This is a genomic window from Streptomyces sp. DSM 116793 (assembly GCF_057320905.1).
Genome location: NZ_CM170494.1, coordinates 8,510,056 through 8,623,431, shown reverse-complemented (window position 1 = coordinate 8,623,431; position 113,376 = coordinate 8,510,056). Strand labels below are relative to the sequence as shown.

The following is a 113,376-nucleotide window of genomic DNA, read 5'->3' as shown; positions in this document are numbered from 1 at the left end:
CGGCCAGTGCCCGGCGTCCCCGTTCCGCCTCCTGCCGGAAGGCGTGCACGTCGTGGCCCCCGCCGTCGGCCGCCAGCCGGTACCCCCAGCCGGTGAACGGGAGGACGCTGTCGGCCACCTGGGCGGTGCTGACCTGCAACGCGTCGGCCAGGCTGCGGCGGAGCTGGACGATGTACGTCTGGACGGCCGTCATCGCACTCGCCGGCGGCCGGTACTCCCACAGCTCCTCGATCAGCAGATCGGTGGAGACCACCTGTCCGGCGCGGGCCGCCAGCAGGGCGAGCATCTGCCGCGGTTTGGGCGCCGTCGGAGTGGCCTCGCCGCCTTTGGCCCGAAGCGTCAAAGGACCGAGAATCCCTATGTCCAAAGCAAACCCCCAAGGGGAGAGCGGAGCGGTTTGCAAAGAATTGAACGGACGAGGAGCGCGTGCCCCTCTGGCGAGGTCTGAAACAGGGACCGCAGAATCGGAGATGACATGGGAAAGTCATGTGAATGGATCGGACGCACATATGGAGAAAACGTGAGGCACACCGGAGGGCTCGTCTGAATAAATAGCCCTCTTGACGTCACGCTAGGACTCTGCTGATGAGCTGTCAAGATCGCGCGGTTTCTCAACCGTTCATGAGCCCCGGAAGTGCCGGGTGACATCTTGTCGACATCCGTCTTTCCCATCGGTGACCATATCGTGCAGCGCACCGCCGCATCGCACCGGACAATGGAACCGGGGGGCAGCCGGCGACCTGCTCTGCGAGGTTTGACCGCTTTTTTAGTGAGGGGTGGCAGCCTCTCGTGGAAAGGAACGTCGGTAAACGGGAAGGAGGTGATCCGAGGTGCTGCATCTGGTCAACATGTTCACCGTCCACGGCCCGCCGGCGGACTTCGAACGGGCCTTCCGCGGGGTGTCGGATCACATGGCCGTGCAGGACGGCTTCCACCGCCACACGCTGCTGCGCTCGGAGAAAGACCCCTCCCTCTACTTCAACTCCGTCGCCTGGGAGGACGAGGAGTCCCTGCGGACGGCGCTGCAACGGTGTGACTTCCGCGCGCAGGCCGGGGATCTCTCCCGCCTGGCGACCAGCCGGCCCCACATCTGTCGTCTGGTCATCGACCGCCCCGCACCACCTGGAGTCTGACGTGGACGTAGGCAACACCCGGATCACACACGAGGTCGAGCAGATCGCGGAGGGAGTCCACGCCTACCTCCAGCCGGACGGAGGCTGGTGCCTGAACAACGCGGGCCTGCTGACCGGCGGCCGGAACACCGTCCTCGTGGACACCGCCGCCACCGAGGCCCGCGCCGACCGACTACGCCGCACGGTGTACGAGCTGAGCCGTCGCCCCGTCGACATCCTGGTCAACACCCACAGCCACGGCGATCACACCTTCGGCAACCGCCTGTTCGCGGACACCGCGACGGTGGTGGCGCACGAGAAGGCCGCGGAGGAGATCGCCGCGTACGGCCCCGCGCTCACCACCCTGTGGCCGCAGGTGGACTGGGGCCGCGTCGCCGTGACCGTGCCGACGGTGACGTTCCGGGAGCGGATGAGCCTGCCGGAGGTGGGGACGCGGGTCGAACTGCTGCACCTCGGGGCGGGGCACACGGCGGGCGACACGGTCGTCTGGCTGCCCGACCAGCGCGTGCTCTTCGGAGGGGACCTGGTCTTCTCCGGTGCCACCCCGTACGTCCTGATGGGATCGTTGAGCGGCTCGCTGCGCGTGCTGGACCGACTGCGCGCCCTGGAGCCGCTGTACGTCGTGCCCGGGCACGGCCGGCCGGGCGGGCCCGATCTGCTCGACGTCAATGCGGACTACCTGCGCTGGGTCCGTGCCGTGGCACGCGAGGGCATCGCCGGGGGACTCGACCCGCTCGCCCTCGCGCGCGCCACCGGGCCCGGGCCGTACGGCCACCTGCGGGACGGCGAGCGGCTGGTCGGCAATCTGGCCCGCGCCTACGCCGAGGAGCACGGCGCCGCACCCGCCGCTCCCCTGGACGTACGGGCGGCCTTCGACGACATGGTCGCCCTGCACGGCGGGTTGCCGCACTGCGCGGCGTGAGACACCCGGGGTGCCGGACCGGGCGCGGGCGCCCCGGCACCGTGGGCGTGGGGTGGGAATCCACCGAGATCGCGCGGCTGGTGGTCGCCGGGGGCGACCGCCCAAGGGGCTTGGAACGAATCCTTGGGCGGTCGCCGAGGTGGCACCGTCAGCCTGTGCTGCGGGCCAGATACAGGTTCTGGGCGCGGAAGTAGGTTTCCGTGGTGGGCCCGGGTGAGCCGGAGGAGCCTTCCATCTGTAGGTCGATGATGAGCCACAGCGGCTGGTTCACAAAGCCGGCGCCGGTATGGGTACCCTTCAACGCCCCGTCGATGTAGTACTGGATCTGCACGTCGCTGCCGTTGGCCCTGCGCAGGACGGCCTTGTAGTTGTGCCAGGTGCCGCCCGGGTTGGAGATGGCGGTCCTGGTGGTGGACCAGCCGCCGTCCTGGTTCTTGTAGGTGTTGGACCAGTTGGTCGCGTCGCCCTTGAACTCCAGGATGTCGCTTTCCGGGGGCCAGCTGTTCACCCCGGTCAGCCAGAACGCGGGCCAGGTGCCCCTGGCGGACGGTGCCTGGAAGTCGCCTCGCACCTCCCACACCGGCCAGGAGTCACTCACCGTAACCTGCTGCTTCGCGTAGACGGTGCCTGAGTGGTAGTGGAAGTCGCCGTCCGAGTAGGGCGTGGCGGTCAGTGTGAGCACCCCGCCGGACAGCGACACATGGTTGTGGTTGCTGGAGCTGGCGACCATGAGCGCCGAGCCGTTGTGACTGTCGCCCCACGGGTACAGGTAGTTCCACTTGCTCTCGAAGGTGCTGTAGGAGGCCAGAGAGCCGGAGATGAGCACCTCGGTGCCGGCCGCGGCGGCCCGGGCGGCGGACGGGGAGAGGGCGGTCGTGGCGCCCGCGAGCAGCCCGCCGCCCAGCAGCCCGAGTGTCCTGCGGCGGGACGGTGCGGGGCCGGTCGGGCGGTGTCGTGGTAAGTCGGTCATCGGTCCTCCTTGACGGGAGAGGGACAGTGGTGCGCGTCGTGGCTGACGGCCGGTCGGCCGGGGAGCCGGCCTGGTCGCTGCCGCGGCCCGGGAGGTTGTCGTCCGGGCCGGTGTCGGAAGCGGCCGTCCGCGTCGGATCGGGGATCGTCACAGACCCCAGGAGTAGCGCAGCTGGTCCCGGCCCGAGGCGCTGGTCGTGGTCAGGGAGATGGTGGTCCCGCTGCCGTTGATGGTTTCCATCCGGTAGTGGTCGCCTGGCCGTACGCCGGGCCAGTAGACGGTGCCGATGCCGAGAGAACGGGACTCGGCGGCCACGCCGCGAATGAACGCCACGAAGTCGTCGCTGTTGTCCGCCGGGGTGTTGTAGTTCTTGCCCTCCGTCATGGGGGCTCCCCACTCGGTGATCAGGGACCGGTTGGCGTACTGGCCGATGCTGTCGGACAGCGCTTGGCGCCAGGAGGCCTCGGTGTGCCGGCCGGTGTCGAAGAACTGGTAGATGTGCCGGGACAGCAGGGTGCCGTCGAAGCGGCTGTCGTCGCCGATGGTGATCAGCCGCTGGTTGTACCCGGCGCCGCTGACGATGACATTGCCCCGTGGCACGCCGGGGTACTTGCCCAACCACTGGGCGGCGAGGTTCTTCCAGTCGTCGTCGCTGTAGCCGTGCGGCTCGTTCATCGGCTCGAAGTAGACGTTGGCGTTCCTGCCGTACTTGGAGACGATGGTCTGCCACATCGACCAGAACTGGTCCAGGTCGTCGACCTTGCCGTCCCGGGAGTTGTCGGCCTCCCAGTAACTCAGGATGACCTTCATGCCCTTGCTCGTGGCCTTGTCGATTGCGCCGGTGTAGGAGTTCCAGTAGGAGCCGGAGACGGTTGGATAGTTCACCGGCATGCGGACGGTGTTGGCGCCCAGGTTGTTCTGGAAGCCTGTGAGGATCTTGTCCGCCTTGGCCTGCGTGGTGGCATAGCTGTCCGATGTGCTCAGCCCGCCCAGCACCAGGGTGCCGCCTACGAAGTTGTCCCTCTCGTCGGCCCAGTTCACGCCCCGGAAGCCATTCGTGGCGGCCTGCGCGGGGGCGGTGTTCGCACCCCAGCCGAGCACCGTCGTCACGGCCGCCAGAAGCAGACCGGCAAGGACGGGCCTGATGCGGTGTCGCATGATCGATTCCTTTCCGTGCGGAGGAGGCGAGGCGTCCGGCGGCATGCCCGACCGGCACCTGGCGGTGACGCGCGGGTGGACACCATGTGCGTCGTTCAGCAGGAGCTATGAGGGGATGCGGTCCCGGGGGCCGCGGGGAGGATGGGCGAGGGACCGGGGGTGGGTGCTCCCGGCCCTCGACCGTCGCGCGGTGCGCCGCAGGGGAGCCGTGACCGGCTTCGCGGTCGGGTCGGCCGTGGCGGACCCTGCGGGCAGGCGTGCGCCGTTCAACGCTTTGCGGTGGTGCTGACCCGGTCGGCCGACCCAGGACTCGGGAATGGCCCGCCGAGCGCGATCGCCGTGCGGAGCCTGGCTGTTCCTCCCCATGCGACAGGGCTGTTCGCGGCCCCGTCGAACTGGCTCCCGGGGAGCCCGGACGGGCCGGAACCGCCGCGCCGGTGCCGCCCGGATGGCCGCCGTGTCCGTCACACCGCGCACGGGGAAGTCATGAGCATTAACGCAACGGTTACGTTAGAGGGTTGGTCGGGGGCCCCGTCAAGACGTTCGACACGGGCAATGTTTACGAAAACACGCGACCGCGCGAGAGCGCCACCCCGGCCCTCCCCCGGTCGTTGCTCCACAGCGGCACCAACCGCGACTCCGCCCGGGCCCGATCATCCGTCGAGCACGGCGCGGCGCGACGGACACCCCGGCGCGTCTTCGGCAGGTCGCGCGCCGGCCCCCTGCCGGATGGAAGCACGGTGCGCAGGCGAGCCTCTGCCACGCACTCAGGTCCGGCCCTTTTCGTAGCCAATCGCCATCTACTCGACATAGAGAATGATCGCTTCTGAACGTTTGTGTTCGTGTTGAGTTGAAATTGTGGCGCCCTCTTGGCAGGTGCCAAGCCCACGGCGGGGGTCTCATCGAAGTCGGCAGCACCTACTACTGGCTGGGCGAGGACAAGACCAACGGCTCCCCCTTCCAGAACATCAGGTGCTACTCCTCGACCGACCTCGAGAACTGGACGTTCGTCCGCAACGTCCTGACGCGGCAGTCCAGTGGTGACCTCGGGCCGAACCGGGTCGTGGAGCGGCCACACGTCATCTACAACAGTTCCACGAAGCAATATGTCATGTATATGCACATCGACAGCAGCAACTACTCGGAGCGGAGGGCGGGCGTCGCCACGAGCAGCAGCGTGTGCGGCGCCTACAGCTACCGCGGCAGTTTCAAGCCCCTCGGTCACGACAGCCTGGACGACAACTTGTTCGTCGACGGCGGCACCGGCTACTTCATGAGCGAGGACCGGACCAACGCCAAGCTACAGATCTACCGGCTCTCGTCGGACTTCCTCAGCGTGGAGTCCCTGGTCAAGACCCTGCCCCAGTACGAGGCACCGGCCATGGCCAAGATCGGCGGCACCTACTACCTCTTCGGACCCACCTGACCGGGTGGTCGACCAACGACAACCAGTACGCGACCACGAGCTCGATCACGGGCACCTGGTCGTCCTGGCGCAGCTTCGCGCCGTCCGGCACCAACACGTGCAACTCGCAGACGACGTCGATTCAGCCGATCGCTGGCTCCAGCACGACCAGCTACCTCTTCATGGGCGATCGGTGGAACTCCGGCAACCTCAGCGACTCGCGGTACATCTGGGAGCCACTCACCGTTGGCGGAACCACCGCCTCGATCGCATGCCGTGATGCGTGGACCGTGGACGCGGAGACAGGCGTCATGGGGTAACCGCCGGGGCGGGCGCCGGAGCGGCCGTGCATGACGGGACCGGGCGACCCGGCGACCCGGGAGCGGCGGTGACTCGTGGCCCAGCTGCTGGCCTGCGCCGGCGGCGCGTGGGCGAGTTACCGCACGCAAGGGTGCCCTCGCTCCTCCCGCCCGGACGCCGGCGAGAGGCGGCGGGCCTCCTTGGCGGCCCCCCGCTGCGGGGACCCTCACGGGGTGTCCAGGCGGGGGCCCTCACGGGTGTCCAGCGAGAACCCTCACGGGGTGTCCAGTGGGGACTCGCCGTGGGGTGCGCCGACGGTCTCCCGGCTTCCGCAGGACTCGCGCACCACGAGGTTGGGCCAGAGCTCCACGCGGTGGACGGGGCGGTCTTGGGCGAGGTCGGCGAGCCGCACCAGGTGTTCGTGTGGCTGGGCAACTACGCCGACGTCCTCGGGGGCGGGGACTTCCTCGCCGGAGTCGGCAACGTGGCGCTGTTCTCCCTCATCCACATTCCCGTGATGCTCGGCGGCGCGCTGTCCTGGCGCTGCTGCTGGACTCCGCGGTGGTGCGCCTGCGCGGCCTGTGGACGCTCGCGGTGTTCCTGCCGTACGCGGTTCCCGGGGTGATCGCCGGACTGATCTGGGCCTACCTCTACAGTCCCACCATCGGCCCGGTCAGCGACCTGCTCCCGTTCGATCCGCTGGGCGGCAACGGCGTGCTGGCCTCCGTGGCCAACATGGCCGACTGGCAGTGGTGCGGCTACAACATGATCGTCTTTCTGACGGCGCTGCGCTCCGTGCCCCGTGATCTCCTGGAGGCCGCCCGTGTGGACGGCGCGGGCCCGCTGCGCACCGCGCTGCGGATCAAGGTGCCGGTCATCCGGCCCACCCTGTTCGTGGCGCTGGTCTTCACCCTCATCGGCTCTCTCCAGCTGTTCACCGAGCCGCTGGTGCTGCACGGCTTCACCGGCTCGGTCACCAGCGACTGGACCCCGAGCCTGTACGTCCACGACGCCGCTTTCGTCGAGAACTCCTACGGTCACGCCGCCGCGGCCTCGGTCCTGCCGGCGCTGGTGTCCGCCCTGCTCTCCGCGCTCATCATGCGCCTGTCCGCAAGGAGGTCGGCACGATGAGCGCCACCACACCCCGCACCACCGCCGCCGTCCCCGTGCCCAGGCCCGCCACCGGCTCGGTGGGGACCTCGCGCGCCGGTGTCCACGTCGTCCTGCTGATCGGCGCGCGCTACACCGTCCTGTCGCTGGTCTGGCTGGTGACCTCCTCGACCAAGAGCGTCGGCGACTTCTCCACCACCGGCGCCTTCCACTTGGGCTCCTTCGGCCTCGGCGACAACCTCCGTGGCCTCTTCGCCGAGCAGGACGGCATCTTCCTGTACTGGATACGCAACTCCGTGCTGTACGCGGTGGTCGGCGCCGCCCTCGGCGCGCTGATCTGTACGGCCTGCGGCTACGCCGTCGCCAAGCTGGAGTTCCCCGGCCGCCGCGCCCTGTTCGCCGTCACCCTCGCCGGCGTCCTGGTGCCGACCACCGCGCTGGCCCTGCCGCTGTACCTGCTGGCCTCGCACCTGCGCCTGGTGGACACCTTCTGGGCCGTGTTCCTGCCGATGCTCACCAACCCCTTCGGGGTGTACCTGGCCCGCGCCTTCGCGGACGCCTCGGTGCCCGACGAGGTCCTTCAGGCCGCCCGCGTGGACGGTGCCGGGGAGCTGCGCGGCTTCTTCACCGTGGGCCTGCCGATGATGCGCAACGGCCTGATCACCATCGTCCTGTTCCAGGTCGTGGCCGTCTGGAACAACTTCTTCCTACCGCTGGTGATGCTCACCGACCCGAAGCTGTTCCCGATGAACCTCGGCATCTTCCAGTGGAGCACCCGCGTCACCCAGTTCCCCCAGTACAACCCGCTGGTGATCACCGGGTCGCTGCTCGCCGTCGTTCCCCTCGTCACCGCCTTCCTCCTCCTGCAGCGCCAGTGGCGCAGCGGACTGGCCGCGGGGAGCGTCAAGTGACCGACACCTCCGCCGCACAGGATCCGGCCGCCGCCCCCGACGGGGCCCGGCACACCGGCAGAAACCGGCGCCCGCGGACGCTGCTGGTGATGGATCGCAGGGCACTCGGCATGCAGTTCGGCACCGAGGAGATGACCCGGCTCGCGCGCACCGCGACGCTCGGCGACCCGGTGGCCGTCCACGAACTGGCCTCGGCGGAGACCCGGCACCGGTTGGCCGGGACGGAGGTGCTGATCACCTCGTGGGGCTGTCCCCGGCTCGGAGCGGACGTCCTCGAAGCCGCCCCCGGGCTGCGGGCCGTGCTCCACGCGGCCGGCTCGGTACGGGGACACGTCACCAACGCCGTCTTCGACCGGGGCATCCTGGTGACCACCGCCGCCGACGCCAACGCCGAACCCGTCGTGCACTTCACCCTCGCCGCCGTGCTGGGGGCGTTCAAGAAGGTCCCGTTCGTCGCCGCCGACGCCCGTACGTTCCGCGAGGACTGGAGCTACGTCGAGGGCCGCGGCGAACTGTCCGGCGCGTCGATCGCACGGTGGTCGTGGTCGGCTTCTCCCGGATCGGCAGCCGGGTGCTGCGGGTGCTGGTCGTCGACCCGGTGGCCGACCCGGCCGCGGGCGTCGCCGCGGGCGGTGAGCCGGTCACCCTCGCCGCTGCCCTGCCACGCGCCGACGTGCTCAGCCTCCACGCGCCCGCACTGCCCGGGACCCGGCACATGACCGGCGCCGCGGAACTCGCCGCTCTGCCGAAGGACGCCGTGCTCATCAACACCGCCCGCGGGTCCCTGGTCGACACCACCGCGCTGGAGGCAGCCTGTACCGCCGGGCTGCACGCCGTCCTGGACGTCACCGACCCCGAGCCGCTGCCCGCCGACTCCCCGTCGTACTCCCGGTCATGCGGGCCATCGGACGCCCTTCCGCGGACCGCCCGAGGCGCTCGCCCAGGGGCGGCTCAGTGTCGAGGCGTCGAGGTACTGGACCGGACGACCAGCCGGGTCGGGACGAGGGTGGTGCCCACTTCGGCCTCGTCGCTGCGTATCTGGCGCAGGACGCCGTCCACACAGCGCCGACCGACCTCGGCGAAGTCCTGGTGGACCGTCGTGAGCGGCGGAATGAAGGTCGCGGCCTCCGGAAGGCCGTCGAAGCCGACCACGCTGATGTCGTCCGGCACGCCACGGCCGGCCTCGTGCACCGCGCGCAGGATGCCGAGGGCCATCTGGTCGTTGGCGGCGAACACGGCGGTGCATGCGGGATCCGCCGCGAGGGCCCTGCCTGCCAGGTACCCCGAGTCGGCCGACCAGTCGCCACGCAGCGGAGCCGGCACCGGTCGGCCGTTCTCCTCCAGGGCCGCACGCCAGGCGCTCTCACGGTGCTGCGCCGAGAAGGAGCCCTCGGGCCCGGCCACGTGGTGGACCGTCTCGTGGCCCAGCCCGAGCAGGTGCCGCATGGCCGCCTTCGTCCCGCCGACCTGGTCGGTGTCCACCACGCAGTAGCGGTCACCTGCGTTGGAGTCGGCGACGACCACGTGCGTCCGTGGCGGCAGGGACACCGTCACCGAGTCCAGCAGGTGCTCCTCCATGAGGACGATCACCCCGTCGACGGCCAGCTCGCCCAGCCGGGTGAAGGCACCTCGCACGCTGTCCTGGGTCGGAACGGTGACCGGAATCAGGACGGTGGCGTATCCCTCGTGGGCCGCCGATGTCGCGATGGCCTCCAGGGTTCGGACGTTGCCCGTGGTCGAGAGGTTGAACAGGATGATGCCGATGGTGCGGAACTCGCCTCGCTTGAGCGCCCTGGCGGCGCTGTTGGGGCGGTAGTCGAGCTCCTTCATGGCGTCGAGCACCTGTTGACGGGTCGACTCGACGACGCCCGGGAATCCGTTCGACACGCGGGAAACCGTCTGCGAGGAAACGCCGGCCAGGCGGGCCACGTCGGCCATGGAAGCGCCCCGCTTCCGACGCGGCGTCCCCACCGAGCTGCCGCCGCCGTCCACGCTGCTGCGCTCGGTCCCGTACGTGTCCTCGTCCACGTGTTGCCTGTACCTCACTCGCCGCGTCGGTCCCCCAGGCCCTCTGCGCCTCGCAGTCTACGAGCGTGCGCACCGGTCCCACCAGCGCTTCCGGAGGCTCTGACGGCCGAACGGTGCCCCGAGGGCCACAGCGAGCGTCTCCCGGCCCGGTCGACCAGGGTGTCGGCGGGAGCGCACCGGCTCGTCGGCCGACCTCACGGCGCAGTCCGCGGGCCGGCAGCAAGCCAGTCATGGCCATGCCCGGGCAACGCGCTCTGATCTGGTCTTCGACCTATTAGTAATGGGATCCATTTTCATGTAGCGTTCTGCTCCGCCCGTTCATCCCGGAGGTCCCCATGGCTGTGCCCAAGCGCAAGATGTCCCGCAGCAACACCCGCCACCGCCGCGCGCAGTGGAAGGCGACGACGCCGCAGCTTGTGCCGGTCACCGTGGACGGCGTCTCCTACCTGGTGCCCCAGCGGCTGGTGAAGGCCTACGAGCGCGGGCTGCTGCTCCCCGAAGGCTGACCACCGATGCCGCACGACACACCCGACCGGCTGCCCGTCACCGTCCTGTCCGGGTTTCTCGGGGCGGGCAAGACCACGCTGCTCAACCACGTCCTCGGCAGTCGCGACGGTCTGCGCGTCGCCGTCATCGTCAACGACATGAGCGAGGTCAACATCGACGCCGCCCTCGTCCGCGGCGGTGAGGCCGCCCTCTCGCGCACCGAGGAGCGCCTGGTCGAGATGACCAACGGGTGCATCTGCTGCACCCTGCGCGACGACCTGCTGGAGGAGGTCTACGCCCTGGCCCGCGAGGGGCGGTTCGACTACCTCCTCATCGAGTCGTCCGGCATTTCCGAACCCATGCCGGTGGCGGCCACCTTCGCCTTCGCCCGGGACGACGGCGCCACACTCGGCAACGTCGCCCGGCTGGACACGATGGTCACGGTGGTCGACGCCGCCAACTTCCTGTCCGAGCTGGCAAGCGGCGACGAACTCGCCGACCGCGGCCTGGACCAGTACGAGGAGGACGAACGCACCGTCAGCGACCTGCTCATGGACCAGATCGAGTTCGCCGACGTCATCGTCATCAACAAGCTCGACCTCGTCGACGCCGAGTCCGCCGCCCGGCTGCGGGCGACCCTCTCCCGCCTCAACCCGGCAGCGCGGATCGTCCCCGCCGTGCACGGCCGCGTGCCGTCCGGTGACGTCCTTGGCACCCGGCTCTTCGACCTGGAGCGAGCCTCGCAAGCACCCGGCTGGGTCATGGAGTTGAACGGCGACCATGTGCCCGAGACGGAGGAGTACGGCATCTCCTCCACGGTCTTCCGCTCCGACGTGCCCTTCCACCCCGGGCGGCTGTGGTCATTCGTCACCGAGGAACTCGACGGCGGCGCCTACGGGCACATCCTCCGGTCGAAGGGTTTCTTCACCCTCGCCAGCCGCCCGCACATGACGGGCCTGTGGTCGCAGGCCGGCTCCGTGGCCCGCTTCGAGCCCTCCGCCGCCAAGGACGCCGGAAGTCCCGGCGGTCAGGAACTGGTCTTCATCGGCACCCAGCTGCATGCGGACGCGCTGCACGCGTCCCTGACCGACTGCCTCATGGCGTTCGGCGAGAGCCTGCCGTCCCAAGACCCGTTCCCCGTCTGGAACAGCCACGGCGTCAACGACTCCTGCGAACACCAGCATCCCGCCCCCGTGGCGGGGCCCTGAAGACTCCGGGCCGGGCGGTGAGCGCGGCCACGCGCCGCCCGGCCCGGTCCGACACCGATCCGGGCGCCTGCCCGGTACATCGGACTGTCCACCTGCCGGGCGGCCACGGCGTCGCCCACCCGGGGCCCGTCGCCGGGCGAAGGAGCCGGTACTCCTCCTCGACCTGGCGGTTCCTCGTGCACCCGGGAGGGGAGGCTGCAACGTGCCGTGGTGGGGGCGTTGCCCGCAGCCCGGCGGGCAGCGTGCCGTCGTCCGGCAAGCGCAGATCGGGCATTGATTACTCAACTACGCGAGGAGCACATCCCGCCGCCGACACCATGCACGTCGGTCGATCCAGCCCGATCATGCACGTCGGACTAGGAGAAAAAGCTGTTGACAGCAGCGATGTCGGAGACACCACTGTCAATACTGGCGATTTTACCATCACGGAACTTGAAATCATCTATCACGAACTCGTCGAGCGTCTTGCCGTTGTGTTCGGCGTGCGTGTGGAACTCGGCCAGCAGGTCATGCGTACTGAATGCCGTGTGCTCAGGCTGGATCGTCAGGCCGAAGTCATGCTGGATCTGGCCCCGCTTTATTATTTGGTCCACGCCACGAGCCCGGCCCGACTCGGGGCTGGACCCGGGAAATGTCCATACCACGTTCCTGGTCACCACCTGAGCCATGGCGTCGCGATCCAACCCCTTGAGGGCCGTCCCGAAATCCGTTACCAGAGCAGCCTTCCGCGCGTCCGTCAAGCCGGCCTCGTGAGCCGACACCGCTGAAGCGGTAACGGGAACCAGGAGGGCGGTGGCCAGTGAAACCCCTGAAGCCAGGATGGCAATCTTGCTCACCATGTCATGAATCCATTCCAAGTTGAGGACGACTGAGCGTCCATCGAACGTTCCGCCACAACCGTACACCGTTTGGTTCTTACGCAGCGGTAAAATCTGAACCACAGGCACGCACGGGATGCCGGGGCGTCCCGCAACCACGGTGACCCGGCAACGTCTCGCTCACCGTGGCATCAGGTGATGGGCAGTGCGTCCAGACACTGGGATCCCGATCTGCTGCTCGCGTGGAATGATCAGGTACTCCCGGATGACGGGCTCTCGCCGTGGACCTCGGGGAGTAGCATCGGCCGGTATCGTCCATCGGCACGCTCTACTCTGCCTTCGGACCCCTCGCGGGCACTGTGGGCACTGATGTGTTCCGTCCCCCGCGACCTGTGAGAGGCATGAGTGAAAGACGTGGCGTGGCGCCGCTCGGGCGGTGGTGAGGACGACAACTGCGTCGAACTCGCCGAGCTCCACGACCGCGTCGGCGGACGCGACGGTGTCTTCCTCTCCCACGCCGTCAGCGTCGACCACCGGGCGCTGCGCGTGTTCCCCGGGTGGATACGCAGGGCCACTCCCGGCGTGCCCGCCGGTGTGCGGTAGAGGAGGTTGCCGCGTGCCCCCTCATACGTCCTCCGAGCCCTTGACCGTCCGGCGCGTGCTGGGCGATGGACCGTGCGCCGAGGCAGGAATCCCCCGGACGGTCGCCACGTCCGACCGGCTGTTCGCGGTGGGCGGCACCGTCGGAGGGCCCTGCTCGGGCGGCGCGGCCGCCACCGAGCACGGCTGGAGCGCGTTCCGGATCGGGGTCTACCGGCGCGACGACCTGCGGTGCCTGCACGTCGTGCCGTCCCGCTGGCGCGTCAACTCGATGGCGTTCCACCCTCGTCTCCCTCTCCTTGCCATCGGCACCGGGAGCTATGACGGCGGGATGTTCTTCCGCGGGGAGCTGCTCCTGCTCGACCTCGACTCCGGCACGGTCGTCTCCGCCCTCGCGAACGGGTGTGAGGTGCGAAAGGTCACGTGGCGCACGTGGCGCGACGGGCGGGTCCTCGACCTCGCACTGGCGCCGTGGAGCGACTTTGAACTCCACCGGGAGGCCTTCACCCTCGGCTATGACGCCGTGGTCGAGCGGGACGACTGGTCGGCCGTCGGGGAAGGCACGATATCCAGCCGGGAACTGGACGGTCCGTTGCGCGAGAACGCCTGGCACGGCAGCGAGGAGGCCGCGGCCCGGGGAGTGGCGCGGCTGTGCGCACGGGCCGGCGCCGTGTGGTCGCCGCGCCGGTCGGTGGGGGCGGTGGAACAGCTGCGCGACGGCGGGGTGCTGGCCGCGCTCGACGGCATACGGCTCGAACTGTGGCGGGAGTCCGGGGAGCGCGCGTGGGCCGTCCCGGACGCCGGCGCGGTCGGCGGACAGCGGATCGAAGTGGGCCCCGGCGGGGGATGGGCGTGGGTCACCGAGTCGGTGCGCCGCGACCGGCCGGGCCTGGAGGGCGCCGCCCCGCGCGAAGGGGTGGTGCGGTACTCGGTGCAGGACGGGCGGCCGCTGGAGCGCCTCGACGTCGGGTTCCCGGCCGTACTGGCGACACGCTCCGACGGTTCGCCGGCGCTGCGCGACGCCCGCGGCGGGCGGGCCTCTTCGCAGATGGTGCTCTTCTCCCCCGGCCCCGGCTCGCGGGAGGCGGGCCGGGTGGAGCTGAGCGGCTTCTCGCCCTACAGCCTGGACCTCCCCGTCCGGCACGCCACCACGTTCTACGTGATGCATGGCGAGGGTGAATGGCACCACCCGGAGCCGTGGATCGCCGCCGTCGAGTCCGGTGCCGACGGTCACACGCCAGCGGTGCGCCTCCTGTTCCCCCTCGCCTGGGACACCCTCGCACGGGACAGCACGAAGGGCACCCACGTCTACAGCGGCCCCGCTCTGGAACTGACCGACGCGACCGGTTCGGCCCTGGTGCACGCGGTGATGCTGCGGGACACCGCGCCGCGCGCGTTCCTCGCCCGCAGGCGGTTGCCCGACGGCGCCCCGAGCTGGGTGGCCCCCGTCGAGCACCCGGTGACCGCGGTGGAGTCGGACAGCGAGGGGGGCACCGTGTACGCGGCCCTCGTCTCCGGCGATGTCGTGGCCCTCGACGCCGGGACCGGCGCCCCGCGCTGGCAACGGCGGCTCACCGTCCACGGGCATCCGGTCGTGCCGCTCTCCCTCTCGTCGACCCTGCCGGGACGGCTGCTGGCCGGCACGGCCGACGGCCGGATCCTCGACTGCTCGACGGCGGCCGCCGAGACGCCCGGCCGCTGACAGCGGACCCCACCCCGGGCGCACGTCCCACTCAGCCGGGCTCAACACACCGAGGTCGGACCGACGAGCCGAGAGACATGGCGGATCCGCCGCCGACCGGCGACCGCGCCGGTCGCGAAGGCGGCGTCGTAAGACGTCCTCAGCGGCGTCGTAAGGCGTCCTCAGCGGCATCGTAGGCAGCGTCGTAGGCGGCAGGCGAGAGTGCCGGCACAGGTGAGGACGTCACCCGCCGCTCCCATTCGTGCGCCGCCACCTCAACATGCTGGGCCGCTGTCCTTTCCCACTCCCCGACCTGCCCCCCGGGGGGCGCTACATTGCCCCCGGGGGGCGCTACGTTGCCCCGGGGGGCGCTACGCGACGGAAACGTCGCGATGCCGAGTGCGTTTGTCGTCACTGAGCCGCAGACCCGGTTTCTCAGCGATACGGCGACTGTGCCGGCCACACACCTCTGAGCGGGTACGCCCCCTGGAAACCCCACCGCGCGCCCGCTGTGCGTACCCTGGAGCGCGTGGGAAGTGCCCTGTACGACAATCCGTCCGACGCGGAACTGCTGCGCAGCGCGCGCGACGGTGACGTGGCCGCGGTCGGCGCGCTGCTCGAACGGCACCGGGCCGGTATGCGGGCCGTGGCGCTGAGCGTGCTGGGCCACCAACCCGACGTGGAGGATGCCGTGCAGGACGCGTCGCTGATCGCCTTGCGGCACATCGGCGACGTGCGGCAACCGGAATCCGTGAGCGCGTGGCTGCGCATGATCGTGCGCAACGTCTGCCGCTCCCGACTGCGCTCGACGCCCCCCACTACGCCACTCCCGGACCTGTCCCTGCTCGCCGCGGAGACCGACCCCGAGAAGGTCATCGACCGGCATGCCGTGCGCGACTGGATCTGGCAGGCGATCGACGAACTGTCTCCCACGCTGCGCATGACCCTGATGCTGCGGCACTTCAGCCCGCGCACCCCTTCCTACGACCAGATGGCCGCCCTGTGCGGAGTACCTGTCGGCACGGTGCGCAGCAGGCTCGGCGAGGCCAGGAAGAAGCTCGTCGAGGCGATGGCCGTGACTGCGGACTCGGTGCACGCCGACGCCCTCGCGGCGTCCCGGGGAAGCGCCCGGGACGCCGAGGAGACGCTGGCCGCGGCCGAGCAGGGCCGCTTTGCGGAGCTGACGGCCGAACGCTGGGCGCCGGATGCCGCCTACTACGCGGGACGGCAGCGGGTGGGCGATCGGGACTTCCTGGTCCGCGGCATGGCCGGCGATCTCGAAGCAGGGGTGCGGCAACGCTTCGTGAGCGCCGTCACCAGCCGGGACACGACCATCTGGGAAATGGACATGGTCAATCCGCCGGACGCGCCGGACCACTGCCCGCCGGCCGTCGCCTGGCTGATGACCATGAAGGACGGCAGGATGCACGAACTGCGGCTCTTCCACGCAGCGGGTGTCCAGGACGTCGGGACACCACCCGCAAATGTGTGATGTGTATCACTTCTAGGTGATCGAACTTTTCGGGATGCGCTGCGTCTTGTGGGTGTTCCAAGCACTACCCACACGGAGAACTGATGCAGAACGAAACGGCCGACCTCCTGTCCCCTGGAGCCCACGATGTCACGGTGGACGGCCTGAACCAGCGGTACCACGTCCACGGCTCGGGCCCGGTCTGCCTGGCCCTGCCCGGCGGGCCGGGCGTGATCTGGGAGTCCCTTCGGGCACCGGCCCTGGAAGAGTTCCTGACCATGGTGTACGTCGAGCCGCTGGGCACCGGCGGATCGCAGCGCCTGCCGTCGCACCCCGACGGCTACACCCGCGAGCGCTACACACAGGGCTTGACAGGCCTGCTCGACCGGCTGTCGCTGCCCCGCGTGTTCCTCCTGGGGCACTCGCACGGCGGTTTCGTGGCCCAGTACGTCGCGCTGCGCCACCCGGACCGGATCCGCGGGCTGGTGCTGTACGAGAGTGCTCCGGTGACGGGCTCCGAGCACATGGCCGAGGCCGCCACCAGGGTCGAGGAGTTCGTCCACCGCAACGAGGGCCGACCGGAACTCCCGGCGGCGCTCGCCGCGCTCCAGAGCGTCGGGGCCATCACCGACGACGAGAAGATCACCGCCGCACTGCGCGGCCTGCTGCCGATCTACCTCGCGCGCTACTGGGACCGCGAGGACGCGTTCCGGGGGCTGCGCCAGACGATCACCTGCACCTATATCTCGTCCCTCGACGAGAACGGGGAACCCGAGATCATCGACGACCGGGCGGCTCTCCCGACGCTCACCGTGCCCACGCTGATCGTGGTCGGCCGATACGACGTGATCTGCGGACCGCGATGGGCACAGGAACTCCACGCCCTGATCCCCCAGTCCCGACTGGTCGTGCTGGAGGACAGCGGGCACCTGGGCCACCTCGAAGAGCCCGAGGCGTTCGCGGGCGCCGTGCGCGCCTTTACTGGATCGACACCCGCGTAGAATCTGTTCCGCCCCTGGTCCTCCCGCCAGCTGGTCCTTCGTAAGATCGGCGGGCCGGGGGTCCGGGTATGGCTGTGAGCTTCTCGCCGAAGTCACCGACCGTGTCCGCCCGGGCCCGGGCCCGCCGCCCCCAGGGAGGACCCGGGGGCGGCGGTGAGGGCTACGGGTGCCGGGCCGCGGTGGTGCTCGTGGCGCGGAACGAGTCGATCAGGGCCTGGGTCGGCGAGCCGAGGCCGGTGGTGGTGTCGTAGCCGGGGCCGCAGTGGAGGCCGCTGTCCTGGGAGCGGCCCAGGACGGAGATCTGGTCGTTGACGTAGTTCGGCTTGCTCCAGGCCAGGGCCGGTGTGCCGGTCAGGCCGGCCGGGGTGTCGGTGATGTCGCGGAAGTCGGCGGCGTGGGCGTAGTACGCCGGGTTCGCGAAGCCGAGCGGGACGCCGTGCCGGGCCTGGACGATGAGCGCGTCGAGTCCGGAGAACAGCGGCGTGGACAGGCTCGTACCGCCGTAGTTGTCGTGTGCCCAGGTGGTGCCGTCGTGGTCGGTGTAGCCGATCCGCATCCCGATGGTCCCGTCGGCGAAGTCGGCCACGTCCGGCACCGTGCGCATCGGCGCGGTGGCCCCGGCCGGGGTGGACAGCGCCGCGGGGACGGCGGAGCGCTGGTAGGACGGCTGGGCGAACAGCGTGCTCGTGCCGCCCCCCGAGCCCTCCTGGAACGTCCCCGGCAGCGCGGGCTCCCACTGGGACCCGTCGTCGGACAGCGACGCCGCGTCCGTCTCCCAGCTCGTCTCCCACAGGTACGTGTCGTTGCGGCCGATGGCGAGGCTCGTGCCGCCGACCGCGGTGACCCACGGGCTGACGGCGGGGTACTGGATCTGACCGGGCGCCGGCGTGTCGTCGGCCAGCCGGGCGGCGGTGGGGATCGCCGCGCCGGTGGCGGCCTGGTTCAGCGCGCCGCCGTCCCCGGAGGCGAAGTTGAACGTGATGCCCTCGACGGCGGCCTGCTGGAACAGCTGCTCGTAGGCGGCGATGAGGGCGGGGTCCGTCGTCTCGCCGTCGAGGCCGGGCAGCAGGCCGTCGCCCCAGGAGTCGGAGACCACGTCGGCGAGGTGGTCGTCGACCACGTCGGTGACGGCGTTGAGGTACGGGTCGCCGCCGGCGGTGCCGGCCGCGCCGACCACGTAGACGATCTTCGCGTTCGGCGCCATGGCGTGGACGGCCTCGATGTCCATGGCGCTCTCCTCGTCCCCGGTTCCGGATACCGCCCCGGCCTGGACGTGGGTGGTGAACTGGCCCGGCGCGTACGGGGCTTCGCCCTGCTCGGCCGCGTAACGGGCGGCATCGGACTGCGCGGTGGTGTCGTCGTGGTTCATGACGACCGCGACGGTGGTGCCCGCGCCGGTCAGGCCGGTCCCTGACACCCCGTAGGCGTCGCGCAGTTGGGCGGGGGTGTAGCCGCAGGGCGCCCACAGCGGGGAGCTGCCGAACGCCTCCGGCAGCCCGGCGGCGCTCGCCGCGCCGTAGTACGCGGGGCAGGGATCCGACGGCGGAGCGGCGCCGTCGACGCCGGCCGCCGGCGTCCCAGCGCCAGCCGTCGGCGTCCCGGCGGAGGTCTTCGGCGTCCCAGCGGAGGTCTTCGGCGTTCCGGTGGCGGTCTTCGGCGTCCCGGTGGCCTTCGGTGCCCCATCGTCCGCGGCGCCGTCCGGGGGCGCGGCGGCGGTGCTCTTCGATCCGGCGGCCATGCGGCCGGTCCGGGTTTCCACGGTGTTCAGACCCGTGACGGCGAGCACGTCGGGGGCGACGGCGGCGGGCACGCTGATGTCGCCGAGTGGCGCGTGGCCCACGGTGCCGCCGAACCGGTAGTCCTCCAGCCGCGTCCCGAACGCCCCCTGCACGGCGGACGCCGTGCCGCTGACCAGCACCGCGTGGTGCGTGACCCCGGTGACCGTCAGCCCGGCCGACCGCAGCCACGCCTCGACCCTCCGGGTCTGCGCCCCGGTGGGACCGAACCGGGCGCGGGTCCGCGCGGGGCTCAGGTAGTGCGCGTAACGGGGGTCGCGCGGATCGGACACCTCGCGCGCGTACGCCGCCAACCCCGCGCGGTCACCCGCCAGATACACCTGCGCGGTGACCCGATCCGCCGGACCCGTCGGCCCGCGGTCCGCACCCTGCACGGCCACCGCACCACCCGGCAGCACCGTCCGCGCCGCCGCCTGCGCCGCCTGCGCCGGCAGCCCCGACAACCCGACCACCGCCACGGACGCCACCACCAGTGCCGCCACCCGCCGCCGCTGTTCCGTCTTCATGTCGCTCCCTCGCGGTCCCATGGGGGAGAGCGGGACCGGCCCCGGCACGCTAGGCGCGGTATGGGGCCCCACCAGGATCGGAAGTCGACCGTTGTGTCACAGACTCCCGAGGAGGGCTGATCGGCGGCCACCGGAATCCTCGGTGTCGTGCGCGCCCCCGACAAGTACTCCACCACCATCGCGCCATCTGACCTGGTCAGAGGCGTTGTGCGGAGTGTCCGTGGGTGCCGAGCTCATCGAGGATGACCCGGTGCAGCCGGGCCCACACGCGCTCCCGGCTCCACCTGGCAACGCGGCGGTAAACGAGGAGCCAGGCCGGGCCGAACACGGGCGGCAGCCCCCCACCCACCCGGCCCTTCTCGGTCCCGACGCGGCCATGTGCTTGCTCGACGGTCCTCCAGCCCGGTCAGGCGCCGGTACGGACACGAGGCGCGACGGCGGAGTGCGACCGGCCTCGACGCCGGCGGGGTGCTCCGGCGCCGGGGCGGCTGGCCAGAAGAGGTCAGTAGCCGTAGATCATCTTGTAGGCGACCTCCGGCAGGAACTGCCCCGCCGAGGAGCCCGATCCGACGCCGCAGTCACCGTCGGACTCACCAGGGGTCTTGATCCACAGGAGCATCTCGGCACCGTCACCCCCCTCCTGGGTGGGGGTGCCGATCTTGCGACCCGCAGGGTTGCACCACTCGCCGTTGGAGCCGTTGCCATTGCGGCTGGTGTCCACGACGAACGGCTTGCTGTAGCCGTGACGCTGGCTCAGAACCTGATTGACACTGCCGGCGTAGGACGAGTTCTGGGAGGTGGGGAAGTAGTTCGAGACGTTGAGGGCGAAGCCCCTCGCATTTCGGAGGCCGGCGGCGTTGAGGTGTTCTGCCATGGTCGAGGCGTCGACCCAGCCGGGGTTGCCCGCGTCGAGGTAGACCCAGGCGTTCGGCGCCTTGGACCGGAACTGCGAGAGGGCGTTGATGATCATGTTCTGGCGCTCGTTGATCTTGTCCTGGCTCATGCAGCTGTAGTCGCCCAGGGAATCGGGTTCGAGGATGACGACGGCCGGACGGCTGCCGATGCCGCCGGCGAAGGCACTGATCCAACTGGCGTACTCGGACGGTGACGCGGCTCCGCCCGAGGACTGCCCGCCACAGGCGTCGCGGCCGTACATGTTGTAGGCGACGAGGATCGGCAGCTTGTTGGCGGACGCGGCCGCACCGGCGAAGGAGCCCGTGGCGGAGCCGATATCACCGCTCCAGGAGCCGAACCAGCGGGCCACGGGGACGTTGGCGATGGAGTTGCGGATCGCGGAGGCGCGTCCGTCGCCGGGATTGGCGGCCGCCCATGCCGCAGGGCTGGAATTCGGGTCGACATAGAAGCCGCTGGTCATGGCGAGCGGGTTGGGTGCCGCCTGCGCGGACGGTGACGAGGCCAGGAACAGTGGCAGAGCAAGGCACGCTGCCACTGCCCCGCGTATGAGTTTGCGCATGAATGCACCTCGTTCATGGGGATGGAGCGCCGCGCGGCTTTCGTCCATAGCCCGCGACGCGGGGATGCGACGGCGCCGACTGCGGCACTCGGGTGCGAGTCGCGTCAGCGGCTGCCGGGAAGTGATCTTTGGGAGCGCTCCCAAACACAGGCGAAACCCTGGGAGCGCGCTTTCGGTATGGTGTGCGTCCAGTTGAAGGCTGTCAAGGGGTACCATGAAGCGGCCCTTCACTTGAAAACGACCCCTGTCCACCGAAGTCGCCACCGGCTTCACCGGACGCGTCATCGGCATGTACGCGACCGACGGCACCGTCACATTCGACTGGTTCCACTACGCACCGGCACCCTCCGCCTGACGCGCCCGAGCCGCCGGATCAGGCATCCATCGCGCGGCTCAGGAGGTTTCCCCGGTACCGCCGGCGCTTGGCCGGGTCCTGTCCGGCCCCGGCCACGCGCCGGCGGGTTGGCGCAGGGGTGTGGCAATTCAACGGCCCTGTCTCCCATTCGGTGGGGCGTACCGCTATCCGAGAAGGATGTGGTGGCGGAGAAGGGTGAAGCCCGCTGACCGACGACTTCCACGTCGGCACCGCCACCGCCTCACACGATCCGTGCCTCGTCGCTGCGGTACGCCAGGCACACCGGCCGCAGCGTCATTCCGGCACGCTCGGACCGTACGCGGACGGTCGGCGGCCATGGAGCGGAAGCGGTGGAGGAGCATGCCGCGATCTGCCGCGCCGGCGGGACGACGATCCGGAGGCGGCGGCTCGGGCCGCCATGGCCCACCTGGACCACCATCGCCCAGAGGGTTGACAGGCTTCGGGGTGCCTCTGCCATCCTGACCGTCCGAGAGTCCGACCAATGTTCGAAATCTCGACTATGTGCAGGGGCTCCGCGCTTGCACACAGGCCCCCGGACCGCTCTCCGGAGACCTTGGCACTTCAGCTCGATCTGTTCGAATTTGTCATGAGCATGACCCTATGCGCGCTATCCGGGTGGGCCCGTGAACCACCCCGCCTTCGCCCCATCCTTCAGAAGGAAAAGCCGTGCAGCCTTCGTTCGCTTCCCCGCCGACCCGTGCGTCCCGCGTGCGGCATTCACCCGTCCGTCGTCGCCGCGTCTCCGGCGCTGATGCTGATCGCCGCGCCGACCGCCGCCGCTGTCCCCACCGCGGCGGTGTCCACCCTCGTGGCTGCCAACCGCCCTACGTCAGCGAGCGCCCTGGGAGGCGATGATGACCTCGACTCGACCATTTTCGACGGCTCCGGCGCGCTCGACCAGCACGAGACTCAGACGGGCAGTCGCCTGGGTGGTGGGCCTCCTGCTGGCCTTCGCCGTCCCTGCCGTCGTACAGCCCGCGACGGCCAGAGCGGACAACCCCATCGTGCAGACCATCTATACCGCCGACCCCGCACCGCTGGTGTACGACGGCCGGGTGTACCTCTACACCGGCCACGACGAGGACAGCTCCACCACCTACACGATGAAAGAGTGGCGGGTGTGGTCCTCCGAGGACATGGTCAACTGGACCGACCACGGCTCCCCGCTGAACCTGTCCTCCTTCAGCTGGGCATCCAGTAACGCCTGGGCAGGTCAGACCGTCTACCGCAACGGCAAGTTCTACTGGTACGTGCCGATGACGGACAAGGCGACCGGCCGGATGGCCATCGGTGTGGCGGTGTCGGACAGCCCCACCGGGCCGTTCCATGACGCTCTCGGCCACCCGCTGGTGGAGAACGGCCAGATCGACCCGACGGTCTTCGTCGATGACGACGGCCAGGCCTACCTCTACTGGGGCAATCCCGATCTGTGGTACGTCAAACTGAATGCGGACATGACCTCGTACTCGGGCAGTCCGAGCAAAATAGCGCTCACCACCGCCGGGTTCGGAAGCCGCACCGGCGACGCCAACCGGCCCACCCTGTTCGAGGAGGGCCCCTGGGTCTACAAGCGCAACGGCCTGTACTACATCGTCTTCGCGGCCAAGTGCTGCTCGGAGTTCATCGCCTACTCCACGGCGCCCGGCCCGACCGGACCGTGGACCTACCGGGGCACGGTCATGCCCACGCAGGGCGGCAGCTTCACCAACCACCCCGGCATCACCGATTTCAAGGGGAGTTCGTACTTCTTCTACCACAACGGCGCCTTGCCCGGCGGGAGCGGCTACACCCGTTCGGTCGCCGTGGAGAAGTTCTCCTACAACTCCGACGGCACGATCCCGACGATCAACATGACCTCCACGGGTGCGCCCCAGGTCGGCACGCTCAACCCGTACACACGCCAGGAAGCCGAGACGATCGCCTGGGAGTCCGGGGTCGAAACCGAGCCGTCCGGCGAGGGAGGAATGGACGTCGGATTCATCGAGAACGGCGACTACATCAAGGTCAAGGGCGTGGCCTTCGGCGCAGGCGCGTCGTCCTTCACCGCTCGGGTGGCCTCGACGGTCGGCGGCAGCAGCGTAGAACTGCACCTGGGCAGTGCGGGCGGGACGACGGTGGGCCGGTGCAGCGTGCCGAACACAGGCGACTGGCAGGCCTGGACGAGCGTGTCCTGCCCGGTCAGCGGTGCGACGGGGACCCAGGACCTGTACCTGAAGTTCACCGGCGGCAGCGGTTATCTGCTCAACATGAACTGGTGGCAGTTCACCGCCGCCGCCCGCACGGCACCGCCCAGGTAGCCCGGCGGTTCGGCGGCGCCCCAGCTGCCGGGTCAGCGCTGCCGCCTGCTGCGGCCGAGCACCGGTATCGAGTCGGCGCGCGTCCGTCAGCCCTCTCCCCCACCATCACCTACAGCCACTCAGAACAAGGAGTGAACCATGTCGATGCGAAGGCGCACCTTCGTCGGCCTCGGCGCAGCGGTCGCGGCCGGCGCGGGCCTACCCATGCTCGGCACCACGGCAAGCGCCGGCACCCCCACGCCCCGGACGGCCTCTCCTCGGCAGGCGCCCACTCAGCCGTTCGCCATCGGCGTACGGCAGTTCAACTGGTCGCGCAGCGGTCGCCAGATCCTCACGAAGGTCTTCTACCCGACCGCCGGCACCCCGGGTGGCAACCCCATCCCGGACGCCCCGATCGCCGACGGCGTCTTCCCCATAGCCGAGTGGAGCCACGGGATGGGGTGCAACTCCGACTGCTACTCGTCGCAGACCCACGATCTGGCTTCAGCGGGCTTCATCTGCCCCGCTCCCTCGTTCTCCGACAACACCAACATCGGCAGTGTCTACAACGGCAACTGGTCGAAGGACGTCTCCGAGGTCCTCACCCGGACGTTGGCGCTGAACAACTCCGGAAGCCCGTTCGCCGGGCACATCGACACCGCGGCGGGCGTCGGTGTGTCGGGCCACTCGATGGGCGGCATGACCACCCACGGCCTGCTCACCGCCTGGCCGGACAACCGCATCGTCGCCGCCGTCCCGGTCGCCTGCGTGGACATGGGCAACCCGGCAGGTCTTGCCGCCAAGGTACTGTTCATCCACGGCAGCAACGACCAGACCTGCGACATCAACTCGGCGCGTGCCGCATACAACGAACTGCCCGCACCCAAGGCGTTCCTCACCCAGAACGGGGCGGACCACGGCTCGTTCCTGACTCCGCAATACCCGTACTACGCCCAGACGGAGAACACCTTCCTCGACTGGTTCCGCTGGGGCCTGTACGGCGACACCACGGCTCGTGACCGCCTCCACGGCGACGCCACCAGCAACGGCACCTCCTGGGTAACGGTCATGGGCTAATCGGCGATCGAGGCCCGCGGACCCCGCCGGCCGGGCCGCTGCGGTCAAACGCATCGCCGGCCGACGGGACTCCTGCACGGGCGTGTGCGTACTCAGGTGGGAGTGCTACTGCTGCGGACTATCAGCCGCGGCTCAATCACCACGCGCTCGCCGTTCGGCAATGCGCTGCCGGACCCGAGCCTGTTGATCAGCAAGCGGATGCTGGCCTGGCCGACCGCCGCGAAGTCCTGCCGCACGGTCGTCAGCGGCGGCGCGAAGAACTCCGCTTCGGGAATGTCGTCGAAGCCCGCGATGGCCACCTGTCCCGGCACCGACAGGCCGGCCTCGCGGAACGCCCGCAGCACGCCGAGTGCCATCGGGTCGTTGGCCACGAAGACGGCGGTCACGTCGGGAGAGCGGCGCCGTGCCCCGCTCGCAGCCACCCGCCCGGCCAGCTCCTGACCCGCCCGGTAGCCCGACAGTGGCGTCCAGTCCCCCACCAGCGACGGCGGCACCTCGGCGCCCGCCTCCTGCAGCGCCTCCCGCCAGCCCCGCACCCGGGACTCGGCCTCCAGCCAGTCCGACGGGCCCGCCACATGCCACACCGTACGGTGACCCGCGCTCAGCAGATGGCCGGTCGCCAGTCGGGCTCCCAGGTCCTGGTCCACCGAGACGCCCGGTATCGGCAGCGAGTGTCCACCCTCCACGGTCACGACCGGGACGGGCAGCCGCAGCTCGGCGAGCGCCGCGACCGCGGCACGGTGCGGAACGATCACCACGATGCCCTCCACCCCCCAGTCACTGAGGTGGTCGATCGCATCGGACAGCGCCTTGGCCGTGTAGTGCCGCAGCGTGACCGAGGAGACCATGTACCCCTCGTCGCGCGCGGCCTCCTCCAGCCCGAACAGCATGCTCGCCGGCCCGAACAGGGTCGGATTGCACGCCACGACGCCAAGCGTCAGGGTCCGCCGAGTCACCAGGGCCCGGGCTGAGGAATTCCGGCGGTAGCCGAGTTCCTCGATCGCCTGCAACACATCCGCCCGCGTCGAGTCACGTACGTTGGGATGGTTGCTCAGCACCCGCGACACGGTCTGGTGGGACACCCCGGCGCGCTGGGCGACATCCGTCATCGTGGGGGCCCGGCGGGCTCCAGCGGTCTGCGCGGTCTCGCGAGTCTGCGACATGCTACTCCGTTCAGCGTCAGCATCATCGTCAGCGCTCACCTACGTCGAAGTCAAAGCCTCCCACACGGACCAGCAGCCTTGTCGGCGCAGCTCAGTCCCCCCGGCACCTGCGGTTGCCGGCCGGTGGCGCCGACGACGTGCCAGGAAGCGGCGTCCAAGGGTCGTGGCGACGGCCAAGGCTCGCAGGCCACCGGCCGGCCGGGGCGGGGTGGGGGCGGCGAGGGCGGGGCCGAGGCCCCTGCCCCCGCCCGGGGAGGTCACACGCCGGTGATGGTCCACTCGTTGTTGGTGCTGGAGTTCGGCGACCACATCACCGTGGTGGCGCCGGACGTGGTGCTGCCGGCGCCGTCAAGGGCGGTGCCGGTGCCGCGGTTGACGATCTGGTAGCGGTTGTTTCCCCTGCCGGCCAGGGACCACTGCTGGTTGTTGCCGCCGTTCCACGGCGCCTGCCGGGCCGGGGCGCCGTCGCTCGAGTCGCCCCAGCTGTCGGCCACCATGCCGTTGGTGCGGTTGACGATGCGGTGGTAGCCGTTGCCGAGGTCCACCAGCTGCCACTGGAGGTTGCCGCTCCCGTCGTAGCTCCACTGCTTGAGGTTGGAGCCGGAAGCGACGCCGCCACCGCTGTCCAGCGCCAGCCCGCTGGTCACGTTGGCGATCTTCACCCATATGGTGGAGCCGCCTGGGCTGCCCAGCGGGGGGATCTGGCCGGAGAAGGTGAGCTTGACCGTGTAGGCCAGCGCGTTGAACGGTGCGTTGGACGAGGGCATGGTCAGGTGCAGGCCGGAGCCGTCCTGGGTTGGCGCCGGCAGGCCGATGTAGCTGCCCGCCGTGTTGTCCAGCAGCTGCGCGCTCGTCAGGCTGCTGATATTGAACCGGTTCGAGTTCAGCGTCGTGATGGTCATGGTGCCGCCCTGCCAGCCCAGGGCGGTGGCGTAGAGCACCTTGTCGTCCTGGGTGCGGGTGAACCGTACGTCCCGCGCGGTGCCGGCCTTCGGGCCGCTGAACGAGCCGCCGCCCATCACGGTCGGGCCCTCGCCGTAGCTGGCCCAGCTGCGGGTCCCGTAGACGGCCTCTCCGAAGCGGCCGAGCCAGTCACCCATCCCGCGCAGGATCGTCTGCTGCCCGGAGGGGATGGTGCCGTCGGCCATGGGGGCGATGTTCAGCAGCATGGTGCCGCCCTTGCTGGTCCGGTCGATCAGCGAGTGCAGCAGGGCCTGCGTCGTGTAGTAGCCGATACCCACGGTGTAGCACCAGCTGGACGAGGAGATGCTGTCGTCCGTCAGCCAGTAGGGGGTGAGCAGATCGGACGGGCCGCCGCGTTCGAAGTCGAACACTTCGCCCTTGTTGTCGAAGCCGTCCTTGTAGGTCGCAACCACGTCCTTGTTCCAGGCGACGGCCTTGTTGTAGTAGTACGCCAGGAACCGCAGCCGTTCGGACTCCTGGACCAGGCCCAGGTCGAAGTCCTGCCAGATCAGGTCGGGCTGGTAGCCGTCGACGACCTCGACCAGCTTGTCGTACCACAGCTGGTTCTCCGCCGCCGAGCCCTGCTGTCCGAACAGGAGGCGCAGTGTCGGGTCCGACTGATACGGCACGTGGTCGTAGTAGCCGTTGAAGTGGTAGGCGTGGTGCAGCGAGGCCATGAACTTCAGCCCCACCCCGCGGATCGCCTGGGCGTGCTGCCCCACCAGGTCGAGACGGGGGCCGTGCCGCACCGAGTTCCACGGGTTGGAGGCGCTGTTCCACATGGAGAAGCCGTCGTGGTGCTCGGCCACCGGGCCGGCGAACCTCGCGCCGGCGGCCTTGAACAACTGCGCCCAGGCGTTGGGGTCCCAGCTGCCGCCCTGCGAGACCAGCCTGGGGGCGAACTGCACGAAGTTGCCGGCCTTGTCGCGGGCACCGTCGATGAAGTTGTTGTACGGCCACACCGACGGGTCGCCGTAGGTGGCGATGTGGTGCCGGTTCTCGGTCGAGCCGCCGATGTACATGTTGCGCGGGTACCACTCGTTGCCGAACGCGGGGACGCTGAAGACGCCCCAGTGGTAGTAGATGCCGAACTTGGCGTCCTGGAACCAGGACGGGGCGGGAGGGTGCTGGTCGACGGAGGACCAGCTGGCGGTGTAGCTGCCGGGGCCCGCGGTCGCGGCGGCCTCGGGGGCGAACCGCATCAGGCCGAAGGCCGTGGCCGCGCCGGCCGCGGCAAGCAGCCGGCGCCGGCTGATCGGACGGGAGGAGGACATGCCCAGGGCTCCAAACGGGTGGTCGGGAGTGGTCGGCTTCGGGCGCACCGCCCGGTTGAGGTCGGGATCAGTAGTGCGTCCACTGCTGGTTGCTGCCGCCGTTGCAGTCCCACAGCTCCAGGAGGGTGCCGTTGCCCGTTCCGTTGCCCGTGGCGTCCAGGCACAGGCCCGACTGCCTGCCGGTGATCGTGCCGTCGGCGTTGAGCGTCCACTGCTGGTTGCTGCCGCCGTTGCAGGTGTAGATGTCCACCTTGGTGCCGGGGCTGGTGCCCTGCCCCGCCGCGTCCAGGCAGTGGTCGCCGTAGACCCGCAGCTCACCGGCTGCGGTGCTGGTCCACTGCTGGTTGCTGCCGCCGTTGCAGTCCCATAGGTCCACCTGGGTTCCGTTGGTCTGGGTCTGGCCCGGCACGTCCACGCAGCGGCCGGAGCCGACGCCGGTGATCGGGCCACTCGTGCCGCCGCCCGGTCCGCCCGGTCCGGGGGTGATGGACAGACGGTCGAACTGCGCGGTCTCGCCCTGGCTGGTCGCGTAGCCGACCTGCCCGCCGGCGAAGCTGTGGTCGCCGGCCGAACCGACCGTGGAACCGTCGATGGAGGCGGTGATGGTGCTGCCGGAGAAGGCGAGCGACAGGGTGTGCCACCGGCCGGTGCCCAGCGCTGCCGTCGTGCCGTGGGCCAGCGTGGAGACGTTGCCGTCGGTGTTGGAGCTCAGGATCGACCAGTTCCCGTTGTCGCTGACCCGCAGGTGGTACGCGTTCAGACCCGCCGCCCCGGTGTAGCCCTGCCCGTTCGCCCGGCCGAGCAGCTCGGCGTACCCGGACTTCTCCAGCAGCACGTCGGAGGTGAGGGTGTAGTCGCTCCAGCCCAGGTCGCCGAGCAGGGCGTGTGGATCGGTGAGTGTGTCCCAGGTGATCGGGGCCTGCGGACTCATCTGCCGGACGCACTTGCCGCTGCGGTCGCCGCCACATGAGGCGATCTCGAAGGCGCCCTGCCAGTCCATGAGGTACTTGGCCTCGGCACCGGCGGTGTAGCCGTCGAAGTCGTCGCTGTAGGGCAGGCTCATGCTCCCCGGGGCGGGGCCGGCGGCGCTGCCCTTGCCCTGACCGGTGGTGGTGGTGAGGGTGTAGACGCGGCCGGGCTGCACGGTCAGGCTGAAGCTGCCGCCGGACGGGGCGATATCGGCGGAGTGCACGAGGTAGTCGGCCCGGTTGGCGGAGTTGACGTTGGTCGACCAGACGTGCACGGCACCGGTGGAGAGCCCGCCGGTGACGTTGAAGTTCAGTGTCTGGTCACTGCTGGCGTCCATCGTCTCGATGACCGTGGAGTAGTCGGACCCGTTCGTGGACTTCAGCGACACGTAGCTGCCGTTGGTGCGGTTGCCGCCGATGTAGCCGCTGGACGAGTCGAGGTACTTCCAGCCCGGGGCAGTGAACTGGCTGGTCTGGGCCATCACCCAGGCGTTCTTGCCGATCGCGTAGGAGCCGGACCACGGCTGCGAGGCCAGGGCGAGCCCCATGGTGGGGTACGGCAGGTTCGGTGTGATCGCGGCGACCACGGGCCAGTTGATGTACGCGGTCATCCGTCCGTCGATGTACCCGCGGTTGATGCCGCGGGCCACCGCCGGAGCTCCGGCGTTGTAGTCGTCGGAACCGTTCTCGCTGGCCCACAGCGGCTTGCCGGACGACGTCGCGGCCGCGGGCACCGTGCAGCTCGTCTGGGCCGATCGGTAACCGCAGGGGTAGTGGGCGCCGAGAACGTCCGCCGCGGCGGCGAACGCCGGGTTGGAGTTGACGTCGTCGGCCACGGACCAGTCCGAGTCCGCCGCGACGATCTTGATGCCGCCGTAGCCGTTGGAGTCGAGCGTGCTGCGCAGTTGCTCGTACCAGGAGATGTTGTAGCCGCGCTCGTTCCATCCGCCGAGGTAGTCGATGGTCAGCCCGTGCTGCTTGGCGCAGCCCAGCCAGGAGATCAGGTAGCCGATCATGTCGCTGGACCAGAAGTTGCCGTTGCCTATCCAGCCGGGCGCGCCCCACGCGAGGCCGTACAGCTTGATGTTCGGGTTGCGCGCCTTGGCCTGCTCCATCAGCCACCACTCGTAGCCCCGGTTGCAGTTCAGGTCCGTCCGGGTGTGCTCGTGGCTCGGCTCGGCCCCTGAGGTGGAGTTCGTGTCACCGCCGATCTCGGCCTTGAGGATCTGCAGGGAGGCGCCGTAACCGGGCCGGAAGAGGTAGTCCAGGATCTGGCCGCGTTCGGGCTCGGGATAGTCGACCAGGAGCCTGCTGTTGCCACCGCCGCCGCTGATCGCGCCCACACCGTCGAACGTGCGGCCGCCGGAGGTGCCGTTGATCGTGATCGAGGTGGCGGCGTTGGCCGGCTCGGCGGCCATGGTCACGATGCCGCCCGCGGCCATGACGAGGGCTGCGAGTATGGCCGTCGAAGTTCGTAAGCGCCGGAGCAACCGGCTGAGGACTGGCACGAGGGGGGTCCTTTCGCGAGGTGGGAGACTCACATGGCGGCCTGCGTGGGGACGGCCACGGGTCGGCTGGCTCGGGCAGCCCGCCGGCCGCGTGTGTCGCGACCGGGCAGCCATACGGCTCCTGTACGGATTCAGACGGGGATATGGTGTGTCGGCACTCTCCGCGCCGGCTTGGTTCCTTGTGCCGTTTCCGTGAGGTGTGGGCGGCGCGGTTCGGCTCAGCCGCCGGGACGACGGAAGACGCCGTCCCGGCGGCGAGTGTCCGCGGGGCCTCAGCGGGTCATCCGAGGGTCCACTGCTGGTTGGATCCGCCGTTGCACGTCCACAGTTCGGCCAGGGCGCCGTTGGCCGTCGAGGCCCCGGTCACCTCCAGGCACAGACCCGACTGCACCCCGGTGATCGTCCCGTTGGAGTTCAGGCGCCACTCCTGGTTCGCCCCGCCGTTGCACGGCCACGTCTCGACCTTGGTCCCGGCCGTGGTCCGGTTGTCGTAGGCGTCCAGGCACATCCGGCTGCCCCCGGTGACCACCGTCAGCTGGTTCGAGGAGGTGTTGGTCCAGTTCTGGTTCGCCTGTCCGTTGCAGTCCCAGATCTGCAGTTGCGTGCCCGCCGTGGCAGAGGAGTTCGGCACGTCCAGACACTTGCCCGCACCCACCGCGTGCAACGGACCCGACGTCCCCCCACCACCGGTGGACGAGCCGCCCAGCGCGGTGACCGCGGCGTTGTAGGCGGGCTTCGGCTGGTAGTTGCTGTCGTACATGGTGGCCGCGCCATAGCCGGGGAAGGTGCCGGGGATCCAGGAGTGGCCGTCGTCCACACCCCACTGGCTCACACCCACGCAACGCGACACCGCCAGGCAGTCGTCGACCACGGTGGTGTAGTCGGACGCCTGCTGCTGCAGGCTCGCGCTGGAGGACGGGAGTTGGATGCGGTCGTCCAGTTCGGTGATCGCGACGTCCAGGCCGAGGTTGGCGAAGCGCTGCATGTTCGCCAGCATCGACGAGGGGACCTGGCCGGCGATGAAGTGGGCCTCCAGGCCTATGCCCCCCAGGGGCATACCCTGGGCGAGCAACGACCGGGCCAGGCTGTACAGGGCGTTGCTCTTGGCGTTCTCCCCTTCGATGTTGTAGTCGTTGATGTACAGCTTTGCGTTCGGGTCCGCGTTGTGCGCGGTGCGGATCGCGTCGGCCAGGTAGCCGGTGCCCATCGCCTTGTAGAACACGTCCTGGCGCAGGCTGCCGTCCTCGTTGAAGGGCTCGTTGATCACGTCCCAGGCGTAGATCTTGCCCTTGTAGTGGTTGACCTCCGTGGTGATGTGGGACTCCATCACACCCTGGACCTGGTTCAGCGGCAGGTTGCTGACCCAGCCGGGCAGCTGGGCGTGCCAGACCAGGTTGTGCCCGCGCACACGGGCGCTGTGCGCCTGGGCCCAGTTGACGATCTGGTCGCCCGGGCCGAAGTTGTAGGACCCGTTGGACGGCTCGGTGGTGTCCCACTTCATCTCGTTGCCGGGAGTCACCATGTCGAACTGGGTCCCGGCGATGGCCATCTCCTGGCTGATGTTCAGGTCGCCGGTCGTCAGCGCGGTGCCGAAGTACTTGCCCTTGCCCTCGGCCAGTGACCGGAGCGTCGAGGCTGCTTGCGCGGGGGTGGCCGCGAGCACGGCCATGAGCGTCGCGGTGGTCGCGGCCACCGTGACGGTCAGCGCACGCAGGCGGCGGTGCGGTGAGCGGAGAATGCGTGTGCCCGAAGGCATCGGGTACCTCCAAGTCATGATGTCGGTGGTGTCTGCAGGGCCCCCCGGCGAGCGCGGTCGCGGTTCGCCGGCGGCCCCGACCGGGGCGCCCGGTAGCAGCGGGCGCGGCGCACGGCGGTCCCTCCGGGCGTGCCGGAGGGCCGCCGCTTCCCCCCGGCCAGAGGCGGTTCCGGCTCAGCGGTAGCCGGTGGCGACGATGTCGGCCTGCACCGCGTTGTCGGTGGCGTCGGACGGATAGCCGGCCACGATGGCCCCTTCGTAGAAGGTGCCCGCGCTCAAGTTGGCGCCTCCGCCCGGCTTGCAGCAGTCGCCGCCGCTGCCGAGGATGACGGCGCCCTGCTTCCTCATGGGGCTGTATCCGCCGGGAAGGCCGCCGTCCCACATGGTCGTCAGGCCGCCGGCCTGCGCGTTCGCGCCCTTGAGGGCGAATCTCGTCGTGCCGTTGTTCTTCAGCATCGCGGTGACGAACTTGCTGCCGAACGCGCGCTGACCGGTGTTCCATGACTGGCTGCCGCCGGAGTACAGACCCCACTCGAGGTCCGCCTGGACCCAGGGCCCGCTTCCCGAGCAGCCGCCGAACCAGCATTCGGTGCCGAAGTTGATCGCGTCCATGGCCCCGGCTGCGTCGGCCATCCGGTCGGTCTCGCTGTTGCCGTAGTCGAAGCAGCAGCCGGAGTTGACGTGGGTGCCGCTGGTCACCATGTACGCACCTTCGGGGGCGCTGCCGGTGGGAATGCCGGTGAGGTGGCCGTCGTGCCAGTAGCTGTTGCCTGGGTTGATGTAGAGCGAGTACGCCGTGCCGCCGGCCACCGTCAGCGACTCCGAGGTCGCCTTCGCGGGGCTGCTCTGACTCGACCCGGGGACCTGGGACGATCCCTGGTACCACAGGTCGTTGCCGTGTCCGGACTGGTCGTAGACGGCGGTGATCACGCATGTGGTGCCCGAGCAGAACGAGTCCTGCGCCGCCGCGTCGGCACGGCCTGTGGCCGCGAGTACGCCGATGTCCCGTGTCGCGTTGTCGGAGGAGCGCCTGACCTGGTAGAGCGTGCCGCTGTAGGAACCGTACAGCGCACGGACGGTGCTGTGCGCCGCCACGCACGGGGTGCCGCCGGCCACGTAGATGTCACACGGCCGGGACCCGGAGGGCGGAGGGGTCGTCGGAGGCGCGACGCTCCACTTCTGGTTGCTCTGACCGTTGCAGTTCCACAGGATGACGGCGGTGCCGTTGGCCGTGCCCCCATCGTTGGCGTCCAGGCACAGGCCGGACTGGACGCCGGTGATCGACCCGTCGGAGTTCTGCCGCCATGTCTGGTTCGGCTGCCCGTTGCAGGTCCAGATGACGACCGGTGTTCCGGGGGCCGTCCGGCTGCCGGAGGCGTCCACGCAGCGGGTGCCGCCCATCGTCCTGAGTTCACCGGCCGAGGTGAATTCGAAGGCTTGGTTCGCCTGGCCGTTGCAGTCCCACAGCTCCAGGGCCGTTCCCGCCGCGTCGGTGTCTCCCGTGACGTCGAGGCACCGCCCCGAGCCCGAGCCCACCAGGGGCGCGGCCACCGCCGAGGCGGGCGCCGGCCATGTCACAGCAGTCGCCAGCAACACCATCACGGACAGGACCACGGTAACCAGCAGGCGGGATCCGCCGGCTGCGGGACCGCGGGACGAAGCGGATGAAGGCTGCATTGTCTGTTCCTCTGGGATGAGGGGGACGAAGGTGAGAGCAGGTACGGGGGCCGGTCCGGCGCACCGGGTACGGTCAGGGGCTCAGGAGACCGGTAGAGCCGTCCACTCCTGGTCGACGCCACCGCTGCGGTCCCACAGCATCAGCCGCGTGCCGTCGGTGGTCGAGGAGTCGGGGTCGTCCGGGCACTTCCCGAGCGCCCGCAGGGTGCCGTCGTACGACGCGTGGAGGGCCCGCGTCGTACTGTGCGCGGCCACACATGCCGTACCGCTCGCCGCGTAGACGTCACGGGGCTCGGCCGTCGCCGCCCCCTCAGTACCCGCCGTGGCGGTCGCGCCGACGAGCGCACCGGCCGTGAGCGTGACCGCCGCGTCCGCCCGGGCCAATGCCTTCACCGGGGAGCGGCGCCACCACGCTGACGGACGCTTGACCGCAGGGAGCAGCCAGGGGACGCCACGGCCTCGGGCCCTCGGGTGGCGTCCCGTACGTGTGGTTCTCAACCTCATCTCCCATACCTGTCGGCGCGACCCGCCGGGGGCGCACTGTTAGCGTTCACACTCGAAAGCGCCGGAGAATGCCGTGGAGCAATGGGATTACTGAGAGGGTTTCGAGGTGAGACGGTGCTCTCCGCTCCACAGCTCTGTCAAGAGTGCGGGGCCAACTCGCACCAGGAGCCGTCGACGATCGGCGGGTTTCCGGCACGCCGCCGGCGCGGCGTCTTCCACGTCACTCCGGGACGGGTCGGCGGACCCGAGCTCGGCACGGCGTGACGGGAAACGCGCCGCACTCGGGAGCATCCGGACACCGCGCACCCGAGCGGCATCCTTTCGTCGCCCTTCATGCGGCAGCGCGTGAGTATCCGCAGGATGCAGCCGTGCTGACGGCCTGACGGACGCACGTCCCCGGTCGCTCCACCGCCAGTCCCCCGCCCTCGTCTCGGCCCGGCGCGGAGCGAGCGGCGGCCCCCTCAGCCGGAGCCCGCCGAACCGCGGGACGCCACCCCGGGGCACCGAAACACCCCTCCGGGTGACATCGGATCCGGCCCCTCGGAGCCGCGGCGGCCGGCATGCCGGTGCGGCGGGCACCAGCGGTTGACAGGGCGTACGGCGCGATGCAGGCTGCGGCCGTTTGCCCACGAGACATCCCATCTCTGCTTCCGGGAGTAAGACGTGGCATGTTCATGGCTGTTAGCGCTCATGCATGACCGCGGCACCCTCTGCCGTCCCCCACACCGAGTGACTCCGCCAGTCGCTCCCGGCCGCCGAAAACGGCGGGGAAGGGCGCTCCCGCACCCTTGGCCGAGGCACGTCGCCGGCAATACCCCGGCCCCGACCCCCGGATCTCCCGAAACACCTCGTGTTCGCCCACTCCGCCGGGCCGATCGACCACGTCCGCGCCTCTCTGCACCCCCACGGAGCGGGCTCCTGCGCCGACATCGACAACACGTCGGCCAACAGCACGCGGACCCAACCGCGGGATGCAGCACGAAACTTTCGACAACGTTGGCAAAAATGCTCCCCCTATCGAAGGGGCAACACAGGTCGACTCCGCATGCGAGCAACTCTTCTACATCTATGAGCAGTAGTTATGTGGCCTCAATGGCACGTCCGAGCAGCTCGTGGCCTTTCGATATTTTGTCGAAACTGTTGACAGGCTTGACGCGCCCGGCCCAATCTTTCGGCATCGACGGACCTCGTTGCCTGTCGAACCGGATGAGGGACGCGAGGAGTTGTGTGGTCGTCGGCCGCACGACGAGCCACCCACCGCCTTCGCGTTGCGCGATACCGCATACGGATCGGCGCCATTCTGGCCATGGACAGGCCCACCAGGTGACATCACGCCGCCTGGCCCCTGTCAGCCTTCACGAGAGGAAGCGCACATGAACGAGATCCCCAGGCCCTTCAGTGGTGGCCTCGCTCGCCCGGTCGGACGCCGAGGCTTCCTCGGCGGCGCCGCTCTCGCACTCGGGGCCGGATCCGGGCTGCTCCTGCCCGGTACCGCCCAGGCCGCCACCACCATCACCACCAACCAGACCGGCTACGACGGCATGTACTACTCCTTCTGGACCGACGGCGGCGGCTCCGTCTCCATGACCCTCAACGGCGGCGGCAGCTACAGCACCCAGTGGCGCAACTGCGGCAACTTCGTCGCCGGCAAGGGATGGAGCAACGGCGGACGTAGAACGGTCCGCTACAACGGTTACTTCAACCCGTCAGGCAACGGATACGGAGCCCTCTACGGCTGGACCTCCAACCCGCTGGTGGAGTACTACATCCTCGACAACTGGGGCAGCTTCCGGCCCACGGGCACCTACAAGGGCACCGTCTCCAGCGATGGCGGCACGTACGACATCTACCAGACCACGCGCTACAACGCCCCGTCCGTCGAAGGCACCAAGACCTTCAACCAGTACTGGAGCGTCCGGCAGCAGAAGCAGCTGAACAGCTCCGGCACCATCACCACCGGCAACCACTTCGACGCGTGGGCCAGCCACGGCATGAACCTCGGCAGCTTCGCCTACTACATGATCCTCGCCACCGAGGGCTACCAGAGCAGCGGCAGCTCCACCATCACCGTGAGCGGATGACTCTCGACCCATCGGAAGAGCATCCCGACCTGGACACCGGTCCCACTGCTCCAGACGGCTGGTGACCGCCGCGCCCACGGCGACAACCGGGGCGCGGCGCGCCGGGTCAACGGCGACTTGACCCGGCGCGTTGCAACTGCACGGCCACCCGGCCCGCCTTATCCGCGCTCTCGCCGACGGCTTCGGAAACGACGAGTCGGCTGGCGCGCCCGATCCGGAAGGCGCTCCGCAGCAGGAGGAGGAATTTGGCGATGCGATCCGTAGCGTGCGTGCCACGCTCGGTGCATTGCGTTCCGAACTCGCCGAGCAGCTGGCTCGGCTGCAAGTCGCGAAAGATTCAGAGCCGCCGGCGACCCTGTCCCCACGGGCGCGGAGCGCGGAGCCGGGATCGCGGGGAAGTCTCCGTCACGTTCAACAAGTAGCCAGAGGTATGGCTGAGACGGAGGACGCGTTACTGTCCGAGCCGATGGGACTGGTGAATCGGTAGCACTGTTCGGTCACTGCATGGCGGTTGTTTCCAGCCCGGATGAGGATGGTGATCCTGAGGGATTGTGCGCGTCGTACGGCCTCCTTGACGACATATGGGCGTTCCTGGTCGCCAGTGTTCAGCGCTTGCGCCAGTCCCGAACGGGTGATGCTCGCGACGGGTAGGTTCTTGATTCGTCTCTGTCCCAGGATGACCAGATTGTTGATCCTGCTGCTCGAATCGCACAGTCCACCGTTCTGTTCCGCCATCGTGGTCGTCCAGTTCAGGCCGGGACCGCGGACGGAGGTGAAGGTGAGGCAGCGAACCACCCGCCCGGGCCCGCCACCAAGAGGGAAGACCTTCTTGTCGTAAAGAGCCGATCGCGAGGCCACGGCAGTGAGCGTGTGGCGGGAGGCGTCGTAGGTGATCAGCGGGGCGTGGGTGTGTCGCCATATGGTGGCCGTCAGCTCGTTGGGGTCTGTGGAGCCGCTGGAGCTGAGCGCGCGGGCTGTGGCCTCTGCCACGTGAGAGCCCTGCTGAAGGACGGATGTCACGGCGGCTTGCCTGTGCTGATCGTTCACGTGACCTATGTGCCAGGCCTCGTACCAGAAGTAGACAAGCAGGCCGGCCGGAACCATCAAGAGGACGAGGCAGCCGTTGGCCGCGCGGCGGGTGAACCGCCCCGCGGCCAAGGAGCTGATGTGTGGGCGTGTCATCAGCTGCCCGTACAGAGGATGTCGGCCAGGGTCTGGTCCATGACCTGAGCGTACTTTGACGTGCCGGCGTTCTTCGGGTGGAAGGACTCAAGGCTGGCGCAGATTCGGCATGACCAGAGTCCTTCCCCCTGCTTTACCTGCATGGACTGTCCTCGGGGGACTTCATCACACGTCACCCGGACCACGGCGATTGACAATTGCTCTCGCCGTCCGCCGTGTTGACTCCCGGCTTCTCCAATGCGGGACATGATCACCTACTTGGAATCGGCCACGGTCGCGTTCAGCGGCTTCATCAGATCCAGCGCCTGGCCGTCGCCGATGGCGGCCACCTGGTGAATTACCTGCACAATTAGCTAGGTTGCCCCCACCTCGTCCGATTCTCACAGGGGGAATGGCAGCCATGCGGCAACAGCACAAGACGTTCCAGGCGATCGAGGTCGGCGACGGCGGCGACGGGCGGTGGGCCGCCCACGCCCGGGCCCTGTGGCAGGACATGGAGGGCCTGCTGACCGCGGAGGGCAGGACTCCGCAGGGCGCGGACCGTGTTCGGGCGCTGTTCCGTGCGCACATGCCGGAGCTGGTCCCGGTTCTGGACCGACTGGCCGGCCAACTCGACCGGCCCGAGGCGGAAGCCTTCCTCACCCACGCGGCACTGCGGCCGTTCTCCCCAGCCTGCACCCAGATCGGCCAGAACGGCACTCTGCTGCGCAACTATGACTTCCCGCCCGATCAGTGCGAGGGCACCATCGTCTCCTCCTGCTTCCTGCGCCCCGTGATCGGGATGCAGGACGTGCTGTGGGGCTTGCTGGACGGGATGAACGACGCCGGTCTCGCGGTCTCGCTCACCTTCGGCGGACGTTCCGTCTACGGACGCGGCTTCGCCATTCTCATCGTGGTGCGCTACCTGCTGGAGACGTGCGACACCGTCGATGAGGCGGTCGGCAGGCTGCGGTCCCTGCCGGTCGCCGTCCCACAGAACCTCACCCTTGTCGATCCCGCGAAGGCGATGACGGTGTTCGTGGGACCGGATATGTCGCCGACGGTGGCGCCGGATGCCTGCGCCGCCAATCACCAGCACCTGCCGGTGACCGACGAGCAGGAGCGGGCCTTGCGGACGCAGGAGCGGCTGCGCGCCATTCGCGACGCGGGTGCGGACGTGGCGGCGATGCTGAAGCCGCCGCTGTATCGATCCGTCGACGAGCAGGGGACGGGAACGCTCTACACAGCCCGCTACCGGCCCGTCGAGGGCCGCGTGACGTACTACTGGCCCGGTGAGTCCTGGCAACAGTCCTTCGACGACTTCACACCCGGATCCCGCACCGTGACCTTGAGCCGGGCCAGCTGAGAGGCTTTCCGGACTCCTGCTTCCATTGGGGAGTGCCGTGACTGGTGTCGGACTCGGGCGAGTAGTTCCCGGCGCCTTCGCCGGAGGAGTAGGAGTCGCCCATGGCGACGAGCCTATGCTGCGGCTTGGCCGCGAGTTCCTTGAAGGCGACCGAGGTGAACGCGATGTCATCGTCGGCTGTGCCGTCATCGGTGAAGCCGTTCTCGTTGACGGCCGCAGCGCACTGGGCGCACTCCACCAGTTCCTTGAGACTGCCGGCGAGTGGTGCGAACGCAACCAGGAGCCGGCCATCGCCGAGCGGTACAGGCAGCACGCCGATCAACTGTCCGCACTCGGCGACCAGCTCAGCTACCTCACCGATGACCACCTGGCCCAGACCTACCAGCGCACCTACCCGGCTGGACCGTCACGTCCTGTCCCAAGTGGCCCGGCGAAGCCTGCGCCCTCATCGGCCTCGGCCACGCGCCGCTCCCCGCGCTGAGCCTACCCACTCCTTGGAGATCATCTGTCACCGCGCTCCTTCATCGCCCGCCCCACCGCCTCCGGCTACGCCGGCATCTACGTCCACTACGACGGCTACCCCGGCGGTTGACTCCCCCTGCTGCTCACGGCCTACCAGCATCGTTTCGGCGGTGACGTCGAAGCCCTGTCCCGCCACCTCATCGACGACGTGGACTTCGGCTGGTCCGAACTCGGCACAGACCTGCTCGACCGCACACCCGAGGAGCTGCGCCAGAGCCTGACCGGCGGCACCGACTTCCCCAGCCGCAGGTACGACTCGATCATCACGAGCAACGGCTCACCGGCCAAACGCCACCTCCTCACCCAGGACAACACCGGCGGCCTGGACTGGGGCTACGTGCTGCACCCGACCGGCATCGAGGTCATCAGCCTGCCCGAAGAGGAACGCGGGCCCATCGTGGAGTGGCACACCGACCCCCGCGCCCGCTTCAGCGACAGCTACGCGCGGTGGAAACCCAACTGCCCGATCCCGGCCACCATTCCACCCCGAGCCACGCAGCCCACCAGCATCCCCTCGCAGCCGGCAGCCGCGCCCGCCCCACCACGTTCCAGCTCCCGCCGATAGCCCGGCCCCCGCCTGTCCCTGAACCCTCACACCTGAAGGCACCATGCCCCGCAACCCTGACCAGGCGGCGGAGGGGGAAGTCCTCCTCAGCCCCCGCTACCTGGCCGCGAGCTTCCCCCACGAACACCACACCCTGCTCACCGCCTTCGCCGACCGCTCCCACTGGAGTGGCCGCACCAGCGAGTCCTCGTTCACCGCCACCAGTCCGTGCGAGCGCATCACCATCCGCCACGACCGTGCCACCGAGGGATACGGGCCCCACCTGGTGATCACGGCCCGCACGGACAAGGACGCGCCAGAGCGCTGGCGAGCCGGCGTCGCCGGAAACGTCCCCGTGGAGTTCGTCGCCTCCCTCATCCGCGCCGTCGCCGACGGACTGGAGACCGATCCTGATCACACGATCTACGGCATCGGCACCGAGCCGGACCTGATCGAACTGCACAACGACCCCGACCGCTGGGACATCACCGAGGAGTTCGGAATCGCCGGGTTCCAGTCCCGCGATGGACACGCCGGTATCTTCGGCCGCCCGCCCACTCGCCGGCCCCGCCGTTCCAGGACGACCCGTGCCCGCGTCCCCCGGCGCCCGCTCCGCCCTCCGCCACTAGGGCCTCTCGTTTGGATCATGCTGGGCTCGCGGGGTCCGGCACGCGCATCTGCGGCGTTGTCGTCGGTCGCCGACGCTCCGCGTCGACTCCCTCCTCCGCCTTGCAGCTGCACGCACCGGACCCCGCTCCCTGATTCAGTCTGATCCAACGAAAGACCCTGGGGCGTAGTCAGGGCCCGGCCGGATACGCGAGGGGCTGGTGCCGCGGAGCGCGGCACCACCCCCTGTCGGTGCGCCGTGCGGGTCTCGGAAACGGGTGCCGGCGTGTCAGCGGGCACTCGTCGAGCGCCGGTTGCCCGCCCTCGCGCTCCGAGGCGCCACTGTCTCGGCCCAATGTTTCGCAGTGCGTATTTAATATTAAATCCAAAGTGGAACCGTTGCCCCCCGTCTCCGCCGGCTGGCACATTGCGTTGGCGCGCAAGGTATTCACCGCCAGGGGTCGCGGCGTTCGCGGATCACAACGGTCCGCCCGACAGCAGCGCGCGGCACCCGGGCATCGCTTCAACCGTCGTGGCGCGGCGCTGCGCCACGAGCGGCGCTGTTCGCCACCCCTGGAGCAGCGGAGTCGGCCCACCCTCGACTCCGCGATGGACAACGGCCCGGTCCGGGCCGTGAAAGGCGATGTCGGTAGATGACCAGCAGCGAAGGCTCAAGACTTTCTCGTCGAACACTTCTTCGCACCAGTGCGGCGGCCGGCGCCGTGGCCGCCGCGACGACGGTGATCCATCCGGGCACTGCCTCGGCGGCGCCCGCGACACTCCCACCCCAGGCCGGCCACGACCAGCCGTCCGCCGTGACGCAGGAGAAGGGGGCCATCCCGACCCCGGCGGAGTACTTCGGAACTCCGATCGGAACCGACGGCTTCCTGGCCCAATGGAACAAGATGCTCCCGTACTTCCAGCTGATCGGTGCCCGCAGCGACCGGGTGAGGTACGAGGAGATCGGCAAGACCACCCGGGGAAATCCGTACATCCTGCTGACCATCAGCTCGCCGAAGAACCTGGCCGATCTCGACAGGCTGGTCGCCACCAACGCCAGGCTGGCCGACCCCCGAGGGCTGTCCGAGGCCGACGCGAAGAAGCTGGCCACCGAGGGCAAGCCGTTCTACTACGTGCAGGCTGGCATCCACTCGACCGAGGTCGGCAACTCCCAGGCCGCCATCGAATGGGCCCACCGGCTGGCCACCGAGCAGTCCGACTACGTCGAGAAGCTCCTGGACAACCTGGTCATCCTGCTTCAGCCGTGCCAGAACCCGGACGGCCTCGTCCTCGTCAACGACTACTTCGCCGCCACGGCCGGCACCGACTACGCGCGCACCTACCCCGACCTGTACAACAAGTACACCGGCCACGACGACAACCGTGACTGGATCATGCTGACCCAGATCGAGAGCAGGTACAACGTCTCGATCCTGAACACGTACCGGCCCCAGGTCTTCCAGGACTCCCACGGCGCCGGCACCAGTGCTCCCCGGCTGTTCACGCCGCCGTACCTGTCGCCGTACGACCCCAACATCGACACCATCCTGGTGCAGCAGACCGACACGGTGGGCCTGGCGATGCAGCGCGGCATGACGGTCGCCGGCATGAAGGGCAACGGCTGGGGCTCGGAGTACGACTACTGGTCCCCGTCCCGGCAGTACTGCGTCTACCACGGCGCGGCGCGCATCCTGACCGAGGCGGCGGCCGCCGCCAACCTCGCCTACCCCCAGGTGGGCAAGGGCCCGCTCGGCCAGCAGACCACCGACATCAACTTCATCGAGCCGTACGAATCCAACACCTGGACGCTGCGCAACATCATCGACTGGGTCTCCAAGGCCTTCTACTCGGGTCTGGAGGCGGTCGCCTACGACACCTACAACTGGCTTTACAACTCCTACCGCGTCGGGGCCAAGGCGGTCACCCGCACCAGCCCGTACGCCTACGTCATCCCGGCCGGGCAGCGTGACCCGCAGGCCGTCCACGACGCCCTGGAGATCTTCCACCTCGGCGCGGTGGAGATCCGCCAGTCACAGGCCGCGTTCACCGCGGGCGGCAAGAAGTACCCGGCCGGGTCGTACGTCATCTACCTCCAACAGCCCTACGCCGCCTTCGCCAAGACGCTGCTGGAGGTCCAGGAGTACCCGCAGCTGTTGCAGTACCCCGGTGGCCCGCCGCAGCGGCCGTACGACACCACCGCGCAGACCCTGCCGATGCTGCTCGGCTTCGAGGCCGACCTCATCGCCGCGTCCTTCTCGGCCGACACCAAGCTGCTGAGTTCCGTCAAGCCTCCGGCGGTCGCCGCGCCATCCGCGCCGCCGAGCACCGGGGCCTACGCGATCGGGCCGGAGTCGTACGGGGTGTTCCGGATCGTCGCCGCGCTCCAGAAGCAGAACATCCCCACATTCCGCGCCGCCGCCGACTTCACCGACGGCGGCCGCACCTACCCCGCCGGCACCTTCCTCGTCCCGCCGTCCTCAGCCGCCCGGCAGCTCCTTGAGACCCAGTCGAAGAACACCGGCATACCCGTCTTGGCCATCAGCGCGGTGCCGGCCGTCGCCGGCGTCCAGCTCAAGCCCGGAACGAGGATCGGCCTGATCAAACCCCCGGACAACATGCCGTCCGGCTGGCTGATGTGGACGTTCGAACAGTACGGGGTGAACTACTCGGTCGTTCAGGCGAGCGACTACGCCGACCTCGCCGGCACGTACGACGCCATCATCATGCCGGAGGGGGTCAGCAAGGACTCCATAGTCAACGGCCTGGACCCGAAGGACTACCCGCCCGAGTGGGCCTGGGCGTTCGGCGTCGGCACGACCGGCTGGAACCGCCTGCACGACTTCGTGACCGGCGGCGGCACGCTCGTCGCCTACGGCAGCGGGACCGCCACCGCCCAGTCGCTGTTCGACCTGCCCATCACCTCCGCCCTGCCCAGCGGCTCCTCCTCGGACTTCTACTGCCCGGGATCGCTGCTGAGCCAGGAGTTCGACACGAACAACCCGGCGGCCTGGGGCGTGCCGGCGAACAACCCCGTGTGGTTCGTGACGGACGACGCGTACAAGGTGACCAGCACGAGCACCTACCCGGTCGAGGTGGTGGCGAAGTACCCGGACAGCGGCGATCAGCTGAAGAGCGGCTGGCTGATCGGCGGCGAACACCTGGGCGGGGCGGTCAACGGGCTGTCCTGGACGATCGGCAAGGGCTACGTCGTCACCTTCGGCAACGAGATCGGGTTCCGCACCTGGAACCGGTCCGAGCAGCGGATGCTCTTCAACGCCGCGTACTACGGGCCGTCGACGAAGCTCACCGCCGACCAGTTCCAACGCCTCGGACGCTAGATCGCGTGGTGGTGGGGGCGGGTCCACCCGGTCCCACCCGGCCCCACCACCGACCGTCCCCGGCCCGATGGAGAGGAAGCACCGGTTGTATCCCGACGACGGGAGCGATGGCCCGCTCGCCCGGCCACCCGCCGACGCGCAGGCGGCGATGGTCGAGCTGCGCTCGGTACACAAGTCGTACGGCAGTGTCGAGGTGCTCAAGGGCGTCGATCTGACGGTGGCCCGCGGTGAGGTGGTCGCCGTCATCGGCCCGTCCGGCGGTGGCAAGAGCACCCTGCTGCGCTGCGTCAACCTGCTGGAGCAGGTGACCTCGGGCCAGGTGCTCCTGGAGAACGAGGACCTCACCGGGCCCGGCGTCGACCTGAACACGGTGCGCCGGCGCATCGGCATGGTCTTCCAGCAGTTCAATCTCTTCCCGCACCTGTCCGCCGTCGACAACCTCACCCTGGCGCCCCGCAGGCTGCTGCGGACGCCCAAGGACGAGGCGCGGGAGCGTGCCACCGCGTTGCTGGACCGCGTGGGTCTTGCCGGCAAGGCCGACGCGTACCCGAGACAACTGTCGGGTGGGCAGCAGCAGCGGGTCGCCATCGCCCGCGCGTTGATGATGGACCCCCATGTCATGCTCTTCGACGAGGTGACCTCCGCACTGGACCCCGAGCTGGTCGGCGAGGTCCTCGACGTGATGCGTGACCTCGCCCGCTCCGGAATGACGATGCTCTGTGTCACCCACGAGATGGGCTTCGCCCGCGAGCTCGCCGACCGTCTGGTCTTCGTCGACGGCGGAGTGATCGCGGAGCAGGGCCGCCCGGCCGATGTGCTGGACCGGCCCCAGAACGACCGTACCCGCCAGTTCCTGCGCAAGGTTCTCCGATAGCCCGCCCGAGCGGGCAGAAGGAAGTTGTGTCGTGAGATCGCAATTCGGCATCGTCATCGGAGCGGCGATGGCCATCGTCCTCGCCGCCGGCTGCTCTTCCTCGTCCGGCGGCGGCTCGGGCGGTTCCACCGCCGCCTCCGGCAAGCCCGTGAACGTGGGGGCGCCGCTGCCCGCCGAGGTGAAGGCCAAGGGCAAGCTGACCGTCGGCGTCAAGTGCGACTACCCGCCCTTCGGATACATCGACGAGTCGTCGAAGAACGCGGGCTTCGAAATCGACATCGCCCACCAGATGGCCTCCTACGCGTTCGGCGACCCCAACGCGCTGAACCTGACCTGCGTGACCGGATCCAACCGGGTGTCGTACCTGACCTCCCAGCGCATCGACCTGATCGAAGCGACGATGAACTACACCCCGGAACGCGCCAAGACCATCGACTTCTCCAGCCCCTACTTCGACAGCGGCGTGAAACTGCTGGTACCGAAGAACTCCCCGATCACATCCTTCGACCAGTTGGCCGGCAAGTCGGTCATCACCACCAGCGGCTCCACCGCCAGTCTCTGGCTGACCCAGTGCAAGAAGGATGTCAAGCAGGCGCTGTTCACCGAGACCAGTCAGGCACTGACCGCGCTGAACCAGAACCGCGGTGTCGCGTTCGCCCAGGACGACACCCTGCTGCTCGACCTCGCGGCGAAGAACCCCGCCCTCAAGGTCGTCGGCGATGCCAAGGCCGACAGCCCCTGGGGTATGGGCGTCCGCAAGGGCGACGCCAAGATGCTCGCCTGGGTCAACGGTGCCCTGGCCCACATGCAGAAGACCGATTTCTTCTGGAAGGAGTTTCAGAAGACGGTCACCGACAAGTCCGTGCAGCAGCAGTTCGCCAAGTACGTGCCCCGCCCGGGCGGCAACCTGACCTACCCCTCCGGCTCCACCCTCACGTGCTGAGCATGCCCGACGCCTCCGGTTACCACTTCGAGATGGGCTTCGTCGCCCACCATCTCGGCGCTCTCGGCACCGGGCTGCTGCGCACGCTGGCGATCAGCGCCATCGGCATGGCCGGGGCCCTGCTCGTCGGTGCCCTGCTCGGCGCGATCAGCGCGCTCCGCATACCCGTCGCCCGACAGCTGATCACGGTCTACGTGGAGGTGTTCCGCAACACCCCCCTCCTGGTCCAGATCTTCTTCCTCTACTTCGCGCTGCCCGAGATCGGGCTCCAACTCGGCGGCTTCACCGTCGGCTGGCTGTCCCTGCTTCTGTGGGGCGGCGCCTACAACACGGAGAACTTCCGCGCCGGCTTCGAAGCCGTCGAGGGCGGCTACGTCGAAGCCTGCCGAGCCCTCGGCTTCCCCCGCCTGGCCGCCTTCCGGCACGCCAGCCTCCCTCTCGGCGCCCGCATCGCACTGCCGTCCGTCACCAACACCCTGATATCCGTCTTCAAGAACTCGTCGTTCATGGTCGCGATCAGCTATCCGGAACTCACCGAAACCGCGGTCAACATCGTCGCCGTCAGCTTCCGGGTGTTCGAGATGTTCCTCGCGATCGGCATCGTCTACCTGGGGCTGGTCTGGTTCATGTCGCTGGGTGCCGCAGCCGTCGAGCGCCGCTTCGCGATACCGGGAGGACACTGATGGCCCCCTGGGTCGGCCCCGTCGCGAGCTACCTCGCCGGCGGCCTGCGCGAAACCGCCCTGCTCGCCCTGGTCAGCATCGCCGCCAGCCTCGTGGCCGGAACCCTGCTCGGCACCGTACTCACCCTGCCGGGCAGAGTGGTCCGGGCGGTGGTCCGGGCCTACGTCGAAATCTGGCGGGGTCTGCCGATCATCATCATCCTGTTCTTCATCTTCTTCGTCCTGCCCGTCATCGGCATACGGGTGGACACCTTCACCGCCGCCGCCGTCGGACTGTCCCTGTGGGGCAGCGCCAACATGGCCGAAGTGGTCCGCGGCGCCGTCCAGTCGGTGCCTCGCGGGCAGGCCGAGGCCGCCGCGGCGCTGGGCTTCTCCTGGACCGGACGGATGCGACACGTCCTCCTGCCCCAGGCCGCGCGGCGCGCACTGCCCCCGCTCATCGGACTCGTCGTCAACCTCACCCAACAGACCTCGCTGGCCGCCGTCATCGGACTGCTCGACATCCTCGAAGCGGCACAACGCTCCATCGAACGACTCACCCTCTCCGGCGGCTCCTCCCACGCGGTACCGATCCTCGGCGCCGTACTCGCCGTCTTCTTCGTCATCTGCCTGCCACTGACGATGCTGTCCCGCTGGTACGAGCGCAGACTCCACTGACGCGCCGGGCCGCACCGCGCCATGTCGCGGCAGCAGCGCCCTCGGCACCGACACCGACCTGGGAAAAGGGGGCACCGGTGATCATGACCGTCCCGCGCCACACCCTGCTGAACGCCGCCTACGACCACCTGCGGGCCGCCATCCTCGACGGCTCCCTCGCCCCGGGCGCCCGCGTCACCGTCCGTCCCCTGACCGAACGGCTGGGCCTGAGCCCCACCCCCATCAAAGCCGCCCTCGCCGCGCTCGAACGCGAAGGCTTCCTCATCGCCGTCCCGCACCGCGGCTACTTCGTCCCCGAAGTCAGCACCGACGACCTGCTGGAACTGTACGAGCTGCGGGAGGCCGTCGACGGGATCGCCGCGCGCCGGGCGGCGGGGTCGCCCGACCACGACCGGATCGCCACCCGGCTGCACCGGCTGCTGGCCGAGCAGCGCAAGGCCATCGAGGCGAACGACCTGCACTCCTACGGAGAATGGGACCTCGCGTTCCACCGCCTCATCTGGGAGGGCTCGAACAGCCGGCGGCTCATCCCCATCGCGGAGAACCTCGTCGCCCAGGTGCGCCTGGGCAACCGTCTCTCCGCCCGGGCGCCCGACCGATTACCGATCGCTCTCGACGAGCACGAGGCCGTCCTGGAGGCGATCCGGAAGGGCGACCCGCCAGCCGCGGAGCGGCATATACGCCATCACGTCCATGCAGCCGGCGAGGCGCTGCGGTGCTACCTCGGGGTTCGGGGCGTGGCGGAGCAGCCGCGGCAGCCGTGACGTCACGCCACCGCTGCGCGGTCGAACCCGGCCGCGGTGCTTGCGAAGCGACGGCGGGAGCGAAGGGCGGTGCCGCCAACGCTGCACCGCCCCCTGTGGTACGCCGTGCGGGCCTCAGAACACGAACGGTCCCGGGTCCTGCGCCGTGGTGGCCGTGCAGGTCGCCGTGATGCCGATGACGGTGACCTTCAGGGTCTTCGCCTCCAGGCTGTCGCCCGCGGCGACGGTGCCGGTCAGCGGGCCGGAGCCGACACCGCTGCCCGCCGGGATGTCGGGGTTGGACTTGCCGCTGAACGTGACCGAGTCGGAGCCGTTCTTGGTGAGGGTGAGCGTGGACGAGGCGGAGCCCGCCGGGACGTCGAACGGCGCCTTCACGGCGTCCGTGGCGATGTCGATGGTGGCGGAGGTGCCGTCCTGGGTGGCGGTGAGGGTCACCGTTCCCGAGCCGAAGCGGCCGCAGTCGAAGCCGATGGTGGCCGACTCGGGGGTCACGGCGCCCGCACCCGGCGCGAGGGTGAGGCCGGCGGCCGCTACACCTGCGACCAGTGCGGTGCTGATTCCAAGCGAGCGGAGTTTTACGGTTTTCCTGCTCTCCTGTGGGGGGTTGGGGGTCGCACATCCCGCCACTGACGTCTGGATCGCACAACTCGTGTGTGCAGCATGGGGGAGTTGCAGGCCGTGGCGCCGCCAGTGGCGTGAGGCGATGCCCATTGAGGCACGCACCGGTGGCCAGGGCAAGACCGCGGATCCGCCTTATTGACATGTCCGAGACAACGGGCCTGCGCCTCGCCTGCGGCCCAGGGAGCGCCCGCATCACCTTCCACCCAAGGAGACCACAGGTATGGCCGTTCGTACCACCTGGAACATCGTCCACAGCTGTGGACACGAGATGTCGCATGATCTGTCCAACCGTCCGGCTGACCGTCGAGCCGGCTTCGCCCGCTGGCTCGCCGATCACGACTGCACCGACTGCTGGAAGGCCGCCCGCGACCGGGAAATGGCTCGCCGCCAAACGCGCCGAGGAACAGCAGGCAGCCATCGACTGGGCCGAGCAGTTCGACATGCCGCCGCTGGAAGGACCCGACAAGGCCATCGGATGGGGCGACTCGGTCATCGTCTTCACAGGGGTGGCCGGCGCACGGCTGCGCCATGACCGTCGTCACCCCCTCCTGGCACACCCCGACCGAGGAGGACGGGTGGCGGCTGCGCAACCCCCGCGGTGGCAAGCAGACCTACATCACCGGCCCCCGTTATGTTTTTCGCGGTCCTGCAAGAGGGCCGCTGGCCTCCGGGCCCGGCATGACTGTTGCCCCCTGTCGAAGGTATGACCTGGGGGGTGGTGTCACCGGGCCCGTGGGGTGCCGTGGGAGACGCTGATGAGAGGTCTGACTACCGCCTGGCCGGGTGCAATGCCCGGCATCCTGCGGCCGGCAGGTCTGCATAACGTGGATGCGCGTGTACGGCGCCGTCGCCCTGGCCAGCACCGCACGAGCCATGCTTTCGGGAGGACGGGTTGTACGACATCGACGACGTGGGTGTCTTCCTCGGCCTGGACGTCGGCAAGAGCGCCCATCACGGACACGGGCTGACTCCGGCCGGCAAGAAGGTCTTCGACAAGCAGCTGCCCAACAGCGAGCCGAAACTGCGGGCCACCTTCGACAAGCTCACGGCGAAGTTCGGCACCGTTCTGGTCATCGTGGACCAGCCCGCCTCCATCGGAGCCCTCCCGCTCACCGTCGCCCGCAACACGGGCTGCGAGGTCGCCTATCTGCCGGGCCTGGCCATGCGGCGAATCGCCGATCTCCACCCCGGCGAGGCCAAGACCGACGCGAAGGACGCCGCGGTGATCGCGGACGCCGCCCGCACCATGCCGCACACCCTGCGCACGCTTCACATGACCGACGAGATCACCGCCGAGCTGACCGTGCTCGTCGGCTTCGACCAGGACCTCGCAGCCGAGGCCACCCGCACCTCCAACCGCATACGCAGCCTGCTCACCCAGTTCCACCCCAGCCTGGAACGCGTGCCTGGGCCACGTCTGGACCACCAGGCCATCACCTGGCTGCTGGAACGCTACGGCTCCCCGACCGCACTGCGAAAAGCAGGCCGCCGCAAGCTCGTGGAAGTGATCCATCCCAAAGCCCCACGCATGGCCCAGCGGCTGATCGACGACGTCTTCGACGCACTCCACGAACAGACCGTCGTGGTCCCGGGCACCGGCACCCTCGACGTCGTGATCCCGTCCCTGGCCCGCTCCCTCGCCGCCGTTCACGAACAGCGCCGAGCCCTTCAGACCCAGCTCGAGGCCCTGCTGGAGGAGCACCCTCTTTCGAAGGTCCTGACCTCGATTCCGGGGGTCGCGGTCAGGACCGCCGCCACCTTGCTGGTCACCGTCGGCGACGGCACCAGCTTCCCCACCGCCGCCCACCTGGCCTCCTACGCCGGCCTCACCCCGACAACAACGTCATCGGGGACCTCAATCCACGGCGAACACGCACCCAGAGGCGGCAACCGGCAACTCAAACGAGCGATGTTCCTCTCCGCGTTCGCCGCCCTGCACGATCCCGCCTCCCGCACCTACTACGACCGCTGCCGAGCCCGCGGCAAGACCCACACACAGGCCCTCCTCCGCCTCGCCCGCCACCGCATCAGCGTGCTCTTCGCCATGCTCCGCGACGGCACCTTCTACGAACCCAGAACCCCACGCCACGCTTGACGAAAGACATAGAGGCACCCCCCCGCTACCTCGTCCACCTCCACCGCCGGTGTGCCGACTGCCTCATCTACCAGCGCGCTCTTCAGGACTACCTGATCCCGAAGTTCACCGACACCCCCGACACGATCGACCTGGGCTGGTACTCGTTCACCCCCCTCAACCAGCTCGTCCACATCAACGACGCCGACCGGAACAGCCAATGACCGACTCCGACCGGCGAACGGGTCTGGATCGCGCACTACGGCGCGCCAAGCACCGCGCCACCACGGCGGACGAAGCAGACCCCTGGCCCCAGCAGCTGGCCGCCGACCTTCGTGAACTCGGCGCGACCTGGCGGGAATCCGCCGACGTGTGCGCCGACGCCGCCTGGACCGCACGCGCACGCCCAGCGCCCCCTGCTGCGCCTGATGCAGCCAGAACAGATCACCGCCCACGGGCCCGACGAGACGACGGCCCGCACCTACCGGCACCTGTATCTGAGCAGCCTGCGCTACGACTTCCGCAGCCGCACCATCCAGACCCTCATCACGGCACTTCCACTCAGCCTGCCGTACCGGGACCCGTACACGAACGCGTTGTACGCTTTCGGGTTTCTGGGCCAGTCCAAGCCCGAGGGCCTCGGCCTCATGGAGACGGTCCTCGACCAGGCCGGCGATCATCCAAGACCGTGCACGTGCTCCTGCACGGCCTCTGGCTCGGCCAGCACCTGCCTCACCGCGCGAAGCACATCCTGCATCTCCTGGCCCGTCCCCCTTGTCGACAGCTACCGCATCCGCCACCACGACTAGCAACCAGATACCCGGCCTGTTCAGGAGCCCATGACCGGCTCGAACCTCCCTTCCCTGCAACTGGCTGACAGCATCGCCCGCCGACTCGGCCAGCTACGCCGCCTTCTTGCCCTGGCACCGCCGCATGAGGCGGCCCAGATCATCGGCAGCGTCCTGGACTTCGACACCGGCATCCTCGGAAAGGTCACCGACCTCGTCGACACAGGATCGCGTTTCGCGAAAATCGACTCCGAGCACGGCATTCTGCCGCCCGAGGTCTGGCTGGCCCTCGGCCGCGCCGCCAACGAACTCAACAGCGTCGGCGAAGACCTCAACGAGCACACCAACACGAGCAAGCAGGTGGCCAACCCTCCGCCCCGCCCACAGCCCCGGCAATGGTCATCCCGCGGCGCCGGTGAAGAAGAACACGCAGTGGGCCGGCTGGGGCCCCGGCGCTCAGGCCCAGCAGCACTATCTCGTCGAGCCCCGTCACCTCGCCGGTGGCGGAGACCCTGGCTACGTCACCGAGTACCTGCGTGCCTCGGGCTGGAAGGCCAAGTCGAAGTCCGGCGTCCCGATCGCGTTCGACAGCCCTGACAAGTCCGTGCGCATTGGTTACGACCCGTTCACCCGGCCCGGCGGCTGGACGATCAGCGGGAAGCAGACCGCCCGCCAGGAGGCGTGGCACGCCACGCTCGGCCGGCAGACCCCCGTCGAGATCATCGCCGGCCTCACTGAGGCGCTGACCCAGCCGCGCTCCGCACACGCCCCGAACGTGTGGGCACCGCTGCAGACACAGGGTTGGAAGACCGAGCCAGGCCGACACCAGGTCGCGCACAGCCCGGACGGCGATGCCCTGTTCCGCTTCCACCAGTCGGGAGGTCCGCCTTCAGGTAGACCAGCACCTTGGTCTGCTGGGGCGGTATGACACAGGCGAAGTTCCGCAGCCGCTGATAGGCCGCATACTGCTTGCGCTGGACACGGGTGACGCCGTCGCCAAGGCCGAGGAGCACCTCGTTGGCGGCCTCGGCCAGCTCTGTCATGCCCCTCTACGCTTCGGGGTTGCCTGGGCCATGCCCCTGCGCTGGCGAGCCCGTCGGCTCGCGCTCGGCCGCCCGGTAACCGAAGCCACGGTTTCAAGCCCTATGAGGTCGTTGCCGTAATACCGGTAGCGCACCAGGTCGATGCCGCGCCGGTGCTCGCGCACGTCGTGCACGTCGTAGCGGGTGAAGTCGCCGGCAACGCAGATCAGCCTGGGCGCACTCCACAGCACCTGGGCCGCGGTCGTGACCTCGATCCGGTCGCGGACCAGGTGCTGGAACTCCGCCCGGTGATCCATCAACCGGCCGAGATAGAACAGCCCCTGGTTGATGACGCCGGAGTCCACACCCCGCTTGTACTCGACGACCACCGGAGCCCCGTTCTCGTCGAGGCCCAGCGAATCGATCCGGCCACCGTGGACCGGGCCGGTGCTGTACTCGCTTGCCAGGAACCGGACCCCGAGCAACTTCTCCATGTTGCCCTCGACGATGCTCTGCACATCGGCCTCGGCATCAGCAAGACGCGGCTCGACCTCAGTCACGCCGCCATTCGTGTTGTAGAGCTTCAGGTCCGGCACCGCCCCGCCCGTGCAGCCAGTGTGGCCGACACTCAACGGCAGGGGCTGTCGAACTTATTTCCGGGTACTCCGCAACCTGGCCCCGGAACTCTCCGGGACACCGCAATTGAGGCACACAGGTCAGAATAGGGTATTTCTAGATCGCGGGACATACGCGGGACGGCGCAGCTAACACTTCGCCAGGCAGCCCGCTGACCTGCGAGAACGACTGGGAATTCTCCGGAGCCGTGTGCGCAGGTTCGAATCCTGCCGGGGGCACTCCGGAAAAGACCCCTGACCTGCGGAAATACAGGTCGGGGTGTTTTTGTGTGCATGCCAAAAGCACACGGTCTTTTGACCGTTGCTCGTTTCGAGTGACGCAACCGTGTCCGCGTTCTCCTTCTGATTTATTTCCGGGACTCAAAGACCATTCGTCAAAGGCTTGTGGCCGTACACGCCGCCAAATACCGACCGCGCCGCGCACCTCGGTCCCCGAGTTCACTTCTACTCGCAAACCCCATGTGACCTGGCTGAATGTGCCGAACAACACACCAAAAGCAAACGGTCTGGTGGGTCGTCACAGTTTCGGTCTTCCGTCAAGTCCAAGTGGGTTCAAGTGCCGCTGGGCACCGGGACTGACAGGCCCCGAAGGCTCGGCCCGCCCAGCGCCGGCGTGCGACCTGCGCCTGGCGCAGCAGGTCAGCGAGTTCGACCTCCAGGTGGGTCAGGGCCTGTCATGAACGCCTGGGCGGCTGGATCGGGATCCGTCACACGGGGCACGCCGGGCCTCCAAGGTCCAGGCTCGCATACGACTTGGGGACAGCTCGGGTCCCGGTGCCGCGCGACCATGAACAGCGGCGTGGCCGTCACCTTTCCCTGACCAACAATGAAGCAGGCCGTGGCCGAGTCCGTATGCACAGCTCAGGACGTCGTACGACGGGCGCGATGACCTGCTTGGCGGCGAGCTGGCAGGAGCTGGGGTGTCGCCGAGATAAGCACCAAGGCCGCCAGTAGTTGATCTTGAGCGGCCCGGGGTCGGTGAGACCGTGGTTGGCGCTGAGATCGATCATGGCCGTCGCCGGTCCTTGACACACCTAGGATTGCGAGGGTGACGGCGAGAACCAGTGACATCGAGAAGGCGGCCGGTGTGCTGCGCGCCGGCGGCCTGGTGGCCCTCCCGACCGAGACCGTCTACGGTCTTGGCGCCAACGCCGAGGACCCCGCCGCCGTCTCGCGCATCTTCCAGGTCAAGGGACGCCCGCCCTCGCACCCGCTGATCGTCCACATCCGAGGCGCGGAACACCTGGACGACTGGGTCCAGGAGGTACCCGCGACGGCCCGTCTGCTGGCCGAACGCTTCTGGCCGGGGCCTCTCACGCTGGTCCTGCGGCGCGGGCGCCGGGTGCCTCTGGAGGCGACCGGTGGCTTGGAGACGGTGGCCGTGCGCGTGCCCGACCACCCCGTCGCGCTCGCGCTGCTGTCGGCCTTCGGTGGCGGTGTCACGGCCCCGTCCGCCAACCGCTTCGGCTCGGTGAGCCCCACGACCGCGGACGACGTCCGTGCCGAGCTCGGCGACGTCGTCGACTTCGTGCTGGACGGCGGCCCCTGCGAGGTCGGTGTCGAGTCGACCATCGTCGACGCCACCGGCGAGATCCCGACCATCCTGCGGCCCGGCGGGGTGACGCGCGAGGACCTCGAAGCGGTGCTGGGATGCCCGCTCGCGGTCCCGGCGACCAGCCACATCCGGGTGCCGGGCCAGCATCCGTCACACTACGCGCCGCGTGCTCGGGTCGTCCTGGTCGAGCCGGAGAAGGTCGTCGCCGAGGCGGAGCTCGCGCAGGAGCTGGGGCACCAGGTCGGCGTCTTTCTTCCTGCCGCCTTCGCCGGCGCCGAGGTGAAGGCGCACGCGGTGGTGCAGGTCCCCGGTTCGATGGCCGCCTATGCGCGGGGGCTGTACGGGTTCCTGCGCGAGCTCGACCAGCAAGGGTGCGACCTCATCGTCGCCTCCCTGCCAGCGCAGGAGGGGCTGGGGCTGGCGATCGCCAACCGGCTCCGCCGCGCCGCGGGGCCCCGAACCACCGTGTGACCAGCCCCGACGCCCTGCCCTTACTACTCCCGGGTGCAGGGGGCCTGGCGGATTCGCGGCGGATTCGGCTGAGCTTCCACCGGTCTGGCAGGCCGAGCACAGCTCGTGCCGCCCGTCGTCGGTGACGACCGTTCCCCATCCCCGGCACACCTCGCAGCCCGCACGGCCCGCGCCAGGTCGGCGCGGGGGGGCGTGCTGGGCGCGTGGTCGGCTCCGTGAGCCATCGGGTGGTGCCCTTCGGGGGTGATCGAGCGGTGAACCCGGTGGGCTCCCCTCCACGTATACGGGTCTCCTCCGACCGGGGCAAATCACGCCAGGGCAACCACGGCCGGGATGGTCAGGACGCGGCAGGGACCCCCGCACCGAGGCCGCGAGAGGCGACGAGCTGTGCACTGCCGTCGGCCAGCCGGTAGGACAGCCCCACCACACCGAGGCGGCCGGCGGCCACCCGCTCAGCCAGGACGCGGGAGCGTTCGAGCAGCAGGTCCACGGTGTGCTCGATGTGCTCGGCCAGGATCTCGTCGGCCTGCTCGCGTCCGGCGGCGCGGGCTGCCAGCACGCTCGGGGTCACCCGTTCAACAACATCACGGACGAAGCCACCGGGCACCCTGCCACCGTCGGCTACGGCACGGGCGGCTGCGATGGCCCCGCACGAGTCGTGGCCGAGCACGACGACGAGCGGGGCGTCGAGCACGCTCACGCCGTACTCGACGGAACCGAGGACCTCAGCACCGGCGACATGCCCCGCGGTGCGCACCACGAACAGATCGCCCAGTCCGCGGTCGAAGATGATCTCGGCGGCCAGCCGGGAGTCGGAACACCCGAACAGCACCGCGAAGGGCTGCTGGGACGGTGCGATCTCGGTGCGGCGTATGGCGTCCTGGTTCGGGTGCTCAGGGGCGCCTGAGACGAAGCGCTGGTTACCGGCCATGAGCAGCTCGAAGGCGTCGCGGGGCGTCCGATTCTGGATCTCGGTCACGGCGGCAGCCTACAAGCAGGGACCAGCCGTCGCGCCGCCTGGTTCCGCCAGAGGTCGCCGGATTGGGCCACGCTGACGGCCTTGTCATCAACCCCAGGCGCCAGGCGAGGACGGTCTCGGTGCGGAACCTCAGCGCGCGACGGTGCTGCCCCGCCCCGTAGGGGTATCGCCGAGGTGAGCCCAAAAGGGGCCATGGGATGATCTTGAACTCCTGAAGGCCAGCCGGAGTGCGACCGGCGAGTTGGTGGCGGTGACTGCGGCGGGCGTATGCTGTGCGCGGTTTGAACAGGCACCTCGTTCGGTGAGGCGTCTTCACGGACACAGGCCACTGACCCGACGACGTCGAGAGACGCCCAGGTTCAGGACACCTCTCCCCGGCCTAAGGGGTGAGGCCAAGTGGCTTCCCGCCCGGTGGGTGGGATCACGCCGTGGAGTGCCAAAGCTCTGACGAGTTGGGGTGAACCAGGAGCATCGCGTCCTGGTCGCTCCTTGCCGAGTCGTTGTGACGCCCTGGGTGTCCCGGCCGGAGGGAGGCGAGTGATGGACAGTAGTCCGGGCCATAGTCGGCCCTCTTCCGTGTTGTCCTCGTCCTTGCCGTCCTGCCGCGGCACGAGGCAGCCGACCGCTCCCTGACCGTCGTCCGGCACCGTCGCCGGCCGCCCGCTCCTGCCTGCCCGCCTCCGGGCCTGCGGTTTCGTCCTGGTCAGGGCGCCTGGTGCTGTCCGCTGCCGCCCAATGCCCCGCCGTCTCGTCGGGGCAAGGGGGTGTTCACCTTGGCCACCAACACTCTGCTCATGTCCACCACCGCCCGCCTGCGCGGCCGCCGCGTCCAGCTGGAACGCCGCGCCACCGCCTCCAAGGCCGTACGTGCCTCCCTGGTGTCGCTGGCCGGGCTGATCGGCGGCCCGGTCACCAACCAGGCCGGGGAGGAGGTCGGCCGGGTCGTCGACGTCGTCGCCCGGCTCTACGGCGCCGAGCCCTACCCGCCGGTGACCGGCCTGGTCGTCCGGGTCGGCCGCCGCCGCACCTTCCTGCCCGCCGACACGGTGGAGAAGGTGCACTCCGGGCGGGTCGCGCTGCGCAGTGCCCGGCTGGACCTGCGCGAGTACGAGCGGCGTCCCGGAGAGGTGCTGCTCGCCCGCGACGTGCTCGACCACCAGCTCGTCGATGTCGACGGGGTGCAGGTCACCCGCGCCGCCGACCTGTATCTCGCCCCGCTGGCCGACCGCGTGGTGCTGGTCGGGGTGGACGTGAGCCTGCCGACCCTGCTGCGCCGCCTCGGCCCGCGCCGATGGCAGGCCCGGCCGACACCGGAGCGGGTGCTGGACTGGCAGGCCATGGCCCCGTTCGCCGAGCACGCCACCGACGGGCCCGCCCAGGTCCAGCTGCGCGCCTCCAGGGGCGCGTTGCACCGGCTGCGCCCAGCGGACCTGGCCGACCTGCTCGAAGACCTCGGCCGGGCCGAACGCCAGCAGCTGCTGCACATGCTGGAGCCCGCCGCCGCCGCGGACGCACTGGAGGAGATGGAACCGGCCGAGCTGGAGAACCTGCTGCGCGAGGCCGACCCCGCCCACGCCGCGCAACTCGTGGACGAGATGGAGCCGGACGAGGCCGTGGACGCGCTACGCGACCTGCACGACGACGAGCGGGAGCGCCTGCTGGACCGTATGCCCGCGGCCCAGGCCGGACACCTGCGCCGGCTGCTGGCCTACCCCGAGGACACGGCCGGCGGCGCCATGACCACGCTGCTGGTGACCGTCCGCCGCGAGCAGAGCGTCGCCGAGGTGCGGGCCGCCCTCGCCGCGCAGGCCGAGCACCGCACCGAGATCGACGCCATCGCCGTGGTCGACGCCGACGGCCGCCTCGTCACCGACATCGCCCTGTTCGACCTGGTGGTGGCCGAGGACGCCACCATGGTCGCCGACCTGACCGGCTGGCTGGCCCAGTTCGGCCCGCCGGTGACCGTGCACCCCGACACCCGCCTGTCCGAGGCCGCCGAGCAGCTGGTGGCCGCGCGCGTCTCCTCGCTCCTGGTCGTCGACGACCAGGACCGCCCGCTGGGCCGCATCCTCGCCGACGATGTCCTGGACACCCTGCTGCCCGAGCGCGGGCGCCTGCACTTCCGGAGGTTCCTGCAGTGACCCGCGACCTCGACACCACCACGGCGCCGCCCACCGCCGCCCCCGTCACGAAGCGGCGCGGCCTCGGCCGCCTCGCCATGATCGCCGCGATCGCCGGGCCCGGCCTGGTCGCCGCCAACGCGGGCAACGATGCCGCAGGCATCGCCACCTATGCCTCCGCAGGCTCCCAGTTCACCTACGGCACGCTGTTCTTCATGGTGCTCGTCACCATCGCCCTGGTCATGGTCCAGGAGATGGCCGTACGCCTCGGCGCACACACCGGCAAAGGGCTCGGCGCGCTCATCCGCGAACAGTTCAGCCTGCGGCTGACCGCGCTGGCGGTGTTCTGCCTCCTGCTGGCCAACACCGGCCTGGTCGTCTCCGAATTCGCCGGCATCGGCGCCGCCTTCGAGCTGCTGGGCGTGCCGAAGTGGGCAGTCATCCCGCCGGCCGCGATCCTGCTGTGGTCACTCGTCCTGTTCGGCTCCTACCGGTGGGCCGAACGCATATTCCTGATCATGTCGCTTGCGTTCTTCGCCTACCCCATCGCGATGATCCTCGGCCACCCGCACTGGGGCGAGGTCGGCAAGCACCTGATCGTCCCGCACATGGAGCCCAGCAAGGACTTCGTCCTGCTCGCGGTCGCCCTGATCGGCACCACGGTCAGCCCGTACATGCAGTTCTACGCCGCCGCAGGCGTCGTCGACCGCGGCGCCAAGCCCGAGGACTACCGGCTGATCAAACTGGACGCGGTGCTGGGCGCGGTGTTCGCCTGCATCATCAGCCTGACCATCATCATCGCCACCGCCGCCGTGATCGGCGGCACCGGTCCGCTCGACTCCGCCGCCCAGGCCGCCGAAGCCCTCAAGCCCGTAGCCGGGCAGAACGCCGAACTGCTCTTCGCCCTCGGCCTGATCGGTGCCTCCGCCCTCGCCGGGGCCGTTGTGCCGCTGTCGGCCAGCTACGCCATCGGAGAGGCCGCCGGCGTGGAACGCTCCGTCTCCCGCAGCTTCCGCGACGCGCCGTTGTTCCTGGGCCTGTTCACCGCGCAGATCGTGCTCGGCGCGGTGGTCGCGCTGACCCCCGTCGACGTCATCCAGCTGCTGATCGGCACGCAGGTCCTGCAAGGTCTGATCAGCCCGATTGTGCTGGTCTATCTGCTGGTCCTCACCAACCGCCGCTCGCTGCTGGGCACGGCGGCCAACGGCCCGCGCTACCGCATCGCCGCGACCACGGTCGTCGTGGGCGTCGCGGGCATGTCCACCATCCTGCTCGTGCAAACCGTCCTGGGCTGGTTCGGCCTCGGCTGACCCCGCTCCACCCGAGAGGGAGGCCCCGCAATGAAGAAGTACCGCCCTTACCTGGTGGCCACCGCCCTGCTCGCCTGGATCACCACGCTCGTCGTCCTCATCGCGCTCGATCCCCAGCCCGTGCCCTGACGCCGGGCCCGATCAGGGTGCGGCAACGGCGGCTGTGACGCCCGGCGATGCCGCTCGGGTGATCGCCGCCAGTCAGGGCGCCGTCGCCACCGGCGACATGGGCCCCCCGGCCGCGCAGGCCGGGCAGCTGGAGGCGGCCCACGAGGCGCTCCAGAACGCGATGGACAACACCGGTTTGCTGCTGAACCTGCTCAAGTCGGTGGGCTTGTAGGGCCCGTCGGCGTCCAGGCTGAGCGGAGCCGTCCCGGTGGCCTCCCCCCGTGCCACCGGGACGGCTGTCTCGTACGTCACGATCGGCCAGTGCTCGGCGGTGAAGATCTCGCGGACCTCGCGGATCGCGCAGTAGACCAGCAGGTAGCCCGCTGCGGGGTCGGCCCACCACAGGCCGGCGGCGGAGTTGAGGACCAGGCCTGCGAGGACGGCGACGGCCAGCAGGCCGTCGATCAGGGTGACGCGGCCCTCGGTGGTGAGGACGGGGTTGTCCAGGGCCGCGCCGGTGCGGGCCTTGCCGAAGGCGAGGGCGAACATGACGGCGGCGGTGACCGCGGTCCAGCCGATGCCCAGCGGCGAGTGGCGCGGGTGGTAGCCGGTGGCCAATGCCCAGGTGGACTGCACCAGCAGGCAGAGGGCGAGCGCCGCGAACCCGACGCCGATCAGTCTGAGGGCGCGGCGCCGGCGGGCGATCAGGTCCGTCGGCCGGTTCTTCGACGCGGCCTCCTTGCGGATCGCCGCCTCGGCGATCCGCCGGGCCTCCGCCTGCCCGTAGACCACGCCCACCCACCGGCGCACCTCCGTACGCTGCCGCTCGGCAGTCCGGTCCGTACCCCACGACGGCACGGTGCCCTCCGGCAACTCGACCGCGCGGCGCACGAAGTCGACCACCATCTCCGGGTACTCCTCCGGCCTCGGGAAGCGCCCCATCCGCTGATACGACTTCAGCGCCAGCAGCAGCGCGAGCTGATGTTCATCGGAACCCCATCCGCTCAGCTGCCCACGCCGCCTGGGCCGCTCCCGGCGGTCCTCATGGACCGTCCCTACCCAGCAGCTCACGCAGGGCCCGCTCCTCCTCGGGGCTCAGGCCGGTGACGAAGTGCTGGAGGGTGACGATCGGGTCGGGGCCCTGGGCGAGGGCCTCGCGCATGGCCTCGGCGGTGAGTTCGGCGGCGTTCTTGGCGGGCCGGTACGCGCCGCGCCGACCGTCAGCGTCACGCAGGACCAGTCCCTTGTCGTGCAGGCGCTTGAGGATGGTGTGCACGGTGTTGTAGGCGAGGTCGCCGCCGATCTCGGCCTGGATCTCGGCGGGGGTGAGTGTCCGGTCGGTGGCCCACAGGGCGGCGAGGACCGCGCTCTCCAGCTCGCCGGCGCCGCGCCGTTCCGGTCGGTTGTGGGGGCCTGTGCCTGCCATGCCGCCACCCTACAGCGCGTAGGGCGGCGGGTCTTTTATCCGATGCCAACCCTACAGCCTGTAGGGTAGCCAACCCTACAGGCTGTAGGGTGAGGGGTTGGATGATGGCCGAGACCTTGAACGTCCCGCTCGTCGGCGCGGAACGCCACGGCCCACCACCCTCACGTGTCCGCACACCGTGGTGGCTGGGAGGCCAGAACGGGTGGCCGGCCTGGGTCGCGGGCGCCTTCACGCTCGCCCAACTCGCCCTGGTACGGCCCGGGATGGGGCTCGGCTGGGACGAGTCGGTGTATGTCAGCCAGATCAGCTCCCACGCTGCCGCGGCGTTCTTCAGTGCGCCGCGCGCCCGCGGTATCTCCCTGCTGGTCGCGCCCGTCGCGTCGTGGTCGTCGTCCACGCCGCTGCTGCGGGTCTATCTGGCGGTGCTGTCCGGACTGGGCCTGTTCCTGGCGTTGCGGGCCTGGCGCGGCCTGTTCCCGGGCCGGGTGCTGGGCCTGGCGAGCGCGCTGTTCGCGACGCTGTGGGTGACGGTGTTCTACGGCCCGCAGGTCATGCCCAACTACTGGGTCGCCGTCGGAGCCCTCGCGTGCGCCGGGTATTTCCTGCGTGCCCAGGCGAGCCGCTTCGACCGGGCGGCCCTGTGGGGCCTGGGCGCGAGCGCGGCGCTGATGGCCGGGATGCGGCCCACAGACGCGGTGTGGGTGACCCTCCCGCTGCTGACTCTGCTGGTGTGCGTGCGCCGTTGGCGGCGGCCCCGGATGCTGGTGGCGTTGGTCGCGGGGCTGGTGGCCGGGGCGGGCGAGTGGGTCATCGAGGCGTATGTCAGCTACGGCGGCCTGATGCAGCGGCTGTCCGACGCCTCCGGGACCGAAGGCGGTCTCGGCTGGAACGTCGCCGTCGACGACCAGCTGCGCAGCCTCGGCGGGCGCACCCTGTGCCGCCCTTGCACCGGGGCGGCACCGCCTGTCGCGGTGACGTTGTGGTGGTTCGTCCTGCCTCTCCTCGCCGTCATCGGGGCGGTGATCGCAATCCGCGCCCGTCGCTCGGCGCACACCCTGGTGCCGCTGGCCTGCGCCACGACGGCCGCCGTCCCGTACCTATTCCTGATCGGCTACGCGGCCCCCCGCTTCCTGCTACCCGCCTACGCCCTCCTCGCGATCCCCGTCGCCGACGCACTTGTTCACCTAGTCTCCAAGCCCGGCGGGGCATGGCGACCCGTCGCCGCGACCCTCGTGGCCGTGGGCCTGGCCGGGCACCTGGCCGTCCAGTACGTGGTGCTGGAACGCACCGTGCAGCGCACCACCGCCACCCACCGCGACTGGGCCCGCACGGCGGCCGACCTGCACCGGCTCGGCGTACGGCAGCCGTGCCTGCTCACCGGATACAACGCCATCCCGATCGCGTTCTACGCGGGCTGCTCCTCCGTGCAGACCCAGGGCAACAACGCCAACACCACCCAGGCGGACATCGCCCGGTCCGCCCGGCGACTGCCGGCCGCCGTCCTGACCGCGCCGGGAGGACGGCCACCCGCGTACGCCCGCACCTGGCCGTCCCACCGGGTCGGGACGCTGTGGGCCTACACCGCACCCGCCCCGCACCGGGGTACGGGCGCATGACCCTCACGCCGAGCGCGCCGCCGGCCCTGAGCGGACGGCGCGGATGGGGCGGATGGGGCGGACGGCGCAGGCAGGTCTCCTGGCATACCGCGGTCACGCTCCTCGTCGTGGCCTGCGCGGGCTTTCTCGCGCACCGGCACTGGCCGGTGATCGAGGACGGAGCCGACCGGCTCACCGTCGCCGACCGGGGCTGGCTGCTGGTGGCGGCCGTGGCCGCCGTGTCGACATGGGTCTGCTCGGCGGTCGCCCAGCAAGGTGCGGTGGTCCGGCCGTTGCCCGCCGGGCGGCTGGTCGCGGCGCAGTTCGCGGCGTCCGCGGCCAACCACGTGCTGCCCGCGGGGCTCGGCGCGAGCACGGTCAACCTGCGCTTCCTGACCCGGTGCGGGCTGCCGCTCGCCGCCTCGGCGAGCGCGCTCGCGGTCAAGGCGACCGCCGGGACGGTGGTACGGGGCGCCTTGATCGCCGTGCTGGCCCTGGCCTGTCCCGGCGTACTCCTCCTCCCCCATGTCTCCGCCGCGGCATGGGCGGTGGCTGTCACGGCAGTCGCGGTCGCCGTCGTGCTGCTGTCCCGTCCGCTGCGGCGCGCGGTCCGGACGGTGCTGGCGGATGTGCGTGCCGTGCACGACGTCCCGGCGCGGGCAGCCGCGTTGTGGGGCGGCTCGCTGGCCTTCGCCTCCCTGCACGCGGCCGTGGTGATGGCGACGACACAGGCCCTGGACCTGCCGCTGCCGCCGGCCCGGGTGGCACTGGCGTACCTGGCCGCGAGCAGTGCGGCCGTCCTGTTGCCGGCCCCCGGCGGATTGGGCTCCCTGGACGCGGCACTGGCCTTCGCCCTCACCCTGGCCGGCGCGCCCGGAGGCGCGGCGGCCTCGGTGGTGTTGGGTTATCGGCTGCTGACCGTGTGGCTGCCGCTGGTTCCGGGGCTGGTGACGCTGGGAGTGCTGGTGCGCCGCGCGGTGCTGTGATGCGCCACGGCCCTGTCAGTCGTGGTCGAGGCGGTATCCGTGTCCGCGCAGTGTGGTGATCCGCGGCAGCCGTGAAGGGCTGGAGGACGCGTCGGCCGCGTCGGTGAGACGGCGGCGGAGCCCGGCCATGGTGACGTCGAGGGTCTTGGTGGAGCCGAACCAGTTCTCGTCCCAGACCTCGGCCATGAGCGTCTCGCGGGACACAGCCGCGCCCGTGTGCCGGGCGAGGACGGCCAGCAGCTCGAACTCCTTGGGGCGGAGGCGTACGCGGCCAGCGCCTCCCGGTCAGTGACCAGGCCGTGGAAGGTGACGCGGTCGGCGATACCCAGCTCGTGCGCCAGGTTCTCCAGGGCGCGGCGGCGGGAGCCGTCGCCGACGATCTCGCCGCGCACCTTCAGCCGCGCGGGCAGCAGCGCCAGGGCGTGCAGCAGCTCGTGCACGTTCTTCTCCTCGTCCAGCCGGCCCACGAACAGCACGCGTCTCCCCGTCGCCGCGGTCCGTCGCCGGCTGGGAGAAGCGGGCCAGGTCGAGGGCGCAGGGAGACCGGCAGGGCGGGGGACGTCAGACCGTTGTCGTGCAGCAGCCGTACGGCCCGGGGAGGGGGCGCGTGACGAAGCGGGCCCGGCGGAAGACCCGTACGAGGTCGCGCCAGGCGAGCCGGCAGGCCGCGCCGGTGAGCTGGGCGGGCAGGTGGGCGTAGCCGGTGAGGTTCTCCGGCATGAAGTGGTTGGTCGCCACCACGGGTATGCGGCGCCGGTGCGCGGCGGCGGCCAGCGAGCGGCACCCGGCGAAGTGGGACTGGATGTGCACCACGTCCGGCGCGATGTCGTCCAGCAGGCGGGCGGCGGGCCGGGCGGTCTGCCAGGGCAGGCAGACGCGGAAGGTGGGGTGGACCGGGGTGCGGTGGGACGCCAGCCGGTGCACGGCGATCCCGTTCACCGCGGTCGTGCCGGGGCCGGCCTCCGTCGCCGGGCAGACGACGTGCACCTGATGTCCGCGGTCCGCCAGTCGTTCGGCGAGGCGGTGGGCGAAGTTCGCGGCCCCGTTGACGTCCGGCGGGAAGGTATCGGCGCCGATGACAATGCGCTGCGGGCGGGGGGAGGAGGAGCTGGGCATGGGATGTTCCTGTCGTGGGAGAGGCCGGTGGCCGGGAGTGAGGTGGGAAGCGGGGGTGGCGCGGGTGATGTGGAGGACGCCGGCCACGGCGAGCGCCCAGCAGGCCAGGCCGGCGGCCGCGGTGGCGGCGGAGAGCGCGGGCGCCTCGTGCAGGAGGCCGATGCCGATGCCGACGGCGACGGCGACGAGCGGGTCGACCACGGTCAGGCAGGCGACCGTGCCTCCGGCGGGCCGGCGGCGTGCGCGCGCTGGGCCAGCCAGAAGCCGACGGAACCGGCCAGCGCCAGCCCGGCGAGCGTGCCGCCCAAGGCGCCGCTCAAGCCGTACGACGTGAACTCCTCGCCCGCGGCCCGGCCGAGGACGGACACACAGCCGTAGGCACTGCCGGCGCCGGCCGCCAGCGCCAGGCACCGCGCCCGGCCGGACAGCACACGGTCAACCCCGGCGCAGGCGGCGACCACGGTCAGGACCAGCAGCCCGGCCCACAGCTGGGCACCGGTGGTGACAGGCGTGGCGACGGTGGCGTGCGCGGCGAGGACCGCGAACCCCGTGGTCCCTGCGACGATCGCCGTGAGGGCGAGGACAGTTCCCCGGCTCCCGCCCAAGGGCTGCACCACGGTCACGGGCGCCAGCCGGAGGGGTGGTGACCTGCAGGGATCCGCCGACGCCGAGCAGGGCCAGCCCGGCGAGCAGCCGCCGTCGGCGTCGTCGCAGGACGGCGCGCGGCGGGGCGGGTGCGCGGTCCGCTGAGCCGCCTCGTGCTGCAGTCGTGCGGCTGCCGCGTAACAGGTGGCGCCGAGAACCGCGAGGAGGGCGGCGACCGGGGTCGTCATGGGCGTCGGCCGGTGGATGGGTGCCGGCCGGTGGTCGGTGGCTCGCCGCCGGACGTGTGCAGCCCGGTGGCCAAGCGCCACCCGGTGGCCAGGCACCGCCCGGTGGCCAGGCACCACCCGGTGGCCAGGCACCACCCGGTGGCCAGGCACCACCCGGTGGCCAGGCGCCACCCGGTGGCCAGGCACCGCCCGGTGGCCAGGCGCCACCCGGTGGCCAGGCGCCGCCCGGTGGACGTGTGTCGCCCGGCGAACAACCGCCGTGCGGAGGAGAGGGGTTGCCCGGCGAACGCGCCCCGCCCGGAGGGCACGGCATCGGCCATCGCGAAAGCAGGGCGACCTCCAGCCCCAGCGTCACGCGCTCGGCCAGACCGAGCAGCGGGGCGGCCCGTGCCGCCACCGGCGTGACCGGCCGGAGTGCGCTGAGGTGGGTGCCCAGGAAGACCAGCGCGGCGGCCGAACTGGCCCACGACAGGCGGCGTATCCGGCGCCCTTGCGCGCGTGTCGGCGCATGGCCGTGCAGGCAGTGGGCCAGGAGCGGACCGCCCGCCGGGAGCGCGGCCAGCGCGGCCCCCGCCGCATGACGGTGCACCACGCCGCTCAGCGACGGCACGGCGCCCGCCGGATCCGTCGGGAAGACGGCGCTGAGCGCGAGCCCCACGCGGCCGACCCCCAGGACCGCCGGTGCGACGGAGCCGATCGGCAGCCGACTGCGGAGCAGCCCGGCGAGCAGCGCGGCCGACCCCGCCGCCGAGCCGACGCAGGCCGTAAACAACGTCGTCGTGCCCTCGTGCAGTGCTAGTCGCTGAGCGTCTGCCCGAGGGGGTCCACCTGCTTGGCCGAGCCCAGGTGAAGCAGGGCGGCAAGCACGACGGAACCGGTCAGCGCGGTGTGCGCCGCTGTCGTCAGACTCTGGTGGCCACGGTGATCGACGGAGGCCGGGGGTGGGAGAAGCGCGTGCATGACGACGAGACAACCGGTGATCGATAAGGCGTCTACCACTCGGCGCGTGAATCTTCGATGAAGGTCGTCTGTGAGCCCCCTCGGCGTCGGGACACGCCAGTCAGGATGCGTTCAGGCAGCCGGTGGCACGGTCGGGTCCCATGACCTACGAGACATCCGGGACTCCACAGACCCCCGCCGCCCACGCCGCCGCACCGGCCCCGATCCGCCACCGTATGCGCTGGAACAAGGTGCCCGAAGTTACCCTGTACTTCTGGGTCATCAAGGTGCTGTGCACGACGGTCGGCGAGACCGCGGCCGACATGCTGAACGAGAAGCTGGGCCTGGGCCTGACCGGTGTGTCGCTGCTGATGAGCGTGCTGCTGGCAGTGGTTCTGGTCTGGCAGTTCCGTACGACGGCCTACCGCGCAGGTGTCTACTGGCCGGCCGTCGCCCTGATCAGCGTCGTCGGCACGCTGATCAGCGACAACCTCACCGACAACATGGGCGTGCCGCTGACCACCAGCACCACGGTGTTCGCGATCGTCCTCGCGGTCGTGTTCGTCGTCTGGTACCGCCGGGAGCGGACCCTGTCCATCCACAGCATCGACAGCCTCGGCCGTGAGTCCTTCTACTGGCTCGCGGTGCTGTTCACCTTCGCGCTCGGTACGGCGGCCGGTGACCTGGTCGCCGAGCGCATGGCCCTCGGGTACTGGGTGTCGGCGCTCCTGTTCGCCCTCGCGATCGCCGCGGTGGGCGTCGTGCACTTCGCGCTGGGCTTCGACGCCGTGTGGAGCTTCTGGATCGCGTACGTCCTCACCCGGCCGCTCGGCGCCTCGGTGGGCGACTACCTGTCCCAGCCGACCGCGGACGGCGGCCTCGGCCTGGGCACGGTGGTCACCAGTGTGCTGTTCCTCGCCGTCATCCTCGGCCTCGTCGTGTTCCTGTCGGTGACGCGGAAGGACGTCGCCGAGCGGGACCGGGTCACCCTGCCGGCAGGCTGACCACGAACCGCGCCCCGGGCGCATGACCGGGGCCGTGGGACACCTCACCACCGACGGAGCGGGCCAGGCGTCGCGCGAGCGGCAGCCCCAGGCCCGCTCCGCCGTGCCCGTCGGCGGGATCGGCGCGCCGGCCCGGCTGGAACAGCTGGCTGGCGAACTGTGGCGGTACGCCGGGACCGTCGTCGGTGACGTCGATGGTCACGCCGTCCGGCTGCCGGTCCGCTACGACGCTGACGCGTGAGCGCGCGTACCGCAGGGCGTTGTCGAGGAGGGGGCTGACGAGGCGTTCGAGGAGCGCGGGCGGGACGCCGGCTTCCAGGCCCGGGTCCGTGGCCTCGACGACGACCTCCAGGCGGCCGGGTACGTCGAGGTGTTCGGTGAGGCGGCGCAGCGTGGGCAGCACACTGGCGGTGCCGGGTGCGGCGCAGGTACTTCCCCGGGCGTCGTCGAGCAGGGTGTCGCAGATGGTGCGCATGGACTGGGCTGCGTCGGCGAGGGCCGCGTGGGTGCTCCGGGTGTCGGCCTCTGAGCGGGGCCGGGCCTGCAGCCAGTCGAGTTCGGCGGTGATCCGGCTGAGCGGGGTTCGCAGTTCGTGGGAAAGCTCCTGGGTGAGCTGCTGTTCGTGGCGCAGCACCGCGCGGATGCGGTCCAGGAGCGCGTCCAGGGACGCACCCAGGCGGGCGAGTTCGGTGGGCTGGTTGTCGGTGCCGAAGCGATCGGGGGAGGTGACGGCGCTCCACTGGGTGGCCTGCTCCGTCATGGTGCTCACGGGACGCAGTGCTCGGCCGACCGCGAGCCGCGTCAGTACGTAGGTGCAGGTGAGGACGGCGGCGTCGAGGGCGAGGGACGCGAGGAGCAGGGTGTCGGCCGAAGCTCGGTAGGGCGCCAGGTCGAGGGCGGTGACGACGGCCGCGGTGCCGCCTGTGATCTGTGCGCACAGCCGGACCGGGCCACCGGCGTGTTCGACGGTGGCGCAGTGCTGCTCGTCGCGCGCGGCGAGCCGGCCGGCGGCGCGGGTGAGGGGGCTGGCGGCGGTGGCGGAGGGCGGCCGTTCGAGCAGGTGCGTGCCGGCGTAGATCCACACGTTCGTGTCGAGGAGTTCGTCGTTCGACGTCTCCCGGACCCGCACTCCCGTCCGGCCGGTGTCGACGGTGGTGGCGATGGCGGCGGCCCGGGTGCGCAGTTCGTCGTCCGCCTGGCGCTGGAGGTGCTGGCGAACCACGGTGTTGAACACGACGGTGAGGATCATCAGCACGAACGCGGCGGTGGTGAGGGCCACCAGGGAGAGCCGGCCACGCAGCGTGCGGGGTACCAGACGTGATACCGGCCGGGAGATCCACCGTGAGAGGAGCCCGGTCATGACAGGCGGTGGCCGATTCCGCGGGCGGTCGTGACGGTGAGCGCGCTGCCACTGTCCCGGAGCTTGCGGCGCAGCCGGGTCAGGTACTGGTCGAGGGTGTTGTCACTGACGTGTGCCCCCTCTGGCCAGCCCGCTCTGATCAGCTCACGGCGGCTCACGATGTCTCCGGACGAGGCCATGAGCGCGGCCAGCAGCCGGAACTCCGTGGGGGCCAGGTCGACGCGGGCGCCGCGCACGGTGAGGCGGTGCCGGACGGCGTTAAGGACCAGGTCTCCGGCCGCGGCGGCCGGACGAGGCCCGCCGCGTTTGACGGCGGCCCGCAGCCGGGCGGCGAGTTCGGCCAGGTGGAAGGGTTTGGGCAGGTAGTCGTCGCCGCCGGCGGAGAACCCATTGAGCCGGTCGGTGAGCCGGTGATGGGCGGTCAGGAAGATGACAGGCGAGAGGAAACCGTTCGCCCTCATCGCCTGGCAGACGTCCCGCCCGTCCGCGTCCGGCAGCCCCACATCGAGGACAGCGCCGGCGAAGCCGTCACCGGCCAGGCGCAGCGCGGTCGCGCCGTCCTGCGCGGGCACGGCGTCGAAGTCCTCATCGTGCAGGCCGCGCAGCAGCACGTCACGCAGGGCGTGATCGTCCTCGACGACCAGGATCTTGGGGCGCATGGTGCTTCACCTGTTCTCGTGGCTGTTCCTGGGGCGGACCGGCAGCGGCGGCGTCCTCCGCTGCCGGTTGTCTCGTACCGGCGAGGACCTGCTCGGGCCGCCTCCTAGCAGTGGCGGCGAGGCACAGTCCCAGCCAGCCGATGCCGAACAGCCAGCCGCCGAGGACGTCGGTGAACCAGTGCACGCCGAGGTAGACGCGGGTCAGGCCGACCAGCGCGCCCCAGCAGCAGGCGGCAAGGGCGAGCAGGGTCCTGCCGCGGGGGCCGCGTGCGAACACCGCGATGACGAGCAGTCCTGCGGTGAGGGTGGCGGTCGTCGCGTGGCCGGAGGGGAACGACCATCCCGAGGCGTGCGTCGCCCAGTCCACCCGTGGCGGGCGGGGCCGGGCCGTCAGCTCCATCACGCCGTACCGGACGGCCTGCCCGGCCCCGAGACAGGCCACGCAGAGGGCGACGGTGACCGGACGGCCGCGTAGCGTCCGTGCGGCGACGAGCCCCGCCAGGACGGCCAGTACATACGGAACCACACCCGTCCCCGTGGCCGTGACACCCCGGGCCACTGCAACCGCGGCAGCCGGGCGGTGCGCCAGAGGCCAGGAGTGGAGGTCCTCGTCGCCGAACCGTATGGCGCCGTCGGCGCCGATCACGACCATGAGCAGGACACCGAACGCCGTCAGGGCGCCCAGTCCCGTGCAGCCGGCCACGTCGGCGACGTCCCCGCGGTTCACGGCGCCACCAGCAGCGGCCGCAGCCGTGTCGCGGTGAGTCGGCGCGCCAGCGCGTCGGGACGCCTGCGCACCGCTGAGCTCAGCAGCACCGCGACGACAGCCCCGACCGCCAGACCGGCCACCACGTCGTGCGGGTAGTGCGCGCCGACCCAGACCCGGGACGCGGCCATCACCACAGCGGCCACCGCCGCGACCGCACCGAGCCGACGGGAGACGAAGAGGAGAGCGACGGCCGCCGCGGCGGCTATCGCCGCGTGGTTGCTGGGGAACGACCAGTCACCCGGCGCCGGACACGCCTCCAGCGTCACCACCCGCAGGCTCTGACACGGACGGTCCTCGCGCACCACCAGCTTCAGCGCGTCGTTCACCGCGTACGCCACGACGACCGTCACCGGCGCGGCCAGCGCCACCACCGCCGCACGCGCACCCGCGTGCCGCGCCCGCCACCAGCCCACCACCATGAGGACGGCAAACAGGCCAAGGCCGTACGTCGACCAGGCGGACACCAGGCCGTCCAGCCACGCCGGGGAGCGGTGGGCGAGGTCCACCACGTCGGTGTAGGCGGAACCGTCGATCCCGGCCCCGTCGAAGGCGAGCATCACCCCTCGGCTCCCTTCTGCCCGATGGCCGCCCGGCGGGAGCGGTACAGCTCGGCGACGGGCGGAACCAGCGACAGGGCGACGATCACCCCGACCATGGGCAGCGGATAGCGGTCCACGTTGGGGACGGACGAGCCGAGGGCGTACCCGGCGAGGGTGAGCCCCGAGCTCCAGACGAGCCCGCCGGCCGCCTGCCACACGGTGAACGTCCGTATGGGTACGTGCAGGGCACCTGCCAGGGGATTGAGCACCGTACGCACCACCGGCACGAACCGGGCCGGCACGATCGCCTTCGCGTGCCCGTACCGCTCCAGCAGCTCCTCCGCGCGCCGGGCCCCTTCCTGGAGGCGGGCCGAGCGGCTGCGGGTGAGCAGCGCTCCGCCGGCCTTCCGCACGAGCGGGTAGCCGCACTGCGAACCGGCCAGCGCACCCACGGCGGCGACGGCCAGCAGCGGCACCAGGGACAGCCGCAACCCGCCAGGGGCCGTCCCGGTACACAGCAGACCGGCTGTGAACAGCAGGGAGTCACCGGGCAGGAAGAAGCCGACCAACAGCCCCGTCTCGGCGAACAGCACCACGCCGACACCCAGCACACCGAAGGCGGACAGCAGGGATGGAGCACTGAGGACATTCACTGCCAGCTGCGGCGCCGCAGCTGCGGCCACGGGCGCGAGCCCTGTCATACGCGAGCCCTCTCATACTGGACGGACGGGAGCACGCGGACACAGCACCCGGCTGACTACAATCCTGTAGACGGTCTACTGCACTGTAGACGAAGACAGGGTGAGGATCGTTCCCATGACCGAAGCGAAGGACGAACGCCGACCGGCGGGCGAGCTCGAGGCCAGCGTCATGGCCGGGCTGTGGGCCGCCGACGGCCCGCGCACACCGGGGCAGGTGCAGACCGACCTCGCCGTCGACCTGGCCCGCACCACCGTGACGACGATCCTGACCCGCCTGCACGACAAGGGCGTCGTCGGCCGCGAGCGGCAGGGCCGCGGCTACGCGTACTACCCCGTCGAGGACCCGCCCGGCCTCACCGCCCGCCGCATGCACAGCGAACTCGAGCGGGACGCCGACCGCGAGACGGTCCTGGCCCGCTTCGTCGCCCGGCTCAGCTCCGACGACGGGCGCATCCTGCGCGAACTCCTGGAATCGAGTGAGCAATGACCGTCCTGCTGCTGGTCCCCCCGCTGCTCCTGCCCTTCGCCGTCCACGGTCTCGCCGGGCGCACACTCGACCGTCTCCACCCCGTCACCGCGCTCCGGACGCTCACCCTCACCGCGATCGTGCTGGCCGGCGCCTGCGTGTCCGCACTGGGCGCACTGGTCCTGACCGGCCTGCTCGCCCTCCCGCTGTTCGCCCCACTCGGCGAGCTCGTCCACCCGTTGCACACGCCGCCGAACACCCTCGTCCTGCCCGTAGCCATGGTGGCCACCGGCGTGCTCACGGTCAGCGCCTGGACGCTGCCGCGGTCGGCCCTGCGCCAGATCCGCGCCTACCGCACCGCCCGCCGGCAGGCCGAGAGCAGCCCCGCCGCGGGCGATCTGTGCGTCGTCGACTCGCCCCACCCGGACGCGTACGCCCTGCCGGGCCGCCCGCACCGCATCGTCGTCACCACCGGGATGCTGCGCACCCTCGCCCCCGCCGAGCGAGAGGTGCTCCTCGCCCACGAACGCGCCCACAACGCGGGCGGCCACTACCGCTACCTACTCGCCGCGGAACTCGCGGCCCACTGCCACCCCGGCCTGCGCCGCCTCCGCGATGCCGTCCAACTCGCCGCGGAGCGAGCGGCGGACGAGGCCGCCGCGGCCGCCGTCGGCGACCGCCGGCTGACCGCGCAAGCCATCGCGCGCGCCGCCCTCGCCACCCGAGCAGCACCGTCCACCCGCCCGGACTTCGCCTCCGCCGCGACCACCGGCCCCGTCCCCCAACGGATCGCGGCCCTCCTCGCAACCCCCGCGGAGCTCCCCCGCAGCGCCTCCTGGATCGCCCTGCTCCTCGCCGCCTGCGCGGCCGTCTCGGCCTGTGCCGCGACGACCGGCGTGGTCGTGTTCCACCACGAGGTGGAGGTCGCCCAAGGCGAGGCGCCGCGCTGAGCGGCCCCCTTTGGGGAGGTACGCGGGCCGCTGCGCAGGGCGGGGCGCTTCCCCCGCGCGGGCCCGCCGCTACCGGATCCGCCCGCCACTTACGGCGTCACCGGGTATCTTCTTCACCAAGGCGTTCGCCTTCGCGTTCACCTGACGCCGATCGTGGCGATGTCCTTGTGGCTCACGGCGAGGTAGCCGACGAGGCCGAGGATCGCGATCGTCCAGCAGAGGGTGACGGGACCCAGGCCCAGCCCGAGGCCGCCCCGGGCGAAGGAGACCGCCATCCAGTCCGCGAAGGAGGCGCCGAGCGGCCTGGTCACCACATAGGCGGACCAGAAGGCGGCGATCGCGTTCAGCCCCAGCCACCGGTGGGCGACGACCGGAACGGCGATCACAGCGGCGAACATGGCGCCGGAACCGAGGTATCCGAGGCCCGCGGTGGTGGCAGTCAGGTCACCCGCAGCCGTGCCCAGAGCGAAGGTCGCGAGAACGGCGGCCCAGTAGAACACCTCCCTCCGGCGGGTGTGGATGCTGTGGATGGAGAGCGTCCTCTCACTCGCGTACCAGGTCGCGAAGACCGCCGCGAGGGCGGTCAGGAACAGGGGGGTGGACAGCGTGTAGGGGACGCCCAGGCCCACGTGCAGCACGTCGGCCGCCATGGTGCCGAAGACGCTGACCATGACGATGGCGGTCCAGTAGATCCATGGCACGTACCGCCGCACGGAGAGCTGAAGGGCGAGTGAGGCGGCGAGGGCGAGGCCGCCGAGGGCGACGGCGGGGATGGGGCCGAGCAGGTGGGCGAGGAAGTCGGAGGCCGTCTCTCCCATGCCAGTGGTCAGGACTTTGATGACCCAGAAGTAGAGGGTGACTTCGGGGACCTTGCTCGCTATGTGGCGTATGCCGAGCGGGGGTTGCTCCTGCTGGAGCTGCGCTGTCCCCATGTCTGGGAACGATGGCGCGACATCACGGTTCACGGAGGACGTCATGGGTGTTCTTCTTGTTCCTTTCACACGGTGCTTGCCGCCGGTCATGCGCTGCCGCCGGGGACCGGCAGTGGAATCGGGGTGGTGGTGATGGTCATCGGTGTGCCGGAGACCGCGATGAGGGAGATGCGTGGGTGCTTGCCGCCGGGCAGGGCGTGGAAGCAGCCCGGGGCTCGCAGGACGTACCGGGCTCGGGCGTGCGGGCGCAGGACGGCGGGGCCGGACTCGGCGGACCACCAGCCGGAGGCGCCCTGCCCCGTGCGGGTGGCGAAGTGCGGGGCGATGGCGGTGCCGGTGGTGTTGGCGGCCTGGACGATCAGTGAGGTGATCCCCGGACGGTTCGGGGACCGGTCGGCGATCGCTGTCCGGTCGATGGTCAGGCGCAGCGGGGGCGGGCTCGCGGCCGCGACGCCCGTGCACAGGAAGGCGGGAGCGAGCAGGCCACAGGCCAGGGCGGCTTTGGTGCGGCGACCGGTGAGGCGGGGGAGGCTGGGCTGCCAGGCCGTGGCCAGAGCGGATGAGGGGACGGTCGCGGCGGCGGCCAGCCACAGCGGCGTCATCATCAGGAAGTAGCCGTCCTGGGAACGGGTGGTGAAGTAGAAGGCGCACCAGGGCAGGACGGTCAGGGCCGGGCCGAGCCGCCGCACGAACAGCACGGTGGCGGTGAGCAGGCCGAGGAGCAGCAGGATGCTGGCGTAGGAGTAGTAGTCCAGGCGGCTGCTGCCGTCGGTGAAGTAATAGGAGATGCCCATGACGCCCTGTCCGTGCAGGATCGCCTTCTGGGTGAGCGGCAGCAGGCTGCCGGACAGCCAGGCGCCCGGTGCCTGGGCGATGAAGTAGACGTTGGCCAGCAGCCAGGCCAGGAACGCGCCTCCGGCGTACCGGGCGGTGGTGGCGAGGGCCTGGCGGTGTCCGAGTTCGCCGCGCCGGACGGCGTAGACGCCGACGAGCAGGAACGGCGTGAGGAACCAGGCCAGTTGCTGGGCGGCGCAGGCCAGGCCGAGGCAGACGGCGCGCAGTGCGCCGTACCGCCCGAGCCGCCCGCCGACGCCGGTGCGATGCCAGCGCGCGACGACCGGCACGAGCAGGGCGAGCGCGGTGATGGCCGGGTAACCGGCATGGGCGTAGGTGGGCAGGAACCCGAAGCCCAGGCATACGGCGGTGGCGGCCGACCGCCAGGGCGCCGGGATCAGCAGCCACAGCACCACGGTGCCCGCCAGGAGCGCCCCGGTGGTCACCAGCGTCGCGGCCGCCGTCGAGTGGAGGACGGCGTGGACGGGGGCGGCGAGCAGGGCGGTCAGCGGCGGATAGCCGTAGGTGTAGTCGGCGCCGCCGGACATCGTCTTGGTGATGCCGACTCGTGGCGTGCCGAACAGCCACGGCCAGGGCTGCCCGTAGATCGGGTGCCCGTGCAGGATCTCGCTCGCCGCCTGCGCGGTGAGCACCCCCTCGTCGGTGCCCGCGTGGTTGAGCCAGTACCCGCACAGCACCAGCGTGACCGCCAGCACGAGCACGCCCGCGTCGACGCGGGCCAGTGCCCTGCGGCTGCGTACCGCCAGGGTGCACACCCCGGCGACGAAGATCCCGGCGTAGCACAGGGAGATGACGGCGGCGACGGGCGGCGCGGACACCATCGCGCTGGTCCACGCGGCCCGGGTGCCGATGAACAGGCTGATCGTGGCGATCAGCGTCATGCCCCGGTGCCACTGCGGCGGCGCGGCGTCCGGCAGACGGGCTTGCACCGGCGCGGTGTGCGGCGGTGCCGTCACGGGAGGCAGCTCTACGGCGGTCGCGGCGCCGGTGCCCGTGCGTGTGCCTACGTGCGGATCGTCGTCCATATGGCGTCTCCCTGAAAGCAACCCGACGAGCATCTACTACATCTTGTAGAGGAGAGATCGCCGACGGCGGTTCCACAGAGGGAAAGGCGCTGTCCATGAACCAGGACACCGATGCGGCCCGCATCCTGGTCGTCGTCCCCACCTACAACGAGGCGGACAACATCACCGCCGTGACCAGCAGGCTCCGCTCCGCCGTCCCCCACGCGCATCTGCTGATCGCCGACGACAACAGCCCGGACGGCACCGGAAAGATCGCCGACGAACTGGCGGAGGACGACGACCACGTCCACGTCCTGCACCGTCCCGACAAGCAGGGCCTGGGCGCCGCCTACCTCGCCGGTTTCCGCTGGGGAATGGAACGCGGCTACGACGTGCTGGTCGAGATGGACGCCGACGGCTCCCACCGCCCCGAGGAACTGCCGCGCCTGCTCACGGTGCTCGACAGGGGCGCCGACCTGGCCCTCGGCTCCCGCTGGGTGCCCGGGGGCCAGGTGGTCGACTGGCCCGCCTCCCGCAGGTGGCTCTCGCGGGGCGGCAGCGCCTACTCCCGCCTTCTGCTGCGGTTGCCGGTCCGCGATGTGACCGGCGGCTTCCGGGCGTTCCGGCTGCACACACTGGAGGGGATCGGCCTGGAGGACGTCGAGTCCCAGGGGTACTGCTTCCAGGTCGATCTGCTGCGCCGCACGGTCGAGCGGGGATTCCGGGTCGCCGAGGTGCCGATCACCTTCGTGGAGCGGCGGCACGGCGCCAGCAAAATGAACCGGTCCATCGTCACCGAGGCACTGTGGCGCGTCACCGTGTGGGGCCTGCGCTCACGACTGCGGCCGCTCACGCGCCTGCGGCGGGCCGGGTGACAAGAGCGCCTCCGACCTACCCGGAAACGGCTCCCCCGGACATCGTGCCCAGCCGCGACGCGACCCGGCACGCGATCTGAACACCCGATCGCCACCCGAACACCCCGATTGCCTGGGCCAGTCGACGGCGCGGCGGCGGTGACACCGACCTCCGGCCGGCGCCCCATCGATGTCTGCCACGACCCGCCCCGCGCCCTCGGTCAGTCCTGGCCGACGGCGGCGCCCTCGTGTGCCTGACCGGTGTGCGGCACTGGTGACTGCTTCCTCTGCTGCATGCGGTCCCGCCGCTCATCGGCGTCGGCCCGGTCACCGTCACAGCGGACGCCGGACCGGTGCCCGAGCGCGGGCCTGTCGACGGACGCCGTATATGTCGCATACTGGGCGCTGTCGACCATCGCCTCGCTGTCGGAGGCCGCGTTGGCCAGGCTCGCGCAGCACAGGCCGAGCAGCATCCCGCCCGCGGCGAAAGGCAGGACGCGGAGCCGGGGCGGTGGCGCCAGCAGGGCCCGAACCCTCTGCGGGACCGCGCCGCCGGTCGCGGCCAGCGCCGCGCCCCGGGACGAGTGCGCGGTGGACGCGAGGGCGGCCCGGGCCACCGCGCGGGCGACGACCGTACGGTCGCCGGCACGCGCCGCCGCCTCGTCGGCCCAGCGCTCCAGGACGAAGTCGCCTGCGGTGGCCAGCGGCCGCAGCAGCGGATTCACGGCCGCCGCGAGCCGCCAGACGGTCTGGAAGACGTCGTGCCTGCACCGCAGATGGGCCCGCTCGTGCGCCAGCAGCGCCTCCCGCTCGCCATCGGCGAGGCAGCGCAGCATGCCCCGGGACACCACGATCCGCCCCGGCGCACCGGGCAGCGCGAAGGCCAGCGGGGAGTCGTCATCGAGCACGACCAGCTCCGTGTCGCCGGGCAGCCGCGCACACTCCCGCCGCGCCCACCTGACGTGGCGGGCCTGGCGTACAGCGGCGGCTGCGAGGGCCACGCTCGCGATGAGCAGGGCGAGCGCGCTGCCCACCGCGACGACGAGGTGCACCGGGTCCGCGGCGCGCAACGCCGACACCGACCAGCGTCCTTCCTCGGCGACCTCGGGCATCTGCGCGAGCCCGGTGAACGCCAGCAGGGCCAGCGACCCCAGCCAGCCGACGACCGTGACCAGCGCAACGCAGGCCAGTGCCCAGGAGGCCGGACACGGAGGCAGCCGCCGCGCCGACCGGGGCGCGAACGCCGCGAGGACGACGGTGAGAAGAAACGGGATGTAGACGCTGATCCGCACCGCTCACGGCCCTTCACCGGACCGCGTGGCGCGGTCGGCGTGGTCATCCCCGGCCAGCAGCCGTTGCAGCAACTGCCCTTCGCATTCGGAGAGTTCGGAGACGAACCGGGCCAGCACCGCCTCCCGGTCGGAGCCGTGCTCCAACAGCGTACGCATCTGCTCGGCGGTGTGGGACGCCTCGTCCCGAGCCGGCTCGTACGCGTAACCGCGCCCCTCCCGGTGCCGGACCAGCATCCCCTTGTCGTACAGTCGCGACAGGATCGTCAGCACCGTGGTGTACGCCAGGTCCGCCGGCAGCGCTTCCCTGACCTGCTTCGCCGTCAACGGGCCATCGGCTGCCCAGAGAGCAGCCAGCACACTGCTCTCCAACTCCCCCCTGCCCCGCCTACGGGACGACCCGCCGCCTTCGTCGTGGTGTCCGTCTCGCACTGACCATGCCTCTCTCCGGCCCGGATTCTCAGGCTAAACCTTCCCCCTCATGAGTGCCGCGCTTGCCTCAACGATCGAGCCGCTGCGTCAGACCATGTCACGGCACGAGGAGGGCAAGCCTGGGGAGCTATCCGCGTGCGTGATCGACGGGCAGAGCGTGAAGACCTTCACCAGCGTCCCGGCTGGCCGCAAAGCGGAGCATCGTCGCCGCCCCCCTCGGACCGCATGCTCGCGTGGCTGGCCACGGCTCCGTTGCCGACACCCAGCTGATCTCCCAGGTGGGTGCCCCACCGCCCCGCCATCCGCAGAGTCCCATCGGACGGCGGCTACCGCCAGCACTCGTCGAGCACGCCACCCGCCTCGGCATCGACATGGAAATCGTACAACTCCACCAGAGCGGAAGAACATGGAAGTCACGGGGGTAGGGCGGGCCGGATCGTGGAGTTGTCCCGCACCGAGTTCGAACTACTGCGGTTCCTGATGCGCAACCCCGCGCCGGGTGCTGTCGAAGGATCAGATCCTCGACGGCGTGTGGTCCTACGACTTCGGGGGCCGGGCCCACGTTGTCGAGCTCTACATCAGCTACCTGCGCAAGAAGATCGACGCCGGGCGGGCGCCGCTGATCCACACGGTGCGCGGTGTGGGCTACGTCCTCAAGGAGGACCGGTCGTGACGGAGCGCCGGCCACGCCCACCCGCAGCACTGCGCCGCCGACTCGCCGCCCGGCGCGCACGCCGGCCGGTGTCCTTGCGCCTGCGGCTGACCGCAGGGCTCGTGGTGCTGCTGGCGGTGGCCTGCGCGGTCGTCGGCGTCGCGACCGCCGTCGCCCTGGAGAGCTTCCTCGTCGGACGCGTCGACCAGCAACTCGCCGCCACCGGCGGCCGGTTCACGGCCAGCCTCGTCGAGCACGAGAAGCGCCCCGACGCCGATAACGTCCCCGACACCCGCGGCCAGGCCGAGGGGACGTTCGGCGCCCGCCTGCTGGCCGGCCACACAACCCAGGCCGCCGTGGTAAGGACGACACCGACGCCGCCGTTCATCTGACCCCGGCCGACCGGCGCGCCCTGGCCACGCTGCCACCAGACGGCGAAGGGCGCAGCGTCCACCTGTCCGCGCTGGCCGGTCGCTACCGCCTGGCCGCCGTCCGGGGCGACGACGGCGACATCCTGGTCACCGGACTCCCGCTGCGCGCCGTCGAGGACACCGTGCACCGGCTGGAGATCGTGGAGGCCGCCGTCTTCGGCGCGGCCCTGGCGGCCACCGCCGCCGCGGGCGCCGCCTGGGTGCGCCTGTCCCTCCGTCCCCTGGAGCGGGTGGCCAAAACAGCGACCGAGGTTACGCGCCTGCCCCTGGCCACCGGGGAGGTCGCCATGCCCGCCCCCGTCCCGCACAGCGACACGCACACCGAGGTCGGCCGGGTCGCCACAGCCCTCAACCGCATGCTCGGTCACATCGGCGACGCCCTCGCCCGACGCGACGCCGGCGAGGAACGTCTCCGTCACTTCGCCGCCGGCGCCAGCCACGAACCACGCACCCCCATCGCCACCGTCCGCGCCCACACCGACCTCGCCCTGCGCTACCCCGGCCCCCTGCCCCAGCGGGTACGGCACTCTTTGGAACGCATCTCCGCCACGTCACAGCGGATGAGCGGCCTGGTCGACGACCTGCTCCTCCTCGCGCGCCTGGACGCGGGCCGCCCCTTGGCCCGCGAACCCGTAGACCTCACCCGCCTGACTCTCGACGCACTGGACGACGCCCGCGCTCTGTCCACCGACCACCACTGGCTGCTGGACCTGCCCGAGGAACCCGTCATCGTCCAGGGCGACGAACACCGCCTCCACCAGGTCCTGGCCAACCTGCTCGCCAACGCACGCACCCACACCCCGCCCGGCACACGAGTGGCGCTGTCCCTCACCACCTACCCGGATCACGCCGAACTTGCGGCTACCGCTCGCAACGACACCCGACGAGCACCCGGCCCTCCACAAGGACGCGGACTCCTACTCCGCGTAACGTCTCCCGACCGCTGCCACTACCGGCCTCCGCAGGCGCCCCTTCGCGGCCCCGAGCGTCCGGGGCGGACTTCGACGGTTCGAGAGTGTTGTCCCCCTGCCGGGGGGCGCTGGCGAGGGCCCCGACAGTCCCTGCGCCGGGAGCGGCAAAAGCTCCGGTGCGGCGGGTCCTGCGGCACCGACTGACGGTGACCGAGGTGCGGCCCGAGGCGCCCGGCGTGGTGTCGGTCTTCATGAGCGGCCGGCACCTGGACGAACTGGGTGCCGGGCCCGGTCAGTTCTTCCGCCGGCGTTTCCTCGCCCCCCGGATGTGGTGGACGGCGAACCCGTACTCGCTCTCCGCACCGCCGACCCCGGCCTACCTGCGGATCACCGTGAAGGCCGTCGGCGGCCACAGCGAGGCGCTGGCCAGGCTCCGGCCAGGCACCCGGGTGTGGGCCGAGGGGCCCTACGGTGCCTTCACGGCGGCTCGACGCACGGCCGGAAAAGTCCTGCTGCTGGGCGGCGGCGCCGGCATCACCCCGCTGCGCGCGCTGTTCGAGACGCTGCCCGGCCAGGTCACCCTGGTCTACCGGGCGCGCCGCCCGGAGGACCTGGCGCTGTGGCAGGAACTCGACGCCATAGCCGCCGATCGCGGCGCGACCGTGCACTACGTGGTCGACAAACCCGCCCAGTGCTCCTCGCCCCTCACCGCGGACGGGCTGGCCACCCTCGTGCCCGACATCGCCGAGCGCGACGTCTACCTGTGCGGCCCACCGGGGATGACGGCCGCGGCGATACCCGCCCTGCGTGGGGCCGGGGTACCTCGCCGCCGCATCCACCACGGATCATTCGCGTTCTGACCGGTCCGAGCATCCTGAAAGGAGCAACATCAGGGCAGTGCGCCGAGCCGCCCTCCTGACGACATCAACCGTTGCGGGCCTGGTCCTGCTGCTGTCCCTCAAACCGCACCACAGCGCCCTGCCGCTGCTGGCCGGCTCAGGCGGCGGGGCGGTCTCCTCGCCGACGCCGGGCGACAGCTCCGGCCAGCCGAGCCACTCCAGCCGCCCCAGCGGGTCGAAGAGCGAGGACTCCGCCGCGTTCGCTGAAGAACAGCCGACCGTCGTCGGCCGTGCCGAAGGCGGCGACGTGCTCGCGCCACAAGGCCACCAGGTGCGGGGGCAGCGGCACCACCCGTGTTTCTCCCGGCGGGCGGTTCTTCAGACCCCGCTCGTCGTGGTTCCGGCCGGTGTCGGTCCACCGTTTGCCCGCCTGGGGCAGCGTGCGGTGCACGACCAGCCGCCCCCAGCCCGTTCGAGGCAGGCGGCAGTCCGGCAGCGCCGCCGCGACCGCCTCCTCCGGACGCAGACCCGCGTAGTACATGCCCGCGAAGAACCCCACCAGCCGACGCCCACGGGCCCTGCGGTAGCCACCCACGTAGGAGACAGCGCTCAGCAACTCCCGTGCCTGGTACGGGTTGGCCACCAGCCGCGGATCCACCGAGACCGACGGCTTGGGCACCCGCCACCGGATCTTCTCCAGCGGATGGCTGCCCAGCTCGCCCCTCTCGACGGCGTAGTGGAGCGCGTGCACCAGCACCTTGCGCTTGCGGCGCAGCGTCTCCACCGCCGCCTCGCCGCCGTCCAGCTTGCGGCGCAGCGACTCCAGCACCTCCCGCGCCAGGACCGGATCATGCAGGTCGACCAGCAGCCGGGGCGCCTTCGCCACCCACTGCAGCACCAGCCGGTCCTCCGCCGGCATCTCCTGCTGTCCCGGGCCGGGTACGACAAAGGCCCAGTGCCGCAGGGCACGGCGCAGCAGTTCCTCCTTGGGTCGGCCGGGGATCTCCCAGCACATCGCCTGCGTGATGGCTGTCAGTGCGTCGCTGACCTCGTCCCGGGTCTTCGCCGCCCGGCCGGGCCAGTGCGCCCGGCGTACTCGGTCGCGAAGTCATACCAGCTCAGCCTGGAAGGGCCCCGGACCCCGTACATGGGGCTGGCGCCCTGCGCCAGACCCGCGCGGATGGCCCGCACCAGCTCCGCACCGAACTCGCCGGCCGTGTCCGCAACCGCGCTACCGCGGTCCTGGGGTGTCTCACCTGGCGGCTGTTGCACCGGGGATTGGTTCGGCGTCTGTTCGGGGCCGGTGTGGCACCGTTGTGATGCTCGTTTAAGTTCATGCCCGCCTCCTCTTGATCGGCGGGGCATGACTGCCCGGCTGATCCATTCGAACATCCCCCGACAAGAGGGCATTCGGGCGGCGCCGGATTGACGACTGCGGATTATCGGACTTTCGGCACGACTTCTGTCGCCGCTGGTCACGCCCGGTCCCGGCATGGCCGGTTCCGCACCATGGCTCACCATGCGCACTTGCATGCGCCCCATTGCTCCGAACTACCGTTCCCTGTCGGCCAGGGCACGCGGACACGTGGGGGGATGCATGGCGAGAACCGCGCGACAGATCCTGAACGCACTCAGCCGCTCGACAAGCGTTCACGTCCACTCGACGATTGAACTGGCCACACGTGTTGACTCCGCAGCGGCTGCTATCGACAAGAGGCGTCGGGAATAGGGCCAGGAAGCAGCACGCAGGAAACCGGAGCTGCGCCCCGTCGCGCGGGCCGAGCACGGCCGGTCCATCGAGCTGACGCCGTGGCAGGTGCTGCACGCCGTCGCCCGCGGCTACGTGCTGGCCGGCCAGGGAATGGGCCGCGGGCTCGCGGAACACTGGCTGAGCCTGAAGTTCTGCGAGGCGCTGTACGGCAATCGCGCCGGTTCCATGGATCTCACCGACAAGGGCCGCACGTCCGAGAGCTGGTACAAGGGCATGCAGGCCCGGGAACTGGCCGTCGGCTTCGGACTCGCCGTGGCAGAACACATCGTGCAGCAGCGATACCCGGACCACATCGTCTCCGTCGTGGACACGAGCACGGTACTGCGAGCCGGCTGGCCCCTGAGCGTCTCGCAACGGAACAAGACCTCACGCCCTCGCCCCGACTACCTCATCGAGGCGTGGAAGCCCGGCGAGCCGTCGAAAGTCACCTTCGTGGCCTGCCGTGGAAACCACCAAAAACCGAGCAAGCGGAGCGGCCGGACCCGCAGCACCACCATCCAGCAACTGGTCAAGGGGGCCGAGTTGACCGAGGGCATGCAGATCGGCCCGTGGAACACGACCCCGTGCCTGATGCTGTCCACCGAGCTCATGGGGCAGGGCGGGATCGTGGTCAATGCCCTGCAGTCCCCCGGCGAAGCACTACTTCCCCTCCGCACACCGGACGCCCCGGGAAACGCCGACGAGGAGATCAAGGACAAGTCCGGTATCCCCTACCCCAACGCCATTCGCATACCGGCCCGCGAGGGCAGGCGGGCGCGGACCGTCGACGGTTTCCAGGTGGGCGAGGACGACCTCGGCTGGTTCGGTCAACTCCTGGCCCGCACCGGGGCAGCCGGTCTGACCGCGTTCTCAGGCGGAGGACAAAATACAGCCAGGTACCTCACCACACGCCAAGGACGAGAGCACTACAACGTGCCCACCTTCGCCGCCACATCGAGCGTCGACGATGCAGACATCGTGGTCGGCGACACGGAATTCGTCGGCACGGACCACGTCTTCCGCATGGGGAGCGCACGCATCGAAGCATTCTCCGGTATGCCCACGGACCTGTATGGACTGATCAAAGACGGCCGCGTGGAGGAGTACCGGCAAGCCGCCTACGAACTCCACTGCAAACGGCCCGACTCGCCTGAAGCGGGGAAATGGAACGGCCCGGTCTCGTTCCACGCCGACGGCACCGTCATGGCCCTGAGCATTCTGCCTATCCGTAGAAGGCGCCCGCTCTGACACCTCCTGGCGCCACCCGGACCAGCACAGGGACTCAGAGATCGTCCTCGGTCGCATGGGCCGCTTTGAGCAGCGCAACATAGCGCGGGATCGCCGGTTAGCCAAACCGGCGATCCTCCGCATCATTGGAGATCCACCGCCACGCCCTATCCGCCCCGACGAAAGGCGGCACCGCGCAAACAGCTCACAACTTCATACGACAGCCGTCTGCCTCACGAGGCGCGGCCGATCCCTCCTGCCAACGATTCCGGTCACCATCGACTCACCTGCGGTCTGCAGCCAACCTCGAAACGCGCTGGCCCGCGCGAGCCGGTTTCCGCCCTCCGGTCGCGCAATTTCCAGCAACACGATCCGCCGCAGGACTCGTCGAGCGTTCACCCAGTGGGCCGCAGGCCCTACCCGCCGACCAGCGACACCCCCACCCATGACTGGGGAGCCCTGGCGCAGCACTCGGAACTCAGGATGGAAGACCTCCCCGGGCCAGGGGCACATCGGCGCACTCGGCTGCCCGCACGCTCCCGACCGCCTCCCCGTTCGATTGAAGCGGGCACAGAACACCCTCTACCCTGACAAGGGATTCGTGATCTCCATCACCCGACGCAAGCTGACCGCCGCGGCGAAACAATCGGAGCAAGAAGACCAAACGGGATATTCCCTGTTCGCGGGATACACGCGGGACGACCGGCTTAACAGGGCGTCAGGCAACCCGCCGACCTGGTAAAACGGATGAAAGTCTGACGGCCTCCGGAGCCGTCTGCCCGACTCTGGCCGCCCGGCTCAGCGACGACACGAAGAGCAGAAACCCGAGCAGTGTCACAGCACAGATTGACGGATCCCCACAATGGCCCCCTCACCGTGTCGGCCGCTCTCCTCGCGTCTGCCGACTGTTTGCGGCCTCCCGTGGCCCACGCCGTACCGCCGGTCAGCAATGGGTCGACATGCCCTCGACCGACAGCAGCGGCGCGAAGCCTCTACCAGCCGTGACCTCACCACAGTGGCGCCTGACGTCCCATCAGGAAAGTCAGCATTGGGTCAGCATTAGGTTGACGAAGGACGCCTACGGATGACCAAACTTGGGACGGCACCGGGCTCTTGAAGGAGGGCCTCGGGGGCCAGCGCCTTCTCCCCGGCGACACGCACCGGTCCAAGGCGTTCGCGCCAGGCAGAGAGCCGACCCTCGGACCGTATGCCCAGGTCAGCGCACCCGCCCCCGCGGTTTCAGCGGCACCGGGGGCAATTCAGGAGCAGGCAGCCGATCGCCGTCGTAGCCATGTACCTCGCCGAAGCGGGAGCCCTTCATCCAGTCCTCACGGGCCTGTGCGATGTCGTCCTGAGACCGGCCGATGAAGTTCCACCACATCACCAGCTCCTCCGCGAACGGCTCCCCGCCGAGCAGCATCACCGAGGCATCCGAGCCCGCGCGCAGCGGCAGTTCGGTGCGGCCGCAGCCGAGGTAGAGCATGGCGCCGGGCAGTACGGGCACGCCGTCCACATGGGTCTCGCCGGACATCGCGAGCACCGAGTACTCGAAGTCCGGGTCGAGCGGCAGGCGCACCTCCGCGTCGGAGCTCAGGGCGAGGTCGGCACCGACGAGGGGACTGTAGGTGGTGCCCGGGGAGGCGGTGCCGTCCAGGGAGCCGAGGATGAGGGTGGCGGTGAGGCCGGGTGCGGTGACGGTGGGCAGCGCGGCGTGGTGCTCGAAGTGCGGCTCGGTGTGCCGGTGCCCGTCGGGCAGCGCCACCCAGAGCTGTGCGCCGTGCAGCAGCCGGGCGTGCGGACGAGGGCTCTCCTCGGAGTGGCTGATGGCCCGCCCGGACGTCATCAGGCCCAGCTCGTAGGGGCGGACGGTCTGCAGGCTGCCCAGCGAGTCCCGGTGCAGCACCTCCCCCTCGTGCAGCCAGCTCACGGTCTGCAGGCCCATGTGCGGGTGCGGCGGCACCTGCATGCCGGGCTCGTCCGCGATGTCGTCCGGACCGTAGTGGTCCACGAAGCACCAGGCGCCCACCATGCGGCGGCCCAGGTTCGGCAGCAGGCGGCGGACCTCGGTGGACTCGCCCAGCTTGACCCGCCGGGGGCTGAGAAGCTCGCGCACCGGCTCTGCCACGACGAAGCCCCGGCCGCCGCAGGGCGTGGGCACGGCCTCACGATCCAGATTGCTCATGCCTCCAACCTAGCCGCCTCAGGCCACCTCGATGCTGTCCAGTTCCGTGTAGTAGTCGCCCTTGGCCAGCCGCAGGGTGTTCCAGCCGTCGTGCAGGTCCACCGTGACGTCCACCTTCTGCCAGCTGTCCCAGCCGGTGAACGGGTACCGCACCTCCCCCGCGCCCGCCCCGTTGACGGTGAGCACGTGCGACGCCCCGACCCGGGCGCCCGCCGCGTCGAGCGAGCCGTTGCCGAACCGCACGGACAGGGTGTGCCGGCCCGCGGACGCCGCGAAGACGCTGAACTCCACATAGCTGTCCGGGTTGTCGATCTTCCCCACCGCCCGGCCGTCCAGCGCGCCGGCGGCGTCCCGCACCACGGCGTCGTGCACGACCGCGTTCTCCGCCTGGTAGATCACCTTGCTGCCGCGCACCACCGGGTATCCGTTGGCCCAGCCCAGGTCGGCCACGTACATCGCCCGGTACCGGTACGCCGGGTCCCAGCCGTGGAAGACGATGTGGTCACGGCCGTCGGGGCCCGTCACCACGTCCTGGCCGCCGGGGCCGCGGACCGTACCGGCGAACGAGTCGGTGGTCATCAGCGGCGCCGCGGCCTTCGTGTAGGGGCCGGTGAGGCTCCCGGAGACCGCGTAGCTCGTCGCGTAGCCGTCGCCCGCGTAGGAGCTGGCGGAGTAGAACAGGACGTAGTGGCCGTCCCGCTTGACGAGGGTCGGGGCCTCGATGACGTTGCCCTCGAAGGGGCGGTCCTGCCGGATGAGCCGTACCGCGCCGCCGGTGGTGGCGGTGCCGTCCGCGCTGACCGGCTGGATGTGCAGCCAGGTGTCGAGCCCGCAGCAGTTGCCGTCGTTCTTCCAGAGCAGGTAACGCTGCCCGTTCTCGGTGTAGCTGGAGGCGTCGATCGCGCCGCCGTCGGCCGCCGGGCAGACCAGGGGCCCGCTGCCGACCGGTGTGAACGGCCCGTCGGGCGAGGTGGCCCTGGCAACGCCGATGCACTGCTTGTCGCCGGCCCTGTCACGGGCGGTGTAGTACATCGTCAGGCCGCCGCCGGCCTCGAAGACGTCCGGCGCCCAGACCAGGGACGTCTGCGGGAGTGCCCAGGAACCGACGGCGGGCAGGGCGTCGGCGCCCGCGACCGACCAGTGCACCAGGTCGGTGGAGGTGGCGTGCTGGATGTTCTTGCTGTCGCCGTTGGTGGCGTAGGCGTGGTAGGTACCGCCCACCCGCACCACGTCCGGGTCGGGGAAGTTCCGGTCAAGCACGGGGCCGCCGGTGGCCGCCCGCGCCGGGGCGGCTGCGAGCGGAGTGGTGGCGAGCGGGACCGCGGCCAGGGCGGCCGCGGTGAGCAGGACCGCGAGGCCACGGGCACGGCGGGGCCGGCCGGCGGGTCTGCGCAGGCGCGGGGTTCTGCGGATTCCTCTCATGCGGCTTCCTTTCGTGGGGGCCGGCAGTCCTGGGTGCGGAGGATCTGGGTGCGCAGGTCCTGGGTGCGCAGGTCCTGGGTGCGCAGGTCCTGCGGCACGGACGTCCCGGGCGCGGAGGTTGCGGGGGGAAGGTCGTGGAGACGGAGGTCCTGTGGGCGGACGTCCAGGGGGCGCAGGTTGTGGGGGGCGGACCTCCAGGGGGCGGACCTCCAGGGAAATGAGGCCTCTGTGGGGCGCGCTCCCCCTGAGAGGCCCCGGCCGGGCCACGCCGGCCGGGCTCAGTCGGTGTACACCTCCGCGCGGTCGACGCTGACGAAGGACGCCGACGAGTTCGGGTCGTGCTGGCCGGTCACCCGGACCCGCAGGGTGTGCTGCCCCGGGGCCAGCCGCGGGCTGATGTACTGCACCACCTCGCCGGTGCGGATGGCGCCGTAGTAGTCGACCTGCTGCTCGGGACCACCGTCGACGCTGATCGCCGCATAGCCGTTGCCGACGTCGCGCACGGACAGCAGGGCTATCCGGGTGCCCGTGAAGGAGAACGTGGCGGTGGCCCCGGCCTGGTCGAGCCAGTGGTCGTCACCCCAGAAGCACTGCGCGGCGCAGCCGGTACCGGAGTTCCACGTGCCGGTGAACGTCACACCTCCCGGCCCGCTGGAGCGGCCGTCGTCGTTGATCCAGTAGGCACCGGGACCCGGATCGCCGGACGGCAGGTCCTGGGTGGCGCCGGTGGCCAGCGGGATGCCGAAGTCGGGGCTGCCGTCGGCGCGCCAGGTGAACCGCTGTGCACGGGTGGTGCGGTTGTCGTACGTGTAGGTACTGGTGCTCTTGGCGTGGTACACGATCCAGTCCTCGGTGCCGTCCGGGGAGCGGAAGAAGGCGTGGTGGCCGGGGCCGAAGACGCCGTTCGCGTCGGCGCGGGAGAACACGGCACCCTGGTGCTGGGTCCAGTTCCCGGGCACCAGCGGGTCGGCGCCGTCCGGCAGGGACATCATCCAGATCTGGTAGTCGGGCTTGCCGGTGTCGCACGTCGAGTAGGTCATCCAGGTACGGCCGCCGTGGTACAGGAACTCCGGGCCCTCCCGCACCTCGGGGCAGCCGCCCGCGGCGTTGATGGCGACCGCGTTGCCGGAGACCGTGTACGGGTTGGCGAGCGGGGCGATGTTGAGGCCGTTGTGCTGGTACTGGTTGATCCCGCTGTAGGCCAGGTACAGCTTGCCGCCGACCTGGAGGATGCCCGGGTCGATGGCGAAGTCCTCGGCATGGTTCGGCGGCGCAAGCTTCGCCTTGAAGTGGTAGGGACCCGCGGGGTCGTCACGGTCGGACTCCAGGACGTAGATCCGGTGGTGGTCGTCCACGCCGTCGTCGGCCGTGTAGTACAGGTACCAGCGGTCGCCGAAGCGGTAGAACTCCGGGGCCCAGATGTCCCGGTTGCGTGACGGGTCGCTGTCCGTCCAGACGGTGACGGGGTCCGCGGTGAGCAGCGTGCCGAGGGACGGCGAGCGCCACATCCTGATGCTGCCGCCCTGGGTGGTGGTCAGATAGTAGGCGCCCTTGAAATAGGTCAGATACGGGTCGGGGCCGGTGTTCAGCGGATTGCGGAAGGTGCCGGACGCGGCCGTGCTCCGTGCCGTACCGTGGCCGGCCGCCGGCGGTGCCCCGCCGGGAGCGGCCACCGCCGGGAGCGATCCGGCGAGCAGCGCGACCAGGCCGAGCAGCAGCGCGACGAACAGGCCTCTTCGTCCCGCCCGGTGCGCGGGAAGCGGTGTGGACATACGGCAACCCTCCGGGACACAACTCGAACGGAGCCCGTACGCGGAACCCGTACGCCACGGGCTTTACATCGATGTAACCACGTCGCGACGACGGTAGAGAGAGGGCGTGCACCTGTCAATGCCCACGGCGAGGAACGGTCCTCCGAAGAGCGGTTCCCCGAAGAGCGGTTCTCTCCGACCAGGGGCGTCCACGAAGGGGCGCGGGGAACTGCGCGACCGACCACGACGACACCCCAACGTCGTCACCGGCCCGAAGGGGCAGCCTCCACCGCCCGCCCGGTGCCCCGAAGGAACAGCCCCTACCGCCGGAGCCACCCCAGAGGCCGGGACCACCCGCACAGGCCCGGACCAGCCGCAGAGGCTGGAACCACCGCAGAGGCCGGGACCAGTTGGAGCGGGCTCAGCGCCGAGGCGGACCATCCGGGCGGGACCGACCGAGGCGGGACCAACCGAGGCTGGACCAACCGGGCCGAAGCCGGCCAGGGCGGGCCCACCCGCCGGCTCACCCCCCGGAACTCTCCCGCACGATCAGCCGGTGCCCCGCCACATGCTCCACAGGAGGCGTCCCGTCGCCCGCACGCTCGATACGCTCCAGCAGCAGCTCCACCGCCGCACGGGCGATCTCCCGCTTGTCCGGCGCCACCGTACTGAGCGTCGGAATGCTGAACCGCGAGGCCTCGATGTCGTCGAACCCCACGACATCCAGGTCGTCGGGGACCGCGAGGCCCTGCTCGTGCAGGGCCCGTACCGCCCCCAGCGCCAGGTGGTCGTTGAGGCAGAGCAGCGCGTCCGGCGGGTCGGCACGTGCGGCGAGCGCCGCCGCGGCGCGTGCGCCGTCCTGCCAGTGGAACGCGGGGACGGGCGCCACCAGGCTCGCGTCGAAGGGCACGCCGGCGGCGCGCAGCGCCTCGCGGTAGCCGTGGGTGCGCAGCCGGTCGGTGCCCTGGGGGCCGCGCAGCGCACCGCCGACGACGGCGATCCGCCGCCGGCCGCGGGCCAGCAGGTGTTCGGTCGCCTCCCGGGCGGCGGTGACGTTGTCGATGCCCACGTGGTCGGCGCCGCCGGGGGCGGTCCGCTCCCCCAGCAGCACCAGCGGCAGGCGGGTGTCACGGCCGGCCAGGTCGCGCGGCAGCAGGGCGAGGGGGCTGAGGATCACCCCGTCGGTGAACTGTGCGTCGAAGCCGTGCACCGCCGCCAGCTCGCGCTCGCGGCGGCCACCGGTCTCATGGATGAGTACGGTGCCGCCGCGCCGGTCGGCCTCCAGCATCACGTGCCGGGCCAGCTCCGCGAAGTAGGCGACGTCCAGCTCGGGCACCGCGAGGGCCAGCATGCCGGTACGGCCCCGGCGCAGCTGGCGGCCCGCGATGTTCACGCGGTAGCCCAGGGCGTCGATGGCCTCGCGGACGGCGGCGCGGGTCCGCTCCGATACGTGCTCGTAGTCGTTGATCACGTTCGAGACGGTCTTCGGGGAGACGCCCGCGTACTCCGCCACGTCCTTGATCCTCGGCCTGGCCACCACGTTCTGTTTCCTTCCGCCACCGTGATCGTACCGAGCCCCGCCCCGCCGCCACGGCGCCGACCGGGAGAGGCCGGCCGGGCCGCGGCCGTACCGGCCCGGCCGAGGAGACGCAGCACGCGGCGGCAGCCGAGGGGCGGCACCCAGGGGGCTTCTGATGGATCTCCGTGGCGTCGCGACGCCCGGCACACTCCCCCACGCTCGGCTGCTCCCCCACGCTCGAACGGGCTCGCGCGGGGGTGCCCCCACGCGCGGGGGTGCCCCCACGCGCGGGGGCACCCCCACTCGCCGCACCGGGCACAAGCCCACGTACGCCCAGCACGAGGACGCGCACCCGGCACTCCCCAAGCTCTTCGAGCAGGAGGCACCCCCAGAGCACGCACTTGGGGGCACCTCCCACGCCTTCGAGGCGGTGGGGGAGCCGCTCCTTCTCCCACGGAGATCCATCAGAAACCCCCTAGGCGAGCGGCCGGACGACAGCGTCTCTCGACACGTCGCCGGCCGGCGTCCCCCGGCCGGCAGCCGCTCGGCACCGCCTCGGCCGGCCGTCGATCAGAGCCCACGCGCCGGCAGGCGCGGAGCAGCGCCGCGGCCGGCAACCCCACGGCATCACAAATCGGTCTCGTGGCGCACTCGCTCGGTCCCAGCCATTTACATCGATGTAAGCACGTGGTGGCATGGCCCCGCACCGAATCGCACCTGCGTACGCGAGGAGCAGCATGTCCCCTCCCCCGCCGCACCGGGGCGTCCCTCCGCACCCGGACGTCCCTTCGCCGTCGGACCTCCCGCGTCCCGAGTACCCCCGCCCCCAGTTCGTCCGGGCGGACTGGCTGAATCTCAACGGTCGCTGGGAGTTCGAGATCGACCGTTCGGACACCGGCCTGGAGCGCGGCCTGCGGGAGCGTCCGCTGGCGGACGCCATCACGGTGCCGTTCTGCCCGGAGTCCACGCTGTCCGGCGTCGGCGAGACCGACTTCATGGAGGCCGTCTGGTACCGCAGGAGCGTGCCGGTGCCCCGCGCCTGGGCGGGCTCCCGGGTCCTGCTGCACTTCGGCGCCGTCGACCACGACACCACGGTGTGGGTGAACGGCACGGAGGTGGCGCGCCACCGGGGCGGTTTCACGCCGTTCACGGCGGATCTGCACGGCGTGGTGGAGCCGGGCGCCGAGGCGGTGATCGTGGTCCGGGCGCGCGACACCCGGCACGGTCCGCAGGCCCGCGGCAAGCAGGCAACCTGGTACGCCAACTCGGGCTGCCACTACACGCGCACCACCGGCATCTGGCAGACGGTGTGGCTGGAGCCGGTGCCGCTCGCCGCCCACCTCAAGCGGCCCCGCATCACCCCCGACCTGGCCTCGGGCTCGTTCCACCTGGAGCTGCCGCTGACCGCCAACCTGCCGGGCCACCGGGTCAGGGCACAGCTCGGCGACGAGCGGGGCGAGGTGACCCGGGCCGAGAGCCGGGCCGACCTCGACCTGTGCCCGCGCCTGGTGCTCACCGTTCCCGAGGACCGGGTGCGCCCCTGGTCGCCCCGGGACCCGCACCTGTACGACCTTCGGCTGGAGCTGCTGGACGAGCGGGGCGAGGTGGTGGACGGGGCACGTTCGTACGCGGGCCTGCGCTCGGTGGCGCTGCACGGCAAACGGGTGCTGCTCAACGGCGAGCCGGTCTTCCAGCGGCTCGTCCTCGACCAGGGCTACTACCCGGACGGTCTGATGACCGCGCCGGGCGACGCGGACCTGGAGCGGGACATCCGGCTGGGCATGGCCGCCGGGTTCAACGGCGCGCGGCTGCATCAGAAGGTCTTCGAGGAGCGCTACCTGTACCACGCCGACCGGCTCGGCTACCTGGTCTGGGGGGAGTTCGGCGACTGGGGCTGCGAGGTGGGCGCCCGGGACGACAACCAGCGCCCGGACGCGTCCTACGCGGCCGAGTGGCTGGAGGCACTGGAGCGCGACTACTCGCACCCGTCGGTGATCGGCTGGTGCCCGCTCAACGAGACGTACCAGCACCTGCACGACCGGATCACCCAGCTCGACGACGTCACCCGCGCGATGTTCCTGGCGACCAAGGCGATGGACACCACCCGTCCGGTGATCGACGCCTCGGGCTATGCGCACCGGATCGCCGAGACCGACGTCTACGACTCGCACTGCTACGAGCAGGACCCCGAGGCGTTCGCGAAGATCATGGGCGGCCTCGCCGAGGACCGGCCGTACGTCAACTCCGCGCCGGACGAAAGGCCCTGGTCGGTACCGTACCGGGGGCAGCCGTACTTCTGCAGCGAGTTCGGGGGCATCTGGTGGGATCCGGCCGCCGCCGGCACCGCAGCGGGCGACGAGCGGGACTCCTCCTGGGGCTACGGCGAGCGACCGCGCACCGCCGAGGAGTTCATCGCACGCTTCACCGGCCTGGTGAACGTGCTGCTCGGCGACCCCGGGATGTTCGGCTACTGCTACACCCAGCTCACCGACGTCTTCCAGGAGCGCAACGGCGTCTACGCCTTCGACCGCTCCGAGAAGCTCGACACCGGCGCGCTGCGCCGCGTCCAGCAGCGCCCGGCTGCCTCCGAGTCGCGCTCCTGAACCCTGTTCCCCAGGGCGAGCGCGGCCCCGGGCGGCGCTCCCGGGCAGGCGCCGGGGACCCTCCGGTCGCCGGCGTCCGCCACCCCGCGCCCCGGCGCGCACGGCACGCGCCTCCGCCCCGCGCCATGACGTATCTCGATACACAGGAAGGGCATTTCATGGTCGACCTGCCTCTCCCCCGTGCCGCCGGCCCCGGCGGCGGCACCGGTGTGACACGCCGCCGTGCGCTGCGGACCGCGCTGGTCCCGGCCGGGCTGCTGCTGGGCGGTCCCGCCCTCAGCGCGTGCGGCTCGGCGCTCGCCGCGGACGAGCGGACGGTGCGGCTGTGGGACCTGTTCTCGGGCGGCGACGGCGCCAACCTCAACGTCATGATCGACAAAGCCCGCCCGGAGATGCCCGGGACCCGGATCGAGCGCACCGTACTGGAGTGGGGCACCCCGTACTACACCAAGCTCGCCATGGCGTCGGCGGGCGGGCGGGGCCCCGATGTGGCCATCATGCACATGTCGCGGCTGCCGGGCTACGCGCCGACGGGACTGCTGGATCCGTGGGACCCGGAGCTGCTCGCCGAGTACGGCATCCGCCGCGAGGACTTCGCGCCGAACGTCTGGGCGCGCGCCCGGTCCGGCGGCGGCACCTACGCCGTGCCGCTGGACACCCACCCGTTCATCGTCTTCTTCCACCCGGGCCCGGCCGGGAAGGCGGGGCTGCTGAGGCCGGACGGCTCGCTGGACCAGGAGGCGTTCTCCTCACCGGGGCGCTTTCTCGAGGCGGGCCGGGAGCTGGCGAAGGCCTCCGGCAAGCAGGGCATCGGCTTCGGCTACGTCAACGACACCGCCCAGGGCTGGCGGCTGTTCTACGGCCTGTACCGGCAGACCGGCGGCACCCTGGAGCTGCCGGCCGGCGGCCCCGCGAAGGCGGACGAGGACCGGATGGCGGAGGTCATCGCGTTCATGGCGCGGATCACCGACGGCAAGGTCAACCCGAAGGCGCTCGACTACAACGCGGGGCTCGCCGCCTTCGTCAACGGGCAGACGGCCATGATCCTCTCCGGTGAGTGGGAGCTGCCCACCTTCAAGGGCGCGGACCCGAAGGTGGGCGCCGCGCCCTTCCCCACCGTCTTCGGCACGCCCGCGGTCTACGCCGACTCGCACTCGTTCGTCCTGCCGCACCGCCCGCACCCCGATCCCGCCCACCGCAGGCGGACCCACCGCGCGGTGGCGGCACTCCTCAAGGCGGGCCAGGTGTGGGCGACGGCGGGGCACATCCCCGCGTACCGCCCGGTGACGCGCACCACGGCGTACGAGCACCTGTTGCCGCAGTCGCGGTACGCGGCGGCCCAGGACCATGTGGTGCTCGACCCGGTGGCCTGGTTCGCCGGGGCGGGCTCCGACTTCCAGAACGCGATGTGCCAGGTGCTGCAGCAGGCGCTGCTGAACGGTCTGTCCCCGAAGGCGGCGGCGCGCGCCATGGTCAAGCGCCTCGACACCTTCCTCTCCAAGCCGAGTCCGGCCTGAGCCCGAGCGCAGGAGGCACCACGATGTCCGCTCCCCCAGCCGCGCCGCGCCCGTCCACGGCCACCACCGCGCGCCGCTTCCTCAGTCCGGGGCTGCTGTTCGCCCTGCCGTTCCTGGCCCTGTTCGCCGTGTTCATGGCCTGGCCCCTGGTCCAGGGGCTGTGGATGAGCCTGACGGACCGTTCCCTGTCCGCGCACGCCCCGTCCTTCGTGGGCCTCGGCAACTACGCGGAGGCGCTCGGCGACGCCGAGATGTGGCGGGCGGTGTGGCACACCGTTCTGTTCACCCTGATCTCGACCGTGCCCCTGGTGCTGGTGGCGCTGGTGATGGCGCTCCTGGTGCACACCGGGCTGCCGGGCCAGTGGGTGTGGCGGCTGGCCTTCTTCGCGCCGTACCTGCTGCCGGTCGGTGTGGTGAGCCTGCTGTGGCTCTGGCTGTACCAGCCCGATCTCGGCCTCTACAACCATCTGCTGGGCGCCGTGGGGCTCGGGGGCATCGGCTGGCTGAGTGACGAGTCGGTGGCGATCTGGGCGATCGCGCTGACCACCCTGTGGTGGACCGTCGGCTTCAACTTCCTGCTGTACCTGGCGGCCCTGCAGTCGATCCCCGACCACCTCTACGAGGCCGCGGCCATCGACGGCGCCGGGGCGTGGCGGCGTCTGTGGTCGATCACGCTGCCGCAGCTCGGCCGGATCACCGGCGTGATCGCGGTGTTGCAGATCCTCGCCTCGCTCAAGGTCTTCGACCAGGTGTACCTGCTGACCAAGGGCGGCCCGAACGGCTCGACGCGGCCGGTCATCGAGTACGTCTACGACGTCGGGTTCACCGGCTACCGCCTCGGTTACGCCTCCGCGATCAGCTACATCTTCTTCGCGCTGGTCGTCCTCGCCTCCGTCGCGCAGCTCACCGCCTTCCGCCGCAGGGAGAAGTGACATGACCTCCACCGATCTGCCCGTGCGCCCCGTACGCGCCGCGGCGCCCCGGCGGGTGCCCGCGCCCGGTGCCCGCCGCCGCCCCGCCTTCACCACGGGGACGAACCTCACCCTGGGCGGCAGCCGGCTCGCCCGGGTCCTGGCGCTCGCCGCGCTCGCCGCGCTCGCGGCCCTGTGGCTGCTGCCGCTGCTGTGGGCCGTGCTGACGTCCTTCAAGTCGGAGCGGGACGCCAGCGACGCCGGGCACTGGTTCTGGCCGCACGGGGGCTTCACGCTGGACGGTTTCCGTACCGTCGTCGAGCGGGGCGACCTGCCGCTGTGGATGTTCAACAGCCTGCTGATCTCGACCGCGGTCACGGTCATCACCGTGCTGGTCTCCGCCATGGCCGGCTACGCCTTCTCGCGCACCCTCTTCGCCGGGCGCAGATGGCTGTTCGCGGTGACGGTGGCCGCGATCCTGGTGCCGCAGCAGGTGCTGATCGTGCCGTGGTTCCAGCAGATGCTCACGCTGGGGCTCATCGACACGTATGCGGCGGTGATCCTGCCCCAGACGGTGATGCCGATGATGGTCTTCATCCTGAAGAAGCACTTCGACTCCGTCCCCCGGGAGCTTCAGGAGGCGGCGCGGATCGACGGCGCCGGGCACTGGAGGATCTTCTGGTCCGTGGTGCTGCCGCTGTCCCGGCCGATGCTGGCGGCGGTCGCGATCTTCGTCTTCATCACCGCCTGGAACAACTTCCTGTGGCCGTTCGTGTCCACCTCCGACCCGGCGCTGATGACGCTCCCGGTGGGCATCACCTCGGTCAAGGACGCCTATGGCGTCCAGTACGCGCAGACCATGTCCTCGGCGGTGCTCGCCGCGCTGCCGCTGGTGATCGTGTTCATGCTCTTCCAGCGCCACATCGTGAAGTCGGTGGCCACCACGGGCCTGGGCGGGCAGTGAGGCCGGGCGCCCGCCGGGCCGCACCCGCGCCTCCGTCGGCGCCGTTCCCGCCGGTCAGCTGTCCCGGTACGACTCCAGCAGCCGCAACCACACCTCGCTGATCGTCGGGAAGGACGGCACGGCGTGCCAGAGGCGCTCGACGGTTACCTCGCCCGCGACCGCGATGGTGGCCGAGTGGAGCAGCTCGCCGACGCCGGGCCCGGCGAAGCAGACCCCCGCCAGCACGCCCCGGTCGAGGTCGACGACCATCCGGGCGCGGCCGCTGTAGCCGTCGCCGTAGAGCGCCGCGCCCTCGGCGGCGGTGATGTCCTGGTCGACGGCGCGCACCCGCAGGCCCCGGCGCTCGGCCTCGGCGAGGGTGAGGCCGACGGCGCCGACCTCGGGGTGGGTGAAGACGACCTGCGGCACCGCGGCGTGGTCGGCGGTCGCGGTGTGCAGGCCCCAGGGGTCCGTCTCCAGGATGGGCACGCCCTGGGCGCGGGCGGCGATCGCCGCGCCCGCGATGCGGGCCTGGTACTTGCCTTGGTGGGTGAGGAGCGCACGGTGGTTGACGTCACCGCACGCATAGAGCCAGGTGGTGCCCTTCACCAGGCAGGTGTCGTCGATGTCCAGCCAGGAGCCGGGCTCCAGACCGACGGTGTCGAGGCCGATGTCCTCGGTGCGCGGGGCACGTCCGGTGGCGAAGAGGATCTCGTCGGCCTCCACGGTCCCGCCGCCGGCCAGCTCGGCCCTGACCACGTCGCCGTCCCGGGCGACGGAGGCCACCGAGGTGCCGGTGCGGACCTCGGCGCCCGCCTCGCGCAGCGCGTCGGCGACCAGCTCACCGGCGAACGGCTCCATCCGCTCCAGCAGCCCCTGGCCGCGTACGAGCACGGTGACCCGGGAGCCCAGCGCCTGCCAGGCCGTCGCCATCTCACAGGCGACGACGCCGCCGCCGACGATGAGGAGCCGGCCCGGCACATCATGGGCCGAGGTGGCGTTCCTGCTGTCCCACGGCCGCACCCGGTCGATGCCGGGCAGGTCGGGCAGCGCGGCGCGGCTGCCCGTGCACACGGCCACCGCCTGGCGCGCGGACAGCTCCGTCACCTTGCCGTCCGCGCGGGTGACGGTGACCCTGCGGGCTCCCGCGAGCCGGCCCTGACCCCGGTACAGCTCGGCGCCGATGCTCTTCAGCCACTCGACCTGGCCGTCGTCGTTCCAGTTCGCGGTGAAGTAGTCACGGTGGGCGAAGACCTCGGACACGTCGAGCGGACCCTGTACGGCCCCGCGCAGGCCGGGCACCATACGGGCCTCCGCACGTGCGATCACGGGCCTCAGCATGGCCTTGCTGGGAACACACGCGTAGTAGGAACAGTCCCCGCCCACCAGCTCGGTCTCGACCACCGCGGTGCTCAGGCCCGCCGCGCGGGCCCGGTCCGCGACGTTCTCCCCCACCGGACCGGCGCCGAGGACCACCACGTCGTATTCGATCGCGTCCGTCATGCAGGCCAGTCTGAAGGCAGGTGTGCGCCGGGGCCAGTCGGGTACGCGCGCGGAATACGTGCCGGTCCGGATCTGTTCCCGGCATGAGCTGCACCGGATCCGGGAGCCGGAGTCCGGATATTCAGGAAGAGGTAAGGACGCCCATGAGCAGCACCGTCGAGCTCACCAAAGAGAACTTCGACCAGACGGTCACGGACAACGACTTCGTCCTCATCGATTTCTGGGCGTCGTGGTGCGGGCCATGCAAGCAGTTCGAACCCGTCTACGAGAGGGCGGCCGAGGCCAACCCCGACCTGGTCTTCGGGAAGATCGACACGGAGGCGCAGCCCGAGCTGGCGCAGGCCTTCGGCATCCAGTCGATTCCGACGCTGATGATCGTCCGCGACCAGGTCGCCGTCTTCGCGCAGCCCGGCGCACTGCCCGAGGCCGCGCTGGACGACGTCATCGGCCAGGCCAGGAACCTGGACATGGACGAGGTCCGTAAGTCGATCGCCCAGGCGGAGGCCCAGGGCAGGCAGAGCGCCCAGCCGGACGGCAGCGGCCCCGCGGAGTAACGCCCCCGGCCCGGGCCCTGTCCCCCTGCCCGGCCCGGGCCACCGCGGCAGCGCGCCGCCGCCCCTGCGGGTCGCCACCGCCCCGAAGGGGCAGTCCACTGCCATCGCCGGGCCACTGGGTGGTAGGTGGCTGGGCGCGCGGTTCCCGCGCCCCTCAAAGGCAGGGCTGCACCCCGGCCAACCTCAGGGGCGCGGGGAACCGCGCGCCCAGCCACGACGAAACCACCACAAGACCACCGCCCCGGGGGACTCCACCGGGGCGCGGCCCCGAAAAGGGGCGCGGCCCCGAAAAGGGGCGCGGGGAACCGCGCGCCCAGCCACCACGAACCACCACGACACCACCGTCCCGAAGGGGCGATCCGCGGCCCCCGGCCACAGCCCGCAGCCGAACAGGGGCCGCACCTCACGGAACGGCACCCCGGCGCCGCAGGCGCCTACGTGGACTCCCGCTGCACCGCCGTAGCCGCCAGCAGATCGTGCGCCTCGGCGCGCACACCCGGCGCCCGCACCAGCCGGTCGACCAGGTCCGCGAGCGCCTGACCGGACGGCAGCCCGATCCGGACCGTGCTCAGCCGGGGCCGCAGCAACCGGCAGAGCAGCAGGTCGTCCGCGCCCATCACCGCGGTGTCGCCGGGCACCGACACGCCTTCGTCCTGCAGCGCACGCATCAGCAGCATCGCGTACTCGTCGTTGTACGTGAACACCGCATCGAGGCCGAGGCCGCGCCAGCGCCCGGCGAGCCGGGCGGCGGCCTCCTCGGTGTGGGCGAGCGGGACCTCCGTGATCTCCGCACCGGTGTCCTCGGCGGCGAGCCGCATGCCCTCCGCGATGGGCCGGGAGAAGACCTCCAGGCCGGGCTCGGTGGGCACCACCACCCCGATCCGCCTGCGGCCGCGGGCCAGCAGGTGCGCGGCGGCGCACCGCCCGACCCGGCTGTGGTCGGTGAGCAGGGCGTGCGCGCCGTCCACCCGCTCGGGGCCGAGCGTGAGCACCGCGCGTGCGCCGGAGCGCTTGAGCACCGCCACGCCCTCCGGTCCCAGGCCGGCCCCGGACGGCGCGAGCACCGCCACCGGTCGCAGCTCGGCCCAGGCACGCGCCGCGGCGTCGCCGGTGCGCCCCAGGCCGCCGTACTGGACGACGGTGTACTCCAGACGGCCCAGCGCCGCCTGGAGATCGTTCAGGAAGCTGCCGTAGAGCGGGCTCAGCGGCAGGTTCGACGAGGGCATCAGGACCATGCGGCTGTGCCCGGCACGCAGGCTGCGGGCGGCGGCGTGCGGCACGTAGCCCAGTTCCTCGGCCGCCGCCCTGACCCGCCGGCGGGTGGGCTCGCTGATCCGCATGGTGCTGGTGTTGTTCAGCACATACGAGACCGTGGCCCGGGAGACGCCGGCGAGGCGGGCGACGTCCGCACTGGTGGGGGCGGGCCGGATGACCGGCCCGGGGGTGCGGGGCACGGCGGGGGCGGCGGGCGCCCCCGCGGACGGGGCGGACGCCGGGGCGCCCGAGCGCCGTCCCCCGGTCGGCTGCGGTCCATGCGGTTTCGGTATCTGCGCCATGACGCCCCGTATTTTTCCACTCACGCGCCGCTGTGGGGGGAACTCCCGTAAACCCACGGCCTTCCGGCAGCGGGCCGCCCCGCCCGGAGCGCGGCCGGCCCCCGGCTCTAACGTGACCCGCGTGACTGAGCGCATCGATCTCCGGCAGACCGACGACACCCCGGGCCGCAGCGGGCCCACGGCCACCACCGAGGCCCGCCCCGACCGGGTCGGGCGGGTGCGCACCGAGTACGCCCCGGAGCACGACGGAGATCCCGACCCCGGCGAAATCGTCTGGACGTGGGTACCGTTCGAAGAGAACGACGGCCGCGGCAAGGACCGGCCGGTGCTGGTCGTCGCGCGCGAGGCGGCGGGCACCCTGCTCGCCGTGCAGTTGTCGAGCAAGCGGCACGACCGCGACCGGGAGTGGGTGCCGATCGGGAGCGGGCCGTGGGACCGGGAAGGCCGTGACTCATGGGTGGACGTGGACCGGGTGCTGCGAGTGCACGAGGAAGGCATGCGGCGCGAGGCGTGTGCGCTGGACCGGATGCGCTTCAACCTGGTGATCCACCGGTTGCGGGAGCGCTACGGCTGGCGGTGACGCAGCCCCCGGGGCCCCGCGGCCCGAGGCCTTCCCCCGGGTCCGTACCGGGCCCGGCGCGCGCGGGGTTGTCCGCACCCTGTAATCGTCCGTAAGTTCGAAATACCCTTGTGTGCGCCGTCGTGATCGGCTTGGGTGGGACAGGTGCGGCCGGCCGGGTCCACCGGGGACCTGGCCGGCTCATGGTTCTCGACCGGAGGATCAGGAGGCTCCCGATATGACCGAGGGGAACTGTACGGAGGTCGGCCCGGACATCGCCGAGGCCGACCTGGACGCCCTGGTGCGCGGCATCTGCTTCAAGACCGGACCGCCGCGGACGCTGGGTGTCGAGGTGGAGTGGCTGCTGCACGAGCCGCACCGCCCGCGCGTCCCCATCACCCCCGCCCGCCTCGAAGCGGCACGCGCCGCCGTGCGGGCCCTGCCCCTGAGTTCGGCGCTGACCGTCGAACCCGGCGGCCAGCTGGAGCTGAGCTCGCTGCCCGCCGCATCCCTGATGGAGTGCGTCACGGCCGTCTCGGCCGACCTGGCGCTGGTGCGCTCCGCACTCCGCGTTCTCGACCTCACCCTCACCGGCCTCGGTACCGACCCGTGGCGCCCGCCCGCCCGGCTGCTGCGCGAACCCCGGTACGACGCCATGGAGACCTACCTGGACCGCGCGGGCCCGGCCGGCCGGGGCATGATGTGCTCCTCGGCCTCCGTGCAGGTCTGCGTCGACGCCGGCCACGAGGAGCCCGGCCCGCTGGGCCACGGCAGACGCTGGCGGCTCGCCCATCTGCTGGGCCCCGTGCTGGTCGCCGCGTTCGCCAACTCCCCCCTGATCGGCGGGCGGCCGAGCGGGTGGCGCTCCACCCGGCAGGCGCTGTGGGCCGGCATCGAGCCGGGCAGGTCGGCCGCGCCCGGCCTCGACCAGGAGCCGCGCGCCGCGTGGGCGAGACGGGCGCTGGACGCCCCCGTGATGTGCGTGCGCGCCGACGACGGACCCTGGCTGGTGCCCGAGGGCCTGTCCTTCCGGGCCTGGGCGCTGAACGGGGCGCCCCGGCCGCCGACCAGGGCCGACCTCGACTACCACCTGTCCACCCTCTTCCCGCCGGTGCGGCCGCGCGGCCACCTCGAACTGCGCATGATCGACGCCCAGCCGGGCGACGACGGCTGGATCGTGCCGCTGGCCGTGACGGCCGCGCTCTTCGACGACGCCGCGGCGGCGGAGACCGCCTACCGGGCCGTCAAACCGCTGGCGGAGCGCGCGGGCCCGCGGCCCGCGCCGCGCAACGCGCTCTGGCTGGCCGCCGCGCGGCACGCCCTGGCCGACCCGGAGCTGCACGACGCGGCCGTGGTCTGCTTCGCCGCCGCGCTGGACGCGTTGCCCAGGATCGGCGCGACCACGGCCGTCCTGGACGCCGTGGGCGGCTACGCCGAGCGCTATGTGGTCCGCGGGCGCTGCCCCGCGGACGAACTGATCGACCGATTCACCCAGCAGGGGAAGGACGTGCTGTCATGACCGATCCCACCGCCCCCACGACCGACCCCGACGCACTGCGAGGACGCGCCCTCGCGGCCCTGCTCGCCGCCCGCGACCGCACCGCCCTGCTCACCGAGTGCGTGGACGAGGCGGACCTGACGGCGCAGCACTCACCGCTGATGTCGCCCCTGGTGTGGGACCTCGCGCACATCGGCAACCAGGAGGAGCTGTGGCTGCTGCGCGCGGTGGCCGGCCGCGCCGCGATGCGCCCGGAGATCGACCCGCTCTACGACGCCTTCGAGCACCCGCGCTCCGAGCGGCCCACGCTGCCGCTGCTGGCGCCCCGGGAGGCCCGCGGCTACGCGGCCGAGGTGCGCGGCCGGGCCCTCGACGTGCTGGAGCGCACCGAGTTCCGCGGCACGCCGCTCACCCGGGACGGCTTCGCCTTCGGCATGATCGCGCAGCACGAGCAGCAGCACGACGAGACCATGCTCATCACCCACCAGCTCCGCCGGGGCCCGGCGGCCCTCACCGCCCCGGATCCCGAGCCGTCCGGCTTCGCGGGCCCTCCCGAGGTGCTGGTGCCCGGCGGCCCGTTCACCATGGGCACCTCCACCGAGCCCTGGGCGCTGGACAACGAACGCCCGGCGCACCGCAGGCTGGTGCCGCCGTTCTTCATCGACACGGTGCCGGTCACCAACGGCGCGTTCCAGCTCTTCATCTCCGACGGCGGGTACGAGGAGCGGCGCTGGTGGACGCCGCAGGGCTGGGCGCACATCCGCGAGCACGGCATCTCGGCGCCGCTGTTCTGGCGGCAGGAGGGCGGCCTGTGGCTGCGGCGCAGGTTCGGGGTGACGGAGCCGGTGCCGCCGGACGAGCCGGTGCTGCACGTGAGCTGGTACGAGGCGGACGCCTACGCGCGCTGGGCCGGCCGCCGGCTGCCCAGCGAGACCGAGTGGGAGAAGGCCGCCCGGTACGACCCGGCGACCGGGCGCTCGATGCGCTTCCCGTGGGGCGACGCCGACCCCCGTCCCGAGCACGCCAACCTGGGCCAGCGGCATCTGCGCCCGGCGCCCGCGGGCAGCTACCCGGCCGGCGAGTCGCCACTCGGGGTGCGCCAGCTCATCGGGGACGTCTGGGAGTGGACGTCGAGCGACTTCCTGCCGTACCCGGGCTTCACGGCCTTCCCCTACAAGGAGTATTCGGAGGTGTTCTTCGGACCCGAGTACAAGGTGCTCAGGGGCGGCTCGTTCGCGATGGGCGAGGTGGTGTGCCGCGGCACGTTCCGCAACTGGGACTATCCGATACGGCGGCAGATCTTCTCCGGCTTCCGCACGGCACGGGACGCCACGCCCGCCGACGGCTCTCAGGGGGCCCTCTGATGTGCCGGCACCTGGCCTATCTGGGGCCCACGGTGCCGTTCGGCGAGGTGCTTCTCGCACCGCCGCACAGCCTGCTGCGGCAGTCGTGGGCGCCGCGCCGGCAGCAGCACGGCACCGTCAACGCTGACGGCTTCGGGGTCGGCTGGTACGCCGAGGGCGACCCGGTGCCGGCGCGCTACCGCCGTTCGGGCCCGATCTGGGCCGACCAGTCGGTGACGGACCTGGCCCGGGTGGTGCGCACGGGCGCGCTGCTCGGGGCGGTCCGCGACGCCACGCTGCCCGGCGCGGACGGGGAGGCCGCGGCGGCGCCGTTCGCCGACGGTCCCTGGCTGTTCAGCCACACCGGTGCCGTCGGCGGCTGGCCGGACTCCCTGGCGCCGCTCGCCGCCGGCCTGCCGCCCGCCGCCCTGCTGCGGCTCGCGGCGCGCAGCGACTCCGCTCTGCTGTGGGCGCTGGTGCTGCACCGGCTGCGGCACGGCGACTACCGCGACCGGGCGGGGCAGGCGCTCGCGGACACCGTCCTGGAGGTGGCGCGGGCCGCGCCCGCGTCGCGTCTCAACCTGCTGCTGACGAACGGTTCGGCGATCATGGCCACATCGTGGGGTGACGCCCTGTGGTACCGCACCGGTCCGGGCCCCCGGGTCGTCGTGGCCTCCGAGCCGTACGACGACGAGGCGGGCTGGCAGCCGGTTCCGGAGCGGTCGCTGCTGGTGGCGACCCCCTCGGACGTCGAGCTGACCCCGCTCAAGGAGGTCACGGCATGAGCCCGTTCCGCGTCACCCGCACCCTGCCCGAGGACGCCACCGGCGCCGCGCTGCGCGCGGACGTCCGGCAGGGCCTCACCCGGATGCCCAAGACCCTGCCGCCCAAGTGGTTCTACGACGCGCGCGGCAGCGCCCTGTTCGAGGAGATCACCGCGCTGCCCGAGTACTACCCGACCCGTGCGGAGCGCGAGATCCTGCGCGAGCGCGCCGCGGAGATCGCCGCCGCCACCGGCGCCCGCACGCTGGTGGAGCTGGGCTCCGGCTCCTCGGAGAAGACCCGGCACCTGCTGGACGCGCTCACCGGCCTGCACACATATGTCCCGGTGGACGTGAGCGAGAGCGCGCTCGCCCTGGCGGGCGAGGCGCTGCTCGCGGAGCGCCCGGATCTCGACGTGCACGCGCTGATCGCCGACTTCACCGGGGGCCTCACGCTGCCCGAGGCGCCCGGTCCCCGGTTGGTGGCGTTCCTCGGCGGCACCATCGGCAATCTGCTGCCGCCCGAGCGGGCCGCGTTCCTGTCCGCGGTGCGCGCCCTGCTGGCCCCCGGGGACGCACTGCTCCTCGGCACCGACCTGGTGAAGGACGAGGGGGTGCTGGTCGCGGCGTACGACGACGCGGCCGGGGTGACGGCGGCGTTCAACAAGAACGTGCTGGCGGTCGTCAACCGCGAGCTGGCGGCGGACTTCCACCCGGACATGTTCACTCACGTGGCCCTGTGGGACCCGGAGAGAGAGTGGATCGAGATGCGGCTGCGTTCGCGCGCCGCCCAGACGGTGAAGATCCGTGCGCTCGACCTCGCCGTCGACTTCGCGGCCGGCGAGGACCTGCGCACGGAGGTGTCCGCCAAGTTCCGCCCGGACGGTGTACGCGCCGAGCTGGCCGCGGCGGGACTGGAGCGCACCCACTGGTGGACGGACGCGGCGGGGCGCTTCGCGCTCTCGCTGAGCACGGCCGTGTGAGAGGAAGGGAGATCGCCATGTCCCATCACACCTACCGGGTCACCGAGATCGTCGGGACCTCCCACGAGGGGGTCGACCAGGCCATCCGCAACGGCATCGAGCGGGCCTCGCGCACCGTCAGGAACCTCGACTGGTTCGAGGTGACGGAGGTGCGCGGGCAGATCGAGGAGGGGCAGATCGAGCACTACCAGGTGGGTCTGAAGGTCGGCTTCCGCCTGGAGGAGGACGGCTGACGAGCACGGCCGGGAATCCTGACGGCGCCCGGGCGTTGAGGTGAAGGTGAGTTCCGTCATCACCGCCACCCGCTTCTCCGTGCTGGACCGCTCGCGCGTGCGCGAGGGGTACGGCGAGGCCCGGGCGCTGCGGGACACCGTCCGTCTCGCGGTCCGGCTCGAACGGCTCGGCTACCACCGGTTCTGGGTCTCCGAGCACCATGGCGTACCCGGTGTCGCCGGCTCGGCACCGACCGTGCTGGCGGCGGCGGTGGCCGCCGCCACCCGCACGATCAGGGTGGGCACGGGCGGTGTGATGCTCCCGAACCACCGCCCGTACGTGGTGGCCGAGCAGTTCGGCGTGCTGGAGTCGCTGTTCCCGGGCCGGATCGACATGGGTCTCGGCCGCTCGGTGGGGTTCACCGACGGGGTGCGCAGGGCGCTGGGCAGCGGCAAGGACGACGCGGACGACTTCGCCGGGCAGCTCGCCGAGCTGCTGGGCTTCTTCCGCGGCGGCTCCCCGACCCGGGCGCACGCGCGCCCCGCCGAGGGCCTGCGGGTGCCCGCCTTCGTGCTGGCCACCGGCGAGGGCGCGGACATCGCGGCCGGGGCCGGGCTGCCGCTGGTGATCGGTGACGTCCGCGGCCGGGAGCGGATGCTGCGCGCCATCGACCGCTACCGGCAGGGGTTCAGGCCCTCGCCATGGGCGGCTGAACCGTATGTCGTGGTGGCCGGCACGGTCGCGGTCGCCGCGACCGAGGAGGCGGCGCACCGCCTGCTGATCCCGGAGGCCTGGTCGTCGGCCCACTCGCGCACGCACGGCACCTTTCCGCCGCTCCCGCCCGCCGAGGCCGTGGCGGACCGCCCCATGACCGCCAAGGAGCGCGAGCTGTACGAGTCGGCGCTGCGCGGGCATGTGCACGGCACGGAGGAGCAGGTCACCGAGGCGCTGGAGACGCTGATCAAGGACAGCGGGGCCCAGGAGGTGCTGGTCACCACCAGCACCCATGACCGGGTGGCCCTGCTGGACTCCCACACGCGGCTGGCCCGGATCGCCGGGCTCACCCCCCGGACACCCTGAGCACGCATGGACGCCCTGAGCACGCATGGCGGGGCCGCCGGCGGACCCCCGCCCGGCAACCGGCTCGTTTTCGACCCGCTCCTGATCCTGCTCCCCTCGTTACGTCTGTCGCGCTCGGTTCATCGAGGCACACGCACCGCGATCGCGGTAGCCGGCCGGGGGTGCGCCGCGCCCCTCCGGGGCATGACCGGTGTGCGTCGCGCCCGCGGGGGCCGGGCCGATGGGAGCCGCGCCCGCCGGCACCGGAGGGGCGGGCACGGCTCGGGCCGGTGCCGGGTGGGCCGGCGTGTGGCCGTTCAGCACGGCGGCCTGCGCCGCGCGGGCGAGGGCGCGGCGGTCGGGGTGGCCGGCGGGCGCGAGCGGGGCCCGTACCCGCACATGGGCGACGAGTCCCCGGGCCGTCGCGACCCGCCACACCGACTCCAGCAGGGTGTCCGCACCGATGAAGGCGGGAACGGTGCTCTGGGCGCCGGAGGCGGCCGCATACCGCAGGTGCACCGGCTGCACGGGCGCGCCCGCGTCCAGCGCCGCCTGGAAGACGGCCCGCCGGAAGGCCCCCTGGCCCCTGCCGCACCAGGTGCTGCCCTCGGGGAACGCGGTCACGGCGGAGCCCGCGCGCAGCGCACCGGCGATCTCCCGCACCGTGCCGGGCAGGGCACGCGGCCTCGACCGGTCGATGAACAGGGTGCGCCCGCGGATCGCGAGCGCACCCGCCCCGGGCCAGCCGCGTACCTCCGACTTGGCCAGCATCCGGGCGGGCCGGACGGCGGCGAGCAGGGGGATGTCGAGCCAGGAGATGTGGTTGGCCACGATCAGCACCCCGCCCGGCGCCGCCGGCTCCCCCGTCACCCTGATCGCCACCCCCAGTGCCCGCACCACGGCACGGCACCAGAGCCTGACGAGCCGTTCGCGGGGGCCGCGGGCGCAACGGCCGGCCACCGGGGCGAGGGCGATCCCGGCGCACAGCACGGCCGCCAGGGCCGCGAGCCTGAACAGGGCCCGCGGCACACCGGCCAGGGGCGTCGTGCCGGGGATGCAGGCGGCGGGGGTGCAGGGCGTGCTGGGCTGCCAGGTGGTCATGACGCGGGCACGAGGGAGAGGAAGTGCCGCAGGTAGCGGGGGTTGACCCGGCGCATGGGCAGCAGCACGTAGAGGTCGGCGACGCCGAAGTCCGCGTCGAGCGCGGGCTCCGAGCAGACCCAGGCGCCGAGCCGGAGGTAGCCGCGCAGCAGCGGCGGCAGCTCGGTGCGGTCCTGCCGGGCGATGTCCTCGTGGTGCCACGGCAGCAGCGGCCGCACCCGGTACTCCTCGGGCGCGAGGTGGCGCTCTCGGACCCGGTCCCACGTGCCGGCGGCGAGCGCCCCGCCGTCGGCGAGCGGCACCGAGCAGCAGCCGCCCAGCCACGCGTGTCCCGCGTCGGTCATGTAGCGGGCGATGCCGGCCCAGATGAGGCCGATGACGGCGCCGTCGCGGTGCGCGGGGTGCACGCAGGAGCGGCCGACCTCCACCAGGGAGCCGCGGATCCCGTCGAGCGCGCCGAGGTCGAACTCGCTCTCGGCGTAGAGCCGGCCCGCGACCGAGGCACGCTCGGGCGGCAGCAGCCGGTAGGTGCCGACGACCTGTCCGGTGGCCTCGTCGCGGACGAGCAGGTGGTCGCAGTAGGCGTCGAAGGCGTCGGTGTCGAGGCCCGGCTCCGTGGCGCCCCGCAGGTTCGCCCCCATCTCCAGGGCGAACACGTCGTGGCGCAGCCGCTGGGCGGCCCGTACGTCGGACTCGGCACGGGCCAGGGAGACGGTGTAGCGGGCCGGGGGCGCGGGCGGGGCGGCGAGGGCGGGGACGGCGGTCATGGCTCTCTCCTGGTCACAGGCGGCGAGGGCGGGGACACCACGGACCGCGGTGGGTCCGTGGTGTCAGTTCTTCCGCCGCCTGCTGGCGTGCACATGACCTTCGGCGGGAGCCGGAGTGAGCGGATGCTGAACGGGACTGTTCAGCCCTTCTTCCGGTGCCTGGCCCGGTGCCCTCGGGGGCGCGGGGAACTGCGCGGGCAACCACCACCTGCCGGTGGTCCCTGCACGACAGGGACTGCCCCTCCGGGACGGTGACGACCCGACGGTCTCGTCGTGGCTGATCGCGCAGTTCCCCGCGCCCCTACACGGCACCGGGACGGGCCTTGAAGGCAGGCTCGCCCCAAGGGGGCTACCGCTGGCCCGCCTTGCGGGTGGCCCGCAGCCACTCCTTGTTCATGCCGGTGATGGACATCAGAGGAATCCCCTTGGGGCAGGCCGTCGCGCACTCACCGGTGAGGGTGCAGCCGCCGAAGCCTTCCTCGTCCATCTGGGCCACCATGTTCAGCACCCGGCTCTCCCGCTCGGGAGCGCCCTGCGGCAGCACGTTGAGGTGGTTGACCTTCGCCGAGGTGAAGAGCATCGCCGCACCGTTCGGGCAGGCCGCCACGCACGCGCCGCAGCCGATGCACTCGGCGTGCTCGAACGCGAAGTCCGCGTCCGCCTTGGGGACGGGTGTGGCGTGCGCCTCGGGTGCCGCACCGGTCGGGGCGGTGACATAGCCGCCCGCCTGGATGATCCGGTCGAACGCGGACCGGTCCACGACCAGGTCCTTCACGACCGGGAAGGCGGCGGCACGCCACGGCTCGATGTCGATCGTGTCGCCGTCCTGGAACGCCCGCATGTGCAGCTGGCAGGTGGTGGTGCGCTCCGGGCCGTGCGCCTCGCCGTTGATGACGAGGCTACAGGCACCGCAGATGCCCTCACGGCAGTCGTGGTCGAAGGCGACCGGGTCCTCCCCCTTGAGGATGAGCTCCTCGTTGAGGGTGTCGAGCATTTCGAGGAACGACATGTCCTGCGAGATGCCGTCCACCTCGTAGGTGGACATGGCGCCTTCGGCGTCGGCGTTCTTCTGCCGCCAGACGCGCAGGGTGAGCTTCATGCATAGCTCCGCTGAGTGGGGTGGACATACTCGAAGACCAGGTCTTCCTTGTGCAGGACGGGAGCGCGGCCGGTGCCGGTGAACTCCCAGGCGGCGGCGTAGGAGAACTCGTCGTCCCTGCGGGCCGCCTCGCCGTCCGGCGTCTGCGACTCCTCGCGGAAGTGGCCGCCGCAGGACTCGCTGCGGTGCAGGGCGTCGAGGCACATGAGCTCGGCGAGCTCCAGGTAGTCGACGACCCGGTTGGCCTTCTCCAGGGACTGGTTGAACTCCTCGCCGGTGCCGGGCACCTTGATGCGCCGCCAGAACTCCTCGCGGATCGCGGGGATACGCTCCAGCGCCTTCCGCAGCCCCGACTCGGTGCGGGCCATTCCGCAGAACTCCCACATCAGCTCGCCGATCTCGCGGTGGAAGGAGTCCGGCGTGCGGTCGCCGTCGACGGCCAGCAGCCGCTCGAGGCGCTCCTCGGTCTCCTTGCGCGCCTCGACGGCGGCCGGGTGCTCGGCGGTCACCTCGTCGTGGTGCGGGTGGCGGGCGAGGTAGTCGTTGATCGTGGACGGCAGCACGAAGTAGCCGTCCGCGAGGCCCTGCATCAGCGCCGAGGCACCGAGACGGTTGGCGCCGTGGTCGGAGAAGTTGGCCTCGCCGATGGCGAACAGGCCGGGGATGCTGGTCTGCAGGTCGTAGTCGACCCAGAGGCCGCCCATGGTGTAGTGCACGGCGGGGTAGATCCGCATCGGCACCTCGTACGGGTTCTCCGCGGTGATCCGCTCGTACATGTCGAACAGGTTGCCGTACTTCTCGGCGACCTTGTCCTTGCCCATGCGGCGGATGGCGTCGGCGAAGTCCAGGTAGACGCCCTGGCCGCCGGGGCCGACGCCGCGGCCCTCGTCGCAGACGTTCTTCGCGGCGCGGGAGGCGATGTCACGCGGGACGAGGTTGCCGAAGGACGGGTAGATGCGCTCCAGGTAGTAGTCGCGCTCGTCCTCGGGGATCTCGTTCGGCGGGCGGGTGTCGCCCTTGGCCTTCGGCACCCAGATGCGGCCGTCGTTGCGCAGCGACTCGCTCATCAGGGTCAGCTTCGACTGGTGGTCGCCGGTGCGCGGGATGCAGGTGGGGTGGATCTGGGTGAAGCAGGGGTTGGCGAAGTAGGCGCCCTTGCGGTGTGCGCGCCAGATCGCGGTGGCGTTGGAGTTCATGGCGTTCGTCGACAGGTAGAAGACGTTGCCGTAGCCGCCGCTGGCGAGCACCACCGCGTCCGCGAAGTAGGTGTCGATCCTGCCGGTGATCAGGTCGCGGGCGACGATGCCGCGGGCCCGTCCGTCGACGACGATCAGGTCCAGCATCTCGGTGCGCGGGTGCATCTCGACATTGCCCGCCGCGATCTGCCGCGACAGCGCCTGGTAGGCGCCGAGCAGCAGCTGCTGGCCCGTCTGGCCGCGCGCGTAGAAGGTGCGGGAGACCTGGACGCCGCCGAAGGAACGGGTGTCGAGCAGGCCGCCGTACTCACGGGCGAAGGGCACGCCCTGGGCGACGCACTGGTCGATGATCTCCACGGAGATCTGGGCGAGCCGGTGCACGTTGGACTCGCGGGCCCTGAAGTCGCCGCCCTTCACGGTGTCGTAGAAGAGGCGGTGCACGGAGTCGCCGTCGTTGCGGTAGTTCTTCGCGGCGTTGATGCCGCCCTGCGCGGCGATGGAGTGGGCCCGGCGCGGCGAGTCCTGGTAGCAGAACTGCACCACGTGGTAGCCCTGCTCGGCGAGCGTGGCACCCGCGGAGCCGCCGGCGAGGCCGGTGCCGACGACGATGACGGTGTGCTTGCGGCGGTTGGCGGGGTTGACCAGCTTCGCCTGGAAGCGGCGGGTGTCCCAGCGCTCGTTGATCGGTCCCTCGGGGGCCTTGGTGTCGGCGACCGGCTCGCCGGTCGTGTAGGCGGCGTATTCGGTGTAGTCGCTGCTTGAGGTCATGTTCAGGCCACCAATCCGGTCATGACGCCGACGGGTACGGCGATGAAGCCCGCCGTCAGAACCACGGCGAGCACATTGGCGATGATCTTGAGGACCCGGTCGCGGGTGCGGCTGCCGACGCCGAGGGTCTGCGCGGCGCTCCAGAAGCCGTGCTGGACGTGCAGGCCGAGCGCCAGCATCGCGACGATGTAGATGAGGTTGCCGTACCAGGTGGAGAAGGTGTCCACGACGTTCTGGTACGGGTGGCCCGGCTGGAAGCCGCCGGAGTGCACGGTGCCGGTGGTCAGGTCCAGGATGTGCCAGACGACGAAGAGGCCGAGGATGATCCCGCCCCAGCGCATCGTGCGGGTCGCGTAGCTGGCGCGGGCGCGGGTGTGCACGTACTTGCTCGGGCGGGCCTTGATGTCGCGGCGACTGAGCTGGTAGGCGGAGGTGGCGTGCGCCACGACGGCGACGACCAGCACCACGCGGATCACCCAGAGCGTCCACTCGTAGTGCATGAACGGTTCGCCGATGGTGCGGAGCCAGTGGGCGTAGTCGTTGAACGTGCCGGGGCCGAAGAAGATCTTCAGGTTCCCGTACATGTGGACGACCAGGTAGAGCAGCATGATCAGGCCGCTGACGGCCATCACCGTCTTCTTGCCGACCGACGAGTCCCAGAGGGTGCGTGTCATGGACGGCCGTCGGTCCGTCCGCGTTGCCAGAGCCATGTCACAGAACGTTAGAACCAAGGGGGCCGATCGGTCCAAGAGATGGAACAGCTCATTTCGATAGGCCACGCCTATTAATTGGTTAAACTGACCCCATGCAGTTCCAGCAGCTTCAGTATTTCGTGGCGGTCGCGGAGACCCGGCACTTCACCCGGGCCGCCGAGCTGGTGCATGTAGCCCAGCCGTCACTGTCCCAGCAGATCAGGTCGCTGGAGCGGGAGCTGGGCGCCGATCTCTTCCGGCGCGCCCGGGGCAACATCACGCTGACCGACGCGGGCGAGGCGCTGCTGCCGCTGGCCCGCCGGATCCTGGCGGACGCCGACACGGCCCGCCAGGAGGTCCAGGAGCTGGCCCAGCTGCGCAGCGGCCGGGTTCGGCTCGGCGCGACACCGAGCCTCTGCACGGGTCTGCTGCCGGACGTGCTGCGCGACTTCCACGACCGCTATCCGGGCATCCGGCTGCTGATCGAGGAGGGCGGCTCACACGACCTGGTGCGCGAGCTCGCGCGCGGTGCGCTGGATCTGGCGCTGGTCGTGCTGCCGCTGCCCACCCCCTCCCCCGCGCTCACCACGGTGGAGCTGCTCCGCGAGGACCTGGT

The 113,376-nt window shown here is 70.9% G+C and carries 97 protein-coding genes, 11 pseudogenes and 1 riboswitch (2 of these 109 cut by a window edge); of the genes and pseudogenes, 57 read left to right on the top strand and 51 right to left on the bottom strand.

Translation table 11 applies throughout. The features are described 5' to 3' along the window. A protein-coding gene (locus ACSMXW_RS34080; protein WP_485802063.1) for an AfsR/SARP family transcriptional regulator crosses the window boundary here: on the bottom strand, nt 1–343 show its 5' end (the start). Its footprint begins 455 nt before the window's first position; only the first 343 of its 798 coding nucleotides appear in the window; the start codon lies at nt 341–343; its stop codon lies beyond the left edge, outside the window. A 487-nt stretch (nt 344–830) separates the two neighbouring features. Here ACSMXW_RS34080 and ACSMXW_RS34075 point away from each other — a divergent pair, with 487 nt between their 5' ends. Together ACSMXW_RS34075 and ACSMXW_RS34070 are read left to right on the top strand one after the other, a co-directional pair. Continuing rightward, on the top strand, nt 831–1,133 hold the full coding sequence (locus ACSMXW_RS34075; RefSeq protein ID WP_485802061.1) for an antibiotic biosynthesis monooxygenase family protein: 303 nt from the start codon (nt 831–833) through the stop codon (nt 1,131–1,133). Nucleotide 1,134: 1 nt separating this feature from the next. Next, complete coding sequence (locus ACSMXW_RS34070) at nt 1,135–2,055, top strand: MBL fold metallo-hydrolase (RefSeq protein WP_485802059.1); 921 nt, start codon at nt 1,135–1,137, stop codon at nt 2,053–2,055. 148 nt (nt 2,056–2,203) lie between these two features. Here ACSMXW_RS34070 and ACSMXW_RS34065 read toward each other — a convergent pair whose 3' ends face one another. Next, entirely contained in the window at nt 2,204–3,025 is an 822-nt protein-coding gene (locus ACSMXW_RS34065; protein WP_485802058.1) for a glycoside hydrolase family 16 protein, read from the bottom strand. Nucleotides 3,026–3,172: 147 nt separating this feature from the next. Continuing rightward, nucleotides 3,173–4,183, bottom strand: a complete 1,011-nt coding sequence (locus ACSMXW_RS34060; protein WP_485802057.1) for a cellulase family glycosylhydrolase — start codon at nt 4,181–4,183, stop codon at nt 3,173–3,175. 856 nt (nt 4,184–5,039) lie between these two features. On the opposite strand from ACSMXW_RS34060, the gene ACSMXW_RS34055 reads away from it, so the two are divergent. Beyond that, nucleotides 5,040–5,609: a family 43 glycosylhydrolase gene (locus ACSMXW_RS34055; RefSeq protein ID WP_485802055.1), complete on the top strand. Its 570-nt coding sequence runs from the start codon at nt 5,040–5,042 to the stop codon at nt 5,607–5,609. A 553-nt stretch (nt 5,610–6,162) separates the two neighbouring features. Here ACSMXW_RS34055 and ACSMXW_RS34050 read toward each other — a convergent pair. Then, nucleotides 6,163–6,396, bottom strand: a complete 234-nt coding sequence (locus ACSMXW_RS34050; RefSeq protein WP_485802053.1) for a hypothetical protein — start codon at nt 6,394–6,396, stop codon at nt 6,163–6,165. 53 nt (nt 6,397–6,449) lie between these two features. Between ACSMXW_RS34050 and ACSMXW_RS34045 the strand changes: the two genes are divergently transcribed. The 3 genes and pseudogenes from ACSMXW_RS34045 to ACSMXW_RS34035 form a co-directional block, all read left to right on the top strand. Next, entirely contained in the window at nt 6,450–7,019 is a 570-nt protein-coding gene (locus ACSMXW_RS34045; RefSeq protein WP_485802051.1) for a carbohydrate ABC transporter permease, read from the top strand. Next, a complete protein-coding gene (locus ACSMXW_RS34040) occupies nt 7,016–7,909 on the top strand; it encodes a carbohydrate ABC transporter permease (RefSeq protein WP_485802050.1) in 894 nt (297 codons plus the stop codon). Before ACSMXW_RS34045 ends, ACSMXW_RS34040 begins: the two co-directional genes overlap by 4 nt. A gap of 241 nt (nt 7,910–8,150) precedes the next feature. Then, nucleotides 8,151–8,735, top strand: a pseudogene (locus tag ACSMXW_RS34035) (NAD(P)-dependent oxidoreductase); the annotation flags it as partial. 125 nt (nt 8,736–8,860) lie between these two features. Here ACSMXW_RS34035 and ACSMXW_RS34030 read toward each other — a convergent pair. After that, a complete protein-coding gene (locus ACSMXW_RS34030; RefSeq protein ID WP_485808478.1) occupies nt 8,861–9,847 on the bottom strand; it encodes a LacI family DNA-binding transcriptional regulator in 987 nt (328 codons plus the stop codon). A 425-nt stretch (nt 9,848–10,272) separates the two neighbouring features. Between ACSMXW_RS34030 and rpmF the strand changes: the two genes are divergently transcribed. Beyond that, nucleotides 10,273–10,443 (top strand): 50S ribosomal protein L32, encoded by a 171-nt coding sequence (gene rpmF / locus ACSMXW_RS34025; protein WP_485802049.1) that lies wholly within the window; start codon nt 10,273–10,275, stop codon nt 10,441–10,443. Between the two features lie 6 nt (nt 10,444–10,449). Then, nucleotides 10,450–11,631, top strand: coding sequence for a GTP-binding protein (locus ACSMXW_RS34020; RefSeq protein ID WP_485802047.1), 1,182 nt, complete (start codon nt 10,450–10,452; stop codon nt 11,629–11,631). Nucleotides 11,632–11,987: 356 nt separating this feature from the next. Here ACSMXW_RS34020 and ACSMXW_RS34015 read toward each other — a convergent pair whose 3' ends face one another. Next, nucleotides 11,988–12,470, bottom strand: coding sequence for a nuclear transport factor 2 family protein (locus tag ACSMXW_RS34015; protein WP_485802046.1), 483 nt, complete (start codon nt 12,468–12,470; stop codon nt 11,988–11,990). 393 nt (nt 12,471–12,863) lie between these two features. Here ACSMXW_RS34015 and ACSMXW_RS34010 point away from each other — a divergent pair, with 393 nt between their 5' ends. The 4 genes from ACSMXW_RS34010 to ACSMXW_RS33995 all read left to right on the top strand — a co-directional run bounded on the left by ACSMXW_RS34010 (nt 12,864) and on the right by ACSMXW_RS33995 (nt 17,202). Continuing rightward, nucleotides 12,864–13,052 (top strand): hypothetical protein, encoded by a 189-nt coding sequence (locus ACSMXW_RS34010; RefSeq protein ID WP_485802045.1) that lies wholly within the window; start codon nt 12,864–12,866, stop codon nt 13,050–13,052. A 55-nt stretch (nt 13,053–13,107) separates the two neighbouring features. Beyond that, nucleotides 13,108–14,751 carry a PQQ-binding-like beta-propeller repeat protein gene (locus ACSMXW_RS34005; protein WP_485802043.1) on the top strand — a complete coding sequence of 548 codons (1,644 nt, stop codon included), beginning with the start codon at nt 13,108–13,110 and terminating at the stop codon, nt 14,749–14,751. 508 nt (nt 14,752–15,259) lie between these two features. Continuing rightward, nucleotides 15,260–16,222: an RNA polymerase sigma factor gene (locus ACSMXW_RS34000; RefSeq protein WP_485802042.1), complete on the top strand. Its 963-nt coding sequence runs from the start codon at nt 15,260–15,262 to the stop codon at nt 16,220–16,222. A gap of 83 nt (nt 16,223–16,305) precedes the next feature. Beyond that, the gene (locus ACSMXW_RS33995) at nt 16,306–17,202 is read left to right on the top strand and encodes an alpha/beta fold hydrolase (RefSeq protein WP_485802041.1); all 897 of its coding nucleotides are present in this window, start codon (nt 16,306–16,308) and stop codon (nt 17,200–17,202) included. Nucleotides 17,203–17,362: 160 nt separating this feature from the next. Here the strand turns inward: ACSMXW_RS33995 and ACSMXW_RS33990 are convergent, their stop codons facing one another. Next, nucleotides 17,363–19,504, bottom strand: a complete 2,142-nt coding sequence (locus tag ACSMXW_RS33990; protein ID WP_485802040.1) for a S53 family peptidase — start codon at nt 19,502–19,504, stop codon at nt 17,363–17,365. Nucleotides 19,505–20,006: 502 nt separating this feature from the next. Next, a complete protein-coding gene (locus ACSMXW_RS33985) occupies nt 20,007–20,978 on the bottom strand; it encodes a glycoside hydrolase family 6 protein (RefSeq protein WP_485802039.1) in 972 nt (323 codons plus the stop codon). Between the two features lie 238 nt (nt 20,979–21,216). On the opposite strand from ACSMXW_RS33985, the pseudogene ACSMXW_RS33980 reads away from it, so the two are divergent. Beyond that, nucleotides 21,217–21,333 (top strand): annotated as a pseudogene (locus tag ACSMXW_RS33980) (beta-xylosidase family glycoside hydrolase); the annotation flags it as partial. A 241-nt stretch (nt 21,334–21,574) separates the two neighbouring features. On the opposite strand, the gene ACSMXW_RS33975 reads toward ACSMXW_RS33980, so the two are convergent. Next, a complete protein-coding gene (locus tag ACSMXW_RS33975) occupies nt 21,575–21,772 on the bottom strand; it encodes a hypothetical protein (RefSeq protein WP_485802037.1) in 198 nt (65 codons plus the stop codon). 586 nt (nt 21,773–22,358) lie between these two features. On the opposite strand from ACSMXW_RS33975, the gene ACSMXW_RS33970 reads away from it, so the two are divergent. After that, the gene (locus ACSMXW_RS33970) at nt 22,359–23,651 is read left to right on the top strand and encodes a glycoside hydrolase family 43 protein (protein WP_485802035.1); all 1,293 of its coding nucleotides are present in this window, start codon (nt 22,359–22,361) and stop codon (nt 23,649–23,651) included. A 138-nt stretch (nt 23,652–23,789) separates the two neighbouring features. Further along, on the top strand, nt 23,790–24,707 hold the full coding sequence (locus ACSMXW_RS33965; protein ID WP_485802034.1) for an alpha/beta hydrolase family protein: 918 nt from the start codon (nt 23,790–23,792) through the stop codon (nt 24,705–24,707). 92 nt (nt 24,708–24,799) lie between these two features. On the opposite strand, the gene ACSMXW_RS33960 is transcribed toward ACSMXW_RS33965, so the two are convergent. The 6 genes from ACSMXW_RS33960 to ACSMXW_RS33935 form a co-directional block, all read right to left on the bottom strand. After that, nucleotides 24,800–25,870: a LacI family DNA-binding transcriptional regulator gene (locus ACSMXW_RS33960; protein WP_485802032.1), complete on the bottom strand. Its 1,071-nt coding sequence runs from the start codon at nt 25,868–25,870 to the stop codon at nt 24,800–24,802. A gap of 257 nt (nt 25,871–26,127) precedes the next feature. Continuing rightward, on the bottom strand, nt 26,128–28,107 hold the full coding sequence (locus tag ACSMXW_RS33955; protein WP_485802031.1) for an alpha-L-fucosidase: 1,980 nt from the start codon (nt 28,105–28,107) through the stop codon (nt 26,128–26,130). A 67-nt stretch (nt 28,108–28,174) separates the two neighbouring features. Further along, on the bottom strand, nt 28,175–30,517 hold the full coding sequence (locus ACSMXW_RS33950) for a ricin-type beta-trefoil lectin domain protein (RefSeq protein ID WP_485802030.1): 2,343 nt from the start codon (nt 30,515–30,517) through the stop codon (nt 28,175–28,177). Nucleotides 30,518–30,863: 346 nt separating this feature from the next. Then, nucleotides 30,864–32,339, bottom strand: coding sequence for an endo-1,4-beta-xylanase (locus tag ACSMXW_RS33945; protein ID WP_485802028.1), 1,476 nt, complete (start codon nt 32,337–32,339; stop codon nt 30,864–30,866). A gap of 174 nt (nt 32,340–32,513) precedes the next feature. Further along, on the bottom strand, nt 32,514–33,938 hold the full coding sequence (locus ACSMXW_RS33940) for a lectin (RefSeq protein ID WP_485808476.1): 1,425 nt from the start codon (nt 33,936–33,938) through the stop codon (nt 32,514–32,516). A 159-nt stretch (nt 33,939–34,097) separates the two neighbouring features. Beyond that, a complete protein-coding gene (locus ACSMXW_RS33935) occupies nt 34,098–34,409 on the bottom strand; it encodes an RICIN domain-containing protein (protein WP_485802027.1) in 312 nt (103 codons plus the stop codon). Nucleotides 34,410–35,893: 1,484 nt separating this feature from the next. On the opposite strand from ACSMXW_RS33935, the gene ACSMXW_RS33930 reads away from it, so the two are divergent. After that, entirely contained in the window at nt 35,894–36,601 is a 708-nt protein-coding gene (locus tag ACSMXW_RS33930; RefSeq protein WP_485802026.1) for a glycoside hydrolase family 11 protein, read from the top strand. A 106-nt stretch (nt 36,602–36,707) separates the two neighbouring features. On the opposite strand, the gene ACSMXW_RS33925 is transcribed toward ACSMXW_RS33930, so the two are convergent. Beyond that, nucleotides 36,708–36,926 (bottom strand): hypothetical protein, encoded by a 219-nt coding sequence (locus ACSMXW_RS33925; protein ID WP_485802025.1) that lies wholly within the window; start codon nt 36,924–36,926, stop codon nt 36,708–36,710. Nucleotides 36,927–37,012: 86 nt separating this feature from the next. Further along, the gene (locus tag ACSMXW_RS33920; protein WP_485802024.1) at nt 37,013–37,783 is read right to left on the bottom strand and encodes a hypothetical protein; all 771 of its coding nucleotides are present in this window, start codon (nt 37,781–37,783) and stop codon (nt 37,013–37,015) included. 400 nt (nt 37,784–38,183) lie between these two features. Here ACSMXW_RS33920 and ACSMXW_RS33915 point away from each other — a divergent pair, with 400 nt between their 5' ends. Further along, nucleotides 38,184–39,128, top strand: a complete 945-nt coding sequence (locus tag ACSMXW_RS33915; protein ID WP_485802022.1) for a C45 family autoproteolytic acyltransferase/hydrolase — start codon at nt 38,184–38,186, stop codon at nt 39,126–39,128. On the opposite strand, the gene ACSMXW_RS33910 is transcribed toward ACSMXW_RS33915, so the two are convergent. Then, on the bottom strand, nt 39,085–39,495 hold the full coding sequence (locus ACSMXW_RS33910) for a hypothetical protein (protein WP_485802021.1): 411 nt from the start codon (nt 39,493–39,495) through the stop codon (nt 39,085–39,087). The two genes, ACSMXW_RS33915 and ACSMXW_RS33910, sit on opposite strands and share 44 nt — an antisense overlap. A gap of 303 nt (nt 39,496–39,798) precedes the next feature. Here ACSMXW_RS33910 and ACSMXW_RS33905 point away from each other — a divergent pair, with 303 nt between their 5' ends. The 8 genes from ACSMXW_RS33905 to ACSMXW_RS33870 all read left to right on the top strand — a co-directional run bounded on the left by ACSMXW_RS33905 (nt 39,799) and on the right by ACSMXW_RS33870 (nt 48,058). Beyond that, nucleotides 39,799–40,215: a hypothetical protein gene (locus ACSMXW_RS33905; protein ID WP_485802019.1), complete on the top strand. Its 417-nt coding sequence runs from the start codon at nt 39,799–39,801 to the stop codon at nt 40,213–40,215. Between the two features lie 43 nt (nt 40,216–40,258). Next, the gene (locus tag ACSMXW_RS33900) at nt 40,259–40,966 is read left to right on the top strand and encodes a hypothetical protein (protein WP_485802017.1); all 708 of its coding nucleotides are present in this window, start codon (nt 40,259–40,261) and stop codon (nt 40,964–40,966) included. Nucleotides 40,967–41,615: 649 nt separating this feature from the next. Then, complete coding sequence (locus ACSMXW_RS33895; protein WP_485802016.1) at nt 41,616–44,138, top strand: M14 family zinc carboxypeptidase; 2,523 nt, start codon at nt 41,616–41,618, stop codon at nt 44,136–44,138. A 148-nt stretch (nt 44,139–44,286) separates the two neighbouring features. Beyond that, a complete protein-coding gene (locus ACSMXW_RS33890; RefSeq protein WP_485808474.1) occupies nt 44,287–45,012 on the top strand; it encodes an amino acid ABC transporter ATP-binding protein in 726 nt (241 codons plus the stop codon). Between the two features lie 31 nt (nt 45,013–45,043). Continuing rightward, nucleotides 45,044–45,955: a transporter substrate-binding domain-containing protein gene (locus ACSMXW_RS33885; protein ID WP_485802014.1), complete on the top strand. Its 912-nt coding sequence runs from the start codon at nt 45,044–45,046 to the stop codon at nt 45,953–45,955. Between the two features lie 2 nt (nt 45,956–45,957). Then, the gene (locus ACSMXW_RS33880) at nt 45,958–46,638 is read left to right on the top strand and encodes an amino acid ABC transporter permease (protein ID WP_485802012.1); all 681 of its coding nucleotides are present in this window, start codon (nt 45,958–45,960) and stop codon (nt 46,636–46,638) included. Next, nucleotides 46,638–47,294 carry an amino acid ABC transporter permease gene (locus ACSMXW_RS33875; RefSeq protein ID WP_485802010.1) on the top strand — a complete coding sequence of 219 codons (657 nt, stop codon included), beginning with the start codon at nt 46,638–46,640 and terminating at the stop codon, nt 47,292–47,294. Before ACSMXW_RS33880 ends, ACSMXW_RS33875 begins: the two co-directional genes overlap by 1 nt. An 83-nt stretch (nt 47,295–47,377) precedes the next feature. Next, entirely contained in the window at nt 47,378–48,058 is a 681-nt protein-coding gene (locus ACSMXW_RS33870) for a GntR family transcriptional regulator (RefSeq protein ID WP_485802009.1), read from the top strand. Nucleotides 48,059–48,172: 114 nt separating this feature from the next. Here ACSMXW_RS33870 and ACSMXW_RS33865 read toward each other — a convergent pair whose 3' ends face one another. Then, nucleotides 48,173–48,616 carry a hypothetical protein gene (locus tag ACSMXW_RS33865; protein WP_485808473.1) on the bottom strand — a complete coding sequence of 148 codons (444 nt, stop codon included), beginning with the start codon at nt 48,614–48,616 and terminating at the stop codon, nt 48,173–48,175. A 283-nt stretch (nt 48,617–48,899) separates the two neighbouring features. Between ACSMXW_RS33865 and ACSMXW_RS33860 the strand changes: the two are divergent. From ACSMXW_RS33860 to ACSMXW_RS33845, 4 genes and pseudogenes are all read left to right on the top strand, one after another. After that, nucleotides 48,900–49,164, top strand: a pseudogene (locus ACSMXW_RS33860) (hypothetical protein); the annotation flags it as partial. 407 nt (nt 49,165–49,571) lie between these two features. Beyond that, nucleotides 49,572–50,774 carry an IS110 family RNA-guided transposase gene (locus ACSMXW_RS33855; RefSeq protein WP_485802007.1) on the top strand — a complete coding sequence of 401 codons (1,203 nt, stop codon included), beginning with the start codon at nt 49,572–49,574 and terminating at the stop codon, nt 50,772–50,774. Next, entirely contained in the window at nt 50,771–50,977 is a 207-nt protein-coding gene (locus ACSMXW_RS33850) for a hypothetical protein (RefSeq protein ID WP_485802005.1), read from the top strand. The genes ACSMXW_RS33855 and ACSMXW_RS33850 overlap by 4 nt, the downstream gene beginning before the upstream one ends. A 204-nt stretch (nt 50,978–51,181) precedes the next feature. Further along, on the top strand, nt 51,182–51,562 hold the full coding sequence (locus tag ACSMXW_RS33845; RefSeq protein ID WP_485802004.1) for a hypothetical protein: 381 nt from the start codon (nt 51,182–51,184) through the stop codon (nt 51,560–51,562). A gap of 93 nt (nt 51,563–51,655) precedes the next feature. Here the strand turns inward: ACSMXW_RS33845 and ACSMXW_RS33840 are convergent, their stop codons facing one another. Then, the gene (locus ACSMXW_RS33840) at nt 51,656–51,883 is read right to left on the bottom strand and encodes a hypothetical protein (RefSeq protein WP_485802003.1); all 228 of its coding nucleotides are present in this window, start codon (nt 51,881–51,883) and stop codon (nt 51,656–51,658) included. Nucleotides 51,884–51,956: 73 nt separating this feature from the next. Between ACSMXW_RS33840 and ACSMXW_RS33835 the strand changes: the two genes are divergently transcribed. Then, complete coding sequence (locus ACSMXW_RS33835) at nt 51,957–52,469, top strand: SPDY domain-containing protein (RefSeq protein WP_485802002.1); 513 nt, start codon at nt 51,957–51,959, stop codon at nt 52,467–52,469. Here the strand turns inward: ACSMXW_RS33835 and ACSMXW_RS33830 are convergent. Continuing rightward, nucleotides 52,423–53,159 (bottom strand): annotated as a pseudogene (locus tag ACSMXW_RS33830) (DUF5655 domain-containing protein); the annotation flags it as partial. The gene ACSMXW_RS33835 and the pseudogene ACSMXW_RS33830 sit on opposite strands and share 47 nt — an antisense overlap. A 1,087-nt stretch (nt 53,160–54,246) precedes the next feature. Between ACSMXW_RS33830 and ACSMXW_RS33825 the strand changes: the two are divergent. Then, nucleotides 54,247–55,224, top strand: coding sequence for an L-threonylcarbamoyladenylate synthase (locus ACSMXW_RS33825; protein WP_485802000.1), 978 nt, complete (start codon nt 54,247–54,249; stop codon nt 55,222–55,224). Between the two features lie 337 nt (nt 55,225–55,561). Here ACSMXW_RS33825 and ACSMXW_RS33820 read toward each other — a convergent pair whose 3' ends face one another. Continuing rightward, nucleotides 55,562–56,203 (bottom strand): carbonic anhydrase, encoded by a 642-nt coding sequence (locus ACSMXW_RS33820; protein WP_485801999.1) that lies wholly within the window; start codon nt 56,201–56,203, stop codon nt 55,562–55,564. Between the two features lie 286 nt (nt 56,204–56,489). Then, nucleotides 56,490–56,667, top strand: a riboswitch (M-box (ykoK) riboswitch). A 309-nt stretch (nt 56,668–56,976) separates the two neighbouring features. Between ACSMXW_RS33820 and ACSMXW_RS33815 the strand changes: the two genes are divergently transcribed. From ACSMXW_RS33815 to ACSMXW_RS33805, 3 genes are all read left to right on the top strand, one after another. Next, nucleotides 56,977–58,344 carry a magnesium transporter MgtE N-terminal domain-containing protein gene (locus ACSMXW_RS33815; protein ID WP_485801997.1) on the top strand — a complete coding sequence of 456 codons (1,368 nt, stop codon included), beginning with the start codon at nt 56,977–56,979 and terminating at the stop codon, nt 58,342–58,344. After that, nucleotides 58,341–59,633, top strand: coding sequence for an NRAMP family divalent metal transporter (locus ACSMXW_RS33810; RefSeq protein WP_485801995.1), 1,293 nt, complete (start codon nt 58,341–58,343; stop codon nt 59,631–59,633). Before ACSMXW_RS33815 ends, ACSMXW_RS33810 begins: the two co-directional genes overlap by 4 nt. A 163-nt stretch (nt 59,634–59,796) precedes the next feature. Beyond that, nucleotides 59,797–59,973 carry a DUF6245 family protein gene (locus ACSMXW_RS33805; protein WP_485801994.1) on the top strand — a complete coding sequence of 59 codons (177 nt, stop codon included), beginning with the start codon at nt 59,797–59,799 and terminating at the stop codon, nt 59,971–59,973. Nucleotides 59,974–60,098: 125 nt separating this feature from the next. Here the strand turns inward: ACSMXW_RS33805 and ACSMXW_RS33800 are convergent. Continuing rightward, nucleotides 60,099–60,812: pseudogene (locus ACSMXW_RS33800) on the bottom strand (DUF4158 domain-containing protein); the annotation flags it as partial. After that, entirely contained in the window at nt 60,784–61,167 is a 384-nt protein-coding gene (locus ACSMXW_RS33795) for a BlaI/MecI/CopY family transcriptional regulator (protein ID WP_485801993.1), read from the bottom strand. The gene ACSMXW_RS33795 and the pseudogene ACSMXW_RS33800, both read right to left, overlap by 29 nt. 104 nt (nt 61,168–61,271) lie before the next feature. Between ACSMXW_RS33795 and ACSMXW_RS33790 the strand changes: the two genes are divergently transcribed. Beyond that, nucleotides 61,272–62,783 carry a hypothetical protein gene (locus ACSMXW_RS33790; RefSeq protein ID WP_485808471.1) on the top strand — a complete coding sequence of 504 codons (1,512 nt, stop codon included), beginning with the start codon at nt 61,272–61,274 and terminating at the stop codon, nt 62,781–62,783. Then, nucleotides 62,780–63,748 carry a lysylphosphatidylglycerol synthase domain-containing protein gene (locus ACSMXW_RS33785; protein WP_485801992.1) on the top strand — a complete coding sequence of 323 codons (969 nt, stop codon included), beginning with the start codon at nt 62,780–62,782 and terminating at the stop codon, nt 63,746–63,748. Before ACSMXW_RS33790 ends, ACSMXW_RS33785 begins: the two co-directional genes overlap by 4 nt. 15 nt (nt 63,749–63,763) lie before the next feature. Here ACSMXW_RS33785 and ACSMXW_RS33780 read toward each other — a convergent pair. The 6 genes and pseudogenes from ACSMXW_RS33780 to ACSMXW_RS33755 form a co-directional block, all read right to left on the bottom strand. Continuing rightward, a pseudogene (locus tag ACSMXW_RS33780) lies at nt 63,764–64,015 on the bottom strand (winged helix-turn-helix domain-containing protein); the annotation flags it as partial. A 53-nt stretch (nt 64,016–64,068) separates the two neighbouring features. Continuing rightward, nucleotides 64,069–64,188 (bottom strand): annotated as a pseudogene (locus ACSMXW_RS33775) (hypothetical protein); the annotation flags it as partial. Nucleotides 64,189–64,309: 121 nt separating this feature from the next. Next, entirely contained in the window at nt 64,310–65,065 is a 756-nt protein-coding gene (locus ACSMXW_RS33770; protein ID WP_485801991.1) for a glycosyltransferase, read from the bottom strand. Nucleotides 65,066–65,067: 2 nt separating this feature from the next. Continuing rightward, nucleotides 65,068–65,697 carry a hypothetical protein gene (locus ACSMXW_RS33765; protein WP_485801989.1) on the bottom strand — a complete coding sequence of 210 codons (630 nt, stop codon included), beginning with the start codon at nt 65,695–65,697 and terminating at the stop codon, nt 65,068–65,070. A gap of 337 nt (nt 65,698–66,034) precedes the next feature. After that, nucleotides 66,035–66,490 (bottom strand): annotated as a pseudogene (locus tag ACSMXW_RS33760) (DUF998 domain-containing protein); the annotation flags it as partial. A 2-nt stretch (nt 66,491–66,492) separates the two neighbouring features. Then, complete coding sequence (locus ACSMXW_RS33755) at nt 66,493–66,657, bottom strand: hypothetical protein (protein WP_485801987.1); 165 nt, start codon at nt 66,655–66,657, stop codon at nt 66,493–66,495. A 140-nt stretch (nt 66,658–66,797) separates the two neighbouring features. On the opposite strand from ACSMXW_RS33755, the gene ACSMXW_RS33750 reads away from it, so the two are divergent. Then, entirely contained in the window at nt 66,798–67,640 is an 843-nt protein-coding gene (locus ACSMXW_RS33750) for a COG4705 family protein (protein WP_485801986.1), read from the top strand. Here the strand turns inward: ACSMXW_RS33750 and ACSMXW_RS33745 are convergent. The 5 genes from ACSMXW_RS33745 to ACSMXW_RS33725 are packed head-to-tail and all read right to left on the bottom strand — an operon-like array spanning nt 67,621 to nt 71,668. Beyond that, the gene (locus tag ACSMXW_RS33745) at nt 67,621–69,000 is read right to left on the bottom strand and encodes a sensor histidine kinase (RefSeq protein ID WP_485801985.1); all 1,380 of its coding nucleotides are present in this window, start codon (nt 68,998–69,000) and stop codon (nt 67,621–67,623) included. The two genes, ACSMXW_RS33750 and ACSMXW_RS33745, sit on opposite strands and share 20 nt — an antisense overlap. Then, on the bottom strand, nt 68,997–69,659 hold the full coding sequence (locus ACSMXW_RS33740; protein WP_485801983.1) for a response regulator transcription factor: 663 nt from the start codon (nt 69,657–69,659) through the stop codon (nt 68,997–68,999). The genes ACSMXW_RS33745 and ACSMXW_RS33740 overlap by 4 nt, the downstream gene beginning before the upstream one ends. After that, nucleotides 69,613–70,386 (bottom strand): phosphatase PAP2 family protein, encoded by a 774-nt coding sequence (locus ACSMXW_RS33735; RefSeq protein ID WP_485801982.1) that lies wholly within the window; start codon nt 70,384–70,386, stop codon nt 69,613–69,615. The genes ACSMXW_RS33740 and ACSMXW_RS33735 overlap by 47 nt, the downstream gene beginning before the upstream one ends. Further along, complete coding sequence (locus tag ACSMXW_RS33730; protein WP_485801980.1) at nt 70,383–70,988, bottom strand: phosphatase PAP2 family protein; 606 nt, start codon at nt 70,986–70,988, stop codon at nt 70,383–70,385. Before ACSMXW_RS33730 ends, ACSMXW_RS33735 begins: the two co-directional genes overlap by 4 nt. Continuing rightward, nucleotides 70,985–71,668 carry a DedA family protein gene (locus tag ACSMXW_RS33725; protein WP_485801978.1) on the bottom strand — a complete coding sequence of 228 codons (684 nt, stop codon included), beginning with the start codon at nt 71,666–71,668 and terminating at the stop codon, nt 70,985–70,987. The genes ACSMXW_RS33730 and ACSMXW_RS33725 overlap by 4 nt, the downstream gene beginning before the upstream one ends. A gap of 115 nt (nt 71,669–71,783) precedes the next feature. On the opposite strand from ACSMXW_RS33725, the gene ACSMXW_RS33720 reads away from it, so the two are divergent. Beyond that, on the top strand, nt 71,784–72,155 hold the full coding sequence (locus ACSMXW_RS33720) for a BlaI/MecI/CopY family transcriptional regulator (RefSeq protein WP_485801976.1): 372 nt from the start codon (nt 71,784–71,786) through the stop codon (nt 72,153–72,155). Beyond that, entirely contained in the window at nt 72,152–73,084 is a 933-nt protein-coding gene (locus ACSMXW_RS33715) for a M48 family metalloprotease (RefSeq protein ID WP_485801975.1), read from the top strand. Before ACSMXW_RS33720 ends, ACSMXW_RS33715 begins: the two co-directional genes overlap by 4 nt. 137 nt (nt 73,085–73,221) lie before the next feature. On the opposite strand, the gene ACSMXW_RS33710 is transcribed toward ACSMXW_RS33715, so the two are convergent. Beyond that, nucleotides 73,222–74,016 (bottom strand): COG4705 family protein, encoded by a 795-nt coding sequence (locus ACSMXW_RS33710; RefSeq protein WP_485801974.1) that lies wholly within the window; start codon nt 74,014–74,016, stop codon nt 73,222–73,224. A gap of 86 nt (nt 74,017–74,102) precedes the next feature. After that, entirely contained in the window at nt 74,103–75,896 is a 1,794-nt protein-coding gene (locus ACSMXW_RS33705; protein ID WP_485801972.1) for a hypothetical protein, read from the bottom strand. Between the two features lie 95 nt (nt 75,897–75,991). On the opposite strand from ACSMXW_RS33705, the gene ACSMXW_RS33700 reads away from it, so the two are divergent. After that, entirely contained in the window at nt 75,992–76,750 is a 759-nt protein-coding gene (locus tag ACSMXW_RS33700; RefSeq protein ID WP_485801970.1) for a polyprenol monophosphomannose synthase, read from the top strand. 200 nt (nt 76,751–76,950) lie between these two features. On the opposite strand, the gene ACSMXW_RS33695 is transcribed toward ACSMXW_RS33700, so the two are convergent. Further along, nucleotides 76,951–78,021 carry a M56 family metallopeptidase gene (locus ACSMXW_RS33695; protein ID WP_485801968.1) on the bottom strand — a complete coding sequence of 357 codons (1,071 nt, stop codon included), beginning with the start codon at nt 78,019–78,021 and terminating at the stop codon, nt 76,951–76,953. A gap of 3 nt (nt 78,022–78,024) precedes the next feature. Continuing rightward, on the bottom strand, nt 78,025–78,450 hold the full coding sequence (locus ACSMXW_RS33690; RefSeq protein ID WP_485801966.1) for a BlaI/MecI/CopY family transcriptional regulator: 426 nt from the start codon (nt 78,448–78,450) through the stop codon (nt 78,025–78,027). Between the two features lie 429 nt (nt 78,451–78,879). Between ACSMXW_RS33690 and ACSMXW_RS33685 the strand changes: the two are divergent. The 3 pseudogenes from ACSMXW_RS33685 to ACSMXW_RS33675 form a co-directional block, all read left to right on the top strand. Beyond that, a pseudogene (locus ACSMXW_RS33685) lies at nt 78,880–79,123 on the top strand (winged helix-turn-helix domain-containing protein); the annotation flags it as partial. A gap of 29 nt (nt 79,124–79,152) precedes the next feature. Beyond that, nucleotides 79,153–80,648 (top strand): annotated as a pseudogene (locus ACSMXW_RS33680) (histidine kinase dimerization/phospho-acceptor domain-containing protein). Further along, nucleotides 80,615–81,304, top strand: a pseudogene (locus ACSMXW_RS33675) (ferric reductase-like transmembrane domain-containing protein); the annotation flags it as partial. The pseudogenes ACSMXW_RS33680 and ACSMXW_RS33675, both read left to right, overlap by 34 nt. 136 nt (nt 81,305–81,440) lie before the next feature. Here the strand turns inward: ACSMXW_RS33675 and ACSMXW_RS33670 are convergent. Then, a complete protein-coding gene (locus ACSMXW_RS33670; RefSeq protein ID WP_485801964.1) occupies nt 81,441–82,298 on the bottom strand; it encodes a hypothetical protein in 858 nt (285 codons plus the stop codon). Nucleotides 82,299–83,099: 801 nt separating this feature from the next. On the opposite strand from ACSMXW_RS33670, the gene ACSMXW_RS33665 reads away from it, so the two are divergent. Beyond that, complete coding sequence (locus ACSMXW_RS33665) at nt 83,100–84,281, top strand: hypothetical protein (RefSeq protein ID WP_485801962.1); 1,182 nt, start codon at nt 83,100–83,102, stop codon at nt 84,279–84,281. Nucleotides 84,282–85,476: 1,195 nt separating this feature from the next. Here the strand turns inward: ACSMXW_RS33665 and ACSMXW_RS33660 are convergent. The 4 genes from ACSMXW_RS33660 to ACSMXW_RS33645 form a co-directional block, all read right to left on the bottom strand. After that, on the bottom strand, nt 85,477–86,442 hold the full coding sequence (locus ACSMXW_RS33660; protein ID WP_485801961.1) for a pirin family protein: 966 nt from the start codon (nt 86,440–86,442) through the stop codon (nt 85,477–85,479). Between the two features lie 18 nt (nt 86,443–86,460). Beyond that, on the bottom strand, nt 86,461–87,864 hold the full coding sequence (locus ACSMXW_RS33655; protein ID WP_485801960.1) for a family 43 glycosylhydrolase: 1,404 nt from the start codon (nt 87,862–87,864) through the stop codon (nt 86,461–86,463). Nucleotides 87,865–88,142: 278 nt separating this feature from the next. Next, on the bottom strand, nt 88,143–89,636 hold the full coding sequence (locus tag ACSMXW_RS33650) for a family 43 glycosylhydrolase (protein ID WP_485801958.1): 1,494 nt from the start codon (nt 89,634–89,636) through the stop codon (nt 88,143–88,145). A 502-nt stretch (nt 89,637–90,138) separates the two neighbouring features. After that, nucleotides 90,139–91,152, bottom strand: coding sequence for a LacI family DNA-binding transcriptional regulator (locus tag ACSMXW_RS33645; protein ID WP_485808470.1), 1,014 nt, complete (start codon nt 91,150–91,152; stop codon nt 90,139–90,141). Nucleotides 91,153–91,871: 719 nt separating this feature from the next. Between ACSMXW_RS33645 and ACSMXW_RS33640 the strand changes: the two genes are divergently transcribed. The 4 genes from ACSMXW_RS33640 to ACSMXW_RS33625 all read left to right on the top strand — a co-directional run bounded on the left by ACSMXW_RS33640 (nt 91,872) and on the right by ACSMXW_RS33625 (nt 97,129). Further along, nucleotides 91,872–93,737, top strand: a complete 1,866-nt coding sequence (locus ACSMXW_RS33640; RefSeq protein ID WP_485801956.1) for a glycoside hydrolase family 2 protein — start codon at nt 91,872–91,874, stop codon at nt 93,735–93,737. A gap of 158 nt (nt 93,738–93,895) precedes the next feature. Further along, on the top strand, nt 93,896–95,254 hold the full coding sequence (locus ACSMXW_RS33635) for an extracellular solute-binding protein (RefSeq protein ID WP_485801955.1): 1,359 nt from the start codon (nt 93,896–93,898) through the stop codon (nt 95,252–95,254). 23 nt (nt 95,255–95,277) lie between these two features. Further along, a complete protein-coding gene (locus ACSMXW_RS33630) occupies nt 95,278–96,186 on the top strand; it encodes a carbohydrate ABC transporter permease (RefSeq protein ID WP_485801953.1) in 909 nt (302 codons plus the stop codon). Nucleotide 96,187: 1 nt separating this feature from the next. Further along, nucleotides 96,188–97,129, top strand: coding sequence for a carbohydrate ABC transporter permease (locus tag ACSMXW_RS33625; RefSeq protein WP_485801952.1), 942 nt, complete (start codon nt 96,188–96,190; stop codon nt 97,127–97,129). A 54-nt stretch (nt 97,130–97,183) separates the two neighbouring features. Here the strand turns inward: ACSMXW_RS33625 and ACSMXW_RS33620 are convergent, their stop codons facing one another. Then, nucleotides 97,184–98,611 (bottom strand): dihydrolipoyl dehydrogenase family protein, encoded by a 1,428-nt coding sequence (locus ACSMXW_RS33620; RefSeq protein ID WP_485801950.1) that lies wholly within the window; start codon nt 98,609–98,611, stop codon nt 97,184–97,186. A gap of 143 nt (nt 98,612–98,754) precedes the next feature. Between ACSMXW_RS33620 and trxA the strand changes: the two genes are divergently transcribed. Continuing rightward, a complete protein-coding gene (gene trxA / locus ACSMXW_RS33615) occupies nt 98,755–99,165 on the top strand; it encodes a thioredoxin (protein ID WP_485801948.1) in 411 nt (136 codons plus the stop codon). 434 nt (nt 99,166–99,599) lie between these two features. Here the strand turns inward: trxA and ACSMXW_RS33610 are convergent, their stop codons facing one another. Then, a complete protein-coding gene (locus tag ACSMXW_RS33610; protein WP_485801947.1) occupies nt 99,600–100,721 on the bottom strand; it encodes a LacI family DNA-binding transcriptional regulator in 1,122 nt (373 codons plus the stop codon). 112 nt (nt 100,722–100,833) lie between these two features. On the opposite strand from ACSMXW_RS33610, the gene ACSMXW_RS33605 reads away from it, so the two are divergent. From ACSMXW_RS33605 to ACSMXW_RS33575, 7 genes are all read left to right on the top strand, one after another. Next, on the top strand, nt 100,834–101,301 hold the full coding sequence (locus ACSMXW_RS33605; protein WP_485801945.1) for a type II toxin-antitoxin system PemK/MazF family toxin: 468 nt from the start codon (nt 100,834–100,836) through the stop codon (nt 101,299–101,301). 217 nt (nt 101,302–101,518) lie between these two features. Further along, the gene (gene egtA / locus ACSMXW_RS33600; RefSeq protein WP_485801944.1) at nt 101,519–102,799 is read left to right on the top strand and encodes an ergothioneine biosynthesis glutamate--cysteine ligase EgtA; all 1,281 of its coding nucleotides are present in this window, start codon (nt 101,519–101,521) and stop codon (nt 102,797–102,799) included. After that, a complete protein-coding gene (gene egtB / locus ACSMXW_RS33595) occupies nt 102,796–104,142 on the top strand; it encodes an ergothioneine biosynthesis protein EgtB (RefSeq protein WP_485801942.1) in 1,347 nt (448 codons plus the stop codon). The genes egtA and egtB overlap by 4 nt, the downstream gene beginning before the upstream one ends. Further along, on the top strand, nt 104,142–104,906 hold the full coding sequence (gene egtC, locus ACSMXW_RS33590; RefSeq protein ID WP_485801941.1) for an ergothioneine biosynthesis protein EgtC: 765 nt from the start codon (nt 104,142–104,144) through the stop codon (nt 104,904–104,906). The genes egtB and egtC overlap by 1 nt, the downstream gene beginning before the upstream one ends. Further along, nucleotides 104,903–105,865 (top strand): L-histidine N(alpha)-methyltransferase, encoded by a 963-nt coding sequence (gene egtD / locus ACSMXW_RS33585; protein ID WP_485801939.1) that lies wholly within the window; start codon nt 104,903–104,905, stop codon nt 105,863–105,865. Before egtC ends, egtD begins: the two co-directional genes overlap by 4 nt. Before the next feature lie 17 nt (nt 105,866–105,882). Then, nucleotides 105,883–106,098, top strand: a complete 216-nt coding sequence (locus ACSMXW_RS33580; RefSeq protein WP_485801938.1) for a dodecin — start codon at nt 105,883–105,885, stop codon at nt 106,096–106,098. A 46-nt stretch (nt 106,099–106,144) separates the two neighbouring features. Continuing rightward, entirely contained in the window at nt 106,145–107,158 is a 1,014-nt protein-coding gene (locus ACSMXW_RS33575; protein WP_485801936.1) for an MsnO8 family LLM class oxidoreductase, read from the top strand. A 99-nt stretch (nt 107,159–107,257) separates the two neighbouring features. Here the strand turns inward: ACSMXW_RS33575 and ACSMXW_RS33570 are convergent, their stop codons facing one another. From ACSMXW_RS33570 to ACSMXW_RS33550, 5 genes are all read right to left on the bottom strand, one after another. Beyond that, nucleotides 107,258–108,238, bottom strand: coding sequence for a lysophospholipid acyltransferase family protein (locus tag ACSMXW_RS33570; RefSeq protein ID WP_485801934.1), 981 nt, complete (start codon nt 108,236–108,238; stop codon nt 107,258–107,260). Next, nucleotides 108,235–109,005: a GNAT family N-acetyltransferase gene (locus tag ACSMXW_RS33565; RefSeq protein WP_485801933.1), complete on the bottom strand. Its 771-nt coding sequence runs from the start codon at nt 109,003–109,005 to the stop codon at nt 108,235–108,237. The genes ACSMXW_RS33570 and ACSMXW_RS33565 overlap by 4 nt, the downstream gene beginning before the upstream one ends. A gap of 349 nt (nt 109,006–109,354) precedes the next feature. Continuing rightward, nucleotides 109,355–110,104 carry a succinate dehydrogenase/fumarate reductase iron-sulfur subunit gene (locus ACSMXW_RS33560; protein WP_485801932.1) on the bottom strand — a complete coding sequence of 250 codons (750 nt, stop codon included), beginning with the start codon at nt 110,102–110,104 and terminating at the stop codon, nt 109,355–109,357. Further along, complete coding sequence (locus ACSMXW_RS33555) at nt 110,101–112,068, bottom strand: fumarate reductase/succinate dehydrogenase flavoprotein subunit (protein WP_485801931.1); 1,968 nt, start codon at nt 112,066–112,068, stop codon at nt 110,101–110,103. Before ACSMXW_RS33555 ends, ACSMXW_RS33560 begins: the two co-directional genes overlap by 4 nt. Nucleotides 112,069–112,070: 2 nt before the next feature. After that, a complete protein-coding gene (locus tag ACSMXW_RS33550; protein ID WP_485801929.1) occupies nt 112,071–112,742 on the bottom strand; it encodes a succinate dehydrogenase in 672 nt (223 codons plus the stop codon). A 131-nt stretch (nt 112,743–112,873) separates the two neighbouring features. Between ACSMXW_RS33550 and ACSMXW_RS33545 the strand changes: the two genes are divergently transcribed. Further along, nucleotides 112,874–113,376: the 5' portion of a LysR family transcriptional regulator gene (locus tag ACSMXW_RS33545; RefSeq protein ID WP_485801927.1), read on the top strand. It continues 379 nt past the right edge of the window; only the first 503 of its 882 coding nucleotides appear in the window; it begins with the start codon at nt 112,874–112,876; the stop codon falls past the right edge of the window.

Excerpts from the sequence above, each read along its gene's own strand:
- ACSMXW_RS34065 (WP_485802058.1), bottom strand. The coding sequence starts at position 3,025 with ATGACCGACTTACCACGACACCGCCCGACCGGCCCCGCACCGTCCCGC.
- ACSMXW_RS34060 (WP_485802057.1), bottom strand. The coding sequence starts at position 4,183 with ATGCGACACCGCATCAGGCCCGTCCTTGCCGGTCTGCTTCTGGCGGCC.
- ACSMXW_RS34040 (WP_485802050.1), top strand. The coding sequence starts at position 7,016 with ATGAGCGCCACCACACCCCGCACCACCGCCGCCGTCCCCGTGCCCAGG.
- ACSMXW_RS34030 (WP_485808478.1), bottom strand. The coding sequence starts at position 9,847 with ATGGCCGACGTGGCCCGCCTGGCCGGCGTTTCCTCGCAGACGGTTTCC.
- rpmF (WP_485802049.1), top strand. The coding sequence starts at position 10,273 with ATGGCTGTGCCCAAGCGCAAGATGTCCCGCAGCAACACCCGCCACCGC.
- ACSMXW_RS34020 (WP_485802047.1), top strand. The coding sequence starts at position 10,450 with ATGCCGCACGACACACCCGACCGGCTGCCCGTCACCGTCCTGTCCGGG.
- ACSMXW_RS34015 (WP_485802046.1), bottom strand. The coding sequence starts at position 12,470 with ATGGTGAGCAAGATTGCCATCCTGGCTTCAGGGGTTTCACTGGCCACC.
- ACSMXW_RS33995 (WP_485802041.1), top strand. The coding sequence starts at position 16,306 with ATGCAGAACGAAACGGCCGACCTCCTGTCCCCTGGAGCCCACGATGTC.
- ACSMXW_RS33990 (WP_485802040.1), bottom strand. The coding sequence starts at position 19,504 with ATGAAGACGGAACAGCGGCGGCGGGTGGCGGCACTGGTGGTGGCGTCC.
- ACSMXW_RS33985 (WP_485802039.1), bottom strand. The coding sequence starts at position 20,978 with ATGCGCAAACTCATACGCGGGGCAGTGGCAGCGTGCCTTGCTCTGCCA.
- ACSMXW_RS33975 (WP_485802037.1), bottom strand. The coding sequence starts at position 21,772 with ATGGTGGTCCAGGTGGGCCATGGCGGCCCGAGCCGCCGCCTCCGGATC.
- ACSMXW_RS33965 (WP_485802034.1), top strand. The coding sequence starts at position 23,790 with ATGTCGATGCGAAGGCGCACCTTCGTCGGCCTCGGCGCAGCGGTCGCG.
- ACSMXW_RS33960 (WP_485802032.1), bottom strand. The coding sequence starts at position 25,870 with ATGTCGCAGACTCGCGAGACCGCGCAGACCGCTGGAGCCCGCCGGGCC.
- ACSMXW_RS33955 (WP_485802031.1), bottom strand. The coding sequence starts at position 28,107 with ATGTCCTCCTCCCGTCCGATCAGCCGGCGCCGGCTGCTTGCCGCGGCC.
- ACSMXW_RS33950 (WP_485802030.1), bottom strand. The coding sequence starts at position 30,517 with ATGGCCGCGGGCGGCATCGTGACCATGGCCGCCGAGCCGGCCAACGCC.
- ACSMXW_RS33945 (WP_485802028.1), bottom strand. The coding sequence starts at position 32,339 with ATGCCTTCGGGCACACGCATTCTCCGCTCACCGCACCGCCGCCTGCGT.
- ACSMXW_RS33940 (WP_485808476.1), bottom strand. The coding sequence starts at position 33,938 with ATGGTGTTGCTGGCGACTGCTGTGACATGGCCGGCGCCCGCCTCGGCG.
- ACSMXW_RS33930 (WP_485802026.1), top strand. The coding sequence starts at position 35,894 with ATGAACGAGATCCCCAGGCCCTTCAGTGGTGGCCTCGCTCGCCCGGTC.
- ACSMXW_RS33920 (WP_485802024.1), bottom strand. The coding sequence starts at position 37,783 with ATGACACGCCCACACATCAGCTCCTTGGCCGCGGGGCGGTTCACCCGC.
- ACSMXW_RS33915 (WP_485802022.1), top strand. The coding sequence starts at position 38,184 with ATGCGGCAACAGCACAAGACGTTCCAGGCGATCGAGGTCGGCGACGGC.
- ACSMXW_RS33900 (WP_485802017.1), top strand. The coding sequence starts at position 40,259 with ATGCCCCGCAACCCTGACCAGGCGGCGGAGGGGGAAGTCCTCCTCAGC.
- ACSMXW_RS33890 (WP_485808474.1), top strand. The coding sequence starts at position 44,287 with ATGGTCGAGCTGCGCTCGGTACACAAGTCGTACGGCAGTGTCGAGGTG.
- ACSMXW_RS33880 (WP_485802012.1), top strand. The coding sequence starts at position 45,958 with ATGCCCGACGCCTCCGGTTACCACTTCGAGATGGGCTTCGTCGCCCAC.
- ACSMXW_RS33875 (WP_485802010.1), top strand. The coding sequence starts at position 46,638 with ATGGCCCCCTGGGTCGGCCCCGTCGCGAGCTACCTCGCCGGCGGCCTG.
- ACSMXW_RS33870 (WP_485802009.1), top strand. The coding sequence starts at position 47,378 with ATGACCGTCCCGCGCCACACCCTGCTGAACGCCGCCTACGACCACCTG.
- ACSMXW_RS33845 (WP_485802004.1), top strand. The coding sequence starts at position 51,182 with ATGCAGCCAGAACAGATCACCGCCCACGGGCCCGACGAGACGACGGCC.
- ACSMXW_RS33795 (WP_485801993.1), bottom strand. The coding sequence starts at position 61,167 with ATGGCAGGCACAGGCCCCCACAACCGACCGGAACGGCGCGGCGCCGGC.
- ACSMXW_RS33790 (WP_485808471.1), top strand. The coding sequence starts at position 61,272 with ATGGCCGAGACCTTGAACGTCCCGCTCGTCGGCGCGGAACGCCACGGC.
- ACSMXW_RS33785 (WP_485801992.1), top strand. The coding sequence starts at position 62,780 with ATGACCCTCACGCCGAGCGCGCCGCCGGCCCTGAGCGGACGGCGCGGA.
- ACSMXW_RS33765 (WP_485801989.1), bottom strand. The coding sequence starts at position 65,697 with ATGACGACCCCGGTCGCCGCCCTCCTCGCGGTTCTCGGCGCCACCTGT.
- ACSMXW_RS33755 (WP_485801987.1), bottom strand. The coding sequence starts at position 66,657 with ATGCACGCGCTTCTCCCACCCCCGGCCTCCGTCGATCACCGTGGCCAC.
- ACSMXW_RS33750 (WP_485801986.1), top strand. The coding sequence starts at position 66,798 with ATGACCTACGAGACATCCGGGACTCCACAGACCCCCGCCGCCCACGCC.
- ACSMXW_RS33745 (WP_485801985.1), bottom strand. The coding sequence starts at position 69,000 with ATGACCGGGCTCCTCTCACGGTGGATCTCCCGGCCGGTATCACGTCTG.
- ACSMXW_RS33740 (WP_485801983.1), bottom strand. The coding sequence starts at position 69,659 with ATGCGCCCCAAGATCCTGGTCGTCGAGGACGATCACGCCCTGCGTGAC.
- ACSMXW_RS33725 (WP_485801978.1), bottom strand. The coding sequence starts at position 71,668 with ATGACAGGGCTCGCGCCCGTGGCCGCAGCTGCGGCGCCGCAGCTGGCA.
- ACSMXW_RS33720 (WP_485801976.1), top strand. The coding sequence starts at position 71,784 with ATGACCGAAGCGAAGGACGAACGCCGACCGGCGGGCGAGCTCGAGGCC.
- ACSMXW_RS33715 (WP_485801975.1), top strand. The coding sequence starts at position 72,152 with ATGACCGTCCTGCTGCTGGTCCCCCCGCTGCTCCTGCCCTTCGCCGTC.
- ACSMXW_RS33710 (WP_485801974.1), bottom strand. The coding sequence starts at position 74,016 with ATGGGGACAGCGCAGCTCCAGCAGGAGCAACCCCCGCTCGGCATACGC.
- ACSMXW_RS33705 (WP_485801972.1), bottom strand. The coding sequence starts at position 75,896 with ATGGACGACGATCCGCACGTAGGCACACGCACGGGCACCGGCGCCGCG.
- ACSMXW_RS33700 (WP_485801970.1), top strand. The coding sequence starts at position 75,992 with ATGAACCAGGACACCGATGCGGCCCGCATCCTGGTCGTCGTCCCCACC.
- ACSMXW_RS33670 (WP_485801964.1), bottom strand. The coding sequence starts at position 82,298 with ATGTGCTGGGAGATCCCCGGCCGACCCAAGGAGGAACTGCTGCGCCGT.
- ACSMXW_RS33660 (WP_485801961.1), bottom strand. The coding sequence starts at position 86,442 with ATGAGCAATCTGGATCGTGAGGCCGTGCCCACGCCCTGCGGCGGCCGG.
- ACSMXW_RS33655 (WP_485801960.1), bottom strand. The coding sequence starts at position 87,864 with ATGAGAGGAATCCGCAGAACCCCGCGCCTGCGCAGACCCGCCGGCCGG.
- ACSMXW_RS33650 (WP_485801958.1), bottom strand. The coding sequence starts at position 89,636 with ATGTCCACACCGCTTCCCGCGCACCGGGCGGGACGAAGAGGCCTGTTC.
- ACSMXW_RS33640 (WP_485801956.1), top strand. The coding sequence starts at position 91,872 with ATGTCCCCTCCCCCGCCGCACCGGGGCGTCCCTCCGCACCCGGACGTC.
- ACSMXW_RS33635 (WP_485801955.1), top strand. The coding sequence starts at position 93,896 with ATGGTCGACCTGCCTCTCCCCCGTGCCGCCGGCCCCGGCGGCGGCACC.
- ACSMXW_RS33630 (WP_485801953.1), top strand. The coding sequence starts at position 95,278 with ATGTCCGCTCCCCCAGCCGCGCCGCGCCCGTCCACGGCCACCACCGCG.
- ACSMXW_RS33625 (WP_485801952.1), top strand. The coding sequence starts at position 96,188 with ATGACCTCCACCGATCTGCCCGTGCGCCCCGTACGCGCCGCGGCGCCC.
- ACSMXW_RS33620 (WP_485801950.1), bottom strand. The coding sequence starts at position 98,611 with ATGACGGACGCGATCGAATACGACGTGGTGGTCCTCGGCGCCGGTCCG.
- trxA (WP_485801948.1), top strand. The coding sequence starts at position 98,755 with ATGAGCAGCACCGTCGAGCTCACCAAAGAGAACTTCGACCAGACGGTC.
- ACSMXW_RS33610 (WP_485801947.1), bottom strand. The coding sequence starts at position 100,721 with ATGGCGCAGATACCGAAACCGCATGGACCGCAGCCGACCGGGGGACGG.
- egtA (WP_485801944.1), top strand. The coding sequence starts at position 101,519 with ATGACCGAGGGGAACTGTACGGAGGTCGGCCCGGACATCGCCGAGGCC.
- egtB (WP_485801942.1), top strand. The coding sequence starts at position 102,796 with ATGACCGATCCCACCGCCCCCACGACCGACCCCGACGCACTGCGAGGA.
- egtC (WP_485801941.1), top strand. The coding sequence starts at position 104,142 with ATGTGCCGGCACCTGGCCTATCTGGGGCCCACGGTGCCGTTCGGCGAG.
- egtD (WP_485801939.1), top strand. The coding sequence starts at position 104,903 with ATGAGCCCGTTCCGCGTCACCCGCACCCTGCCCGAGGACGCCACCGGC.
- ACSMXW_RS33580 (WP_485801938.1), top strand. The coding sequence starts at position 105,883 with ATGTCCCATCACACCTACCGGGTCACCGAGATCGTCGGGACCTCCCAC.
- ACSMXW_RS33570 (WP_485801934.1), bottom strand. The coding sequence starts at position 108,238 with ATGACCACCTGGCAGCCCAGCACGCCCTGCACCCCCGCCGCCTGCATC.
- ACSMXW_RS33565 (WP_485801933.1), bottom strand. The coding sequence starts at position 109,005 with ATGACCGCCGTCCCCGCCCTCGCCGCCCCGCCCGCGCCCCCGGCCCGC.
- ACSMXW_RS33560 (WP_485801932.1), bottom strand. The coding sequence starts at position 110,104 with ATGAAGCTCACCCTGCGCGTCTGGCGGCAGAAGAACGCCGACGCCGAA.
- ACSMXW_RS33555 (WP_485801931.1), bottom strand. The coding sequence starts at position 112,068 with ATGACCTCAAGCAGCGACTACACCGAATACGCCGCCTACACGACCGGC.
- ACSMXW_RS33550 (WP_485801929.1), bottom strand. The coding sequence starts at position 112,742 with ATGACACGCACCCTCTGGGACTCGTCGGTCGGCAAGAAGACGGTGATG.